The 115343-nt window shown below is 72.6% G+C and carries 92 protein-coding genes, 1 pseudogene and 1 riboswitch (1 of these 94 running past the window's edge); of the genes and pseudogenes, 29 read left to right on the top strand and 64 right to left on the bottom strand.

Annotation, left to right across the window (positions count from 1 at the left end):
• The first annotated feature begins 114 nt into the window (after positions 1–114).
• Positions 115–783 carry a TrkA family potassium uptake protein gene (locus ACIP98_RS10860; RefSeq protein WP_319659082.1) on the top strand — a complete coding sequence of 223 codons (669 nt, stop codon included), beginning with the start codon at positions 115–117 and terminating at the stop codon, positions 781–783.
• Positions 780–1448: a TrkA family potassium uptake protein gene (locus tag ACIP98_RS10855; RefSeq protein ID WP_319659083.1), complete on the top strand. Its 669-nt coding sequence runs from the start codon at positions 780–782 to the stop codon at positions 1446–1448. Before ACIP98_RS10860 ends, ACIP98_RS10855 begins: the two co-directional genes overlap by 4 nt.
• Positions 1449–1542: 94 nt before the next feature.
• Here ACIP98_RS10855 and ACIP98_RS10850 read toward each other — a convergent pair whose 3' ends face one another.
• The 14 genes from ACIP98_RS10850 to ACIP98_RS10785 all read right to left on the bottom strand — a co-directional run bounded on the left by ACIP98_RS10850 (position 1543) and on the right by ACIP98_RS10785 (position 17383).
• Positions 1543–2304, bottom strand: coding sequence for a DUF3159 domain-containing protein (locus ACIP98_RS10850; protein WP_319659084.1), 762 nt, complete (start codon positions 2302–2304; stop codon positions 1543–1545).
• 3 nt (positions 2305–2307) lie between these two features.
• Entirely contained in the window at positions 2308–2706 is a 399-nt protein-coding gene (locus ACIP98_RS10845) for an OB-fold nucleic acid binding domain-containing protein (RefSeq protein WP_319659085.1), read from the bottom strand.
• Between the two features lie 31 nt (positions 2707–2737).
• Positions 2738–3421: a response regulator gene (locus tag ACIP98_RS10840; RefSeq protein ID WP_319659086.1), complete on the bottom strand. Its 684-nt coding sequence runs from the start codon at positions 3419–3421 to the stop codon at positions 2738–2740.
• 64 nt (positions 3422–3485) lie between these two features.
• Positions 3486–6029, bottom strand: coding sequence for a sensor histidine kinase KdpD (locus ACIP98_RS10835; RefSeq protein ID WP_319659087.1), 2544 nt, complete (start codon positions 6027–6029; stop codon positions 3486–3488).
• A gap of 145 nt (positions 6030–6174) precedes the next feature.
• Entirely contained in the window at positions 6175–8721 is a 2547-nt protein-coding gene (locus tag ACIP98_RS10830; protein ID WP_401975010.1) for an ATP-binding protein, read from the bottom strand.
• Between the two features lie 167 nt (positions 8722–8888).
• Positions 8889–10193, bottom strand: coding sequence for a hypothetical protein (locus ACIP98_RS10825; protein ID WP_401975008.1), 1305 nt, complete (start codon positions 10191–10193; stop codon positions 8889–8891).
• 472 nt (positions 10194–10665) lie between these two features.
• Entirely contained in the window at positions 10666–11295 is a 630-nt protein-coding gene (gene kdpC, locus ACIP98_RS10820) for a potassium-transporting ATPase subunit KdpC (RefSeq protein ID WP_319659090.1), read from the bottom strand.
• Between the two features lie 5 nt (positions 11296–11300).
• Entirely contained in the window at positions 11301–13445 is a 2145-nt protein-coding gene (gene kdpB / locus ACIP98_RS10815; protein ID WP_319659091.1) for a potassium-transporting ATPase subunit KdpB, read from the bottom strand.
• Positions 13442–15103: a potassium-transporting ATPase subunit KdpA gene (kdpA, locus tag ACIP98_RS10810; protein WP_319659092.1), complete on the bottom strand. Its 1662-nt coding sequence runs from the start codon at positions 15101–15103 to the stop codon at positions 13442–13444. Before kdpA ends, kdpB begins: the two co-directional genes overlap by 4 nt.
• Positions 15104–15112: 9 nt before the next feature.
• On the bottom strand, positions 15113–15202 hold the full coding sequence (gene kdpF / locus ACIP98_RS10805) for a K(+)-transporting ATPase subunit F (protein WP_073491767.1): 90 nt from the start codon (positions 15200–15202) through the stop codon (positions 15113–15115).
• Positions 15199–15417, bottom strand: coding sequence for a hypothetical protein (locus ACIP98_RS10800; RefSeq protein ID WP_319659093.1), 219 nt, complete (start codon positions 15415–15417; stop codon positions 15199–15201). Before ACIP98_RS10800 ends, kdpF begins: the two co-directional genes overlap by 4 nt.
• 73 nt (positions 15418–15490) lie before the next feature.
• The gene (locus ACIP98_RS10795) at positions 15491–16258 is read right to left on the bottom strand and encodes a DUF3710 domain-containing protein (RefSeq protein WP_319659094.1); all 768 of its coding nucleotides are present in this window, start codon (positions 16256–16258) and stop codon (positions 15491–15493) included.
• Position 16259: 1 nt separating this feature from the next.
• Entirely contained in the window at positions 16260–16784 is a 525-nt protein-coding gene (gene dut, locus ACIP98_RS10790) for a dUTP diphosphatase (protein WP_319659095.1), read from the bottom strand.
• A complete protein-coding gene (locus ACIP98_RS10785; protein WP_319659096.1) occupies positions 16781–17383 on the bottom strand; it encodes a PaaI family thioesterase in 603 nt (200 codons plus the stop codon). The genes dut and ACIP98_RS10785 overlap by 4 nt, the downstream gene beginning before the upstream one ends.
• 96 nt (positions 17384–17479) lie before the next feature.
• On the opposite strand from ACIP98_RS10785, the gene ACIP98_RS10780 reads away from it, so the two are divergent.
• Both ACIP98_RS10780 and ACIP98_RS10775 read left to right on the top strand, forming a co-directional pair.
• Positions 17480–18364, top strand: a complete 885-nt coding sequence (locus tag ACIP98_RS10780) for an SDR family oxidoreductase (protein ID WP_401975002.1) — start codon at positions 17480–17482, stop codon at positions 18362–18364.
• Positions 18365–18390: 26 nt separating this feature from the next.
• Positions 18391–18843, top strand: coding sequence for a DUF3093 domain-containing protein (locus ACIP98_RS10775; protein WP_319659098.1), 453 nt, complete (start codon positions 18391–18393; stop codon positions 18841–18843).
• 19 nt (positions 18844–18862) lie between these two features.
• Here the strand turns inward: ACIP98_RS10775 and ACIP98_RS10770 are convergent, their stop codons facing one another.
• The 3 genes from ACIP98_RS10770 to ACIP98_RS10760 all read right to left on the bottom strand — a co-directional run bounded on the left by ACIP98_RS10770 (position 18863) and on the right by ACIP98_RS10760 (position 21481).
• Complete coding sequence (locus ACIP98_RS10770) at positions 18863–19645, bottom strand: hypothetical protein (RefSeq protein WP_319659099.1); 783 nt, start codon at positions 19643–19645, stop codon at positions 18863–18865.
• 15 nt (positions 19646–19660) lie between these two features.
• The gene (locus ACIP98_RS10765; protein ID WP_319659100.1) at positions 19661–19960 is read right to left on the bottom strand and encodes a DUF4193 domain-containing protein; all 300 of its coding nucleotides are present in this window, start codon (positions 19958–19960) and stop codon (positions 19661–19663) included.
• Between the two features lie 408 nt (positions 19961–20368).
• Complete coding sequence (locus tag ACIP98_RS10760; protein ID WP_319659101.1) at positions 20369–21481, bottom strand: HAMP domain-containing sensor histidine kinase; 1113 nt, start codon at positions 21479–21481, stop codon at positions 20369–20371.
• A gap of 34 nt (positions 21482–21515) precedes the next feature.
• Between ACIP98_RS10760 and ACIP98_RS10755 the strand changes: the two genes are divergently transcribed.
• Positions 21516–21689, top strand: coding sequence for a hypothetical protein (locus ACIP98_RS10755; RefSeq protein ID WP_319659102.1), 174 nt, complete (start codon positions 21516–21518; stop codon positions 21687–21689).
• On the opposite strand, the gene ACIP98_RS10750 is transcribed toward ACIP98_RS10755, so the two are convergent.
• Entirely contained in the window at positions 21677–22330 is a 654-nt protein-coding gene (locus ACIP98_RS10750) for a response regulator transcription factor (protein WP_319659103.1), read from the bottom strand. The two genes, ACIP98_RS10755 and ACIP98_RS10750, sit on opposite strands and share 13 nt — an antisense overlap.
• Positions 22331–22811: 481 nt before the next feature.
• Between ACIP98_RS10750 and ACIP98_RS10745 the strand changes: the two genes are divergently transcribed.
• The gene (locus tag ACIP98_RS10745) at positions 22812–22985 is read left to right on the top strand and encodes a hypothetical protein (protein ID WP_319659104.1); all 174 of its coding nucleotides are present in this window, start codon (positions 22812–22814) and stop codon (positions 22983–22985) included.
• 79 nt (positions 22986–23064) lie between these two features.
• Here ACIP98_RS10745 and ACIP98_RS10740 read toward each other — a convergent pair whose 3' ends face one another.
• Complete coding sequence (locus ACIP98_RS10740) at positions 23065–23892, bottom strand: inositol monophosphatase family protein (RefSeq protein ID WP_319659105.1); 828 nt, start codon at positions 23890–23892, stop codon at positions 23065–23067.
• 7 nt (positions 23893–23899) lie between these two features.
• Positions 23900–25033: a ferrochelatase gene (locus tag ACIP98_RS10735; protein ID WP_401974996.1), complete on the bottom strand. Its 1134-nt coding sequence runs from the start codon at positions 25031–25033 to the stop codon at positions 23900–23902.
• A gap of 201 nt (positions 25034–25234) precedes the next feature.
• On the opposite strand from ACIP98_RS10735, the gene ACIP98_RS10730 reads away from it, so the two are divergent.
• From ACIP98_RS10730 to sepH, 3 genes are all read left to right on the top strand, one after another.
• Positions 25235–26482, top strand: coding sequence for an MFS transporter (locus ACIP98_RS10730; protein ID WP_319659107.1), 1248 nt, complete (start codon positions 25235–25237; stop codon positions 26480–26482).
• Positions 26439–27761, top strand: a complete 1323-nt coding sequence (locus tag ACIP98_RS10725) for a D-arabinono-1,4-lactone oxidase (protein ID WP_319659108.1) — start codon at positions 26439–26441, stop codon at positions 27759–27761. Before ACIP98_RS10730 ends, ACIP98_RS10725 begins: the two co-directional genes overlap by 44 nt.
• A gap of 341 nt (positions 27762–28102) precedes the next feature.
• Complete coding sequence (gene sepH / locus ACIP98_RS10720; protein WP_319659109.1) at positions 28103–29179, top strand: septation protein SepH; 1077 nt, start codon at positions 28103–28105, stop codon at positions 29177–29179.
• Positions 29180–29334: 155 nt separating this feature from the next.
• Here sepH and ACIP98_RS10715 read toward each other — a convergent pair whose 3' ends face one another.
• The gene (locus ACIP98_RS10715; RefSeq protein WP_319659110.1) at positions 29335–30177 is read right to left on the bottom strand and encodes a sulfurtransferase; all 843 of its coding nucleotides are present in this window, start codon (positions 30175–30177) and stop codon (positions 29335–29337) included.
• A gap of 128 nt (positions 30178–30305) precedes the next feature.
• On the opposite strand from ACIP98_RS10715, the gene ACIP98_RS10710 reads away from it, so the two are divergent.
• Positions 30306–31088 carry a VOC family protein gene (locus ACIP98_RS10710; protein ID WP_319659111.1) on the top strand — a complete coding sequence of 261 codons (783 nt, stop codon included), beginning with the start codon at positions 30306–30308 and terminating at the stop codon, positions 31086–31088.
• A gap of 163 nt (positions 31089–31251) precedes the next feature.
• Here the strand turns inward: ACIP98_RS10710 and ACIP98_RS10705 are convergent, their stop codons facing one another.
• Entirely contained in the window at positions 31252–32775 is a 1524-nt protein-coding gene (locus ACIP98_RS10705) for a hypothetical protein (protein ID WP_401974991.1), read from the bottom strand.
• 178 nt (positions 32776–32953) lie between these two features.
• Between ACIP98_RS10705 and ACIP98_RS10700 the strand changes: the two genes are divergently transcribed.
• From ACIP98_RS10700 to ACIP98_RS10690, 3 genes are all read left to right on the top strand, one after another.
• Entirely contained in the window at positions 32954–38116 is a 5163-nt protein-coding gene (locus ACIP98_RS10700) for a hypothetical protein (protein WP_401974989.1), read from the top strand.
• Positions 38117–38182: 66 nt separating this feature from the next.
• On the top strand, positions 38183–38479 hold the full coding sequence (locus ACIP98_RS10695) for a WXG100 family type VII secretion target (protein ID WP_319659114.1): 297 nt from the start codon (positions 38183–38185) through the stop codon (positions 38477–38479).
• A gap of 97 nt (positions 38480–38576) precedes the next feature.
• Complete coding sequence (locus ACIP98_RS10690; protein ID WP_401974987.1) at positions 38577–43046, top strand: FtsK/SpoIIIE domain-containing protein; 4470 nt, start codon at positions 38577–38579, stop codon at positions 43044–43046.
• A 63-nt stretch (positions 43047–43109) separates the two neighbouring features.
• Here the strand turns inward: ACIP98_RS10690 and ACIP98_RS10685 are convergent, their stop codons facing one another.
• The 6 genes from ACIP98_RS10685 to ACIP98_RS10660 all read right to left on the bottom strand — a co-directional run bounded on the left by ACIP98_RS10685 (position 43110) and on the right by ACIP98_RS10660 (position 49483).
• A complete protein-coding gene (locus ACIP98_RS10685; RefSeq protein WP_319659116.1) occupies positions 43110–43721 on the bottom strand; it encodes a hypothetical protein in 612 nt (203 codons plus the stop codon).
• 49 nt (positions 43722–43770) lie between these two features.
• Positions 43771–44046, bottom strand: a complete 276-nt coding sequence (locus ACIP98_RS10680) for a hypothetical protein (protein WP_319659117.1) — start codon at positions 44044–44046, stop codon at positions 43771–43773.
• A 182-nt stretch (positions 44047–44228) separates the two neighbouring features.
• Positions 44229–44879, bottom strand: a complete 651-nt coding sequence (locus ACIP98_RS10675) for a thymidine kinase (protein WP_319659118.1) — start codon at positions 44877–44879, stop codon at positions 44229–44231.
• A 68-nt stretch (positions 44880–44947) separates the two neighbouring features.
• Positions 44948–46138, bottom strand: a complete 1191-nt coding sequence (locus tag ACIP98_RS10670; protein WP_401974984.1) for an alkaline phosphatase family protein — start codon at positions 46136–46138, stop codon at positions 44948–44950.
• Positions 46138–46725 carry a DUF5998 family protein gene (locus ACIP98_RS10665; RefSeq protein ID WP_319659120.1) on the bottom strand — a complete coding sequence of 196 codons (588 nt, stop codon included), beginning with the start codon at positions 46723–46725 and terminating at the stop codon, positions 46138–46140. Before ACIP98_RS10665 ends, ACIP98_RS10670 begins: the two co-directional genes overlap by 1 nt.
• A 28-nt stretch (positions 46726–46753) precedes the next feature.
• Positions 46754–49483 (bottom strand): GNAT family N-acetyltransferase, encoded by a 2730-nt coding sequence (locus ACIP98_RS10660; protein ID WP_401974981.1) that lies wholly within the window; start codon positions 49481–49483, stop codon positions 46754–46756.
• Positions 49484–49612: 129 nt separating this feature from the next.
• On the opposite strand from ACIP98_RS10660, the gene ACIP98_RS10655 reads away from it, so the two are divergent.
• On the top strand, positions 49613–49894 hold the full coding sequence (locus ACIP98_RS10655; protein WP_319659122.1) for an HPr family phosphocarrier protein: 282 nt from the start codon (positions 49613–49615) through the stop codon (positions 49892–49894).
• A gap of 200 nt (positions 49895–50094) precedes the next feature.
• Here the strand turns inward: ACIP98_RS10655 and ACIP98_RS10650 are convergent, their stop codons facing one another.
• Together ACIP98_RS10650 and ACIP98_RS10645 are read right to left on the bottom strand one after the other, a co-directional pair.
• Positions 50095–50787, bottom strand: a complete 693-nt coding sequence (locus ACIP98_RS10650; protein ID WP_401974979.1) for a GntR family transcriptional regulator — start codon at positions 50785–50787, stop codon at positions 50095–50097.
• A gap of 254 nt (positions 50788–51041) precedes the next feature.
• Positions 51042–51821 carry a M23 family metallopeptidase gene (locus ACIP98_RS10645; RefSeq protein ID WP_401974976.1) on the bottom strand — a complete coding sequence of 260 codons (780 nt, stop codon included), beginning with the start codon at positions 51819–51821 and terminating at the stop codon, positions 51042–51044.
• Between the two features lie 14 nt (positions 51822–51835).
• Positions 51836–52000, bottom strand: a riboswitch (cyclic di-AMP (ydaO/yuaA leader).
• A gap of 299 nt (positions 52001–52299) precedes the next feature.
• Between ACIP98_RS10645 and ACIP98_RS10640 the strand changes: the two genes are divergently transcribed.
• A complete protein-coding gene (locus tag ACIP98_RS10640) occupies positions 52300–53151 on the top strand; it encodes a class I SAM-dependent methyltransferase (RefSeq protein ID WP_319659125.1) in 852 nt (283 codons plus the stop codon).
• Between the two features lie 77 nt (positions 53152–53228).
• On the opposite strand, the gene ACIP98_RS10635 is transcribed toward ACIP98_RS10640, so the two are convergent.
• Both ACIP98_RS10635 and ACIP98_RS10630 read right to left on the bottom strand, forming a co-directional pair.
• Positions 53229–54599: a M16 family metallopeptidase gene (locus ACIP98_RS10635; RefSeq protein ID WP_401975234.1), complete on the bottom strand. Its 1371-nt coding sequence runs from the start codon at positions 54597–54599 to the stop codon at positions 53229–53231.
• Between the two features lie 17 nt (positions 54600–54616).
• Complete coding sequence (locus tag ACIP98_RS10630) at positions 54617–55969, bottom strand: pitrilysin family protein (protein WP_319659127.1); 1353 nt, start codon at positions 55967–55969, stop codon at positions 54617–54619.
• Positions 55970–56174: 205 nt separating this feature from the next.
• On the opposite strand from ACIP98_RS10630, the gene ACIP98_RS10625 reads away from it, so the two are divergent.
• On the top strand, positions 56175–58628 hold the full coding sequence (locus tag ACIP98_RS10625) for a DNA topoisomerase (ATP-hydrolyzing) subunit A (protein WP_401974972.1): 2454 nt from the start codon (positions 56175–56177) through the stop codon (positions 58626–58628).
• Positions 58629–59000: 372 nt separating this feature from the next.
• Here ACIP98_RS10625 and ACIP98_RS10620 read toward each other — a convergent pair whose 3' ends face one another.
• The 5 genes from ACIP98_RS10620 to ACIP98_RS10600 all read right to left on the bottom strand — a co-directional run bounded on the left by ACIP98_RS10620 (position 59001) and on the right by ACIP98_RS10600 (position 65372).
• Complete coding sequence (locus ACIP98_RS10620; RefSeq protein WP_401974970.1) at positions 59001–60614, bottom strand: glycoside hydrolase family 13 protein; 1614 nt, start codon at positions 60612–60614, stop codon at positions 59001–59003.
• Between the two features lie 100 nt (positions 60615–60714).
• Positions 60715–61593 (bottom strand): carbohydrate ABC transporter permease, encoded by an 879-nt coding sequence (locus ACIP98_RS10615; RefSeq protein ID WP_319659132.1) that lies wholly within the window; start codon positions 61591–61593, stop codon positions 60715–60717.
• A 15-nt stretch (positions 61594–61608) separates the two neighbouring features.
• Positions 61609–62583, bottom strand: a complete 975-nt coding sequence (locus tag ACIP98_RS10610) for a sugar ABC transporter permease (RefSeq protein WP_319659133.1) — start codon at positions 62581–62583, stop codon at positions 61609–61611.
• Between the two features lie 39 nt (positions 62584–62622).
• Positions 62623–64038 carry an extracellular solute-binding protein gene (locus tag ACIP98_RS10605; RefSeq protein WP_319659135.1) on the bottom strand — a complete coding sequence of 472 codons (1416 nt, stop codon included), beginning with the start codon at positions 64036–64038 and terminating at the stop codon, positions 62623–62625.
• Positions 64039–64364: 326 nt separating this feature from the next.
• Positions 64365–65372 carry a LacI family DNA-binding transcriptional regulator gene (locus ACIP98_RS10600; protein WP_319659136.1) on the bottom strand — a complete coding sequence of 336 codons (1008 nt, stop codon included), beginning with the start codon at positions 65370–65372 and terminating at the stop codon, positions 64365–64367.
• Between the two features lie 220 nt (positions 65373–65592).
• Between ACIP98_RS10600 and ACIP98_RS10595 the strand changes: the two genes are divergently transcribed.
• Positions 65593–66492 carry a sucrase ferredoxin gene (locus ACIP98_RS10595; RefSeq protein ID WP_401974967.1) on the top strand — a complete coding sequence of 300 codons (900 nt, stop codon included), beginning with the start codon at positions 65593–65595 and terminating at the stop codon, positions 66490–66492.
• On the opposite strand, the gene ACIP98_RS10590 is transcribed toward ACIP98_RS10595, so the two are convergent.
• Genes ACIP98_RS10590 through ACIP98_RS10580 form a run of 3 tightly spaced genes read right to left on the bottom strand, consistent with a single transcriptional unit; the run spans position 66459 to position 69219 of the window.
• Positions 66459–67499, bottom strand: coding sequence for an ABC transporter substrate-binding protein (locus ACIP98_RS10590; protein ID WP_319659138.1), 1041 nt, complete (start codon positions 67497–67499; stop codon positions 66459–66461). The two genes, ACIP98_RS10595 and ACIP98_RS10590, sit on opposite strands and share 34 nt — an antisense overlap.
• A gap of 33 nt (positions 67500–67532) precedes the next feature.
• Complete coding sequence (locus ACIP98_RS10585) at positions 67533–68414, bottom strand: ABC transporter permease (RefSeq protein ID WP_319659139.1); 882 nt, start codon at positions 68412–68414, stop codon at positions 67533–67535.
• Positions 68404–69219, bottom strand: coding sequence for an ABC transporter ATP-binding protein (locus ACIP98_RS10580; protein WP_389246054.1), 816 nt, complete (start codon positions 69217–69219; stop codon positions 68404–68406). Before ACIP98_RS10580 ends, ACIP98_RS10585 begins: the two co-directional genes overlap by 11 nt.
• Positions 69220–69448: 229 nt before the next feature.
• Between ACIP98_RS10580 and ACIP98_RS10575 the strand changes: the two genes are divergently transcribed.
• Together ACIP98_RS10575 and ACIP98_RS10570 are read left to right on the top strand one after the other, a co-directional pair.
• Positions 69449–71065, top strand: a complete 1617-nt coding sequence (locus ACIP98_RS10575) for an ATP-binding protein (protein WP_401974962.1) — start codon at positions 69449–69451, stop codon at positions 71063–71065.
• Positions 71062–71778, top strand: a complete 717-nt coding sequence (locus ACIP98_RS10570; protein WP_401974960.1) for a response regulator — start codon at positions 71062–71064, stop codon at positions 71776–71778. The genes ACIP98_RS10575 and ACIP98_RS10570 overlap by 4 nt, the downstream gene beginning before the upstream one ends.
• A 98-nt stretch (positions 71779–71876) precedes the next feature.
• On the opposite strand, the gene ACIP98_RS10565 is transcribed toward ACIP98_RS10570, so the two are convergent.
• The 3 genes from ACIP98_RS10565 to ACIP98_RS10555 all read right to left on the bottom strand — a co-directional run bounded on the left by ACIP98_RS10565 (position 71877) and on the right by ACIP98_RS10555 (position 76302).
• Entirely contained in the window at positions 71877–73478 is a 1602-nt protein-coding gene (locus ACIP98_RS10565) for a cation acetate symporter (protein ID WP_319659143.1), read from the bottom strand.
• Positions 73475–73921, bottom strand: a complete 447-nt coding sequence (locus ACIP98_RS10560; protein ID WP_401974957.1) for a DUF485 domain-containing protein — start codon at positions 73919–73921, stop codon at positions 73475–73477. Before ACIP98_RS10560 ends, ACIP98_RS10565 begins: the two co-directional genes overlap by 4 nt.
• A 251-nt stretch (positions 73922–74172) precedes the next feature.
• Complete coding sequence (locus tag ACIP98_RS10555; RefSeq protein ID WP_401974955.1) at positions 74173–76302, bottom strand: type IIA DNA topoisomerase subunit B; 2130 nt, start codon at positions 76300–76302, stop codon at positions 74173–74175.
• A 426-nt stretch (positions 76303–76728) separates the two neighbouring features.
• Here ACIP98_RS10555 and ACIP98_RS10550 point away from each other — a divergent pair, with 426 nt between their 5' ends.
• Positions 76729–76959 (top strand): hypothetical protein, encoded by a 231-nt coding sequence (locus ACIP98_RS10550; RefSeq protein WP_319659145.1) that lies wholly within the window; start codon positions 76729–76731, stop codon positions 76957–76959.
• Positions 76960–77139: 180 nt separating this feature from the next.
• Here ACIP98_RS10550 and ACIP98_RS10545 read toward each other — a convergent pair whose 3' ends face one another.
• From ACIP98_RS10545 to ACIP98_RS10520, 6 genes are all read right to left on the bottom strand, one after another.
• Positions 77140–77910 (bottom strand): serine protease, encoded by a 771-nt coding sequence (locus ACIP98_RS10545; protein WP_401975231.1) that lies wholly within the window; start codon positions 77908–77910, stop codon positions 77140–77142.
• A 464-nt stretch (positions 77911–78374) separates the two neighbouring features.
• Positions 78375–79943 (bottom strand): RNA polymerase sigma factor, encoded by a 1569-nt coding sequence (locus ACIP98_RS10540; RefSeq protein WP_319659146.1) that lies wholly within the window; start codon positions 79941–79943, stop codon positions 78375–78377.
• Positions 79944–80259: 316 nt separating this feature from the next.
• Complete coding sequence (locus ACIP98_RS10535; RefSeq protein WP_401974951.1) at positions 80260–81177, bottom strand: FadR/GntR family transcriptional regulator; 918 nt, start codon at positions 81175–81177, stop codon at positions 80260–80262.
• 92 nt (positions 81178–81269) lie between these two features.
• Positions 81270–82898: an ATP-binding cassette domain-containing protein gene (locus ACIP98_RS10530; RefSeq protein WP_401974950.1), complete on the bottom strand. Its 1629-nt coding sequence runs from the start codon at positions 82896–82898 to the stop codon at positions 81270–81272.
• Positions 82899–82930: 32 nt separating this feature from the next.
• Entirely contained in the window at positions 82931–83647 is a 717-nt protein-coding gene (locus ACIP98_RS10525; RefSeq protein ID WP_401974947.1) for an NUDIX hydrolase, read from the bottom strand.
• Positions 83648–83789: 142 nt separating this feature from the next.
• Positions 83790–85772: a glycogen debranching N-terminal domain-containing protein gene (locus ACIP98_RS10520; RefSeq protein WP_401974945.1), complete on the bottom strand. Its 1983-nt coding sequence runs from the start codon at positions 85770–85772 to the stop codon at positions 83790–83792.
• Positions 85773–85900: 128 nt separating this feature from the next.
• On the opposite strand from ACIP98_RS10520, the gene ACIP98_RS10515 reads away from it, so the two are divergent.
• Positions 85901–87211, top strand: a complete 1311-nt coding sequence (locus ACIP98_RS10515) for an alpha/beta fold hydrolase (RefSeq protein WP_319659151.1) — start codon at positions 85901–85903, stop codon at positions 87209–87211.
• Here the strand turns inward: ACIP98_RS10515 and ACIP98_RS10510 are convergent.
• Entirely contained in the window at positions 87123–88364 is a 1242-nt protein-coding gene (locus tag ACIP98_RS10510; protein WP_319659152.1) for a DUF4192 domain-containing protein, read from the bottom strand. The genes ACIP98_RS10515 and ACIP98_RS10510 overlap by 89 nt on opposite strands.
• A gap of 154 nt (positions 88365–88518) precedes the next feature.
• Here ACIP98_RS10510 and ACIP98_RS10505 point away from each other — a divergent pair, with 154 nt between their 5' ends.
• Together ACIP98_RS10505 and ACIP98_RS10500 are read left to right on the top strand one after the other, a co-directional pair.
• Entirely contained in the window at positions 88519–90678 is a 2160-nt protein-coding gene (locus ACIP98_RS10505) for a RecQ family ATP-dependent DNA helicase (RefSeq protein WP_401974940.1), read from the top strand.
• Between the two features lie 202 nt (positions 90679–90880).
• Positions 90881–91474: a hypothetical protein gene (locus ACIP98_RS10500; RefSeq protein WP_319659154.1), complete on the top strand. Its 594-nt coding sequence runs from the start codon at positions 90881–90883 to the stop codon at positions 91472–91474.
• On the opposite strand, the gene ACIP98_RS10495 is transcribed toward ACIP98_RS10500, so the two are convergent.
• The 3 genes from ACIP98_RS10495 to ACIP98_RS10485 form a co-directional block, all read right to left on the bottom strand.
• Positions 91475–92131 carry a hypothetical protein gene (locus ACIP98_RS10495; RefSeq protein WP_319659155.1) on the bottom strand — a complete coding sequence of 219 codons (657 nt, stop codon included), beginning with the start codon at positions 92129–92131 and terminating at the stop codon, positions 91475–91477.
• Positions 92132–92190: 59 nt separating this feature from the next.
• Positions 92191–92886, bottom strand: coding sequence for a ribonuclease HII (locus tag ACIP98_RS10490; protein ID WP_401974938.1), 696 nt, complete (start codon positions 92884–92886; stop codon positions 92191–92193).
• Between the two features lie 94 nt (positions 92887–92980).
• Positions 92981–93598: a TetR/AcrR family transcriptional regulator gene (locus ACIP98_RS10485; RefSeq protein WP_401974936.1), complete on the bottom strand. Its 618-nt coding sequence runs from the start codon at positions 93596–93598 to the stop codon at positions 92981–92983.
• 112 nt (positions 93599–93710) lie between these two features.
• Here ACIP98_RS10485 and ACIP98_RS10480 point away from each other — a divergent pair, with 112 nt between their 5' ends.
• Positions 93711–95258: an MFS transporter gene (locus ACIP98_RS10480; RefSeq protein ID WP_401974934.1), complete on the top strand. Its 1548-nt coding sequence runs from the start codon at positions 93711–93713 to the stop codon at positions 95256–95258.
• A gap of 56 nt (positions 95259–95314) precedes the next feature.
• Here ACIP98_RS10480 and ACIP98_RS10475 read toward each other — a convergent pair whose 3' ends face one another.
• From ACIP98_RS10475 to ACIP98_RS10465, 3 genes are all read right to left on the bottom strand, one after another.
• The gene (locus ACIP98_RS10475) at positions 95315–96964 is read right to left on the bottom strand and encodes a DUF4173 domain-containing protein (RefSeq protein WP_401974932.1); all 1650 of its coding nucleotides are present in this window, start codon (positions 96962–96964) and stop codon (positions 95315–95317) included.
• A gap of 191 nt (positions 96965–97155) precedes the next feature.
• The gene (locus ACIP98_RS10470) at positions 97156–98058 is read right to left on the bottom strand and encodes an ADP-ribosylglycohydrolase family protein (protein WP_319659160.1); all 903 of its coding nucleotides are present in this window, start codon (positions 98056–98058) and stop codon (positions 97156–97158) included.
• A 56-nt stretch (positions 98059–98114) separates the two neighbouring features.
• A complete protein-coding gene (locus ACIP98_RS10465) occupies positions 98115–98783 on the bottom strand; it encodes a histidine phosphatase family protein (RefSeq protein ID WP_401974929.1) in 669 nt (222 codons plus the stop codon).
• Positions 98784–99015: 232 nt separating this feature from the next.
• Here ACIP98_RS10465 and ACIP98_RS10460 point away from each other — a divergent pair, with 232 nt between their 5' ends.
• A complete protein-coding gene (locus ACIP98_RS10460) occupies positions 99016–99801 on the top strand; it encodes a VOC family protein (RefSeq protein ID WP_319659163.1) in 786 nt (261 codons plus the stop codon).
• A 61-nt stretch (positions 99802–99862) separates the two neighbouring features.
• Here the strand turns inward: ACIP98_RS10460 and ACIP98_RS10455 are convergent, their stop codons facing one another.
• Positions 99863–100471, bottom strand: coding sequence for a YdbC family protein (locus ACIP98_RS10455; RefSeq protein WP_319659164.1), 609 nt, complete (start codon positions 100469–100471; stop codon positions 99863–99865).
• A gap of 84 nt (positions 100472–100555) precedes the next feature.
• On the opposite strand from ACIP98_RS10455, the gene ACIP98_RS10450 reads away from it, so the two are divergent.
• Positions 100556–100960, top strand: coding sequence for a VOC family protein (locus ACIP98_RS10450; RefSeq protein WP_319659165.1), 405 nt, complete (start codon positions 100556–100558; stop codon positions 100958–100960).
• Between the two features lie 135 nt (positions 100961–101095).
• A complete protein-coding gene (locus ACIP98_RS10445) occupies positions 101096–102565 on the top strand; it encodes an MFS transporter (RefSeq protein WP_401974925.1) in 1470 nt (489 codons plus the stop codon).
• A gap of 115 nt (positions 102566–102680) precedes the next feature.
• Here the strand turns inward: ACIP98_RS10445 and ACIP98_RS10440 are convergent, their stop codons facing one another.
• Complete coding sequence (locus tag ACIP98_RS10440; protein ID WP_401974923.1) at positions 102681–105608, bottom strand: vitamin B12-dependent ribonucleotide reductase; 2928 nt, start codon at positions 105606–105608, stop codon at positions 102681–102683.
• Positions 105609–105735: 127 nt separating this feature from the next.
• Positions 105736–106248, bottom strand: a complete 513-nt coding sequence (gene nrdR / locus ACIP98_RS10435) for a transcriptional regulator NrdR (protein ID WP_401974920.1) — start codon at positions 106246–106248, stop codon at positions 105736–105738.
• 603 nt (positions 106249–106851) lie between these two features.
• Between nrdR and lexA the strand changes: the two genes are divergently transcribed.
• Positions 106852–107622 (top strand): transcriptional repressor LexA, encoded by a 771-nt coding sequence (gene lexA, locus ACIP98_RS10430; protein ID WP_319659169.1) that lies wholly within the window; start codon positions 106852–106854, stop codon positions 107620–107622.
• A gap of 75 nt (positions 107623–107697) precedes the next feature.
• Here the strand turns inward: lexA and ACIP98_RS10425 are convergent, their stop codons facing one another.
• From ACIP98_RS10425 to ACIP98_RS10410, 4 genes and pseudogenes are all read right to left on the bottom strand, one after another.
• Positions 107698–109698, bottom strand: coding sequence for an ATP-dependent DNA helicase (locus tag ACIP98_RS10425; RefSeq protein WP_319659170.1), 2001 nt, complete (start codon positions 109696–109698; stop codon positions 107698–107700).
• Between the two features lie 82 nt (positions 109699–109780).
• The gene (locus tag ACIP98_RS10420; RefSeq protein ID WP_401974918.1) at positions 109781–110557 is read right to left on the bottom strand and encodes a GNAT family N-acetyltransferase; all 777 of its coding nucleotides are present in this window, start codon (positions 110555–110557) and stop codon (positions 109781–109783) included.
• 37 nt (positions 110558–110594) lie between these two features.
• A complete protein-coding gene (locus tag ACIP98_RS10415; RefSeq protein WP_401974916.1) occupies positions 110595–112376 on the bottom strand; it encodes an IucA/IucC family protein in 1782 nt (593 codons plus the stop codon).
• Positions 112377–112443: 67 nt separating this feature from the next.
• A pseudogene (locus ACIP98_RS10410) lies at positions 112444–113828 on the bottom strand (diaminobutyrate--2-oxoglutarate transaminase family protein).
• Between the two features lie 233 nt (positions 113829–114061).
• On the opposite strand from ACIP98_RS10410, the gene ACIP98_RS10405 reads away from it, so the two are divergent.
• A complete protein-coding gene (locus tag ACIP98_RS10405; protein WP_401974914.1) occupies positions 114062–115249 on the top strand; it encodes a trypsin-like serine peptidase in 1188 nt (395 codons plus the stop codon).
• Positions 115250–115320: 71 nt separating this feature from the next.
• On the opposite strand, the gene hflX is transcribed toward ACIP98_RS10405, so the two are convergent.
• On the bottom strand, positions 115321–115343 hold the final stretch of the coding sequence (gene hflX / locus ACIP98_RS10400; RefSeq protein WP_319659174.1) for a GTPase HflX. 1480 nt of this gene lie beyond the right edge of the window; only the last 23 of its 1503 coding nucleotides appear in the window; the start codon falls outside the window, past its right edge — the gene reads right to left on this strand; its stop codon occupies positions 115321–115323.

The raw sequence follows: 115343 nt of genomic DNA, 5'->3' as shown, positions 1-115343 counted from the left end.
AGGTTTTCGATCCACCGCCCACCTATCGAGCGGTTACGTGCGTGTGTAGCTTTGGCCGCGGTCTGAGACCCTGAGAGGGAATCGGCCACATTGTTGACAGCCGGAAGGACGGTCGTGCACGTCGTGATTATGGGTTGCGGGCGAGTGGGTTCCACTCTCGCGCACTCCCTTGAGCAGCAAGGTCATACAGTGGCCGTGGTGGACCAGGATCCGACGGCGTTCCGCCGCCTGGGCTCGGGTTTCAGCGGACGCCGCGTGACCGGGGTCGGATTCGACCAGGACACGCTGCGCGAGGCGGGCATCGAGGAAGCCGGCGCGTTCGCCGCCGTCAGCAGCGGGGACAACTCCAACATCATCGCGGCCCGGGTGGCCCGTGAGATGTTCGGCATCGAGAACGTGGCCGCCCGTATCTACGACCCCCGCCGTGCCGAGGTGTACCAGCGCCTGGGCATCCCGACCGTGGCCACGGTGCGCTGGACGGCCGACCAGATGCTGCGCCGCCTGCTGCCGTCGGGGGCCGAGCCGTTGTGGCGCGATCCGAGCGGTGGGGTGCAGCTCGCCGAGGTGCACACCGACACCGCGTGGGTGGGCCACAAGGTCAGCCGGCTGCAGGAGGAGACCGGAGTGCGCGTGGCGTTCCTCACCCGGCTCGGCGAGGCGATGCTGCCCACGTCCGAGACGGTTCTGCAGGAGGGCGACCTCGTGCACGTGATGATGCGCACGAACGAGGTCGAGCAGGTCGAGGCCGCGTTCGCCAAGGGTCCCGAGGAGACGAACCGATGAGGGTCGCCATCGCCGGGGCGGGCGCCGTGGGCCGCTCGATCGCGGGTGAGCTGCTGGAGAACGGCCACGAGGTCCTTCTGATCGACAAGAACCCCACCTCGATCTCGGTCGAGCGGGTGCCGCAGGCGGAGTGGTTGCTGGCCGACGCCTGCGAGATCACCTCGCTGGACGAGGCAGCGCTGCAGCGCTGCAATGTGGTGATCGCCGCCACGGGTGACGACAAGGTCAACCTCGTGGTCTCGCTGCTCGCCAAGACGGAGTACGGCGTGCCGCGCGTGGTCGCCCGGGTGAACAACCCGAAGAACGAGTGGCTGTTCAACGAGGCCTGGGGCGTGGACGTGGCGGTCTCCACACCGCGTCTGATGTCGGCCCTGGTCGAGGAGGCGGTGAGCGTCGGCGACCTGGTCCGGCTGCTGCGCTTCAGCCAGGGTGACGCCAACCTCGTCGAGTTGACGCTGCCCGAGGAGGCCGCGCTGGTCGGCACCCGCGTCGGCGACGTGAACTGGCCCGAGGACACCGCGCTGGTGACCATCATCCGCGGTCACCGGGTGCTCACCCCGTCCAAGGACGACGCGCTGGAGGCGGGCGACGAGCTGCTGTTCGTCGCGGCCCCGCACCGCGAGGAGCAACTGGAGGACCTGCTCTCGGTCCGCAGCGGCGCGTAGCAAGACCAGCACCGCGCAGACGAAGGGGCGCCCGGAACCGTGCGGTTCCGGGCGCCCCTTCGTTCGTTGCGGAGCAAGCCGCCGGCGGGCGGTGTCAGCGCTCCGCGGCCTCCTTGGCGGCCCGTTCCTCGGCCTCCTTGGCCTCCTCCGCCTCCATCTCGGCGATCACGTCGATCGGCGGCGGGGCCTTGGCGAGGAAGATCCACGTCAGGTAGACGGCGAGCAGGAACGGCGGGATGCCGAGTGCGACCTTGACCCAGCCGAGCTGGGTGGCGTTGCCCCAGAAGTACAGGGGGAAGAGGATCGCCGACTTGGCCAGCAGGATGACGCCCCAGGCCCAGGTGGACTTGGTGTACGCAACCAGCCGCCCGGGGTTCCTGGTCTTCCAGGACAGGTTCTCCTTCAGGATCGGGCCGAGCAGCAGCCCGATCAGGGGGTACCCCACCAGCGCCGAGACCACGTAGGCGACCGCGAGCCCGAGGGTGTACAGCATGCCCGGCAGGTAGAAGTTCTTCGCGTCCCCGGAGAGCATCGCGAAGACCGCGCCGAAGGCGACGCCGAAGACACCGCTGAAGGCGTGCTTGAGGGTCTGCTTGCGCACCACCCGGGCGAGGGCCAGCACCAGCGAGAGGCCGAGCGCGGCCGCGGCCGCGGTCTTGATGTCGCGGTTGATCGTGTAGATCAACACGAAGACCAGGCCGGGCACCGTGGTGTCCACCATGCCCCAGACGCCGCCGAAGGCCTCCAGGAGCGCGTGGTCGGCGGCCGCCCTGGAAGCGGCCGCGTCGTGCTCCGGGCCCTGAGGCCCGGCATCGGTGCCGGGCTCTGTCCCGGTCCGCTTGTCGATCGACGCCACCGGCTACTCCTGTCCGACCGGACGCAACTCGTACTTGGGGTTGAACAGCACCGGACGGCCTCGGTTCATGGAGATCCGGCCCGACGCGATGATCCTGCGGCCCGGCTCGATGCCGACGATGCTCCGCCGGCCGAGCCACACCACGTCCAGCGGTGCCGAGCCGTCGAACAGCTCCGCCTCCAGCGCGGGAACGCCCGCACGGGGACGCAGCGTGACTGCGCGCAGTGTACCCGTCACCGTGACGATGTCACGGTCGTGGCAGTCGCAGATCCGCGTGCACCCGACGTCCGCTGTGTCCTTGCGCAGTTCGTCGGAGTGCAGCTCCTCCTGGGAGGTGGACAGGCGGTCGAGCATCCGGCGAAAACGGCCGCCAGGTCGGTCCGAACGGGTGGTACCACTCATACTCCGAAGGGTACCGGGCCGCGGGGCAGGATCACTTCTCGAAGCGGTAGCCCATCCCCGGCTCGGTGATGAAGTGCCGGGGATGCGCGGGATCCGCCTCCAGCTTGCGCCGCAGCTGCGCCATGTAGACCCGGAGGTAGTTGCTCTCCGTGCCGTACGAGGGCCCCCAGACCTCCTGGAGCAGCTGCTTCTGGCTGACCAGGCGGCCGGTGTTGCGGACCAGGACCTCCAGCAGGTGCCACTCGGTCGGGGTCAGGCGCACGTCGGCGCCGTCGCGGTTGACCTTCTTGGCGGCCAGGTCGACGGTGAAGGACTCGGTCTCCACCGTGGCGGCGCCGTCCTCGGGACCGCCGGGCGTGGCCCGCCGGACGGCCGCGCGCAGCCGGGCCAGCAGTTCGTCCATGCCGAAGGGCTTGGTGACGTAGTCGTCCGCGCCCGCGTCCAGCGCCTCGACCTTCTCGTCCGACGCCTGGCGGGCGGAGAGCACGATGATCGGCACCCGGGTCCAGCCGCGCAGGCCCCGGATCACCTCGACGCCGTCCATGTCGGGCAGACCGAGGTCGAGCACGATGACGTCGGGGTGGCGGGCGGCCGCGAGCGCGAGCGCGGTCGCACCGTCATGGGCGGCGTCGACCTCGTATTTGCGGGCACGCAGGTTGATCACGAGAGCCCGCACGATCTGCGGCTCGTCGTCGACCACGAGCACCCGGTTCATGGGGCCTGCCTTTCGTTCACTGCGACATTCGTGGGGGCGGCGGTCGTGGGACCGGGCGACGCGCTCATGTCGTCGCCTCGGCGGGGAGGTCCGGCGTCGCGGGAGGACTGCCGGGCGCGGCCTTCAGGGTGAGCACCATGGTCAGCCCGCCGCCGGGGGTGTCCTCCGGGTGCAGCGTCGCGCCCATGGCGTCGGCGAAGCCGCGGGCGACCGCCAGGCCGAGGCCGACACCGTTGCCGCGAGGGGCGTCGCCGTAGCGCTGGAAGGGCTCGAAGATGCGGTCCTTGGCACTGTCGGGGACGCCCGGTCCGCGGTCGACCACGCGCAGGTCGACGCGGTCGCCGAGGGCGCTGGCGGCGACCAGGACCCTGGTGCCCTCGGGGCTGTACTTCACGGCGTTCTCGACGATGTTGGCGACGCTGCGCTCCAGCAGTCCCGGGTCCACGGAGACCATGGGCAGGGTCTCGGGGACGTCCAGGCTGACGCTGCCGTCGGGAACGCCGCGCAGGGCCTTGGGCACGACCTCGTCCAGGTCGATCTCGCGGATCAGCGGATTGACGGTGCCGGTCTGCAGCCGGGACATGTCGAGCAGGTTGCCCACCAGGTTGTCCAGCCGGTCGGCGCCGTCCTCGATGCCCTCCAGCAGCTCGGCCTCGTCCTCCTCGGACCAGGCGACGTCGTCCGAGCGCAGGGAGCTGACCGCCGCCTTGATGCCCGCGAGGGGGGTGCGCAGGTCGTGGGAGACGGCGGCGAGCAGGGCGGTGCGGATGCGGTTGCCCTCGGCGAGCCCGCGGGCCAGAGCGGCCTCGTCCTCCAGCCGCTGCCAGTCCAGAACCCCGGCCGCCTGGGCCGCGAAGGCGGACAGCACACGGCGGTCCGAGGCCGGCAGCACGCGGCCGGTGAGGGCGAGCGAGAGGTTGTCGCTGACCGGCACCTCCACGTCGGCGTCCTCGGGGCGCAGGCACGGGCTGCCGCCGACACCGGCGGCGCAGGTCCACGCCTCGTGCTCGCCGGCCCGCTCCAGCAGGACCACGGAGTCCATGCCGAAGGTCTCCCGCACCCGCTCCAGCAGCGCGTCCAGCGAGTGCTCGCCACGCAGCACGCTGCCCGCCAGATAGGACAGGATCTCCGCCTCGGACTGGAGTCTGGCCGCCTGGTGCGTGCGGCGGGCCGCCAGGTCCACGACCGAGGCGACGGCGAGGGCGACCACCACGAAGATGACGATGGCGATCAGGTTCTCGGGCTTGGAGATCGTGAAGGTGTGCAGGGGCGGCGCGAAGAACCAGTTCAGCAGCAGGGAGCCGCCGACGGCGGAGACCAGTGCCGGGTAGAGGCCGCCGGTGAGCGCCGCCGCCACCGTCAGGGCCATGAAGAGCAGCATGTCGGTGGCCAGACCGAGGCCGCTGTGCAGATTGGTCAGCACGACGCAGAGCAGGACCGGGCCGAGCACACCGGTCAGCCAGCCGGCGATCACCCGGGAACGGCCGAGCCTGGCGCCGCGCGCGATGGGCAGCCCGCGCCCCTTGGCGGCCCGCTCGTGGGTGACGATGTGCACGTCGAGGTCGGGGCCGGACTCCCGGGCCACGGTCGCGCCGACGCCGGGGCCGAGTACGTACTGCCAGGCAGGGCGGCGGCTGGTGCCCAGCACGATCTGGGTGGCGTTCACGCCGCGCGCGAAGTCCAGCAGCGCGGTGGGCACGTCGTCGCCGACGACGTGGTGGAAGGAGCCGCCGAGGTCCTCCACCAGGGTGCGCTGGACCGCGATCTCCTTGGGCGAGCCGGCGGCCAGGCCGTCGCTGCGGGCGATGTGCACGGCGAGGATCTCGCCGCCCGCGCCCTTGGCGGCCATCCGGGCCGCGCGCCGGATCAGGGTGCGTCCCTCGGGGCCGCCGGTGAGGCCGACCACGATGCGCTCGCGGGCCTGCCACGTGGACGAGATGTGGTGGTCGGCGCGGTACTGCCGCAGGTACTCGTCGACCCGGTCGGCGACCCACAGCAGCGCGAGTTCGCGCAGCGCGGTCAGGTTGCCCGGCCGGAAGTAGTTGGACAGGGCCGCGTCGACCTTGTCGGAGGCGTAGATGTTGCCGTGCGCCATGCGGCGGCGCAGGGCCTGCGGCGACATGTCCACCAGCTCGATCTGGTCGGCCCTGCGGACCACCTCGTCGGGGACGGTCTCGCGCTGGCGCACCCCGGTGATCGACTCGACGGCGTCGCCGAGCGACTCCAGGTGCTGGATGTTCACCGTCGATATGACGTTGATCCCGGCCTGCAGCAGTTCCTCGACGTCCTGCCAGCGCTTCTCGTTGCGGCTGCCGGGGACGTTGGTGTGGGCGAGCTCGTCGACCAGGGCCACCTCGGGGCGGCGGGCGAGCACCGCGTCGACGTCCATCTCGGTGAACGTGGTGTCGCGGTACTCGATCTCCTTGCGCCGTACGACCTCCAGGCCGTGCAGCATGACCTCGGTACGGGGGCGCCTGTGGTGCTCGACGAAGGCCACGGCGAGGTCGGTGCCGCGCTCCAGCCGCCGGTGGGCCTCGGAGAGCATGGCGTAGGTCTTGCCCACTCCAGGGGCGGCCCCCAGGTAAATCCGCAAAATGCCGCGTGCCATGACTCCACGTTCCGCTTCGTTGCGCCGACCGTCCGACGCGCCGACGTTGCAAATCCTATGGTCCCAGCAAAGGACAAACAGGACATGGTGCTCGGCACCTGGTCATGTTGACGTGGCCTTGACGCCCCGTGGCGGCCACTGGTCCTCAGGCGGCCGCCTGCCGCGGCGTCCGGGCGGCGGGCAGGGACAGCACCATGGTGAGCCCGCCGCCCGGTGTGTCCTCGGGGACGAGGGTGCCGCCCATGGCCTCGGCGAGGCCGCGGGACAGGGCGAGCCCCAGGCCCAGGCCGGTGCTGTTGTCAGTGTCGCCCAGGCGCTGGAACGCCCCGAAGACCCGCTCGCGCGCGTCCGGCGGCAGCCCCGGTCCCCGGTCGGCGACGCGCAGCTCCACCCGGTCGGCCAGCGAGCCGGCGGTGACCAGCACGGGCTTCCCGGCGGGCGCGTACCGGACCGCGTTCGCGACCAGATTGGCCAGCACCCGCTCCAGCAGCGGCGCGTCCGCGAGGACGTCGGGGGCCCGCTCCAGCTCCGGCGCGAGCACCGCCGCCCGGTCCTCCGGAAGGCTGTCCAGGGCGAGCGGCAGCACCTCGCGCAGCGCCGTGGGCACCGGCCGCGGCGTGAGGGCGCCGGCCTGCAGGCGGCTCATGTCGAGCAGGTTGTCCACCAGGCGGCCGAGCCGGGCCATGGACTCGTCGGCCGTGGCGAGCAGTTCCTCGCGGTCCTCGGCGGAGAATTCGACGTCGCTGCTGCGCAGCGAGCTCACCGCCGCCCAGCCGCTGGCCAGGGGGGTGCGCAGGTCGTGGCTGACGGCGGCGAGCAGCGCGGTGCGCATGCGGTCGGCCGCCTTGACCGGCTCGATCTCGGCCGCGGCCTCGGCCAGCCGGGCGTGCTCGACCGCGGCGGTCAGGTGGGCGGCGAACGCGGTGAGCACCCGGCGTTCCGAGGCGGCGAGACCCCGGCCGCGCAGCACCAGGCGGGCGTCGGCGCCGATCGGCACGATGACCGGCGGCGGCCCCTCACCGCCGGCCGGCTCGCCGGCTCCGGTCATCAGCTCGGCGCTGTCCATTCCGAAGACCTCACGGGTGCGCTCCAGCAGCAGGGGCACGGCCTGGTCGCCGCGCAGGACGTCGCCCGCCAGCGAGGACAGCGTCTCCGCCTCGGCCGTCGCGCGGGCGGCCCGGCGGGACAACCGCAGCGAGCGGTCGACCATGGCCGCGACGGTCACCGCGACCGCGGCGAACACGAGGGTGGCCACGGCGTTGTTGGTGTCGTTGATCGTGAAGCGGCCGACGGGCGGGATGAACCAGTAGTTGAGCAGCAGCGAGGCCGCGACCGACGCCAGCAGCGCGGAGACCACCCCGCCGATGCAGGCGACGCCGACCACCGTGAGCAGGAAGAGCAGTGCCTGGCTGGTGAGGTTGAGGTGCCCGCGGGTGTTCGCGAGCACGACGGTCAGCAGTGCGGGCAGCACGAGGCCGGCCACCGGCCCGGCGAGCCTGCGCGCCGGCGGCACTCCGCCGCCGGGCGCGGAGGGCAGGCGCCCCAGGCCGGCCCGCTCGTGGGTGACCATGTGGACGTCGATGTCCCCGGAGTGCTCGACGGTGGTCTCGCCGACGCCCGGCCCGGTCACCATCCGGGCCAGCCGGCCGCGCCGGCTCACCCCGACCACCAGCTGGGTGGCGTTCTCGGCGCGGGCGAAGTCCAGCAGCGCTGTAGGCACGTGGTCGCCCACGACGGTGTGGTGGCTGCCGCCCAGGCCCTCCACGAGCTGCCACTGCTCGGCGAGGCTGCCGGGCGGGACGTCCGTGAGGCCGTCGCTGCGGACGACGTGCACCGCCAGGACGTCCCGAGCCCGGCCCGCCCCGAGGGTGCGCCCGCCCGCCGCGCGGTCGGCGATCCGTACCGCCCGGCGGATCAGCGTCTCGCCCTCCGGGCCGCCGCTCAGCGCCACCACGACGCGCTCGCGGGTCTCCCAGACCCGGCCTATACCGTGTTCCGTGCGATACCTCTGCAGGGCCTCGTCGACCCGTCCGGCCAGCCACAGCAGGGCCAGTTCGCGCAGAGCGGTGAGATCGCCGATCCGGAAGCGGTGGGCCGGCGCGGCGTCGATACGGCCGGGTTCGCAGACGTTTCCGTGCGCCAGGCGACGGCGCAGCCCCTCGGGCGGGATGTCCACGAGCTCGATCTGGTCGGCCCGGCGGACGATCGCGTCGGGCACGGTCTCCGGCTCCGGGACACCGGTGATCTCCCGCACCACGTCGTTCAGGGACTCCAGGTGCCGGATGTCGACCGCGGTGACCACGTCGATCCCGGCGGCCAGCAGCTCGGCGACGTCCTGCCACCGCTTGGCGTTCCGGCCGCCGGGCGCATTGGTGCGGGCGAGTTCGTCGACCAGCGCCACCGCGGGACGGCGGGCGAGCACGGCGGCGACGTCGGGTTCGGCGCGCTCCACACCCTGGTGCGTACTCCGCCTCGTGGGCACGGCCTCCAGGCCGTGCAGCATCTCCAGCGTGCGCGGGCGGCCGTGGCACTCCGCGAGGGCCACGACCACGTCCGTGCCGCGCGCGGCCCGCCGTCGGCCCTCGTCGAGCATCCGGTACGTCTTGCCGACCCCCGGAGCCGCGCCGAGGTACACCTTGAGCCGACCGGGCACCCGGCCCGGCGGATGGCCCGCGACGACGCTGTGCGCCACCTGATGCGCCTCCTTGCGCGGAGTGTGCGGTTCGGAGCACCGCCTCACTGGCAGCGAAGCGCTTCGCCGTCTTCGCCGCCCAGGCCGTTGGCGAAGCCATGACGCCGCGCGGAGCGCCCTTGACATCCCCTTGACGTGGGCTGACCGGCCGCCCCCGCCGGCACCGGTCAGCGGAACTCGGCGAGGCGGGGGCGCAGGCCCAGCAGGACCAGGGCCGCCGCCGCGGCCACACCGCCCGCGAGCCCGAGCGGCTGAGGGAGCGCGCCGCGGGCGCCGTCGGCGGAGGCGCGTTCGTAGGCGGACATGTTGATGGCGATGACGTCGCGCAGCGCCGCGTCGAGGGCGGCGAAGTCGTGGTTGGACTCACCGGGGCCGTAGCCGGTGCAGTAGGCGACGGCCTCGGTGTGCCGGCCGGCCCGGGCGAGGGTGCGGACGGTGCGGTCGTCGCGCTGGTAGGCCCGGTAGCGGGCGAGCACCCGGCCGGCGGCGGCGCGTTCGCCGGGGAAGGTGATGTTCCGGAACTCGTCGCCGAAATAGCCCGTCGCGCCGTCGGCGACGCGGACGTCGTCGAGCCCCGTGGCGTAGGTGTCGATCGTGGCGCCCGGCACCCGCAGCAGCCGCTGGCTCTTGCCGAGGAAGGCGGCCTCCTGCGCGCCGGAGTGGGCCCGGTCCAGCAGGTAGCGGGACTCGTCGGCGTTGGCGTCGTACGCGACGGCACGGGCGCGGGTGAGGGCCAGAACGGAGTCGAACGCGTCCCGCCGGGCGACCTCCAGGTCGTGCCGCTGGGTGCCGATCCCGGCCGCGCCCACGACGGTCACCGCGAGCACGAGGAGAGTGGCCGCGACGGCACCGGGGTTGACCACGCGGCGGAAACGTCCCGCGAGGTGGATCTGCAGCGCGACGAGGACGGCCAGCAGCGCCAGGCCCGTGCCGATCAGCGCGGCGCGCGCCCACGCGGCCCGTCCGAGGGCGTCCCGGTAGGTGTGTTCGAAGGCGCGGTCGTTCGCGGTCACCAGGGCGTCGGCCTCGGGCAGCAGGCGCGTCCGCATCAGGTGCGAGGCGTTGCGGTACTCCGCGGTGCGGCCGAGGGCGAGGGCGCGGGCGGCCAGTTCCTCGTACGCCCCGAAGTCCGCGATGGCGCCGGCGACCTCGCGCTCGCCCGCCGGATCACCGGCGGCCGCCGCGGCCAGGTCGCGGAGGTAGCCGGCGGCCTCGACGCGGCGCCGCTCGTACACGCGGGCCGCGTCGGCGCGGGTCCGGGCGAGGGACGCGGTGTCGCCGGCCAGCAACTGGTTGGCGATCTGGGCGTCCATGTCGTTGAGGGCGAAGTACAGCCCGGTCGCGCTGGTCACACGGGGTGCTGAGTGGTCCCGGACCGCGTCCCAGGAGGCGTCGGCGGCCACGCCGCCGGTCACCAGGACGGCCGCGAGCGCGGCGCACGCGGTCAGCACGACCGCGCGGAAGCCGCGCAACCGTGCCGGTTCGGTGACCGGGCGACGGCCGCGCGGCCTCCGTGGCCGGCGCGCGGGGGCCTCCGGCGGGACGCGGTGGCGTCCTTCCGGGTCCGGTTCCGGCGCCCCCGCAGGCGCCTCCCGGCCTTCCGCAGCAATGACGGCGACCGCCATCGGGCTGCGCCCCCCTCCGCACACCGCGGAGCGGCCTCCGCAGGCCCCCCTCGCGAGCACCACTCTTCCCGCGATCGCGGCCCCGTCCCCCCGCCTTGGCGGGTTCCGTACGCCGCCCCCGACGCCCTTGACGCGTCCCTGACGCGCGGCCCGCGTTCTCCCACGCCGGCGGCCCCCCTGCCGACCGGGCACGGGCGCGATCCCTTCGAGGCTCACGGCCTGGACCTGCGGCCGGTGCACGGCGGACCGGGGCCGCCCCCTTCGGAGCGCGACGGCGGGACGGCGTACGCACGCACCCGTCGCGGACGGGAGGGGATGGTCAGCGGGCCAGCTGCCGGAGGGCGATGTTGAGCTCCAGGACGTTGACGGTCGGCTCGCCGAGGAAGCCCCACTCACGGCCGTGCGTGTGCTCCTCGACGAGCCTGGCGACCTCGGCGGTGGGCAGGCCGTTGGCCTTGGCGACCCGCGCCGTCTGGACGGCCGCGTAGGCCGGGGAGATGTCCGGGTCGAGGCCGGAGCCGGAGGCCTGGACCGCGTCGGCGGGGACCTCGGACCGCGGCACGTGGTTGAGAGCGGCGACCTCCTGCCCCCGCTCCTTCACCAGGTCGGTCAGCGTCTTGCCGGTGACCGCCAGGTTGGAGGCACTGGTGTGGGTCGGGTCGTAGGGGCCCGCACCGGCGCCCGCGTCGGCGGCCGAGGGGCGCGGCTGGAACCACCGGGGGTCGGGCGCGAAGTCCTTGCCGGTCGTGAAGTTCTGGCCGATGAGCCTCGACCCGACGACCCTGCCGTCGGCCCTCACCTCCGAGCCGCCCGCCTGCCGGCGGAAGGCCGCCTGGCCCACGCCCCACACCGCGACGGGGTAGGCCACGCCGAGCACCACGGTCAGGACCAGCAGAGCGCGCAGCGCGCTCCACAGCAGCCGGGCGGAATGGCGTACGGAAGCGTTCATGGCCGTCAGCCGATCCCGGGGATCAGGGAGATGAGCAGGTCGATGATCTTGATGCCGATGAACGGGGCGACCAGGCCGCCGAGGCCGTAGATCCCGATGTTGCGGCGGAGCATCCGGTCGGCGCTGCTCGGCCGGTACCGCACACCGCGCAGGGCGAGGGGCACCAGCGCGATGATGATCAGCGCGTTGAAGACGACCGCGGACAGGATCGCGGACTCCGGCGAGGACAGCCGCATGATGTTGAGCTTGTCCAGGCCCGGGTGGACGACCGCGAACATCGCGGGGATGATCGCGAAGTACTTCGCCACGTCGTTGGCGATGGAGAAGGTCGTCAGCGCGCCACGGGTGATCAGCAACTGCTTGCCGATCTCCACGATCTCGATCAGCTTGGTCGGGTTGGAGTCCAGGTCCACCATGTTCCCGGCCTCCTTGGCGGCCGAAGTACCGGTGTTCATCGCCACGCCGACATCGGCCTGCGCCAGCGCCGGGGCGTCGTTGGTGCCGTCACCGGTCATCGCGACGAGTTTGCCGCCCGCCTGCTCCCGCTTGATCAGCGCCATCTTGTCCTCGGGCGTCGCCTCCGCGAGGAAGTCGTCCACACCCGCCTCCTGCGCGATCGCCCGCGCGGTCAGCGGGTTGTCACCCGTGATCATCACCGTGCGGATACCCATCCGCCGCAGCTCGTCGAACCGCTCCCGCATGCCCTCCTTGACGACGTCCTTCAGATGGATGACACCCAGGACCCGGGCCCGGTCACGGTCCTTCACCGCGACCAGCAGCGGGGTGCCGCCGGCGGCGGAGATGGAGTCCACGACCCGCTGGGCGTCGGCCGCGACGTCGCCGCCGTTCTGCGCGACCCACGCGGTCACCGCGGACGCGGCGCCCTTGCGGACCTTCCGGTCCTCCAGGTCGACGCCGGACATGCGGGTCTGGGCGGTGAAGGCCACGAACTCGGCGCGACCGAGCTCGCCCTCGCTCCGGGCCCGCAGGCCGTACCTCTCCTTCGCCAGGACGACCACGGAGCGGCCCTCGGGCGTCTCGTCGGCCAGCGACGACAGCTGCGCCGCGTCCGCCAGTTCGGCCTCGCCCCCGCCCGGCACGGGGACGAGCTCCGAGGCCTGGCGGTTGCCGAGGGTGATGGTGCCGGTCTTGTCCAGCAGCAGGGTGGAGACGTCACCGGCGGCCTCGACGGCACGGCCGGACATGGCCAGCACATTGCGCTGCACCAGCCGGTCCATGCCCGCGATGCCGATCGCCGACAGCAGGGCGCCGATGGTCGTCGGGATGAGACAGACCAGCAGCGCGACCAGGACGATCATCGACTGCTCGGCGCCCGCGTAGATCGCGAACGGCTGCAGGGTCACGACCGCCAGCAGGAAGACGATGGTCAGCGAGGCCAGCAGGATGTTGAGCGCGATCTCGTTGGGCGTCTTCTGCCGTGAGGCGCCCTCGACCAGCGCGATCATCCGGTCGATGAAGGTCTCGCCCGGCTTGGTGGTGATCCGGACCTCGATGCGGTCCGAGAGCACCTTGGTGCCGCCCGTGACGGCCGAGCGGTCGCCGCCGGACTCCCGGATGACCGGGGCCGACTCACCGGTGATCGCCGACTCGTCCACCGACGCAACGCCCTCGACGACGTCACCGTCACCCGGGATGACGTCACCGGCCTCGCACACCACCAGGTCGCCGACGCGCAATTCGGCGCCCGGGACGTGCTCCTCCTTGCCGTCGACCAGACGGCGGGCGACGGTGTCGGTCTTGGCCTTGCGCAGGGTGTCGGCCTGGGCCTTGCCGCGGCCCTCGGCGACCGCCTCCGCCAGGTTGGCGAAGGTCACGGTCAGCCACAGCCAGACGGTGATCGCCCAGCCGAACCAGGCGGCGGGGGACAGCGCCGCCAGCACGGTGGTGAGCACCGAGCCGACCAGGACGACGAACATGACGGGGGACTTGACCATCACCCGGGGATCGAGCTTGCGCAGCGCGTCCGGCAGGGACTTCAGCAGCTGCGCCGGGTCGAACAGACCGCCCGAGACGCGCCCGCCCTGACCCGTGTCGGGGGCGTGCGGCGCCGTCCCTCCCTTGGACGCGCGCGCGGACGATTCCGTGGACTTGGATTCCCCCGCGGGGTCGGTACGGTCCGGGCGGCTCATGACAGCCCCTCCGCCAGCGGGCCGAGGGCCAGCGCCGGGAAGTAGGTCAGACCCGTCACGATCAGGATCGCGCCGACGAGCAGGCCCGCGAAGAGCGGCTTCTCGGTGCGCAGGGTGCCGACGGTGGCCGGGACCGGCTTCTGCTGGGCGAGCGAACCCGCCAGGGCCAGGACGAAGATCATCGGCACGAACCGGCCGAGGACCATCGCGAGGCCGAGCGTGGTGTTGTACCACTGCGTGTCGGCGCTCAGCCCCGCGAAGGCGGAGCCGTTGTTGTTGCCGGCCGAGGTGTAGGCGTACAGCACCTCCGAGAAACCGTGCGGGCCGCTGTTCAGCATGGAGTGCGGCGGGGTCGGCAGCGCCATGGCCAGGGCCGTGAAGCAGAGCACGATCGCCGGGGTGACCAGGATGTAGAGCGCGGCGAGCTTGATCTGGCGCGTGCCGACCTTCTTGCCCAGGAACTCCGGGGTGCGGCCGACCATCAGACCCGCGAGGAACACCGCGATGATCGCCATGATCAGGATGCCGTACAGGCCGGAACCGGTGCCGCCGGGAGCGATCTCGCCGAGCATCATCGACAGCAGGGCGATGCCGCCGCCGAGCCCGGTGAAGGAGGAGAGGGCGGAGTCCACCGCGCCGGTCGAGGTCAGTGTCGTGCTGACCGCGAAGAGCGACGAGGCCCCGACGCCGAAACGCTGTTCCTTGCCCTCCAGCGCGGCGCCCGCGATCTGGTTCGCCGATCCGGGGTGGGCGAACTCCACCCAGCTCATCAGGGCGACGAAGCCCACCCAGATGACCCCCATGGCGGCGAGGATCGCGTAGCCCTGCTTCACACTGCCGACCATCGTGCCGAAGGTCCTGGTGAGGGAGAACGGGATCACCAGGATCAGGAAGATCTCGAAGAGGTTGGTGAACGCGTCGGGGTTCTCGAAGGGGTGGGCCGAGTTGACGTTGTAGAAGCCGCCGCCGTTCGTGCCCAGCTCCTTGATGGCCTCCTGGGACGCCACCGGTCCGCCGGTCAGGGTCTGCCGGCCACCCGCGAGCGTGGTGACGTCGTGCCAGCCGGCGAAGTTCTGCACCGCGCCGAAGGCCATCAGGACGATCGCGGCGACGAAGGCGATCGGCAGCAGGACGCGGATGGTTCCGCGGACCATGTCGGCCCAGAAGTTGCCGAGATCTCCGGTGCGGGACCGGGCGAAACCGCGGACCAGCGCCACGGCCACCGCCATGCCGACCGCCGCCGAGACGAAGTTCTGCACCGCCAGGCCGCCGGCCTGGGCGGCGTGCCCCATGGTGTTCTCGCCCATGTACGACTGCCAGTTCGTGTTGGTCACGAACGAGGTCGCGGTGTTGAACGCCTGGTCGGGGGTGATCGCGGCGAACCCCAGGGAGAGCGGCAGGTGGTTCTGGACCCGCAGGAACAGGTAGAGGAACAGCACGCCCACGAAGGAGAAGGCCAGGACCGCTCGCAGATAGGACGGCCAGCGCATCTCGGCGTCGGGGTCGGCCCCGAAGCAGCGGTACAGGACGCGCTCGACCCGCAAGTGCCTGCGGGAGCTGTAGACGGCGGCCATGTAGTCGCCGAAGGGCCGGTACACCAGGGCCAGCGCCGCCACGAGGGCGGCGACCTGGAGCACCTGCGCGAGGACGGGGCTCATGTCCGCGCCTCAGAACCTCTCGGGGAAGACGAGGGCGAGGACGAGATAGCCCAGCAGAGCGACGGCCACGACGAGGCCGACGATGTTCTCGGCACTCACAGCTTCGTCACCGCCTTGGCGATGAAGGCCACCAGCGCGAAGACCGCGACCGTGGTGGCCACGAAGACCAGATCGGCCATCGTGCGCTCCCGGATCAGGAAAGAACGGACAATGACCAGGACAGCAAACATCCCGTCAACAGGCCGCCCGAGCGCGTCCGCGTCGTACTGACGGGCGCCCGGGCCCGCCGTGGTGATCTCTTGGGAGGAACCCATTCGACCTGCGAAAACGCCGATGGGCCGACCCCGCGGAAGCGGGTCGGCCCATCGGACGGGCGGTACGGCGGCGCTAGTGCACCTCGGTGATCTCCGGTCCGCGGCGCATCGGGTCGATGCCGTCGGAGAAGCGCCCGCCGTCCTGGTCCTGGGCGATGCCCTCGGGGACCATCTGGGCGTCGTTCGGCAGCTTCAGCACGATCGGGTCGCGCGGCGCCATCGGGGTCTCGCCGCGCAGGACCACGGTGTCGCGGAAGATCTGCTCCAGCAGGCCCGCGGTCTCCGGCTGCACGGCACCCTGGCCGGAGATGACGCCGCGCAGGAACCAGCGCGGTCCGTCGCAGCCGACGAAGCGCACCACCTGCACGCCGTTGTTCCCGTTGGGCAACTGGACCGGCACCTGGGCGCGCAGCTCCCAGCCGAGCGGACCCTCGACCTCGTCGACGATGCCGCCCTGCTTGGTGATCCCTGACGCGATCTCGTCACGGACCTCGCCCCAGATGCCCTCGGACTTCGGCGCCGCGAAGCCCTGCAGCTGGATGGCGCTGTCCCGCAGCACCACGGTGGCGGCGACGATGGACTCGCCGGCCACCTCGACCCGCAGCTCCATGCCCTGGACGCCGGGCACGAACAGACCACCGAGGTCCACCCGGCCCTCGCCGGGCGTGCCGACCTCGCTCACGTCCCACGGACCGTCCGGCCTCGGGGCGGGCGGAAGGTTGTACCGACGGGACTCCATGGAGTCGTCCGACTCCTCGGCGTCTTCGGCCAGCTCGTCAGGGCTCTCGGCCTCGAGCTCGTCGAGGGCGTCTTCGCGCTCCTTGCGACGACGACGGAACACGTCACTGTCCTTCCCGGTCAGCGATGACCGATGCGTATCCATGGCCGGACGGACCGACCGGAGGGCCGTCCACCGCGGCATGACCCCCCGTGGAGCCGAAGCCCCCCGTCGCCCGCGCCGAATCGGGCAGTTCCGCCACCTCGTGGAAGCGGACCCGCTCGACCTGCTGGACGACCAATTGCGCGATCCGGTCCCCCGGGGCGAACCGCACACTCTCGCGCGGGTCCAGGTTGACCACGATCACCTTGATCTCCCCACGGTACCCGGCATCAACCGTTCCTGGGGCATTCACGAGCGCCACTCCGCACCTCGCGGCGAGCCCGGAGCGCGGATGCACGAAGGCCGCGTACCCCTCCGGCAGGGCGATGGAGACGCCTGTCGGCAGCACCGCCCGCTCACCGGGGGCCAGCTCCGCCGCCCGGGTGGTGACCAGGTCCGCTCCGGCGTCGCCAGGGTGCCCGTACGAGGGAATCGGGACGTCCGCGTCGAGCCGGCGGATCAGCACGTCCACCGGCGGGCGGGTCACGGGTTCACCTCGAAGGCGCGGGCGGCCTTGACCTGGTCGGGGTCCTCGATGACGGCCTGGATCTCCTGCGCGCGGCCGTGGTCGGTGAAGTGCTCCAGTTTGACCTCGATGAAGAGCGCGTCCGCGCGGACCGCGACCGGGCCGTCGGGGCCGCCGATCCGGCCGGTGGCGGTGCAGTAGATCTTGCGCCCGGCGACCGCCGTGCAGCGCGCGTCCAGGTGGAGGGTGGAGCCGACGGGGACCGGCCGGACGTACTCGGTCTCCAGGCGCCCGGTGACCGCGATAGTGCGCAGCAGCCAGTTGAGGGAGCCGAGCGTCTCGTCCAGCGCGGTCGCCAGCACACCGCCGTGCGCGAGGCCGGGAGCGCCCTGGTGGGCCGGTTGTACGGTGAACTCGGCGGTGACGCCGACGCCCTCTGCGGCCCGTGCCTCCAGGTGCAGGCCGTGGGGCTGTGCCCCGCCGCAGCCGAAGCAGTGCTCGTAGTGCGCGCCGAGTGGTTCGCCGGGCGCGGGCGCGCCGGGGTGCCGCACCGGCGGCGAGGCGTCCTTCGGCGGTGTCAGGCCCGGGCGGGCCGGGACGTCGGGTGTGGCTCCGTTCACGCGGGAGACCCTACCCTCCTGCGGGATCCTTTCCCGCCGCCCGCCCGTTCTCCTTCCGGCCACGCGGCACGTGTCCCCCATCCCTTGGAGCACCCCATGACCCCCAGGTCCGTCGTCGTCACCGGAGCCGGATGCGGGATCGGGCTGGCGATCACCCTCGAACTGGCCCACGCCGGCTACGACGTCATCGGCACGGTGCGCACCGAGGAGAAGGCCGAGGCCCTGCGCGCGGCGGCGGCCAGGACCGGCGCCTCGGTGCGCACCGTACTGCTCGACGTCGCGGACGCCACGTCGTCCGTACGGGCGTTCACGGAGATCGCCACGATGACCGACGGGGGTCCCTGGGCGGTGGTCAACAACGCGGGCATCGCGCAGCCCGGTGCGATCGAGGACGTCGACGACGAACAGGTGCGCCAGCAGCTGGAGATCAATCTGGTGGCACCGGCGCGCATCGCCCGGCTCGTGCTGCCGACCATGCGCGCCCGGCGCGCGGGGCGCATCGTCAACATCTCCTCGATCTCCGGCCGGGTCTCGATGCCGCTGCTCGGCTGGTACTGCGCGAGCAAGCAGGGCCTGGAGGCGATCACGGACGCGCTGCGCATGGAGGCGGCGCCGTTCGGGGTGAAGGTGGTGCTGGTCGAGCCCGGGGCCTTCGGCACCGACATCTGGGAGCGCGGAGCCACCCGGCTGCCCCAGGGCACGGCCTCGCCGTACCGCGACCGGTACGAGGCCGCGGACGACCTGCTCAAGCGCGAGCTGCCGGGACCGCGCCCGGTGGCCCGTGCGGTCCTCAGGGCGCTGTCGGCGCCCCGGCCGCTCCCCCGGTACCTGGTGGGCAACGACGCCCGCTCCTCGGCCGTCCTGGACGCCGCGCTGCCCACCGCGGCCACCGACTGGGCCAAGCAGGTCGCCATCGGCCTGCGCACCGCGCCGCGCGCCGCGCAGGCCCTGTCGCGTCTGCGGTCCCGTGGCGGGCGCTGACAGGGCGGCATGACAAGCTGGGTCCCATGACCGGCATGACCTATGAGGAGCGGCTGACCGCGCCGCGTTCCTGGTGGCTGCTCGCCTTCGGCGCGGGTGTGTCACTGGCGCTGATCCTGCTGCCCTTCGGGGCGCTGCCGCTGCTGGGCGGCCTCGTCGGGGGCACGGCCGCCGGAGCGGTCGCGGTGAGCTCGTACGGCTCGGCGCGGCTGCGGGTGGTGGCCGGGTCGCTGGTCGCCGGCGACGCACGGATCCCGGTGGGGGCGCTCGGCGAGGCGACCGTGCTGGACCACCAGGAGGCGCTGGCCTGGCGCTCGTACAAGGCCGATCCGCGCGCGTTCATGCTGCTGCGGTCGTACGTGCCGACCGCGCTGAAGGTCGAGGTCACCGACCCCGCGGATCCGACCCCCTACCTGTACCTCTCCACGCGGGCCCCCGAGCGGCTGGCCGCCGCGCTGCGGGACGTGCGGACCGCCTGAGGCGCCCGCACCGGCGGCCTCAGTCGTCCGTCTCCGCGGACTTCGCCGGCAGTTCCCCGGGCCCGCCGGGTCCCAGGGCGGGCGGCGGCTCCTCGACGGAGAGCAGCCCCCAGGGCACCTGCCGCTCGCGCAGGTCCTTGCGGATCTGTTCCGCGAGCTTCCTGGTGTCGCGCCGGTTCATCACGGCGCCGACGGCCGCGCCGACCATGAACGGGGTCAGCGTCGGCAGATTGCGCATGGTGCGCTTCATGAGCTGCTGGCGCAGCTCGCGCTTCATCCGGCCGCCGAGCGCCACGTTCAGCGTGGACGGCTTGGAGAAGTCGATGCCGCGTCGCTCGGTCCACTCGGCGATGTACATCACCGCGCGCTGCCGCAGCGTGCCCGGGGCGCGCAGCCCGTAGACCTCGTGCAGCTCGGCGATGAGCTTGTACTCGATCAGGGCGACGCCGATCGTCTCGCTCGCCAGCTCGGCGGGCATGGCGGGCGGGGTGGGCAGCATCGCGGCGGCGCCGATGCCGGCGCCGACCGTCGCGGTGCCCAGGGTGGCGGCGCTCACGAGCTTGTCCGCCAGCTCCTCGGGCCCCAGCCCGGGGAACTGCCGGCGGAGCGCCTCCAGGTCCCGTACGGGTATCCGCGGGGCCGTCTCGAGAAAACCCTCGGCGAGGGTCGACAGTGCCGCCCTGGCGCGGGCACGCCCGCGGGCGGCACGGCTCGGAGGTCCGGGAAGGCCGTCGTCGACCGCCGGTTCCTCCGATGCGCCCGCGAGCGAGGCCGCGCGGCCTCGCTCGTCGTCGCTGTCCACGATCCCGGTGTCCCGTCAGGCCGCGCAGTCGCGGCAGATCGGGTTGCCGTTCTTCTCCGAGGCCAGCTGGCTGCGGTGGTGCACCAGGAAGCAGCTCATGCAGGTGAACTCGTCGGCCTGCCGGGGCAGGACCCGGACCGAGAGCTCCTCGTTGGAAAGGTCGGCGCCGGGCAGTTCGAGGGACTCGGCCTGGTCGAACTCGTCGACGTCCACCGTGGACGTGGACTTGTCGTTCCGGCGAGCCTTCAGTTCCTCGATGCTGTCCTCGTTGACATCGTCGTCGGTCTTGCGTGGTGTGTCGTAATCAGTAGCCATGTATCGCTCTCCCCCTCTGGGTGTCTGCGGTGTCTCCAGCGCACGTAACGCATGGGAGGCCGGTCTTGTGCCCGGCCCGAAGCGGAGATTTTGCCTTACATCAAGTGCCGTTACTCAATCGACACCCAACCGCACCCCCGAAGAGGTGATCGGATCCACTGCCGGTCATGACCGGAAAGGGCCGGGTTGTCGCACCTTGCTCACGCCTCCACGTGTACTTCCCGTGATCATGACCTGCGGAAACATGGATTTTTCCGCTCTTTTCCCGGACCGGCGAACACGGAGCGTACCCGCGGCCGGAATCGTATGTGTAATCGCTCACAGCATGCCGCCGCGGGGATCAGACCGCAAAATTCAGCGCAAAGCGAACACGGTCCCGGGGGTGTCGCGGAACGGCTCCCGGGTGCCTCAGACGGGGATCGCAACCCGCATGACCAGGCCACCTCCCTCGCGGGGCACCGCGGAGATGGTGCCGCCGTGGGCCCGCGCCACCGATCGCGCGATCGACAGCCCGAGTCCCACGCCCTTGTCGCTCCCGGTCCGCTCGGTGCGCAGCCGCCGGAACGGCTCGAAGAGGTTGTCGATCTCGTAGGCGGGAACCACCGGGCCGGTGTTGGTGACCGTCAGGACCGCGAGACCCGGTTCCAGACCCGTGGTGGCCTCGACCCAGCCGTTCTCGGGGACGTTGTAGCGGACGGCGTTCTGGACGAGGTTGAGCGCGATCCGCTCCAGCAGCACGCCGTTGCCCTGGACCACCGCCTCGTGCAGTTCGCTGCGGAGCGCCACACCCTTGGCGTCGGCCTCGCTGCGGGTCTGCTCCAGGGCTTGGGAGGCCGCCTCGGCCACGTCCACGGGCTTGCGGTCCACGATCTCGTTGTCGCTGCGGGCGAGCAGCAGCAGGCCCTCCACGAGCTGCTCGCTGCGGGTGTTGGTGGCCAGCAGGGTCTTCCCCAGCTGCTGGACCTCCGGGCCGGCCGCGGTGTCGGACAGCTGGACCTCCAGCAGGGTCCGGTTGATCGCCAGCGGGGTCCGCAGCTCATGGGAGGCGTTGGAGACGAAACGGCGCTGCGCGTCGAAGGACCGCTCCAGCCGCTCCAGCATCTCGTCGAAGGTGTCCGCGAGCTCCTTGAGCTCGTCGTCCGGCCCGTCCAGGTGGATACGGCGCTTGAGGTCGGAGGAGACCACGGCCTGCGCGGTGCGGGTGATCCTGCCCAGCGGGTACAGCACACGGCCCGCCAGCAGGTAGCCGAAGGCGAAGGCCAGCACGGCGAGACCCACCAGCGCGAACAGCGACCGCCGCAGCAGGCTGTCGAGCGCGACCTCGCGCCGGTCCTGCATACAGGCGTTGATGGCGTCGGTGAACTCGTCGGTCGTCCCCGAGCTCGGCAGCTGGCAGCTGGGCGTCGTGGTGGCCACGTGGCCGCTCAGCAGCCGGAAGGGCAGCTCGTTGCCGTCGTGCAGTGCCTGTGCGGCCAGCAGGTAGATGATCCACAGCAGGACGACGCCGGCGATCAGGAACATGCCGCCGTAGAGCAGGGTGAGCCGTATCCGGATCGTGGGACGGAACAGCGGACCGCGGCCGGCCGGCGACGCCGGCTCCCAGGTGGGCTTCGGCGGGATGCGCGGCGGGGTCGTCGGCGAGGACGACGACGAAGAGGAGGACGAGGACGACGAGGAGGACGCCGGCGAGGAGGAAGAGGAAGTGGCCACGGCGCATCAGATCCGGTAGCCGGAGCCGGGCACCGTGACGATCACGGCGGGCTCGCCGAGCTTGCGGCGCAACGTCATGACCGTGACCCGCACCACATTGGTGAAGGGGTCGGTGTTCTCGTCCCAGGCCTTCTCCAGCAGCTGCTCCGCGGACACCACGGACCCCTCGCTGCGCAGCAGTACCTCCAGCACCGCGAACTCCTTGGGCGCCAGATGCACCTGCCGGCCCTCGCGGACGACCTCGCGGCGGTTGGGGTCGAGGCGGATGCCCGCGCGTTCCAGCACCGGCGGCAGGGGGGCGGTCGTCCGCCGGCCGAGCGCCCGCACGCGGGCGATCAGCTCGGTGAAGGCGAAGGGCTTGGGCAGGTAGTCGTCGGCGCCGAGCTCCAGGCCCTCGACGCGGTCGCTCACGTCGCCGGCGGCGGTGAGCATCAGGACCCGGGTGGGCAGGCCGAGCTCGACGACCTTGCGGCAGACGTCGTCACCGTGGACCACGGGCAGGTCCCGGTCGAGGACGACGACGTCGTAGTCGTTCACCCCGATCCGCTCCAGAGCGGCCCCGCCGTCATAGACGACGTCCACGGCCATGGCCTCGCGGCGCAGTCCCGTGGCCACCGCATCGGCGAGCAGCTGTTCGTCCTCGACGACCAGTACGCGCAAGGCGCCCTTCCTTCCGTGAACACTTCTCAACGGCCTGTGCGCAGGCCGAATGCGTCTCCATCCTGCACCTGAAGGCCGTAAACCGGCGGTAAGAGCGCGTTCCCGGGCCGCGCGCGACGGCCCCCGCGGCCGTGCCCCGGCCGCCCTCCGGCCGCCCTCCGACCCCGAGCCGCCCGGCACCGCACGTGACACGGGCCACACCGTGCGTGGCGGGGAGCGGCGTCCGTACCGGTCGTGGGCCGCGCGTGGCGCGGACGGGAACTCGGCGCGGAATTCTTCGGGTTGCGGAGGTTTCCGCTCCGGCGGGCCTGGGGAGGACGACTGCACACCCCCGATCGCGCCCCTTGGGCGTTCGCAGTGGACTTGTGGCGGCAGCCGTCGCGCGATCCGCGGGGACCTCGGAACAACCTGCCCGCAGCCGCATCGACCCGTACCCACCCACACCCTGTGTCACCTATCGACGACGAGGGGGCGCCACCTGATGGACGCATTCACCACTGGCATCCTGCAGCGCATACACAGCACTGAGTCGGACCTGCTCGCCGCCCGGGAGGCGGGGGACGAGTTCCTGGCCGAGGTCGAGGAGGCCGAACTGGCCGATCTGCGCCGCCTCGCCGCCGACCACGGCGTACAGGTGCTGCCCAAGATCGCCTGAGGGCAACCGGAACCGGCGCCGCGCCCCGGCCACCGCACAGGTGCCGGGGCGTTCGCGTGCCCGGGTCCGGGGCCGCCGGTCAGTCGTGCCAGGCGCCCAGTTCCTCCAGGAGTGCCTGCAACGGCTCGAAGACCCCCGTCGGCGCCGCCACCGTCAGCTGCGGTGACGGCGGCTCCCCGGGGCGGCCGCCGGTGAGCGCGCCCGCCTCGCGGGCGAAGAGGTCGCCCGCGGCGTAGTCCCAGATGTTGAGCCCGCGCTCGTAGTAGGCGTCGAGCCGGCCGCAGCCCACGTCGCACAGGTCGATCGCGGCCGAACCGGCCCGGCGGATGTCCCGCACCTTCGGGATCAGCCGGCGGGCCACCTCGGCCTGTCCGGTGCGCACCTCGGTGGAGTACCCGAAGCCCGTGCCGACCAGCGCCTGCTCGAACGGCGGCGCGGGGCGCGGCCGGGCCCGGACGTCGCCCACCCAAGCGCCGCGGCCGAGGACGGCGCGGTAGCTCTCACGCCTCATGGGCGCCTCGACGACGCCGACGACGGTCTCGCCCTCGACCTGGGCGGCGATGCTCACCGCCCAGCCGGGCAGGCCGTAGAGGTAGTTAACCGTGCCGTCGAGCGGGTCGATCACCCAGCGGACACCGGTGGTGCCCGGCGCGCTGGCGCCCTCCTCGCCGAGCAGCCCGTCGTCCGGCCGGCGCTCGCCGATGAAGGAGGCGATGAGCTTCTCCGCGGCGAGGTCCATCTCGGTGACGACGTCGATCGGACTGCTCTTGGTCGCGGCCACCCCGAGGTCGGCCGGGCGGCCGTCGCGCAGCAGTTCCCCGGCCCTGCGGGCGGCCTCCAGGGCCACCGCCAGGAGTTCGTCCTTCAGCTGGTCGGTCACGGCGCTCCTTGTGCTGTGCGTCGGCATGTGTCGGTCACTCGGCGCCCGCCGCGGCGGGGCGCGGGCTGCGGGCCGGGCAGCAGCCGACCGGGCAGACGTCGTGGCTCGCGCCGAGCCGGCCCAGCGCGCAGCGTTCGGGCGTGAGGCCGCGCTCGGCCGCGGCCCGCTCCCGGACCAGCTCGCGGACGGCGGCGGCGAACCTCGGGTCGGCGCCGACCGTGGCCGAGCGGGCCACGGGCAGCCCGAGCTCGGCGGCCTTGGCGGTGGCCTCGGTGTCGAGGTCGTAGCGGACCTCCATGTGGTCCGAGACGAAGCCGATCGGCACCATGACCGCGGCCGGCGCCCCGGAGGCGTGCAGCTCCTCCAGGTGGTCGCAGATGTCGGGCTCCAGCCACGGGATGTGGGGGGCGCCGCTGCGGGACTGGTAGACGAGCTTCCAGGGACGGTCGGTGCCGGTGGCCTCCCGGACGGCGTCGGCGATCACCTGGGCGACGTCCAGGTGCTGGGCGACGTAGGCGCCGCCGGCCCCGTCCTTGGTGTGCACGTCGGCCGGGCCGGAGGTGTCGGCGGCGGCGAGGGGGATGGAGTGCGTGGTGAAGGCCAGGTGCGCACCGGCGCGCGCCTCTTCGGGCAGCTCGGCGAGCGCGGTCAGGACACCGTCGACCATGGGCTGCACGAAGCCGGGGTGGTTGAAGTAGTGGCGCAGCTTGTCCACCCGCGGCACCGGGCGGCCCTCGGCCTCCAGCGCGGCAAGGGAGTCGGCCAGGTTCTCGCGGTACTGGCGGCACCCGGAGTAGGAGGCGTACGCGCTGGTGGCCAGCACCAGGATGCGGCGGCGGCCGTCGTCGGCCATCTCGCGCAGGGTGTCGGTGAGGTAGGGCGCCCAGTTGCGGTTGCCCCAGTACACGGGAAGGTCGAGGCCGTGCTCTGCGAAGTCCTTGCGCAGCGCCTGCAGCAGTTCGCGGTTCTGCGCGTTGATGGGACTGACCCCGCCGAACAGGAAGTAGTGCTGCCCCACTTCCTTCAGGCGTTCGCGCGGGATGCCGCGCCCCCACGTGACGTTCTCCAGGAAGGGGACGACGTCGTCCGTCCCCTCGGGCCCTCCGAAGGACAGCAGGAGCAGTGCGTCGTAGGGAGCGGCAGTGGCGGCCTCGGTGTGATCGGACATGTCTCCGATCCTCCCACCGCCCGGTGACGGCCGTGGAACGGCGCGGGCCTCGGGGCGGGAGCGGTCGCAGGAGGCCGGCGGGCGGCGGGGCCGGAGGGCGGCGGGAAAAATCGCTTGCGCTCCATTTGTAAGCTGTGATGAGCAGCCACATTCCTTACCCGCACCCCCTCGTGGATCGGCGACGAAGCCGAGGAGCGCCCCTTGCCCAGTCCCTATCGCGCGATCTTCTCCACCCCCGGGACCAGGGGCTTCGCCGCTGCCGGCCTCATCGGCCGGATGCCGCTGTCCATGCTGGGCATCGGGATCGTGACGATGATGTCCCAGGTCACCGGCCGCTATCGGATCGCGGGCGCGCTCGCGGCCGTACTGGCGCTGTCGGGGGCGGCGCTCGGGCCGCAGGTCTCCCGGCTGGTGGACCGGTACGGCCAGCGCCGGGTGCTGCGCCCGGCGGCCGGAACCACGGTGCTCGCCGTCGCCGCGCTGCTGGTGTGCGTACGGACCGGGGCGCCGGACTGGACGCTGTTCGCCTGCGTCGCGGCCGCCGGGCTGACGCCGAGCCTGGGCGCCATGGTGCGGGCGCGGTGGGCGGCCATCCACCGGGGCTCGCCGACCCTGCTGCACACCGCGTACTCCTTCGAGTCCGTGGTCGACGAGATCTGCTTCATCGTGGGCCCGATCCTGTCCATCGGGCTGTGCACCGTGTGGTTCCCCGAGGCCGGTCCCCTGCTGGCGGCGGTCTTCCTCGCCGCCGGCACCTTCCTGCTCACCGCGCAGCGCTCCACCGAACCGCCGCCGCACCCGCGCGAGCAGCACACGCGGGGTTCGGCGCTCGCTTCGCCCGGGCTGCGGGTCCTGGTGCTCACCTTCGTGGCGACCGGGGCGATCTTCGGCGCGGTGGACGTCACCACCGTGGCGTTCGCCCAGGAACAGGGCCACAAGGCCGCCGCCAGCCTCGTCCTCGCCGTGTACGCGTCAGGATCCTGCCTCGCGGGAGTCCTTTTCGGCCTGATGAGACCGCGTGGCACGGCCTCCCGTCGCTTTTTGCTGGGCGTGGGGGCCATGGGCGTGAGTATGATCCCGCCACTACTGGTCGGGAACTTGCCGTTCCTGGCCGTGGCGCTGTTCGTCGCGGGCCTGTCCATCGCGCCGACGATGGTCACGACCATGGCGCTCGTCGAGCAGTTGGTACCGCGCGCGAAGCTGACCGAGGGTATGACGTGGACGAGCACGGGGCTCGCGGTCGGTGTGGCGCTCGGGGCCTCGCTCGCCGGGTGGGTGATCGACGCGGCGGGGGCCCGGGCGGCGTTCGCGGTGCCCGCCTCCGCCGCGGCACTCGCCGTGGTGGCGGCCTTCCTGGGGTACCGCCGGCTGGAGCCGGCGCCGGAGCTGGAGGGATCGCGTACGCATGGCTACGACGAACAGAACCGCCGGGAAGGCCACATGGCATAACTGGGCGGGCAACGTGCGGGCCGTCCCGGCACGGGAGGTGTCACCCGCCTCGCTGGAGGAGCTGGTCGCCGCCGTGCGGAAGGCGGCCGCGGACGGCCTGCCGGCCAAGGCCGTGGGCACCGGGCACTCCTTCACCTCCGCCGCGGCCACCGCCGGCGTCCTGATCCGCCCGGAGCGCATGAGTTCCATACGCTCCCTGGACCGCGCGGCCGGGACCGTGACCGTCGAGGCCGGCGTCCAGCTGAAGCACCTGAACGCGTTCCTCGCCGCCGAGGGTCTGTCGCTCACCAATATGGGCGACATCATGGAGCAGACCGCGGCCGGGGCGACCAGCACCGGCACCCACGGCACCGGCCGCGACTCGGCCTCCATCGCCGCCCAGATCACCGCGCTGGAACTGGTGACGGCCGACGGCTCGGTGCTCACGTGCTCCGCCGAGGAGAACGCCGACGTCTTCGCCGCCGCCCGGATCGGGCTCGGCGCCCTGGGCGTGGTCAGCTCCCTCACCTTCGCGGTGGAGCCGGTCTTCCTGCTCACCGCCCGCGAGGAACCGATGCGCTTCGACCGGGTGCTCGGGGAGTTCGACCAACTCGTCGAGGAGAACGAGCACTTCGAGTTCTACTGGTTCCCGCACACCGACGGCTGCAACACCAAGCGCAACAACCGCAGCCAGGGCCCCGCGGCGCCGGTGCCCCCGGTGCGCGGCTGGCTCGACGACGAGTTCCTTTCCAACGGCGTCTTCCGGGCCGCCTGCGCGCTCGGGCAGGCCGCGCCGTCGCTGATCCCCGGGATCGCGCAGGTCTCCAGCCGGGCCCTGTCCGCGCGCACCTACACCGACATCCCGTACAAGGTCTTCACCCACCCGCGCCGGGTGCGCTTCGTGGAGATGGAGTACGCCGTTCCACGGGCCGCGGCGGTGGAGGTCCTGCGGGAGCTGAAGTCGATGGTCGACTCCTCGGCCCTGCGGATCAGCTTCCCGGTGGAGGTGCGGGTCGCCCCGGCGGACGACATCGCGCTGTCGACGGCCTCGGGGCGCGACAGCGCCTACGTGGCGGTCCACATGTACCGGGGCAGCCGGTACCAGGAGTACTTCACGGCCGTCGAGGAAATAATGACGGCGCATCAGGGCCGGCCGCACTGGGGCAAGGTCCACACCCGGGACGCGGACTGGTTCGCCAAGGCGTATCCGCGTTTCGGCGAGTTCACCGCGCTGCGGGACCGGCTCGACCCGGACCGGCTGTTCCGCAACGACTACCTGCGGCGGGTGCTGGGCGAGTAGATCCCAAGCCTCCATTTGTGGAGATTGCGTAACGGTCCCCGGCCAACTCCCTTGACCCGCACAAAGTTCGACGGCGCGGCGCCCCACCGGCGTGGCCCAAATGGAGTACTGTGACAAATCCTGGCTCCGGGGGGAGACGGCGCACTTCATCCCGGGGTGCTGTCGAGCGACCCGGAGACACGTGGCGCCGAGTGACGCGTTTGGTCACTCAGCGTTGCAAATAGGTAACCGTGCCATAACGGCGCGTCACGGCACATGCCCGACACGCCGGGAAACTCAGCAAGGTTGTGGCAGGCTGCACCCGGGCAGGTCACACTCGTCCATCGGGAGCAGCGACGCACGTGACGTCGGCAGGCACCACCCGGGAGGTAACCGTGCCCGAATTGCGTGTCGTGGCCGTCAGCAACGACGGCACACGACTGGTGCTCAAGGCTGCCGACAGCACGGAGTACACACTCCCGATCGACGAACGCCTGCGTGCCGCCATTCGCAACGACCGGGCGCGGCTGGGCCAGATCGAGATCGAGGTCGAGAGCCATCTGCGCCCCCGCGACATCCAGGCGCGGATAAGAGCGGGCGCCACCGCCGAGGAGGTCGCGCAGCTCGCCGGCATCCCCGTCGAGCGGGTGCGGCGCTTCGAGGGCCCCGTGCTCGCGGAGCGCGCCTTCATGGCGGAGCGGGCGCGCAAGACCCCGGTACGGCGTCAGGGCGAGAGCACCGGACCGCAGCTCGGCGAGGCCGTCGCCGAACGGCTGCTGCTGCGGGGCGCCGAGAAGGACTCCGTCGTCTGGGACTCCTGGCGGCGCGACGACGGCACCTGGGAGGTGCTGCTCGTCTACCGCGTCGCCGGTGAGCCGCATTCGGCGAGCTGGACCTACGACCCGCCGCGGCGGCTGGTCCAGGCCGTCGACGACGAGGCGCGCGCGTTGATCGGCGAGGCCACCCAGGAGCCCGCGGAACCGAGCTACCCCTTCGTGCCGAGGATCGCGCGGCTGCCGCGCGACCGGGTCATGGAGCGGCCGGAACGCGCGAGCGGCGCGGAGGAGCGGGCCGAGGAGGAACGCGACTCCCTGACCAGCCTCCTGGAGGCCGTGCCGAGCTTCCGCGGCGACATGGTCGTCCCCTCGCAGCCCGCATCGCCCGCGGCACCGGAGGTTCCCGCGGCCGCGGCGGCGGGCACCGACGGTGCGGTCGACGACCCCGAGGCCGAGGAGTCCGTGCCGCCGGCGCCCGCCGCGAGCGCGGGATCCGCGTACGCGGACGTCCTCATGCCGCGGTCCGTTGGCGCCCACCGGGACCGGCTGGTCGGCTCCACCGACCGGCAGGCCGAGGCGGACGGGGTCCGGCCGGGACGGCGGGCGACGGTGCCGAGCTGGGACGAGATCGTCTTCGGCAGCCGCCGCAAGAAGCAGGACTGACACGGCGGCACCACCGTCGGGCGACGGGTCAGGGCACACCGCAGGGCGCGGCCCGTCGAAAGCCGCCCGGTTCTCCCGCCCGTCCGCCGGCCGGCACCGTCGCGGGGCCACGCGAGGGTGACGCGCCGTGGACGGACGGGTGGGAGTGCCGGGCCTCAGCCCGGCTGGGGGCCCGTCGCCACGGGGCGGCCGGAGTGCGACCACTCGCTCCAGGAGCCGACGTAGAGGGCGGCGGGAACGCCGGCCGCCGCGAGGGCGAGCACCTCGTGGGCACCCGAGACACCCGAGCCGCAGTAGACACCGACCGCGGTGCCGGCGGTGGCACCGACGCCGGCGAAGCGGGCCGTCAGGTCGCCGGGCGCAAGGAAGAGCCCGGTGGCGGGGTCCACGTTCTCCGTCGTGGGGGCGCTGACCGCACCGGGGATGTGCCCGGCGACGGGATCGATGGGTTCGACCTCGCCGCGGTAGCGCTCCGACGCCCGGGCGTCGAGGAGCACGCCCTCGCGCGCCAGTGCCGCCGCGCCGTCGGCGTCGAGCAGGGGCAACCCGCCCGGGACCGCCGTGAAGTCCCCGTCCCCGTCGGCCGGTGCGCCCGTCTCCAGCGGGAGGCCGGCCGCCGTCCAGGCCGCGAGGCCGCCGTCCAGCACCCTCACCCGCTCGTGTCCGGCCCAGCGCAGCAGCCACCAGGCACGGGCGGCGCCCCAGCCCAGCCAGTTGTCGTAGACGACGACGTCCCGGTCCGGGCCGACGCCCGCGCGCCGCATGGCGGCGGTGAACACCGCCACGTCCGGCAGGGGATGGCGGCCGGCGTCGCCGGGCGGCCCGGCGAGTTCCGTCTCCAGGTCGACGTAGTGGGCGCCGGGGAGGTGGCCGGCCTCGTACTCGGGGCGTCCGGGCGGCCCGCCCATCCGGTAGCGGACGTCGAGCAGGACGGGCCCGCCGTCTGACGCGCCCTTCGGCCGCGCGGCCAATTCGGTTACGGTAATGACAGGATGCATGAGCCCATTGTGGTCACCCGGCACGGGGACCCTGCGGCGCGGCCCCCGGACGCGGCAGGCCCTGTGGTGCGAGCATTGCTGTGGTACCTCCTCCACGACCCCGAGCGCCGCTCCCCAGGAGAGAATTGATGACCGAGGTAGGGAACCGCCACCCGCACGGGACTCCGTGCTGGGTCAGCCTGCTGGCACGCGGCGTCGAGGCCACGCAGGAGTTCTACGGCCACCTGTTCGGCTGGGAGTTCCACCCGGGTCCGTCCTCGCTGGACACCTCTGTGCGCGCCACGCTGAACGGGAAGAGCGTGGCCGGTATCGGCGAACTGCCCCGGGGCCGGCAGCTGCCGATCGCGTGGACCACGTACTTCGCCGCCGACGACGCGGACAAGACCGCCGAACTGGTCCGCGGTTGCGGCGGCACGGTCGGCGTGGGCCCGCTGGACGCGGACGACGCGGGGCGGCTGGCGATCGCCCTGGACCCGCTGGGGGCGGTGTTCGGGATCTGGCAGGCCGTGCGCCACCGGGGCATCGAGACCTCCGGCGAACCGGGCTCGCCCGTGTGGAACGAACTGGTCACCCGCGAGACGTCGATGGTCGCCGCGTTCTACTCGCTGGTCTTCGGCTTCGAGACCCAGCACGTCGTCTCGACCGACTTCGACTACCTCACCCTGCAGCTCGACGGCCACCCGGTGGGCGGCATCCACGGCGTCGGCCGGGGTCTGCCGCGCGATCGCGGCGCGCACTGGATGGCGTACTTCGAGGTGACCGACACCGACGCGGCCGCGCGCCAGGTCGTCGAGCTCGGCGGCAACGTCCTGCGCGCCCCGCGCGACTCCGCGTACGGGCGGGTGGCCACCGTCACCGACCCCGAGGGCGCGGTGTTCACCGTGATCCGCACCGAGCCGCTGCCGGCCTGAGCCGGTCCACCGCCCGGCCGCCCGCGTGCAGGCGGGCGTTCGTCACCGGCTCGGAGACGACCGCCGGCACGTCCTCGGCAGGTCGGCTCCGCGACCGGCGGCCGGCCCCCGGTCGTGCGGGGCCCACCGGCTGACGTCACGGGCCAGGGGCACGAGCCCGGCCTCAGACGGTGCCCGCGTGCTCCGGTGCGGTCTGGACCGGGACGAAGACCTTGTGGCCGAGGATCCCGGTGTCGACGGTGCCGTCCTCCTCGGCGTACCAGCGCCAGTGGGCGCCCGGGACGTCCCCGGCGGCGAGCACGATCCAGCCGCCGTCCCGGGAGGAGAGCCGGGCGAGCGCGGGGAGATCGTTCCCGGTGGGCGGCTGCGCCAGCACGAGGACGCCGGTGACGGGGCCGGTGCGGGTGGCGCTTCGGATGAGGCCGGCACCGACTTCCGGCGCGGGGACGGCCAGCGGGGACCGGGATCCACCGCTGACGTCCTGGAGTCCGGGGACCCTGAGCAGTCCGTGCTGGGCGTGCAGGTCGGGCAGAACGGTGCGGGCCGGGTCGACGGCCACCACGGTGACCGCGGCGCTGTCCTGGCGCGCGGTGTCCAGCAGGCTGCGCACCAGCGCCGCCAGGGTGTCGCGGGCGACGCGGAGGTCACCGAGGATGCTGAGGGTCCCGTTGAGCTGGCCGAGGTCGACCAGGAACTGGGCGTGGCCGCGTCCGGTCACACCCGCTCGGGCCAGCAGCGGCAGGGGCAGGCCGCCGGACTGGGCGTCGTTTTCCACGGACGTGGGGACCCCCGTGCGCTCCCAGCGGGTGGCGTCGAGGGCGGTCCACCGCGCCGGGGCGGGCGCGCCGCCGGCGGAGACGGCGGCGAGCATCTTGGTGGGGAGCGCGAGCACGCTGTAGACCCGGGTGGACGCGCCGGCCGGCCCGGTGACCGGACCGGGTGCGGCCAGCAGCTCGCGCAGGGTGTGCCGTACGACCGGCAGCGTGCGGGTGTCGGCTACCAGGGAGCGGCCCAGGGCGGCCCGGCGCCGGCGGCGCAGCGCGCGCTGGGCGGCCCGCGGCAGGCGCGGCCGCAGGAGACGGGCGGCGGCGCGCAGGGCGGTGCCGGTGCGGCGGGCGATCCGGCCCAGGGTGCGGCGGGCGATGACAAGGACGGTCAGCAGGGCCAGGCCGATGCCGCCGACGACGAGGGGGCCGATCGGAACCCGCCGGCCGGACGCGGCCGTTCCGGTGGCGGCGGGGTCCGGGGACGCCGCCGCGATCGGGACCGCCGCCGTGGCCTCGGGCAGCGGCCCCACCCGCACGCCCTCACCGTTCGCGTCGTCGGGCAGGCGCAGCGCGAAGCCGGGGACCAGTTGCTCGGGCCTGGTGAACGTGGAACCGCCCGGAAGCACGCGGCCGGTGTTGAGGGCGAGGATCTCGGAGAACCGGTCGCCGTCGCCGAGGGTGCGCTCCGCGATGGCGAGGAGGGTCTCCTGCTGTCCGCCGTTCTGCTCGGGGGACGTGACGACGTAGTACCTGACGTCGTCCGCGGCGTCCGCGGTGACCGCTGCGACAGCGATCGCGGTGGCTGCGCGGGCCGGAACCGCCGACGCCGTACGGGCCGGCGTCAGGGCCGTCGCGGCGACAGCGATCCCGAGGGCCAGTACGAGCGCGGCCGGGCGCCTGACCAGGACCGCGACGCACATGGCCGAAACGTTTGCGGAGCGCAATCTCCATCCTCCTGAGCAGTACCCGCCCGAAACGCTGCTGTCATGAACAGTTCACCCGGGCGCGAGAAAGTCATGTTGTGAACTGAGCCTAGCCATACCGGAGTTACTACTGGCACGGCCGAGCGGTGAACGATCGGGGAAGGGCGACAGCGCTATGGCGAGACGGCACACCAGCGGATGGGAAGCGCTCGGCTTCGACAGCGACCCCACCCCGGGCGACCCGGAGGCCATCCGCACCCTCGCCCGGACGTACCGGGACCTGGGCGACCAGGCGGACCAGGCCTACCGGTTGCTCGGCACCGACGCCGCGATCCGGCACGGCAAGGGCCAGGCGATGGCCGCCCTGCAGGACAAGATCAGGGACATGCCGCGCTTCCTGGACCAGACGCGGACGTCCTTCCACTCGGCGGCCGACGCGTACTCCGTCTACGCGGGCGTGCTCACCGAGGCGCAGAGCCTGCTGGACCGGGCGATCGACCAGGGCGGGCCCGTCGCGGCGGCCGCCTCGGTGGTGGTCCCCGACCTGCCCCAGAACGCCACGCCGGAGCAGACGTCGAGCCATGACGCGCAGGTGACGGAGGTCGGCAACGCCAAGTCGCAGCTGTCGGCGGCGGCGGTGCTGGCCCAGCAGGCCCAGCAGATGCGCGAAGACGGGTCCGCCACCGCCTCCCGGGCCCTGGACGCGGCGGCGGACCAGGCCATTCCGGCGCGCAACATCTTCCAGAAGATCGGCGACTGGCTCGCGGACCACCCGATCTTCGAGATCATCATCGGCATCTTCGCCGGTCTCGTCGCGATCTTCTTCCCGGTGGTCGGCATCCTCATCGGGGCACTCGCCTTCGGCTTGTCGGTGATCCGGATGGTCTCCCAGGGGCATCTGGAGATAGGCGAGTTGATCGTCGGTCTGCTCACCATCGTGCCGGGCGGGGTGCTGCTGGGCCAACTGGGCAGACTCGGCAACGTCCTCTCGAAGTTCGCGCCGCTGGGCAAGGCGCTGGCGACCGCGGGCCGTGGCGCGGGCACCATGTCGAACGCGGTCAAGGGCTGGGCGAAGACCTCCACCTTCACCCGCAAGGTCCTCACCCCGCTGGGCCGGGGCGTCAACTACGACGGGCTGAAGGTGAGGCCGGCCTTCGTGGTGACCCAGAAGGCGGTCGCCGAGGGGAGCACCGAGTTCGCGCTCGGCGCGACCGCGACCGTCATCTCGGACGTCGCCGCGGGCAGACAACTGGACGCGGGGAGGATCCTCGCCGGGGCCGCGGTGGGTGCGGCCGTCGGCGGCGGCTTCGCCGTGCTCGGAGGCACGAAGTTCGCCAACAACCTCAAGGACGCCTTCACCACGCAGGGCAGGTTCAAGAGCAACGTCGGCAAGGCGTTCTCGGCGTCGAGCTTCACCCCGGGCAGCCTGCTGCACGTCAACGGCCGCGAGATGCCGCAGAAGACCGGCTTCCACGGGATCACGAGCAAGACCGAGGGCGACCAGACCACCGGCGCGCTGAAGACCAAGGTCACCACGCCGGACGGTACGACCACCGAGACCAAGACCGAGCCGCCGACGCCCAAGCCCGCCTCGACGGCGGACGGGGGTCCGCAGCCGGAGCCGAAGACCACGACGAAGACGACCACCCCGGACGGCTTCACCTCCAAGACCTCGGGCGGCACGAACACGATCGAGAGCCCGCAGGGCGACAAGGTCACGTACGACGGCACCCGGACCGGTGTGGACACCCCGGCCGGCAACGGCTCCCACCTCACCACCACGCTGTCCGACCACGGGTTCACGACGGCGAACGGCCCGTTCGGCGGGGGCGTCACCCAGGGCGCCGACGGCACGGTCGCCTTCAACGGCACCGGGGAGGCGGGGGTCCACGGCCCGAACCCGCCCGCCTTCACGGTCGCGGCCGGCGGTGACATCCACACCGGGGGGCTCACGGTCCACGACGCGGGCGGCACCACCACGGTGTCCGGGGACGGGGTCTCCGTCCAGCACCAGGGCACCGTCACCTCGGTGTTCCACGGTGCTCCGGGCAACCCGCCGGTGGTCACACACGACACCGGGGCCGGTGCGGGCGGGAGCGTCGACGTCAATCTCGCGGGGCACCACGTCACGGCGCCCGCCGACGGCATCGGCCGCGGTGTGTCGCTGCCCGGCCACCAGCACGTCGCCCCGCCCCATGCGGGCGGTGTCCCGGTCCAGGACAATGGAGTGACCGGCACACTGCATCCGGACGGCACCGCGACGGTGAGCTCGATCGGCGGCCCGACCACGCACCTGGCCGGCGACGGGTTCACGGTCGTCCCCGACCCTCACCACCCCGGCACCACGGTGCGGTTCGAGAGCAACGCCGGGCACTACGGACTGGATTCCGCGGTCAACGTGACGACGCAGGGCGGCCCGTCCGTCAGCGCCGACAGCGACGGCATCGTGACCGTGCAGGCCGGCCCGGGCGCCCACGGGGGCACGGCGTTCTTCACTCCGGACGGCGTCACGCTGACCGGCGACAACGGCGCCCCGTTCACCGTCGGCCAGAACGGCTCCTTCACCGTCGGCGGCATCAGCCACAGCGGGAACGGCGACCTCACGGCCGGCGGCACCACCGTCCACGCCGACGGCACCGCCGACTTCACGCAGGGCGGGTTCCGGTACCACGTCGGCGCGGCCGGCGTCATCGCCCCCGCACCCGGCCAGCACGGCCCTCCGGGACCCGACGGTGTCCCGACCCAGCCTCCACCGCTGGCGCAGGCGGCCCCCGGCCACCCGGTGTCCCACGGCAACCTCACGGTCTCCGTGGACGGCCATGGAACACCGACGGTCGGCGTGCAGGGGACGAGCACGGTGGACGCCGGTGGTCACGTCGTGACCACGACGGCTTCGGTGTCGGGCGGCGCCACGACCCTGGACTCCGGCGGATACCAGGTGACCACCGGCCCGAACGGCACGACGGCGACCGGGCCGGGGTTCACCGCCCACCGTGGCCCCGGCGGCATCACGGCGGGCGTGCCGGGCGGCCCGCCCGCCGTGTCGGTCACGCTCGGCCAGAACGGCGGGGCCACGGTCGCCGTCGGCGGCAGCACGACGACGCTCGGCCCGGGCGGCGCCACGACGCACGTGGCCGGTGGCGTGGTGGCCACCGGCAACGGAACGGTCTCCAGCGCACCGGTCGGGCAGGGCACCACCGTGGACACCGGCGCGGGCGGCGCCAGCGCCACCGTGAACGACGGTCAGGGCGGCGCGTTCACCGTCCGCCCCGGTACCGACGGCGCCCACCGCCCGACCGCCGACATCACCCACCCGGACGCCCAGGGCAATCCGGTCCGGGCCCAGGTCGGCGCGAACGGGATCAGCTCGCAGGGCGTCACTGTCCAGAGCGCCCCGGGCCACGACGGCGTCAGCTTCAGCCAGCAGGGCACCACCGCGACGACGACCACGACCTCCGGCGCCGACGGCACCGTGAACGTCACCGGCCCCGACGGCAGCGTCCAGGTCGGCGGCCCGTCGGTCACCGTCTCCAACACCGCGGGGCAAGGCGTCACCACCACGCACGGCACGATCACGGCGGCGGGCAACGGCTACACCACCACGCTCACCCCGGACGGCCACGGCGGCTTCAGCACCCGGACGGTCGACGACACGTCCGGCGTCGGCCACACCGTCGACCCCAACGGGCGTCTGAGCGTGGAGAATTCGCCCAGCGGAGCGACGATCACGGCGACGCGTGACGGGGCGACCGTCCTGACCCCGCCCGGCAAGGGCCCCGCCTACGTCGGCAGCCCCCCGCTCGTCGGCGGCGACAACACCCTGACCAACGGGACGGGCGGCACGACGGTCTCCACCCGGGGCGCCCATCCCTTCGCCGCGCCCGGCACCACCGTCAGCCACAACGGCGACGGACACGTGACCGTCGAGCACGGCGCGGGGACCGGGAGCTTCGGCCCCGGCGGCGTCACGCACCTGGGCCCCAACCCGAACGGCCCGGTCGATGCCCAGGGCAGGCCCGTCGACACGGGCGGCAACCCGGTCGGCAACGGGCCGGGCGAGACACCCGTGTCCACCGTGACCGGCGACGGCCAGGGCGGCATCACCGTGCGGACCCCGGGGAACGGCCCCACGATCCACCACACCGGCGGCTTCGGCGGCCGGTCCACGGTGGACACCGGCAACGTCACGGTCACCAAGTCCGACAGCGGCTACGCCAACGCGACCACACCGGCGGAGAAGTCCGGGGTCCTGCCCGGCAAGGACAGCCCCTTCGCCCCGCAGGGCCCGCCCGCCACCTTCACCGTCGGCGCGAACCACCCGGGCGGGCCCAGCGTCCGGGTGCCGATCTGGGGCGGCGGCTCCGGCGTCACCAGCGGCGGCCTGCACGTCGACCACACCGGCAACGGGACCTTCCAGGTCGGCGGCCCGGGCGGCCCGGGCGACTCCGTCACCGTACGGCCGGACAACAGCCTCACCGGGGGCCCCGGTGTCCACGTCACCGACCACCCCGCCGTCACCCCGCCGCAGGGCGGGCAGGGGCCCTCGATCCCGGCCCACCAGACGGCCACGCTCAGCGACGGCACCACGGTCACCAACCTGGGCGGCCCCGCCACCTTCACCCCGCCCGGCGGCGCCCCGGGCACCACGGTCGACCACGGCACCGCCACCACCACCGACCCCGGCAACGGCGTCACCATCACGCAGAACCCGCACGGCTCGGCCGACTTCGAGTACACGGGCAACGGCGAGAACACCACGCTGCACGTCGGTCACAGCGGAGTCACCGGGTCGGTGGACAGCAACGGCACCACCCACACCTTCACCGCGGGCGACAGCAGCGCCGTCACGGTCCGGGACGCGGGCGGCACCAAGGTCGCCGGCATCGACGGCGCGGGCGGCTTCACCGAACAGCACTCGCCGGTGGACGACTACGCGTTCAACGGGGGCAGCACCCTCAAGCCGGACGACTACCGGGAGTTCGCCTGGGAGGCCGCCCGAGGCGCGCTCAAGGGCGTCATCCAGAACTTCGCGGTCGCCGGTGTCCAGATCGGCCTGGGCGCCGACCCCACGACCGCCCTGGAGAACGCCGCCCTCGGGGTGGGCACCTCGGTCGCCAACAGCGTCACCAACAAGCAGTTGGAGAACAGCCACATCTTCCAGACCAAGGGCCCCGAGGTCCTCTACACCGACATCCCGGTGAAGTTCATCAACACGGCCAACGACAACCAGAACCGGGAACTGCTCAACCCTCCGCAGCCGGAGGGCCCGGTGTCGCTCACCCCGGAGGAGCTGGCCTGGATCCAGGCCGAGCAGAGCGAACAGAGCCCGGGCCAGTAACCCCGCTCCGGCCCGCGACAGCCCGCCCGACCGTCCAGCCCGCTCCACAGGAGAGGAACCGCCCCCATGCCGCAGTTCGACGTCAAGACCGAGATCACCGACTCCACGTCGGCGACCGTGACCAACGAGTACGACCAGGCCATCGCCCAGCTCCGCAAGATCAAGACCGATATCGACAACCTGCTCGCGGACGGCTACCGCACCCCGGCGGCGGAGACGAAGTTCCGGCCGTTCTTCGAGTCCTTCCACAAGGGCTACAACGACGTCATCGAGGGCCTGCCGGGCATCTCCCAGTACGTCAAGAGCGTCGGCGAGGGCTTCACCGAGACCGACACCCAGCTCGGCAACAGCCTCCCCCACTGATCCCTGTCGCCCAGCCCCACGGCGGACGGGCCGGACCGCAGACCTGTCCGGCCCGTACCGCCTCCGTTCGCTTCGGAAGGAACCGAGGAGCAGCCCCATGCGCCTGACCGTCACCGTCGTCGACCCCGATCCCCGGACGGGCCGGGCGGCCGACATCGTGATCGACACCGACCCCGGTGTCCCGGTCGGCGAACTGGCCGGAGAGCTCGGTCAGGCCCTGCTCGGCACCGCGCCCGCCGGCGAGCCGCCCGTGCTGTACGCGGGCGCCGACCGGCTCCCCGCGGAGCAATCCGTGGCCGCCGCCGGACTGCGCTCGGGCGGCCTGCTCGCCCTCGGGACACCGCTCGACGTGCCGCGGGCCGGCCAGGAGCCCGAGGGCGTGGTGGAGTTGCGCGCCATCGGCGGCACCGGCGCCGGATCGGTGTTCCGGCTGCCGCCGGGCAACTTCGACATCGGTTCCGACGCGACGGCCCGCGTCCGGCTGCCCGCCGATGACCTCCCGGGGATCGCCGCCCACCTCGTCGTCGCCGTGAACGGCAGCGTCCTGGTGCGCGCCGCACACGGCGAGACCCTGCGTCTGGACGACAGCGAGCTGACCGGCACCGGGCAGTGGCGGGACTGGCCCGTCGCCGGTGTGCTGACCTGCGGGCCCGTCCTGCTGGAACGGACCGAGGCCACCGCCCCCGACGCCGCCGTGGTCCCCTCGGCCGACGGGACCGGTCTCGACTACAACCGCCCGCCCCGGCTGCTCCCGCCGACCCCGAAGAATCGTTTCCGGCTGCCGCGACCGCCCAGCAAGCAGGCCCGCAACAGACTCCAGCTGCCGATGATCTTCGCACCGCTCGTGATGTCCGGCGCCATGACGGCCCTCACCGGCAACTCCCGCATGCTCCTGTTCGGCCTGCTCTCCCCGGTCATGGCCCTGGTCAACCAGCTGACCGCCAAGCGGCGCGGCAAGGAGACGTACGCGGAGCAGCTCGCCGTCTACAAGGAGACCAAGGCCGAGCTCGACCAGGAGGTCGAGGAAGCGGTCCTCGCCGAGCAGGCCGCCCGCCGGGCCGCCTGCCCCGACCCGGCCACCGCCCTGCTCATCGCCGCCGGTCCGCGCCGCCGCCTGTGGGAACGCCGCTGGCGGGACGACGACTTCCTGCTCCTGCGGCTCGGGGTGGCCGACCGGCCCGCCTGGGTCGAGCTGGAGGACCCGGCCGAGGCCGAGCACCGCCGCCGGGTCACCCGCACCACGCACGCCGTGCCCGTGGCGGTCTCGCTCCGCGACGCGGGCGTCGTGGGCCTGGCCGCCGACGTACGCGCCTCCGACGCGGCGCTCCGGGTCGGGGGCGCGCCTGCCGAGGGCAGTGGCGCCGACGTCATGGCGTCCCTGGCGCGCTGGCTCGTGGCCCAGGCCGCCGTCCTGCACAGCCCGTCCGACCTGCGCATCTACGTCCTGTCCGGCTCGTCCGGCGCGGACCGCTGGTCCTGGGTCCACTGGCTGCCGCACTGCGCCCCGCAGGGCGAGGACACCGTGAGCCTCGTCGGGTCCGGCGCCGAGTCACTGGGCCGCCGCGTCGCCGAGCTGAGCGCCCTGATCGCCGCCCGGAGGGCCGCGGGCCGCAACGCTCCGCGCGGCGGCGCCGCCGGTGAGCCCGACATCCTCGTGGTCCTGGACGGCGCCCGCCGGCTGCGCGCGCTGCCCGGCGTCATCCAGATCCTCCGCGACGGCCCCGAGGTCGGGGTGTACGCGCTCTGCCTGGACGACGAGGAGCGGCTGCTGCCCGAGGAGTGCCAGGCCGTCGCCGTCGCCGGGGTAGGCGGTCTGTGGATCCGCCAGGCCGGAGTGGAACCGGTGACCGGCGTCCTCATGGACGCCCCCGAGCCGGCCTGGTTCACCGGGGTGGCCCGCGCGCTCGCCCCCGTACGGGACGTCGGCGACGACGCCGAGGAGGGCCTGCTGCCCACGTCGGCGCGGCTGCTGGACGTGCTCGGTCTGGAACCGCCCACCGCCGAGGCCGTCGCCGCCGCGTGGGCGGTGTCCCCGCGCAGCACCAGGGCCGTGCTCGGGGAGGGCGTCGACGGCCCGTTCGCCGTCGACCTCAGGGCCGACGGGCCGCACGGCCTGATCGCCGGCACCACCGGCTCCGGCAAGTCCGAACTGCTGCAGACGCTCGTGGCCTCGCTGGCCGTCGCCAACCGGCCCGACGAGCTGAACTTCGTCCTCGTCGACTACAAGGGCGGCAGCGCCTTCGCCGAGTGCGAGGACCTCCCGCACACCGTCGGCATGGTCACCGACCTCGACACCCACCTCGTCGAACGCGCCCTGACCTCGCTCGGCGCGGAACTGCGCCGCCGCGAGCACATCCTCGCCGACGCCGGCGCCAAGGACATCGACGACTACACGGACAAGCGCGCCCGCCGCCGCCAACTCGGCCCGATGCCACGGCTCGTCCTGGTCATCGACGAGTTCGCCTCCATGGTCCGCGAACTGCCCGACTTCGTCTCCGGACTGGTCAACATCGCCCAGCGCGGCCGGTCGCTCGGCATCCACCTGATCCTCGCCACCCAGCGCCCCTCCGGCGCGGTCACCGCCGACATCCGCGCCAACACCAACCTGCGGATCGCCCTGCGCACCACCGACCCGGCCGAGAGCCGGGACATCATCGACGCCCCCGACGCCGGCCAGCTCTCCCCCCGCACCCCCGGCCGCGCCTACGCCCGCCTCGGCCACGCCGTCCTGCTGCCCTTCCAGACCGGCCGGATCGGCGGGCGCCGCCCCGACCTCACCACCACCTCCGAGGGCGACCACCCGGCCCCCCTCCTCACCGAACTGCACTGGGAGGAACTCGGCGACCCGCCGCCCGCCCGCCGGGGGGACGGCGAGCAGCGCGCCGTCCAGACGGTCACCGACCTGGCCGTCCTGGTGCAGGGCATCGGCGCCGCCGCCGAACTGCTCGGCATCCCCGAGCCCCGCCGCCCCTGGCTGCCGCCGCTGCCGGACTCCTACGCGCTCCCCGAGGGCAGCGGCCCGTCCTACGACGCCGAGGGCCGCCTCACCCCGGTCACGTTCGGGCAGGTCGACGTGCCCGCGGAACAGGCCCGCACCGACCTCGTCCTCGACTTCGACGCGATGGGCCACCTCCACCTCATCGGGGCGCCGCGCAGCGGCCGTTCCCAGGCGCTGCGCACCCTGGCCGCCGCCGTCGCCCGCGACCACAGCACCGCCGACGTCCACATCTACGGGCTGGACTGCGGCAACGGCGCCCTGCAGGCGCTGGCCGAACTGCCGCACTGCGGCGCCGTCGTGGACCGCGGCCAGGTCGAACGCGTGGTCCGGCTGCTCAACCGGCTGGTCGCCGAACTCAACAGCCGCCGCGCCCAGCTCGGCCGCGGCGGGCTCGCCGACCTCACCGAGCTGCGCCGCCGCCGCAGCCCCCTCAGGCGCCCACCGCACCTGCTGCTCCTGGTCGACCGCTTCGAGGCGTTCGAGCGCGACTTCGGCACCTACGACCAGGGCAGCGTCATGGAGAAGATGCTCCTGCTGCTCCGCGAGGGCGCCGCCGTCGGCATCCACCTCGTCCTCACCGGCGACCGGATCCTGACCTCGTCCCGGTTCGTCTCCACCACCGAGGACAAGCTCGTACTGCGGCTCAACGACCGCAACGACTACTCCGCCGTCGGCGTGCCCTACCGGGAGATACCCGCCGAACTGCCCGCCGGCCGTGCCATCCGGCTCAAGGACACCTGCAGCGTCCAGATCGCGCTCATCGACCCCGACCCCAGTGGCGCCGCGCAGGCGGCCGCCCTGGACCGGATCGCCAAGCTGACCGCCGAACGCGACCGCGCGGTACCGGCCCAGCTCCGTCCCTTCCGGGTGGACGTGCTCCCGGACCGGTTCTCCTTCGAGGACGCCCTGACCCGCATCCCCGAGGGCGCCTCCCCGCTGTGGGCGATGGTCGGTGTCGGCGGCGACGAACTCTCCGCCGTGGGAACGGACCTGGCCGCCGTCCCCACCTTCGTCATCGCCGGGCCGCCCCGCTCCGGGCGCAGCACGGTCCTGCTCACCATGGCCCGGTCCCTGCTCGCCCGCGGCAACAAACTGGTCGTCGTCGCCCCCCGGCCGTCCCCGCTGCGCTCCCTGGCCGGCCGGCCGGGTGTCGTGGACGTCCTCACCGATCCCGACGTGGCGCTCGCCGACTTCCGCAAGGCCCTGCACGGCGTCGACAGCCCGACCGGCGCCATCCTGCTGGACGACGCCGACATGCTGGCCCACTCCGAGATCGACTCCGACCTCACCACCTTCGCCCGCGGGGCCGCCGGGGACGGCTGGGGCCTGATCGCGGCCGGCAACAACGAGGCGTTCCTCAGCAGCATGAGCGGCTGGCAGGTCGCGCTCCGCCGCAACCGCTGCGGTGCGATCCTCGCCCCGCGCAACCTCAGCGACGGTGAACCCGTCGGCGCCCGTCTCCCGCACGGCCTGCTGGGGGCCGACCCCGAACCCGGCAGGGCGTACCTGCACCTCGGGGACGGCAGGTACGTGACCGTCCGCGTCCCCGAGCCGGGCGGCGGGCGCTGAACACCGCGCCGCGACGGGCCCGGTCCTCCCGCGGGAGGACCGGGCCCGTCGTGCCGCTCGCGGTCAGGACGGGGTGATCACACCGAAACTGAACGTCGAGGTGATCGCGTCGAACACGTCGTACAGCGGTTCCGCCAGCGGGAGGTTCGGGCTGGAGCAGGTGATCACCAGCACCTGGCCGCTCTCGTCCGGGAACGGCACCACCGTGTGCATGATCAGCAGCTTGGTCCTGATCCCGTGCGAGACCTCGGCCTCCTCGACGCCCTTCACCCGTCCCACCGGGCCGATCCCCGGCAGTTCCACGGTGCTGAACGTCCGGGCCGTGCCCTCGCCCTGACGGCCGCCCGCCGCCGAGAACTCCTTGCTCAGATCGTGCAGCGAGAAGCTCCGCCCCGGCGGTGGCGTGACCTTGAAGATCATCACGTTCGCCATCAGCAGGCCGTCCTCGTACATCGTGAACGTGCCCGCCGCGTACACCGCGCCGCGCCGCTGCGCGCCCTGCGCGATCCGCCGCACATTGCGGAACGTCTCGTTGATCCGGTCCCGCTCCGCCTTGTCCGGCGTCTGCTTCATCAGCGCGGCCCGGATGCCGGCCAGCGCCTCGCCGGACAGGTCGTACTCCACCCAGCCGTCCGGTATCCGAAGGCCGAACGCCAGTGTTCCGTCAAGGGCCATCGCCGCGCGCTCCTCAGTCAGTGCCGTGTGGACCGGTCGGGTGGGTCGGCTACTTCGCGGTCAGGGACTCCGCGCTCTGGTTGTCGTAGTCGGTGAACGCCTTGACGATCTGGTCGCAGGCGTCCTTCAGCTGGTTCCCCTGGCGCTTGAGCTGCGTACGGCCGTCGCTCCACGCGCTCTCGAAGTGGCCGCCGGAGGACGCCAGCGGTGCGCCCACGGCCGTCTCGTCGAAGCCCGTGGGCTTGGTGTCGATGAGGTCCATCACCCGGCCCAGCAGCCCGCTCAGATCCTCCAACTCGTCACCCGGAATCTGAATCTCTGCCATGAGGGCTCCTCTCCCGACCGGCGGTGATGAACTGCGTCGCGGTCAAGAACCTAGCGCGCACCGGTGAGTTCGCGTCCTGGCGTCATTGAACCCCGCCTGAATCGTTGTCAACCTCTGTGCGCACGGCGGGCGTTCCGTTCGGGCCCGCCGCGCGGGCGGAGAGCCGATCCGGCCGGCGACCCTCAGTCGGAGGCCACCGGCAGGACGTCCGGCGAGAGGGCGGAGGCACCGGCCGTGGCGGCCGTCACCCGGCGGCGGTGGTGCCTGCGGCACAGGACCTCGTAGCCGACCTCGTCGCCCGGACCGTTCACATCGCCGACCACGACCTGGGCACCCGCGACGACCATCTCACCACCCACCGTACGGGCGTTGTGCGTGGCCCGCGCCCCGCACCAGCACAGCGCCTCCACCTGCAACTGCTCCAGGCGGTCCGCCAGCTCGACCAGGCGCTGCGAGCCCGGGAACAGCCTCGTGCGGAAGTCGGTGGTGATGCCGAACGCGAAGACGTCCTTGTCCAGGTCGTCCACCACCCGGGCCAGCTGGTCGATCTGCTCCGGCGCGAGGAACTGCGCCTCGTCCACGATCACGTAGTCCACCCTGCCGCCCCTGGACAGCAGGTCCACGACGTACCCGTACAGGTCCATCCCCTCGGCGGCCTCCACCGCCTCCGTGACCAGGCCAAGCCGCGACGACAGCTTTCCCTCCCCCGCCCGGTCGTCCCGCGTGAAGATCACGCCCTGGAGCCCGCGGGCAGACCGGTTGTGCCCGATCTGCAGCGCCAGTGTGCTCTTTCCGCAGTCCATCGTTCCGGAGAAGAACACGAGCTCAGGCATGAGGGGGCGACGGCCTTTCGGGGCGGCGGACGGTGGTGGGCGGTGGGTGTGCGGGCGGGTTGCGGGATTCAGGAGCGTACTTCGAGCAGGGGCACCAACTGCTCGACGGGGGTCATCGAACCGTGCAGACCCACCATCGAGGACTCCCCCGGTTCGGTTCGGGTGGCGACGACGGCGACGTCGTCCCGGGCGACGGCCACGACGTCGCCGATGCGCCCGCGCACCCTGTCCTCCACGTGCGGGCCGAACCAGCCCATCCCGATGGCCTCGTCACGGGTGGCGACCCACATCTGCTCGCCGAGGACCTCGCTCCACACGGCGTGGACGTCGGCGGCCGCGCCGGGGACGGCGTAGACGTGCCGGGCCCGGGCCTCGCCGCCGAGGACGGCGACGCCCGCACCCAGTTCCCAGTCCTCGTCGAAGTCGATCCGCGACTCAGGGTCGAAGGGGATGTCGATCATGCCGTGGTCCGCGGTCACGTAGAGCGCGCTGCGCGGCGGCAACTGCTCCGCGAGCCGCTGGACCAGGCGGTCGGCCGTCATGAGCTGGCCGCGCCAGGCGTCGGAGTCGACGCCGTGCCGGTGGCCCATGGAGTCCAGCTCGCTGTAGTACGTGTAGACCAGCGCCCGGTCGGACGCGGCGAGCCGTTCGGCGGTGAGGTCCATGCGCTCGTCGCCGGTGAGCCGCCCGTGGAACGTGCCGCCGCTCAGGGCGATCTTCGTCAGCGGGGTGTGCTGGAAGGTGGGCGAGGTGACCTGGCAGGTCTCGACCCCGGCGTCCTGGACGAGCTGGAAGGCGGTGGGGTGCGGCTGCCAGTCCTGCGGGGACGTCCACGGCTGCCAGCGCAGCTGGTTCATCAGCCCGCCCGTGTCCGGGTTGAGGACGGTGTAGCCGGCCAGCCCGTGGGCGCCGGGCGGCAGGCCCGTGCCGACCGAGGCGAGCGAGGTGGCGGTGGTCGAGGGGAAGCCCGCGGTGAGCGGCTGCCCGGTACCGCCGGTCGAGGTGCCCAGCAACGAGGTGAGGAAGGGCGCCTCGTCCGGGTGCCGCAGGATCAGTTCCCAGCCCATGCCGTCCACCAGGAAGACGCAGACCCGGTCGGCCGGCGCCAGGCGCAGCGCGGTCGGCGGGAGGCCGGTCACACCGAGGCCGGCGGCCACCGCGGGCAGCAGGTCGCTGAGCGCGGCCGTGCCGTAGCGCGGGGCGGGGGCGCTCGCGGGGTCCAGCGGTGCGGACTCGTACGGGGGGACGGGATGGGCCATCAGGCGGCCGTGCTCGCGGTCGCCTCGGAGAGGGCCTGCGCGAAGGCCAGGGTCTGGCGCACGGTCTCGGGGCCGTCGCCCGCCTCGCTGACCCGCAGGCTCAGGTCGTCGGCCGTGGAGGAGCCGGTGTAGCCGTGGTCGGCCTCGCAGTTGGGGTCGCCGCAGGCGGCGGGCTCCAGGTCGATGCGGCTGACCGCGCCCCAGCCGATGGTGAGCACGACCTCGCGGGGCAGGGTGCCCACGGTGTAGGACTCGGGGTTGGCGACCACCCGGCTGAGCACGACCGAGGAGATCCGCTCCAGCTTCACCGATTCGGTGGAGGTGGTGGCGTACGGCGTCGGGGACGTGTCGTCGGCACCCTGCTCGTCGGTGTGGCTGACGATGAAGCGCGTGCTGGTCAGCACGAGCACGGTGACGTGCCGGCGGACCTCGTTGGCGTCGAAGGTGGTCTCCTGGTGGACCAGGTACGAGTGGACCGGCTCCCCGCCGACGGAGGCCTCCACGGCCTCGGCCACGAGGGTCGGGTAGTAGCCGCTGCGCTCGATCGCCGCGCGCAGCCCCTGGGTGGTCGTACCGGTCTTCGCCATGCGCACCATCCTAGTGCGGCGCATGTGTTCAGAAGGACGACAGTGCGCGTGGTCCGAGGTCCGTTCGAGCGGGGGGGCGCGCGAGCCGCACGGACGCGCCGAGCACCGTCAGTCCCTCGGCGGCGACGACGACCGGTTCGAGGTCGACGGAGACGACCTCGGGCAGGTCGTCGACCAGCAGCGAGACCCGCAGCAGCAGCTCCTCCAGGGCGGCGGTGTCGACCGGCTCGGCGCCGTGCCAGCCGAAGAGCAGCGGGGCGGCCCTGATGGAACGCACCAGCTGGGCGGCGTCCCGGTCGGTCGCGGGGACGAGGCGGTGCGCGGTGTCGCCGAGCAGTTCCGAGGCCGCGCCGGCGAGGCCGAAGGACAGCACGGCGCCGGCGCCCGGGTCGACGGTGGCGCGGACGACGGTGTCCACCCCGCGCGGCGCCATGGCCTGCACCACAAGGTGCAGCTCCTCGGGCTTGCCGAGGCGTGCGGTCAGCTCCTCGTGCGCCCGGCGCAGGTCGTCGGGGTCGGCGAGGTCGAGACGGACGGCGCCGAGGTCGGCGCGGTGGCGCAGGTGCGGGGCGGTGGTCTTCAGCGCCACGGGGTAGCCGAGGCGGCGGGCGGCGTCCAGGGCGGTGGCGACATCCGGCGCGGGCAGCGCGGAGCGCACGGCGATGCCGTAGCGGGCCAGCAGCGCGGCGGCGGAGGCCTCGTCCAGGGTGACGCCGGGGGCGCCGTCCGCGGCCCGTTCCCCGGTGTCCTTCAGCAGCCGCGCCACGTCCAGGCGGGCCGCGGCCCCGTCCACGTCGTCGAACTCGGGCACCTTGCCGGGGGTCGCGGCGTCCCGGCGCCACTGGGCGTAGGCGGCCGCCTGGGCGAGGGCCTTCACGGCGCGCTCGGCCGCGGCGTAGGCCGGGATGCCGGCCGCGGCGAGGCGGGTGCCCATGGCCTCGAGCGCGGTGTGGACGATCGCCACGGGTTTGCCGCCGCCGGCCTCGGCGACGGCGCGCTCCAGGGCGGCGGCGAGGTCGGGGTCGTCGCCGGTCTCGGGGTGCCCCTGCAGTTCGTCGCCGACGCGCGGGATGGCCGTGACGACGACGGCGTCGTGGGCGGGATCGCGCAGCGCGGCGCCGAGCGCGGCGTGGAAGTCCTCCGGCGCCGCGGAGGTCGTGAGGTCCGCGGGGCGGGCCGGCTCCAGTCCGGCGGTGAGGCACGCGTCGTAGGTGAGCAGGCCGAGCGACTCGGAGTTGCCGAGGACGGCGACGCGGGATCCCGACGGCAGCGGCTGGCAGGACAGCAGCAGCCCGGTGTCCAGGAGCTCGGTGACGGTGTCGGTGCGGATGACGCCCGCCTGCCGCAGCAGCGCGGAGACGGTGCTGTCGGGGATGCGGGTGACCGGCACGGTGTGGCCGGGCGGGGTCGCCGCGAAGTGGCGTGCGCCCTTGACCACCACGACCGGTTTGACGGCGGCGGTGCGGCGGGCGAGCCGGTAGAACTTCCGCGGGTTGCCGAGGGTTTCGAGGTAGAGCAGCGCGACGTCGGTGGCCGGGTCGTCGTGCCAGTACTGGAGGATGTCGTTGCCGGAGACGTCCGCGCGGTTGCCCGCGGAGACGAAGGACGACAGCCCGGCGCCGCGCCGGTGCAGCCCGGACAGCATGGCGATGCCGATGGCCCCGGACTGGGTGAACAGCCCGAGCCGCCCGGCTTGCGACATCTCGGGGGCCAATGAGGCGTTGAGCCGGACGTCGGCGGCGGAGTTGAGGACGCCGAAGGCGTTGGGCCCGATGACGCGCATGCCGTACGAGCGGGCCTGGCGGACCAGGGCGCGCTGCCTGCGGTTGCCCTCCGGGCCGGACTCGGCGTAGCCGGAGGACAGGACGAGCAGGCCGAGGACGCCGTGCGAGCCGCACTCGTCGACCACCTCGGCGACGTTCTCCGCGGGGACCGCGATCACGGCGAGGTCGACCTGTCCGGGGATCTCCGCGACGGAGCGGTGGGCCGGGACGCCCTCGGGCTCCAGGACCGGCAGGCCGGCGTCGAAGGAACGGTTCACCGCGTGCACCCGGCCGGTGAAGCCGCCCTCGGTGATGTGCCGCAGCACGCTGCGGCCGACGCCTCCGGGCCGCCGTCCGGTGCCGATCACGGCGATCGAGGACGGGCTGAGCAGCCGCCGTACGGACCGCGCCTCGGCGCGCTGCTCGCGGGCGCGCATGACGGCGACGGACTGCTCGGTGGGTTCGAGGTCGAACTCGAGCCGGACCACGCCGTCGGTGAAACTGCGCTGCTGGGTGTAGCCGGCGTCCGTGAAGACCTTGATCATCTTGCGGTTGGCGGGCAGCACCTCGGCGATGAAGCGCCGGATGTCGCGCTCACGCGCCACGGCGGCGACATGCTCCAGCAGCGCGGAGGCGACGCCGCGGCCCTGGTGGGCGTCCTGGACGAGGAAGGCGACCTCGGCCTCGTCGGTCTCCGTGCGGTCGTAGCGGACGGTCGCGATGAACTCGCCGCCGACGAGGGCCGCCAGCCCCACCCGGTCGCGGTAGTCGTGGTGGGTGAAGCGGTGCACGTCCCGGTCGGACAGGCGCGGGTAGGGCGCGAAGAAGCGGTAGTACTTCGACTCGTCCGAGACCTGCTCGTAGAAGCTGACCAGCCGGCCCGCGTCGTCGGGCCTGATGGGCCGGACGTGGGCGATCCCGCCGTCGCGCAGGACGATGTCCGCCTCCCAGTGGACCGGGTACTCACGCTCTTCCGTGGGCGGCGGGCTCGTCATGGGGCCAGCGTACGGCCATCGGGGGACGCGGGATCGGTGCGACCATGTCAGGGACGGAAGGGACCGACCGGTGCGCCCGGCGTGGCAGACTGGTCTAGACCACCCTGGAACGACCCGAAGGACAACACCATGGCTGAGCGCCGCGTCACCGTCGGCTGGGCCGAGGGCCTCCACGCACGCCCCGCAGCGATCTTCGTCCGCGCCGCGACCGCCGTCGGCGTCCCCGTGACCATCGCCAAGGCCGACGGTGCCCCCGTCAACGCCGCCTCGATGCTCGCCGTGCTGAGCCTGGGCGCCGCGGGCGGCGAGGAGGTCGTCCTGGCCTCCGACGCCGAGGGCGCCGACGCCGCGCTCGACAGCCTGGCCAAGCTCGTGTCCGAGGGTCTGGAAGAGCTTCCCGAGACCGTCTGACCCGGTCGCCGGACCTGCGGGCCGGGGCCGCGAAATCCGACCGGATTTCGCGGCCCCGGCTATTTCGGCACTCGCCGAATTCTCCAGGCTCACGACGGAATCATGGGCGCGAAATACAGCGCACCCCTATTGTCTCAGTTGTATACGGCACTTCTGTTAAACGCGATCGCTCGTTTTGTGTACGGCATGTTTCCGATTCCTCACCCGGGGGGCGCGCCGCGGCCCGTGCGCTCCGGGCGGCGCAGCCGGTGCACCGAAGTGGCGCGCTCCACGTGGTCGGCCATCGCCGTGCGGGCGCGCTCGGCGTCCCCGCGGGCGACGGCGTCCACGACCGTTCCGTGCTCCTCCCAGGACTCCGCCGCGCGGCCCGGCGAGTCCACCGCGTACACCCAGGCGATCTTGTGCCGCAGCTGCGTCAGCAGCGCGACCAGCGTGGGACTCCCGGAAGCCTGCGCCAGCGTCTCGTGGAACCAGCCGTCCAGCGCCGGCAGATCGGACAACTGCCCCTGCGCGGAACGCTCCTGCCCGAGCCGCACCAACCCGCGCAGCACCTTGACGTGCGCCTCGGTGCGCCGCTGGGCGGCGCGCGCGGCACCCAGCGGCTCCAGCAGGCCGCGGATCTCCAGCAGGTCCGCGGCCTCCTGGTCGGTGGGCTCGGCCACGGACGCGCCGGCGTGCCTGCGGGTGCGGACGAAGCCCTCGGACTCCAGGGTCCGCAGCGCCTCGCGGACCGGGACCCGCGACACCCCGTAGCGCTTGGCGAGCTGCTCCTCGGTCAGCCGGGTGCCCGGCGCGAAGTGCCCGCTGATGATGTCGTCACGGATCGCCGTGCACACCGCCTGGGCCGAAATCCGGCGCTCCGCGCCGCCCGTCCCGTTCACGTCCGGTCCCACATCGCCGGTTTCCTCTCCTTGCCTGCCGACGGCTGCCGCTTAATTACCGCGTAACGCAGATGCCGGCGTTTCTGTGGCGACTCTATTCCAGCACGCCGTCGATTCCGGCGGCGGTCCTGAATTCATGGAGCGTTTTTGGACACAGCTCCGGGCATGCCGAAGGCCCCGGCGGGGGGAGCCGGGGCCTTCGGGTGGGGGGAGGGAGGTGGACCGGGCGGCCGCGAAGGCCGGGAAGACCGGGAAGACCAGGAAGGTCAGAAGAGGACGCCGTGGGAGCGCAGATACGCCACCGGGTCCACGTCGGAGCCGTACGCAGGGGTGGTCCGGGCCTCGAAGTGCAGGTGCGGGCCGGTCACATTGCCCGTGGCGCCCGACAGGCCGATCCGCGTGCCGGCGGAGACCGTCTGGCCGACCGAGACGCCGATCGAGGACAGGTGGCCGTACTGGGTGTACATGCCGTCCGCGTGCCGGATCACGACGTTGTTGCCGTAACTGCCGCCCCATCCGGCCTCGACGACCGTGCCGGCGCCGGCGGCGTGCACCGGGGTGCCGACGGCCGCCTGGAAGTCCACGCCCGTGTGGTAGCCGGACGACCACAGGCTGCTGGTCGCGTGGTACGGGGTGCCGATGGCGCCGTGCACCGGCAGCATCCAGGAGGTCAGGGACGTGCGGGCGCGGGAGCGCGAGGCGTGCGCGGCGCCGTCGCGGGCCGCGGCCCCGGCCCGGACACGGGCCCTGGCGGCGGCCGCGGCCTCCTTCGCGGCCCTGGCGGCCGCGGCCTTCTTGGCGGCCCGCACCTTCGCCACGTGCGCGACGTGTGCCGCGTGCCGCTTCTTCGCCGCCGAGACCGCCGCCCTGTGCTGGGCTTCCGCCTGCTCGGCGAGGCGGGCCGCCATGTCGCCGCTGACGGCGGCGCACTTGGCGAACGCGGACCGCTCGGCCTCCGCGGCCTGCGCGGAGGCGGTGAGCGTGCCGGCGGTGACGGCGGTGAGCGCGGCGGCGCAGGCGACGGTGGTACGTATGGTGAACGCCATGGGCAGGCGGAGATCCTTTCCTTCCTTCTCGCCTACCGGGTTAGCTGACGGGTTCGGAGCAGGAAGGTCTCCTACGGGCGCCCCGGTCAGGGACGGGCCCGATTCACCCCAGGGGACGACTCACATGGGTCCCCGGCTCCCCAGGCTCACGCCCGACGGGGACTCGGCGATCGTTGCTCCGGTGCCGCGGGAGGCGGCTGATTCCGCCGGACAACCCGAGGACGCTAACCGCGCCCCCGCGGCCGTTCCAAAAAAATCCGGCCTTTTGTGCGGGATGCCACACCGGCCCCCAACCGGTCCCAACCGCCCCCTGGATGACAAAACCGCAGTTCCCCGCACGTCCCGAGCCCCCCACTGCCGCTCCCGTCCACCCGCCCGGCCGACGGCCGGCCACCGCCCCCGGACACGTGACCGGAGTCACCCTCCGGGTCCGCCGGAGGGACGCCGGGGCGCGCGTCCCCCTGCGTAGGGTCCCCGCGTGACCACGACATCAGGGGCGACGACGCCCGCCACCCGCACCGCCGAGGATTTCCTGCGCGCCTTCCACGACCGGAACCCCGGCCTCCAGTCGGCCGGGGTCGAGGGGGCCCTCACCCGGGACGGGCGCACGACCCACCAGGTGCTGGCCGAGCACATCCGCGGTGCCCGCCGCGTCCTGGACCTGGGCTGCGCGGACGGCGCGCTGCTGGAGTTGCTCGCCGGGCACGGGGCCGGGGTCCTGGCCGGCATCGACCTGTCGGAGGGCGAACTGGCCCTCGCCCGTCGGCGGCCCGGGCTGGCGGGCGCCGATCTGCGGCAGGGGCGCGCCCAGGAGCTGCCCTTCGCCGACGGCTCCTTCGACGCCGTGGTGTCGCACATGGCGCTCATGCTCATGTCGGACCCCGACCAGGTGTGCGCCGAGGCGGCGAGGGTGCTCGCCCCGGGCGGCGCACTGGCCGTCGCCGTCGGCGGCGGCCCCGTCCCCGGCGAGGGAGTGGACCTCTTCCTGACGCTGGCCGTGCCGCACTTCAAGGCGGCTGCGCCCGAGCGTCGCCTGCCGCGGCTCGGCGACCGCAGGACGCGCGGGCGGGAGGGGCTGGACGCGCTCCTGGGACCGCTCGGGTTCGCGCCGGTGTCGTGGCGGACCGTGGTCATCGGCATGGACGGCACGCCCTTGGAGGTCTGGTCCGCACTGACCTCGACGTACTACGACATGGAGGTCCTCGGCGAGGAGCCGACAGCCGACCTGCGCGCCGAGTTCCTCGGCCGCGCGGCCGCCCTGGCCGGCCCCGACGGGCGGCTCCCGTGCGGCATGAGGATCAACATGGCCGCCACACGGCTCGCACCCTGAGTCCGCGCCCGCGGGTGACAGCACGCGGCCCCGGCCGCCGCAGGGGCGTCTGGGGCCGCGGTGCGAGCGGGCGGTCGTCAGGCGCCCGTGATGACCGTCACGGGGCCGATGCCGAGGTCGCGGACCGGGTCGCCGATCGCGGTGGCGTCACCGACCAGCACGACCACGAGCCGGTCCAGCGGGAACGCGGCCACGGCCGCGGCCGTGGCCTCGACGGTGCCGGTGGCCGCCAGGCGCTCGTACAGCCGCGCCTGGAAGTCGTCGGGCAGGAACTGCTCGACCTGGTCGGCGAAGGTGCCGGCGACGGCCGAGGCCGTCTCGTAGCGCAGCGGCGCGACGCCCACGAGGTTCTGGACGGCGACGTCCCGCTCCTCGTCGGTGAGGCCCTCCGCCGCCAGGGTGCGCAGCACCTGCCAGGTGTCGGCCAGCGCGGGCGCGGTGACGTCGGTCGCCACCGAGCCGCTGATGCCGAGCAGCGAGACACCGGTTCCCTCCGGCGTGGAGAGCAGGACCTGCCCGAAGGCGCGGACGCCGTAGGTGTAGCCCTTCTCCTCCCGCAGCACGCGGTCCAGGCGCGAGGTCAGCGTGCCGCCGAGGCAGTACGTGCCGAGCACCTGGGCCGCCCAGACCGGGTCGTGCCGGTCCGAGCCGGTACGACCGATGAGCACCTGGGTCTGCACCGAGCCGGGCCGGTCGACGATGATCACGCGGGCGGTGTCGTCCGCGGTGATCGCGGGCAGCGGGCGGCGCTCGGCGGGCTTGCCGCTCCACTCCCCCAGGGTGCTGCCGAGCAGCGCGTCGAGGTCGATCCCGGTGAGGTCGCCGACCACGACCGCGGTCGCGGTGGACGGCCGTACGTGCGCGTCGTAGAAGGCGCGGACGGACGCCGCGTCGATCCGGGCGACGGTCTCCTCCGAGCCCTGGCGGGGCCGGGAGCAGCGCATTTCGGCGGGGAAGAGCTCCTTGGACAGCGCCATGGCGGCCCGCCGCGCCGGGTTGGCGAGCTCGTGGGGGATCTCGTCGAGGCGGTTGCCGACCAGGCGCTCGATCTCGCTCTCCGGGAACGCCGGGGCGCGCAGCGCGTCGGCAATCAGGCCGAGGGCCTTGTCGAGGCGCGAGGCGGGGACCTCCAGCGAGACCCGGACGCCGGGGTGGTCGGCGTGCGCGTCGAGGGTGGCGCCGCAGCGCTCCATCTCGGCGGCGAACTCCTCCGCGGTGAGCTTGTCGGTGCCCTCCGACAGGGCGCGGGCCATGATCGTGGCGACGCCGTCCAGGCCCTCGGGCTCGGCGTCGAGCGGCGCCGCGAGCAGCACCTCGACGGCGACGACCTTCTGGCCGGGGCGATGGCTGCGCAGCACGGTCAGCCCGTTGGGCAGCTGGGACCGCTCGGGGGCCGGGAAGTCCCAGGGCTTGGGCTCCCCCGGCCGGGGCTGCGGGTGGAACGTCATGGTGCTGTGGACGTCGGTCACTGGTCCGCGCCCTCCTCGTCCTCGTCGAAGTCCTCGCCGGAGGCCGCCGCGGAGCCCGTGGGCTCGTAGACGAGCACGGCCCGGTTGTCCGGCCGCAGCGTGGCCGCGGCGACGTCACGCACCTCGTCGGCGGTGACCTCCAGGACCCGCTTGACCGCGGTCAGCGCCAGCTGCGGGCTGCCGAACAGCACGCTGTAGCGGCACAGTTCGTCGGCCCGGCCGCCGACCGTGGCCAGCCGGTCCAGCCATTCGCGCTCCAGCTGGGCCTGGGCCCGCTCCATCTCCTCCGGTGTCGGGCCCTCTTCGGCGAAGCGGGCCAGCTCCTCGTCGACGGCGGCCTCGATGTCGGGCACCTCGACCCCGCTGGAGGTCTTCACGTCCAGCCAGCCGAGCGAGGGTGCCCCGGCCAGCCGCAGCAGGCCGAAGCCGGCCGCGACCGCGCTGCGGTCCCGGCGGACCAGCCGGTTGTGGAGCCGGGAGGACTCCCCGCCGCCGAGGATCGTGAGTGCCAGGTCGGCGGCGTCGGCCTCGCGGGTGCCGTCCTTCGGCAGCCGGTAGGCGGCCATGAGGGCACGGGAGGGTACGTCCTCCTCGACGACCTCGCGGAGTTGCCCGCCGATCACTCCAGGGAGTGAACCGTCGCGCGGCGCCGGCTTGCCGTCGTGGGACGCGATGGTGCCGAAGTACTTCTCGATCCAGGCGAGCGTCTGCTCCGGGTCGATGTCGCCGACCACCGCGAGGACGGCGTTGTTCGGGGCGTAGTACGTCCGGAAGAAGGCGCGCGCGTCCTCCAGGGAGGCGGCGTCCAGGTCGGCCATCGAGCCGATGGGCGTGTGGTGGTACGGGTGCCCGTCGGGGTACGCCATGGCGGTCAGCCGCTCGAACGCCGTGCCGTAGGGCACATTGTCGTACCGCTGACGGCGCTCGTTCTTCACCACGTCGCGCTGGTTGTCCAGGCTCTCCTGGTCCAGCGCGGACAGCAGGCTGCCCATGCGGTCGGCCTCGAGCCACAGGGCCAGCTCCAACTGGTGGGCCGGCATGGTCTCGAAGTAGTTGGTCCGCTCGAAGCTCGTGGTGCCGTTGAGCGAGCCGCCTGCGGCCTGGACCAGTTCGAAGTGGCCGTTGCCCTTGACGTTCGCCGATCCCTGGAACATCAAGTGCTCGAAGAGGTGGGCGAGTCCGGTACGGCCCTTCACCTCGTGACGGGAACCGACGTCGTACCAGAGGCAGACCGCGGCGACCGGGGTGAGGTGGTCCTCGGAGAGCACCACACGCAGGCCGTTGGCCAGGCGGTGCTCGGTCGCGGTGAGGCCGCCGGATTCTGCCTCCGGCGTGGCCGTGTGACCCATGGGCAAGCTGTCCTTCCCGTCGCGTACTCGTTGTTTCGTGCCTAGACCTGCCACTCTAGGCAGCGGACAAACAGCCTGCGAAGTTCCCGTCACCGGCGCGCAGGAGCCGGGGGGTGGTCCGGGCTGTCGGCGGGGCGGTCCACAATGGTCCGCGTCAGTCACGTGTCCACACCCGATGAGGTCCAGCCGAAGGAGCAGCGCCCTGATGGCCCGCCGCACCACGAAGACCCCGCCGCCGGACGATTTCGAGGAGCGGATCCTCGACATCGACGTCGTCGACGAGATGCAGGGGTCCTTCCTCGAGTACGCCTACTCGGTCATCTACTCGCGTGCGCTTCCCGACGCCCGCGACGGGCTCAAGCCGGTGCACCGCCGCATCGTGTACCAGATGAACGAGATGGGGCTGCGTCCCGAACGCGGCTTCGTGAAGTGCGCCCGCGTCGTCGGCGAGGTGATGGGCAAGCTCCATCCGCACGGCGACGCCTCGATCTACGACGCCCTGGTGCGCATGGCGCAGCCGTTCTCGATGCGGGTGCCGCTGGTCGACGGCCACGGCAACTTCGGCTCGCTCGGCAACGACGACCCACCGGCCGCCATGCGGTACACCGAGTGCCGCACGGCCCCGGCCGCGATGCTGATGGTCGAGTCGATCGACGAGGACACCGTCGACTTCGCGCCGAACTACGACGGCCAGGAGCAGGAGCCGGTCGCCCTGCCCGCCGCGTACCCGAACCTGCTGGTCAACGGCGCCTCGGGGATCGCGGTCGGCATGGCGACCAACATGCCTCCGCACAATCTCGGCGAGGTCATCTCGGCCGCCCGCCACCTGATCCGGTACCCGAACGCGGACCTCGAGACGCTGATGCGCCACGTGCCGGGCCCCGACCTGCCGACCGGCGGCCGCATCGTCGGCATGGACGGCATCCGGGACGCGTACGAGAGCGGGCGCGGCACCTTCAAGATCCGCGCGACGGTCTCGGTGGAGGACGTCACGGCCCGCCGCAAGGGCCTGGTCGTGACCGAGCTGCCGTTCACGGTCGGCCCGGAGAAGGTCATCGCCAAGATCAAGGACCTGGTCGGCGCCAAGCGGCTGCAGGGCGTCGCCGACGTCAAGGACCTCACGGACCGCGAGCACGGGCTGCGGCTGGTGATCGAGGTCAAGAACGGCTTCCACCCGGAGGCCGTCCTGGAGCAGCTCTACAAGCTGACGCCGATGGAGGAGTCCTTCGGCATCAACAACGTGGCCCTGGTCGACGGCCAGCCGCTCACGCTGGGCCTGAAGGAACTGCTGGAGGTCTACCTCGACCACCGCTTCGAGGTGGTCCGCAGGCGCAGCGAGTTCCGCCGCGGCAAGCGCCGCGACCGCCTCCACCTGGTCGAGGGCCTGCTGGTCGCGCTCGTCGACATCGACGAGGTCATCTCGATCATCCGCTCCAGCGACAACGCCGCCCAGGCCAAGGAGCGGCTCATCGAGCACTTCTCGCTGTCGGAGATCCAGACCCAGTACATCCTCGACACCCCGCTGCGCCGGCTGACCCGTTTCGACCGCATGGAACTGGAGTCCGAGCGGGACCGGCTCACCGCGGAGATCGAGGAGCTGACCCGGATCCTGGAGTCCGACACCGAACTGCGCAAGCTGGTCAGCACCGAGCTGGCGGCGGTGGCCAAGAAGTACGGCACCGAGCGCCGCACGGTCCTGCTGGACGCGACGGCGGCGGCGCCGATCGCCGCCGTGCCGCTGGAGGTCGCCGACGACCCCTGCCGCGTGCTGCTGTCCTCCACCGGGCTGCTGGCGCGCACGGCGAACGGCGAGGCCCTGGCGCCGGGCGACGGCAAGCGGGTCAAGCACGACGTCATCGTCTCCGCGGTGCCGACGACCGCGCGGGCGGACATCGGGGCGGTCACCTCGACCGGGCGGCTGCTGCGGCTGGCGGTGATCGACCTGCCGATCCTCCCGGAGATGTCGGGGCCGCCGAACCTGTCGGGCGGCGCGCCGCTCGCGGAGTTCCTGTCGCTGGAGCCGGACGAGCGGGTGGTCTGCCTGACCACGCTCGACGAGTCCTCGCCGGGGCTGGCGCTCGGCACGGAGCAGGGCGTCGTCAAGCGCGTCGTGCCGGACTACCCGGCGAACAAGGACGACTTGGAGGTCATCACCCTCAAGGAGGGCGACCGGATCGTCGGCGCGGTCGAGCTGCGCACCGGCGAGGAGGACCTGGTCTTCATCACCGACGACGCCCAGCTGCTGCGCTACCCGGCGGGCCAGGTGCGTCCGCAGGGCCGCCCGGCGGGCGGCATGGCCGGCATCAAGCTCACCGAGGGCGCCAAGGTGATCTCCTTCACAGTGGTGGACCCGTCGGCCGACGCCGTCGTCTTCACCCTGGCCGGCGCCCGCGAGGTGCTGGACGGGGCGGAGGAGAGCACGGCCAAGCTGACTCCGTTCGACCAGTACCCGCGCAAGGGCCGGGCGACCGGCGGTGTGCGCTGCCAGCGCTTCCTCAAGGGCGAGGACGTGCTGCTGCTGGCCTGGGCCGGCGTCGCCCCCGCCCGCGCCGCCACGTCCACCGGCGCCCCCGCCGACCTTCCGCCGAAGGACCCGCGCCGGGACGGCTCGGGTGTGGCGCTGACCAAGCGGGTCGCGGTGGTCGCCGGCCCGGTGTGACGGGCCGCACGACAGCAGCGAGGGGCGCGGCACCGGTGTGGTGCCGCGCCCCTCGGCGTACGCGGTCAGGACGCGTACGCCGTCAGCCCGCCGTGTCGGGCGGCGGGCCGGCCGGTGTGGCCCGGGGGGACCGGGCGCGGGTCGCGGGGTGGCCGTGCCCGGAGCGTCGGCGGCCGGGCGCGGCTCGGCGAACGGGGCGCCGGTGACGCACGGGTGCCGGGCGCGATGGGCGGCGCAGGCCGCGGGGGCGGTCTCCGCGGAGCCGTCGGTGCTGCCGTGGACAACGCTGTCCGGCGGCAGCACTCCCGCGTGGGGGACGGGCGCAGAAGGGCGGGGGGACGGGGGCGGGGGGACGCGGTGCGGCGCCTGCGGCTACTCGTCCAGGCGCAGCCAGACCGCCGTGTCCTGGGGCAGCCGGCCGTCCTCGCCGAGCGGCCCGCTGGCGAGCAGGAGCTGCCGGTGGCGGGGAAGGTCCACCGGGGTCCCGGACAGGTTGACCACGCAGGCGAAACCGCCCTCGCGGCGGAAGGCGAGCACCTCGGCGTCGCTGTCGAGCCAGCTCATCGGCCCTTCACCGAGGCCGGGTTCGGCACGCCGGATGTCCAGCGCCGTGCGGTACAGGGTGAGCACGGAACCGGCGTCGGCCTCCTCGGCCTCCGCCGTGTACGGCGCCCAGCCGGCCGGCTGGGGCAGCCAGAGCCGCTCGCCGCCGAAGCCGTACGGCGGCGCGTCCCCGGACCAGGGCAACGGCACCCGGCAGCCGTCACGGCCCGGGTCGGTGCCCCCGGAGCGGAAGTACATCGGGTCCTGCAGCCGGTCGGCCGGGATGTCCTCGACCTCGGGCAGGCCCAGTTCCTCGCCCTGGTACAGGTAGACCGAACCGGGGAGGGAGAGCGTCAGCAGGGCGGCGGCGCGGGCGCGGCGGGTGCCGAGCGCCAGGTCGGTGGGGATGCCGTGGGCCTTGGTCTTGAAGTCGAAAGCGGTGTCGGCGCGGCCGTAGCGGGTGGCCGTGCGGGTCACGTCGTGGTTGGCCAGCACCCAGGTCGCCGGAGCGCCGACGGGCGCGTGCACGGCCAGCGTCAGGTCGATCGAGGCGCGCAGCCGCTCCGCGTCCCAGGGGCAGGACAGGAAGTCGAAGTTGAAGGCGGTGTGCAGCTCGTCGGGCCGCAGGTAGCGCGCGAAGCGCTCGGCGTCCGGCAGCCACACCTCGCCGATCAGGACCCCGCCGTAGGAGTCCGCGAGGGTGCGCCAGGAACGGTAGATCTCGTGCAGTTCGTCGCGGTCGATGTAGGGGTGCGGGTCGCGCCCCTCCTCGAAGTCGGGCAGCTCCGGGTCCTTGGCCACCATGGCCGCCGAGTCGATGCGCACCCCGGCCACGCCGCGGTCGAACCAGAAGCGCAGGACGTCCTCGTGCTCCTGACGGACCGCGGGGTGCTCCCAGTTGAGGTCGGGCTGCTCGGGCGCGAACAGGTGCAGGTACCAGTCGCCGTCGGGCAGCCGGGTCCAGGCGGGGCCGCCGAACTGGGACCGCCAGCCGTTCGGCGGCAGTTCGCCGTTCTCACCGCGGCCGGGGCGGAAGTGGAACAGCTCGCGCTCCACGCTGCCCGGCCCGGCGGCGAGCGCGGCCTGGAACCAGACGTGCCGGTCCGATATGTGGTTGGGGACGATGTCGATGATGGTGCGGATGCCGACGCCGCGGGCCTCCGCGATGAGCTTCTCCGCCTCGGCAAGGCTCCCGAAGGCCGGGTCGATGGCCCGGTAGTCGGCGACGTCGTAGCCGCCGTCGGCCAGCGGCGAGGGGTACCAGGGGCTGAACCAGATGGCGTCGATGCCCAGCGCCGCCAGGTACGGCAGTCTGGACCGCACCCCCGCGAGGTCGCCGGTGCCGTCCGCGTCGCCGTCGGCGAAGCTCCGTACGTACACCTGGTAGATGGCGGCGCCGCGCCACCACTCGTCGGTGGCCTCGGTCGGCTGGGTGTCTGCCACGTGACTGGTCCTTTCGGGCAGCTGGGACCACGCCGCCGGCCCTTGCGGCGGGCGGCGTGGTGCTGGTGGGGAGCGGCGTGGCGGTGGACGGGTGCGGGCCTCAGCCCTTCAGACCGCCGGCGGTCAGGCCGCTCATGATGTTGCGCTGGAAGACGAGGAAGATCAGCAGGGTGGGGACGGAGGCCATGGCGATGGCCGCCAGCAGCCAGTTCTCCGGCACCCCGCTGGCGAGCGAGTAGATGCCGACGTTGAGCGTCTGCTTCGTCGGGTCCGGCAGCGTGAGCATCGGCCAGAGGAAGTCCTTCCAGACCCCGACGATCGCGAAGATGGAGACCACTCCGAGGATCGGGCGGGAGATCGGCAGGACCACCGACCACAAGGTGCGCACCTGGGAGGCCCCGTCGATCGCGGAGGCGTCCAGCAGTTCCTGCGGCACCGAGTCGAAGAAGCGCTTCAGCAGGAAGATGTTGAAGGCGTTGGTGACCGAGGGCAGCCAGATCACCCAGGGCGAGTTGAGCAGGTTGCGCTGGAAGATCGGCACGTCCAGCACCGTCAGGTACTGCGGCACGACCAGTACGGTCGCCGGGATCATCAGCGTCGCCAGCATCATGCCGAGGATGACGTTGCCGAGCACCGGACGGAGTTTGGACAGCGAGTAGGCCGCCGCCACGTCGAGCACCAGCTGGAAGGCGAGCGCCCCGAAGGCGTACCAGAGGGTGTTGAGCAGCAGATGGGACAGGTCCATCACGGACCAGGCGCTCTTGTAGTTCTCGGGGTGGAGGGCGTTCGGGAGGACGGTCGGCGGGATCTGCGCGAACTCCTCGGTGGACTTCAGGCCGTTGGCGGCCATCCAGTACAGCGGGCCGAGGAAGACCAGCGTGAAGGCGGCGACCACCAGGAACAGGACCGTCCGGTAGATGATCTTGCCGCGCCGGGTCGCCATCTGCGTCGGCGATATCAGCGATCTCGTGCTGCTCATCGGTGGGTCCCCGCCCTACTCGTCCGCGGCGCGGCTGAGCCGCACGTAGCCGGCGGAGAAGACCGCCAGCAGTACGAGCAGGACCAGGCCGAGCGCCGCGGCGCCGCCGTAGTTGTTGAAGCTGAACGCGTACTGGTAGATCAGGTAGACGACGGTGGTCGTCGAGCCCTCCGGGCCGGAGCCTCCGGTCAGCAGGAAGGGCTCGGTGAAGACCTGCATCGTCGCGATGATCTGCATCAGCAGCATCAGCGAGAGGATGAGCCGGGTCTGCGGGATCGTCACGTGCCAGATCTTGCGCAGCAGTCCGGCCCCGTCGAGCTCGGCGGCCTCGTACAGCTCGCCGGGGATGCCCTGCAGGGCGGCCAGGTAGATGAGAGTGGCGCCGCCCATGTTCATCCAGGTGGAGGCGATGACCACCGACAGCATCGCGGTGTCCGTGGACTGCAGCCATTGCTGGGCCGGCAGGTGCAGTGTCTCCAGGATGCGGTTGAACAGGCCGTACTCGGGGTTGTAGAAGTTCTTGAAGAGCAGCACGGAGGCGACCGGCGGCAGCATCACCGGCAGGTACACCAGCAGCCGGAGGTAACCCTGTGCGTGCCGCAGCTCGTTCAGCAGCAGCGCGACGAAGAACGGCACCGCGAAGCCGAGCAGCAGCGCCAGGCCGGTGAAGAGCAGGGTGTTGCGCCAGGCCTGCCAGAACGCGGGATCGTGGAAGACGTAGTTCAGGTTGGACCAGCCGGCCCAGGTGGTGTGCCCGTCCTTGGTCTTCTGGAAGGCCAGTACGAACTCCCGGACCATCGGGTACCAGGAGAAGAACGCGAAGCACAGCACGGCGCCGATGAGGAAGCCGTACGCGGTGAGGTTGCGGCGCAGGGAGCGGCCGGCCCGCCCCGGACGGTGGGGATCCGGGGCAGGGCGGCGTGCCGAGCGGCGCGACCGGCTCTTCACGGGAGTGCTGGCGGGCAGGGTGGGGGCGCTGGGGGCCGACATCGTTACTCCTGAGTGCCGGGGGGCCGGGGGCCGGAGCTGCTACTGGTTGGCGAGGACCTGGTTGACCTGGGTCTCCGCGGTGGACAGCAGCTTGGCGGCGTCCGCGTTCTTGTTGGTCAGGACGCCGGACATCACGTTGTCCAGGACCTTGTAGATCTCCTGGGCCTTCGCGGGCTCGGCCTTGCCGGGGATCGGGTTGTCCATGAAGGCGCGGAAGTTCTCCACCGGCATGGTGGCGCTGGCCGCCTTCAGCTGGTCGTCCTTGGTCTTGCTGGCGCCGGTGAAGAAGGCCGGCTGGGGCAGACCGACGGGCAGGCCGTCCGCCTTGCTGCGGGAGTACTCGAACTGGCCCTTGCCCGGGGTGAGGGTCTTGAAGTTGAGCCAGGCGATGGCGGCCTTGATCTTGTCGGGCGAGCTGCCCTTCTTGATCATGTAGTCGTTGCCGCCGAAGAGGGTGGCCTTGCCGCCGGGGATCGGGCCCATGCCGAAGTTGGCGTAGTCGGCGCCGAGCTGCTGGACCATGTACGTGATGTCGTCGGGTGCGGCCAGGAACATGCCGAGCTTGTCCGCCGCCATCTGCTTCTGCAGGTCGCCCCACTTGAGCAGCTGGGTCTGGCCCATGCTGTTGTCGGTCCAGCGCATGTCGTGCAGGTTCTGCACGATCTGCTTGCCGAGGTCGGAGTTGAACGCCGCCTTGCTGCCGTCCTCGGAGACGACGTCGCCGCCCAGGCCGTACATCGCGGCGGTGAAGTGCCAGCCGCCGGTGTTCTGCGCGCTGTAGTCGCCGTACCCTGCGATGCCCTTGCCCAGGCCCGCGATGGCCTTGGCCGCGGTGCGGACCTCCTCCCACGTGGTCGGCGGCTTGTTGGGGTCGAGGCCGGCCTGCGTGAAGAGCTTGCGGTTGATGAGCAGGCCCATGGTGTAGTTGCTGGTGGGCACGCCGTAGAGCTTGCCGTCCTTCTTCAGGACGCCCAGCACGTTCGGGTCGATGTCCTGGAGGGCGGGGACGGTCTTGTCCGTGACGTACGCGGAGATGTCCGCGGCCCCGTCGTTGTCCAGCACCTGCTGCAGGTCGGTGAAGTACGTGTAGAACACGTCCGGCTGGGACTTCGCCTTCAGTGCCGCGGTGAAGCGGGCCGGCTCCTCGCACTGACCGGGCGTCGACTTACCGTCGATGGTCACGTTCGGGTACTGCTTGTTGAAAGTGGCGACGTCCTCCTTCCACTCCTTGAGCTCCGCCTTCTTGGCGGCCGGCGGCATGCAGTCGATGGTGAGCGTGACCTTGGCCTTCGGGTCCAGCGGGGCGGTCGGGTCGGACGACGATCCGCCGCCGGCGTTGTCGTCGTTGCCCGCGCTGCTGCTGGTGCCGCAGGCGGAGAGGGCGACCAGGGCCAGCGCGGAGACGAGCGTGGCCGCGGAGGCACGGCGGGCGGGGCGGAACCAGGAGCTTCTCATCGGGTCCCCTTCGGGCATGAGCGTGGAAGCCCCCGGCTACGCACAGCGGGGGCGCCGCACACTCAAGCACTCCCCGCAGATGTCCGCAAGATGTCGCGCAGTTTTCGCAAAAGACTGACGAGCTTGCGCAGGTGGGCTGCGAAGCGTTTCAACGGCCATCGACCGGGCTGACCGGCGGGGCCGGCCGCGCCGGGACCGGGCCGGGTCGGGTCGTCGGTCCGGCGGGCGGGCGGACGGACGGACAGGCAGGACGCGCAGGAGCCCGCGGTGCCGGGCACCGCGGGCTCTGAGGGGTACGCCGTCGCGCGGCGCGGGGAGGGCGAGGCTCAGCCGCGCACCGGCCCCGTCGTGCCACGGACGACCAACTCGGGCTCGTACAGCAGCTCGTCGGAGGCGACCTGCTTGCCCGCGATCTTCAGCGCGAGCAGTTCGACCGCGGTGCGCCCCATCGCCTCGATCGGCTGGCGCACGGTGGTCAGCGGCGGGTCCGTGCAGGTCATGAAGGCCGAATCGTCGTACCCGATCACCGAGACGTCCCCCGGCACCGACAGCCCCATCCGGCGCGCCGCGCGCACCGCGCCCAGTGCCATCGGGTCGTTGGCGCAGATGATCCCGGTGACGCCGCGCTCCCACAGCTTCGCGGCCGCCGCCTGGCCGCCCTCCAGAGTGAACATCGCCCGCCCCACGTGCTCGTCGGGCAGCGAGGTGCCGGTCGCCGCGGCCACGCCGCGGGCCGCCACCAGCTTGCGCCGCGACGGCACGTGGTCGGAGGGCCCCAGCAACAGGCCGATCCGCTCGTGGCCGAGCGAGGACAGATGCCGCCACGCCTGCTCGACCGCCACCGAGTCGTCGCACGAGACCCGCGGGAAACCCAGGTGCTCTATGGCCGCGTTGATCAGCACAACCGGCAGATTGCGTTCCGCGAGCAACCGGTAGTGGTCGTGCGGAGCGTCCGCCTGGGCGTACAGACCACCGGCGAACACCACGCCCGAGACGTGCTGTTGCAGCAGCAGCGACACGTAGTCCGCCTCCGACACCCCGCCCGCGGTCTGCGTGCACAGCACGGGCGTGAGCCCCTGCTGCGCCAGCGCCGCCCCGACGATGTCGGCGAACGCCGGGAAGATCGGGTTCTGCAGCTCGGGCAGCACCAGCCCCACCAGCCGCGCCCGGTTCCCCCGCAACTGCGTGGGCCGCTCGTACCCCAGCACGTCCAGAGCCGTCAGCACCGCCTGCCGGGTTCCCTCCGACACCCCCGGCTTCCCGTTCAGCACCCGGCTGACGGTGGCCTCGCTGACCCCGACCTTCTTCGCTACTTCGGCAAGCCGTCGCGTCATGTGTGCAAGCATACGACACGCCATGCAAGTGGTTTGCGCTCTTGCGCAAGACCGCTGGGGCCGACGGTACGGGGGCATGCCACCGGGGTTTCCGGGGCGGCCGTTCCGGCCCGCCCTCGACCTGCCCCGACGGGGATTTTCGGGGCGCCCTGGGGGACACCCGCACGGTACGGGAGGGGCCGGCGCGCTGCGGTGGATTCAGAAGGTTAGGCTTACCTTCATGAGCACCTGCACGACCGCGTCCAGCTCGTTGGCGGAGCCCGTCGCCGCGACCGCGGCCACCGCGCGCACATGGCTGCTGCTGGAGCAACCGGGGCCGTGGGGGCCGAAGGCGCTGACCGGCAGCCATCTGGATCCGCGGGTGGGACGGGCGCTGGAACGGGCCGCCGCGGGGACCGGCGTGCGTGTGGGGCTGATCCGGCGGCCCGGGCCGCACGCGGACCGGCGGCGCGACGTCCCCCGGCGCACGGCGTACGTGGCGCACACGGTGCCGGGGCGCTCGTGGGTGCGCGAGGCCGTGCTGGAGGACCCGGAAGCCCTGCTGGGACTGGACTTCGCAGCACTGGGGCGAGGCGACCACCGCGGCTTCGGGATGCCGTACGAGGGCGACCCGCTGGCCCTGGTGTGCACCAATGGCAGGCGCGACCGCTGCTGCGCGCTCAACGGCCGCCCGCTGGCGGCCGAACTGGCCGCCTCCCGGCTCGGTCAGGTGTGGGAGGTGACCCACCTGGGCGGCCACCGCTTCTCGCCGACGATGCTCGTGCTGCCGTACGGCTACGCCTACGGCCGCGTGGACCTCCCGCTGGCCCGGCGGGTGCTGGAGGCCGCCCGTGAGGGCCGCGTCGTGCTGGAGGGCTGCCGAGGGCGCTCCGCGTGGGAGCGCCCGGGCCAGGCGGCCGAGCTCGCCGTGCGCCGGCTGACGGGTGAGGACGGGGCGGGGGCGCTGAGCGTGGACGGCACGCGCGTGCGGCACGTGGACGGCCGGGTCTGGGACGTCGGGGTGACCGCGGTCGCGGCCGAGCCGCCCCGGCCCGAGAGCTGCGGGGCGGCCCTGGGGGCACCACTGCGCATGGAGATCAGCGGCATTCAGCCGGCGCTCTTGACGAACTCCGTGGTGTAGGTCCTGCTCAGGTCCACCTTCGCGTTCTGCAGGTTGGGGTTGAAGGCCTTGAGGACCCGTTCCACGGTCTCGGGGCCGCCCTCGGGCATCACACCGTCCTTGGTGAACATCGGCAGCGTGCTCTCGATGGACTGCGTGTAGAGCTCCTGGCCGCCGCCCTGCGCGTAGTCGGCCGGCATCTTGGCCGCGATCTCGGCGGCGCTGTGCGTGGACATCCATGCGAGCGTCTTCACGAAGGCGTTGGCGAGCTTCTGGACGGTCTCCTTGTGGCCGTTCACCCACTCCGTCTGCATGTACAGGCTGGAGGAGGGGTAGAGCCCGCCGAGCGCCTGGCGGGAGCCCTCGGGGGTGCGCATGTCGATCAGCACCTTGCCGAGCTTCTTGTCCAGGACCGTGGCCACGGTCGGGTCGGTGGTCATGCCGCCCTGGATCGAGCCCTGTTCCAGCGCGGAGACGAAGGTCTGGCCGGCGCCGACCGCGACCGGGGTGAACTCGCTGGTCTTCACGCCGTTGCTGACGGCGAGGTACTTCGTCAGGAAGTCCGTGGACGAGCCGATGCCGGTCACACCCAGCTGCTTGCCCTTGAAGTCCGCGGGGCCGGTGATGTCGGCGGCGGCCTTCTCGGAGACGATCTCCACCTCGCCGGGGGCCTGGGAGAACTGGACCACCGACTCCACCTCCTTGCCCTTGACCTGCAGGTCGAGCGTGTGGTCGTAGAAACCCACCGTGCCCTGGACGTCGCCGGACACCAGCGCGGTCTCGGCCTGCACGCCCGCCGGTTCGGTGAGCAGTTCGACGTCCACGCCCTCGGCCTTGAAGTAGCCGAGCCGCTCGGTGAGCATCGCGGGGAGGTAGATGACCTTGTCCAGGCCGCCGACCATGATCTTGACCTTGTCGCCCCTGCCGCCTGATCCGGCGGCCGAGGAGTCGCCGCCGCAGGCGGTGAGCAGGGTCAGGGCGACGGCCGAGGCGGCGACGGCGGCGGGGACTCTGAGGGGTGCGCGCATCTGGTTCACGTCCTTGCGAAGAGGGTGGGAAGGTCAGCGGTCGGAGCCGGCCTCGGCCGGCTTCCAGCGGAAGAGCCGCTTCTCCAGGAAGGTCAGCAGGCCCTCGGCGAGCAGCGCGACGACCGCGAGGATCGCCATGGCGGCGTACACACCGGCGGAGTTGAAGGTGCCCTGCGAGGCGGCGACCAGCAGGCCCAGGCCCTTGGTGGCGCCGATGTACTCGCCGACGATGGCGCCGATGAGGGCGAAGCCGAAGCTCACGTGGAGGCTCGTGAAGATCCAGGAGGTCGCGGAGGGGATGACGACCTGCAAGGTGACCTGGCGGTTGCCGGCGCCCAGGATGCGGGAGTTGGCGACCAGGTTGCGGTCCACCTCGCGGGCGCCCTGGAAGGCGTTGAAGAAGACCGGGAAGAAGACCAGCACCACCGCGGAGGCGATCTTCGAGGCCGGGCCGAGGCCGAACCAGATGAGGAAGATCGGCGCGAGCACGATCCGCGGAAGCGCGTTGAGCACCTTGATGTACGGCCCCAGCACATCGGCCAGGAAGCGGATCCGCCCGAGCACGATCCCGAGCACCACACCGGCGACGACACCGATCATCCAGCCGAGCAGGGCTTCGTAGAGCGTGTACCAGACCTGCTCCCACAACGAGCCCTGCGCGGTGCCGTCCACCGCCCAGGTGCGCATCTGCTCCCAGATCCGCGACGGCATCGAGAAGTGGAACGGGTCGATGACCTCGGCACGGGCCAGCCACTCCCACAGGCCGAGCACGGCGATCAGCAGCAGCACCCGGCTGCCCTGCACGAGGTACAGGCGGTTGCGGGCGGCGCGGGCCCGGGACCGGGCCCGGTCGGATCCGCCGCCGGTGTCCTTGGTGGCGGCGGCCGCCGGGGCCGCCACGGTCTCAGGCGACATGCGCCGCACCCCTCTCGCGGGTGATGCGGACCTCTTCGCCCAGTGAGGCCCAGATCTCCCGGTAGATCTCGATGAACCGCGGCTCCAGCCGCACCGTCTCGACCTTGCGCGGACGCGGCAGGTCGATCTCGAAGACCTCCTTGACCGTGGCCGGCCCGGCGGTCATCACGACCACCTTGTCCGCGAGTGCGATGGACTCCTCCAGGTCGTGGGTGACGAAGACGACCGAGGCGCCCGTGCCGGACCACAGCTCCAGCAGCTCGTCCGACATCAGCGCGCGCGTCTGCACGTCCAGGGCCGAGAACGGCTCGTCCATGAGCAGGATCTCGGGGTCGTTGACGAAGGTGGCCGCCAGCGCGACGCGCTTGCGCTGACCGCCCGACAGCTGGTGCGGGTAGCGGTCCTCGAAGGCGGTGAGGCCGACCCTGGCGAGCCATTCGCGGGCCCGCTCCCTGGCCTCCGCCCGGGGCACGCCCCGGAAACGGGGACCGGCCATCACGTTGGACAGCACAGTGCGCCAGGGGAAGACGGCGTCCTGCTGGAAGACGAAGCCGACCTTGCCGCCGATGCCGCGCACCGGCTCGCCGGCGACCAGCACCTCGCCCTCGGTGGGCTCTTCCAGCCCGCTGACCAGGGTCAGCGTCGTGGACTTGCCGCAGCCGGTCGGTCCGACGACGGCCACGAACTCGCCGCGCCCGACGGTCAGGTCCAGATCGCGCACAGCGGTGTGGAGGGCCCCGGACGGGGTCCGGAACGCTTTGCTCGCACCCCGCAGTTCGATGGCGGGGCTGGTGTGTGTGCTCATGCGCCGGGACGCTAGAGGTGGCCCGGCCCACGGCGGCAGCCTTGCGGTCACAACCGCGCCTTGTGCCCACAACCCCCTGTTCTGCTCGTTCTGCTCGCGCTACAACAACGAAAGGGCCACAGGGGCTGGGCAGCGGGCCCCGGTGCCGTTTACGTTGCGTTCACAGCCAGGCAAACGGACGAGCGAATTCCGCATGGGCGCGGACCGCCGGAGAGGACACGGTGACGTCATGCGCATCCGCTGGCCCCGCCGCGTCTTCGCCCAGGTCCTGCTCGTCCAGCTGGTCCTCACCACCGGTGTGATCACCCTGGCCACCGGCCTGTTCCTCGCCCCGCTGAGCTCGCAGCTCGACCAGCAGGCGATGCGCCAGGCCCTGTCGATCGCCCAGACCACCGCCGCCACCCCCGGCCTCGCCCGCGATCTGCTCCGCACCCGCCCCAGCGTCACCGGCCCGGTGCAGCAGGAGGCCGAGCGCATCCGCCGCGCCACCGGAGCGCTCTACATCGTCGTCATGGACACCCACGGCGTGCGCTGGTCGCACACCGACCTCGCGCAGATCGGGCGGCACGTGTCCACCGACCCCAGCGTGGCGCTCGGCGGCCAGGAGATCATGCAGATCGACCGGGGCACCCTCGGCCGTTCCGCCCGCGCCAAGGTGCCGCTCCGTACCGACCTCGGCCGCATCGTGGGCGCGGTGTCGGTCGGCATCGCGTACGACAGCGTGCGCGAACGGCTCCTGGCGACCGTCCCGGTGCTTCTGCTGTACGCGGGCGCCGCGCTGGGAGTCGGTGTGCTGGCGGCGCTGCTGGTGTCCCGGCGGCTGCAACGGCGCACGCACGGGCTCGCGTTCGCCGACATCTCCGCGCTGCTGGACGAGCGCGAGGCGATGCTGCACGGCATCCGCGAGGGGGTCGTGGCGCTCGACGGCGCGGGCAGGATCCGGCTGCTCAACGACGAGGCGCAGCGGCTGCTCGGACTCGGCCCTGACGCCACCGGCCGCGCCCTGGACGACGTGCTGCCGGTGGGCCGCACGACCGACGTGCTGGCCGGCCGGGTCGCGGGCACCGACTTGCTGACCGTCAGCGGTGCCCGGGTGCTGGTCGCCAACCGGATGCCCACCGGGGACGGTGGCGCCGTCGCCACCCTGCGCGACCGCACCGAACTGGAGCGCCTGGGCCGCGAACTCGACAGCACCCACGGTCTGCTGGACGCGCTGCGCGCGCAGGACCACGAGCACGCCAACCGCCTGCACACCCTGCTGGGCCTGCTCGAACTCGGCCTGTACGACGCGGCGGTGGAGTTCGTCGCCGAAGTGGCCGACGGACGGCGGGCCTCTGCCGAGCAGGTCGCGGAACGCGTCCACGACCCGCTGCTGTCGGCACTGCTGGTCGGCAAGTCCGCGATCGCCGCCGAACGGGGCGTGGCCTTGTCCGTCGCGGCCGCGACACTGCTGCCCGACCGCGTCGTCGACCCGCGAGACCTGGTCACCGTGCTGGGCAACCTCATCGACAACGCCCTGGACGCGGCGGCCTCCATGGTCGAGGTCGAGCTGCGCGCCGAGGGCACGACCGCCGTGCTGCGGGTGTCCGACGACGGGCCGGGCGTGCCGCCCGATGCCCGCGAGCGGATCTTCGCCGAGGGGTGGACGACCAAGGTCTCCCCCGCGCACCGGGGCCGCGGGCTCGGTCTGGCGCTCGTGCGCCGGCTCGCCGGACGGTACGGCGGCACGGCCCGCGTCACCGCCCGCGCGGGGGGCGGCGCGGTCTTCACCGTCGTCCTGCCGGAGGCACTGGCCGCGCCCGAACCCACCGCGACGGCACCCGTATCCGCAGGGGGAGCACGATGATCGACGTCCTGGTCGTGGACGACGACTTCCGCGTCGCCGAGATCAATTCCGCCTATGTCGGCAAGGTCCCCGGCTTCCGGGTCACCGCGCGGGCCCACACCGCCGCGCAGGCGCTGGCCACGCTGGAACGCGCGCACGTCGACCTGGTGCTGCTGGACCACTACCTGCCGGACGAGACCGGCCTCACCCTGGTGCGGCGCATGCGCCAGCTCGGTCACCACGCGGACGTCATCATGGTCACCGCCGCGCGGGACGTGGCGACCGTGCAGGCCGCGATGCGCTTCGGTGCCCTGCAGTACCTGGTCAAGCCGTTCAGCTTCGCCGGACTGCGGGTGAAGCTGGAGGGGTACGCGGCGCTGCGCCGGACCCTCGACGGCTTCGGCGGCGGGGGCGGGGAGGCGGGCCAGGAGCAGGTCGACCGGATCTTCGGCGCGCTGCGCACGGCGGTCGCGGCCCCGGCGGGGCTCCCCAAGGGGCACTCGGCGCCCACCGCCGAACTCGTGCGCAAGGTCCTCACCGAGGCGGCGCAGCCGCTGTCCGCGCACGAGGTCGCGGCCCGTGCGGGGATCAGCCGCTCCACCGCCCAGCGCTACCTGAAATTCCTGGAACGCGAGGGCCGGATCAGCCTCACCCTCAAGTACGGCGACACCGGCCGGCCGGAGCACCGCTACGCCTGGGCGGAGCCCTCCACCGCGCGTAACCGCCCTGTCTGAGGGGGCCGTTGCGGGCCGTTGAGCGCCCGAACGCCTTCCCGGGACCCGGCGGGGCCCGGGAGGGCGGCCACGGGCCCACAGGGCCCGTGCAGGGCCTCCTAGGCCGCTCCGGCGCCCGTGAGGGCCCGGACTTCCACCTCCGCGTACGCGTCGGCGTCGGCCGGCTCACGGGTGAGCAGCGTCCCGGCCCAGCCGGCCAGGAAGCCCAGGGGGATCGACACCAGCCCCGGGTTCTGGAGCGGGAAGTAGGCGAAGTCCAGCCCCGGGAAGAGGGAGTCCGGGCTGCCGGACACCACCGGGGACAGCACCACCAGCGCCATGGCCGGGACCAGGCCGCCGTACACCGACCACACCGCGCCCCGGGTGGTGAACCTGCGCCAGAACAGCGTGAAGAGCAGCACCGGCAGATTCGCCGAGGCCGCGACCGCGAACGCCAGTCCCACCAGGAACGCCACGTTCTGTCCCTGTGCGAACAGGCTCAGCCCGATCGCCACGCCGCCGATCCCGACGGCCGCCAGCCGGGCCACGCGCACTTCCTCGTGCTCGCGGCGCGCGGCGCCGGGGCGCGGGCGGCGCAGCGTCGCGTACAGGTCGTGCGCCACGGAGGCGGAGGACGCCAGCGTGATGCCCGCGACGACGGCGAGGATGGTGGCGAAGGCGATGGCGCCGACGACCGCGAAGAGCACCGTCCCGCCGGTGGAGCCCGCTCCCCCGCCCAGGTCGAGGGCGAGCAGGGGCACCGCGGTGTTCCCGGCCGCGTTGGAGGTCCGCACGGCGTCCGAGCCGACGACGGCGGCCGCGGCGACGCCGAGCACGATGATCATCAGGTAGCAGCTGCCGATGAGACCGATCGCCCAGACCACCGAGCGCCGGGCCGAACGGGCGGTCGGCACGGTGTAGAAGCGGGACAGGATGTGCGGCAGCCCGGCCGTGCCGAGCACCAGAGCGAGGCCGAGGCTCATGAAGTCCAGCCGCGACGTCCAGTTCTCGCCGTACTTCAAGCCCGGGGCGAGATAGGCGCGACCGTGGCCGCTGCCGTCGGCCGCCGCGCGCAGCAGCCCGCCCAGGTCGCCGTGGAAGCGGATCAGGACCAGCACCGTGAGGGCGAGCGTGCCGCCCATCAGCAGCACCGCCTTGACGATCTGGATCCATGTGGTGGCCCGCATGCCGCCGAAGGTGACGTAGAAGACCATGAGCGCGCCCACGCCGACCACGGTCCAGGTACGGGCGGCCGAACCCTGGCCGCCGAGCAGCAGGGCGACCAGGCTCCCGGCGCCGACCATCTGCGCGACCAGGTAGAGCACGGAGACGACCACCGAGGCGGTCCCCGCGGCGATCCGCACCGGCCGTTGCCGCATCCGGGCGCTGAGCACGTCGGCGAGGGTGTACCGGCCGCAGTTGCGGACGAGTTCGGCGACGAGGAAGAGGACGACCAGCCAGGCGACCAGGAAGCCCACCGAGTAGAGCATGCCGTCGTACCCGAAGAGCGCGATGAGGCCCGAGATACCGAGGAAGGTCGCGGCGGACAGGTAGTCGCCCGCGATGGCGAATCCGTTCTCCAGGGGTGAGAAGAGCCGGCCGCCCGCGAAGAACTCGACCGAGGAACTGCGCCGGCGCCCGGCCCAGGCGGTGATGGCGAGGGTGACGGAGACGAAGACGGTGAAGAGGACCAGTGCGAGTCCCTGGTGGTTGCCGGTCACCGCATCCGCTCCTGGGTGTCCCAGCGCAGTTCCAGGGCGGCCCGGTCCCGGCGCAGCCGGGCGTGCCGGGCATAGGCCCAGGTCAGCAGGAAGGTCGAGGCGAACTGGGCGAGACCCAGGGCCATGGCGACATTGAGCTCGCCGGCGACCGGCTGGGCCATCAGGCGGGGGGCCGTGGTCGCGAGCACGACGTAGAGCAGGTACCAGGCGAGGAAGGCCATCGTCGCCGGGAAGACGAACCGCCGGTAGCGGCCGCGGACTTCCTGGAACGGGCCGCTGCGCTGCACCTCCCGGTACACGGCGGCGCGACCGGACGGCGCGGCCTGTGGGGTTGCGGGCGCCGGCGGCGGTTCCGGTCCCTCCCAGTCCCCGGCGGCCAGGGCGTCGTACCAGGGGTCGTCCACCCGCAGCCCGCTGGGCTCCGCCCCGTCGTGCTCTTTCACGGACTCTCCTCGCTTCACGGACCGTTCGGCCGTGCGCCCAAGCATGGACATTGCGGGAAGATCCGGGAGGCCCCAAGCAGAAACCTTCACCCCATCAGGTGACGATCCTCCGCCCCGGGGGGTGGGCGGCGGCCCTTTCGCCTAAAGGACCTGGCGGGGCGGTCCGGGCCGGAGTCGCGCGGCGGGGCGGTACCGCCGGCGCCCGGCGTCCGGATCGGACCGCCGAAGCGGCCCGATCCGTTCGCCGCGGGTCAGACGTCGATCTTGGATCGGTCCAAGGTCGACGCCGAATTGGTGATGAACTCGCGGCGCGGTGCCACGTCGTTGCCCATCAGCAGGTCGAACGCCAGCTCGGCGCCGTCCAGGTCGCTGATGTTGATCCGGCGCAGCGTCCGGTGCCGCGGGTCCATCGTCGTCTCCGCCAGCTGGTCGGCGTCCATCTCGCCCAGACCCTTGTACCGCTGGATGCTGTCCTTGAAGCGGATGCCCTTGCGCTCGAACTCCAGCAGCGTCTCGCGCAGTTCGCGGTCGGAGTACGTGTACACGTACTTCTCCTGGCCCTTGCGGGGGTTGGTGAGCTCCACGCGGTGCAGCGGCGGGACCGCGGCGAAGACCCGGCCCGCCTCGACCATGGGCCGCATGTAGCGCTGGAAGAGCGTGAGCAGCAGGCACCGGATGTGGCTGCCGTCCACATCGGCGTCGGTCATCATGATGATCTTGCCGTAGCGCGCCTGGTCGATGTCGAAGGTGCGGCCGGAGCCAGCTCCTATGACCTGGATGATCGCGCCGCACTCGGTGTTCTTGAGCATGTCCGAGACCGAGGACTTCTGGACGTTGAGGATCTTGCCGCGGATCGGCAGCAGCGCCTGGAACTCGGAGTTGCGCGCGAGCTTCGCGGTGCCGAGCGCCGAGTCTCCCTCGACGATGAACAGTTCGCTGCGGTCCACGTCGTCACTGCGGCAGTCGGCGAGCTTCGCCGGCAGCGACGAGGACTCCAGCGCGGTCTTGCGGCGCTGCGCCTCCTTGTGCTGCCGGGCGGCGATCCGGGTGCGGGCCGCGGCGACGGCCTTCTCCAGCACGGCGCGGGCCTGCTGCTTGTCGTCCCGCTTGGTGGAGGTCAGGAAGGCCTTCAGCTCACGGGAGACGACATTGGCGACGATGCGGTTGGCCGCCGAGGTGCCGAGCACCTCCTTGGTCTGGCCCTCGAACTGCGGCTCGGCGAGCCGGACCGTCACGACCGCGGTCATGCCCTCCAGGGCGTCGTCCTTGACGATGTCGTCCTCGGCGACGCGCAGCAGCTTGTTGGCGCGCAGCACCTCGTTGACCGTCCGGGTGATGGCCCCCTCGAAACCGCGGACGTGCGTGCCGCCCTTGGGCGTCGCGATGATGTTCACGAAGGAGCGCAGCGTGGTGTCGTACCCGGTGCCCCAGCGCAGCGCCACGTCGACGCCGAGCTCGCGGGTGACCTCGGTGGGGCTCATGTGGCCGCGGTCGTCCAGGACCGGGACGGTCTCCTTGAAGGTGCCGCTGCCGGACAGCCGCAGCACGTCGCAGATCGGCTTGTCCGGGGTGAGGTACTCGGCGAACTCGCTGATGCCGCCGTCGAAGTGGAAGGTGTCCTCGACCGGCTTGCCGTCCTCGTTGCCGTTGTCCGTGCGCTCGTCGCGGACGACGATCGTCAGGCCGGGCACCAGGAACGCGGTCTGGCGGGCGCGCTGGTGGAGCGTGTCCAGGGAGAGCTTGGCGTCCTTCAGGAAGATCTGGCGGTCCGCCCAGTAGCGCACGCGGGTGCCCGTCCGGGTCCGCGGCACCTTCTTGGACTTGTCGAGCCCGCTCTCCGGCTCGAAGTTCGCCTCCGGGCCGGGCTTGGCGAACCGGCCGGGCACCCCGCGCCGGAAGCTGATGGCGTGGGTGTGGCCGCCGCGGTCGACCTCGACGTCGAGCCGGGCGGACAGGGCGTTGACGACCGAGGCGCCCACGCCGTGCAGACCGCCGGAGGCCGCGTACGACCCGCCACCGAACTTGCCGCCCGCGTGCAGCTTGGTCATGACGACCTCGACGCCGGACAGGCCGGTCTTGGGCTCGATGTCGACGGGGATGCCGCGGCCGTTGTCGCGCACCTCCACCGAGTTGTCCTCGTGGAGGATGACGTCGATGTGGTCGCAGTGGCCGCCCAGGGCCTCGTCGACGGAGTTGTCGATGATCTCCCAGAGACAGTGCATCAGGCCGCGGCTGTCGGTGGAACCGATGTACATGCCCGGGCGTTTGCGCACCGCCTCCAGGCCCTCGAGTACCAACAGATGCCGCGCGGTGTAGTTGGAGCCGTCACGATCTGCACCGGTCAGCAACGCGGTGGACGGCACGGATGTTTCGGCGGTCACGCGGGACGTCTCCTCGATGAAGTTCTACAGCCGTATCGGTCAGAGGGTACCGAGGCCACGCGCGGCCGTTTCGCCGCGACCCGGTATGCGGTCCATGCTAGCCCGCTATCGAAGACATGTTCGATCCCTCGTTTGAGTGATACACATGTCACGTTCCCCTGGAGGCATGAACCATTTAGGCTGCGGGCACGTCCTCATCAACAACCGGCAAGCCAGCCGGCGGGACATAACTGAAGAATCTGACCAGTTCCGCCTGATTGCCCCGAATACGACAAATAACCACACCAGAGGATCATTCGCCGCCAATCGGTAGCATCCAGCCGCTACAACAACGGTTTCCAGGAAAAAGGCACGAGCGGGAACAGTTTCGGCCTGGTTGGATGTTGACCCTGGTACGACAGCTCGTCGAGCTAGAGAAGAGGCGACGTGACTACAGTTCTGACCCCCGCGAGCCCGCTGACGGCGGCGGATCGCTGCGACCGTTGCGGCGCCCAGGCCTACCTGCGCGTCGTTCTGATCAGCGGCGGTGAGCTGCTCTTCTGCGCGCACCATGGGCGTAAGTTCGAGCCCGAACTGAAGAAGATCGCTGTGGAAATACAGGACGAGACCGGCCGCCTCACGGCCACGCCGACCGTCGCGGTCGATGACGAACGCTGACGCGTAGCACTGCGACGAGCTTTCAGCGACGGGCGGCCCCCCGCGTGGAGGGCCGCCCGTCGGCTTGTCCGCTTGCTCGTCCTCTCGTTCCTCCTCGCGGCACGGCGCCCCTGGCGCCGTCCGCACCGCGCATCCCGTGACGCCTGGACGCGCCACGGCACGCGACGATCCATCATCCGGTCACGAGTGCTGCCCGACCAGCCCGGAGACCGACGAGACCCTGGTGTAGACCCCCGGGCGGCCCGCCTCGGCGCAGCCGGAGCCCCATGACACCAGGCCGATCAGCCGCTGCCCCGCCACGAGCGGGCCGCCGCTGTCCCCCTGGCAGGAGTCCCGCCCGCCGGTGAGTTCACCCGCGCACACCATGGAACCGGACAGGTACTTGCCGTCGATGCTCCCCGGATAGGCCTTCTGGCACACCGAGTCGGGGAGCACCTCCACCGGGGCCGCCCGCAGGGTGTTCGAGTAGGTGCCGAGCCCCGTCGTGTCACCCCACCCCAAGACCTTCGCCGGGGTGCCGGAGCGGTAGACGGCACTGTCGCCGGGCTTCGCCATCGGAATCGCGGCCGACGCCGGAAGCCGCTGGGCGAGGGTGACGACGGCCACGTCCCCGTTGTTGGTCGCCGGATCGTAGGCCGGGTTCACCCAGACCTTGCGGACCGGCACCTCCCGGCCCCCCGCGCCGCTCAGGTCCGTGCGCCCGCCGATGACCCGCAGGTCGGGCACCTGCCTCCAGTCCCCGCCGAGTGCGGCGGGGGTGAAGCAGTGTGCCGCGCTCACCACGGTGGCCGGACCCACGAGGGCGCCGGCGCAGAACTGCCCGGAACGCGTCGTCCCGTACCGGGAGCGACTGGAGATGGCCACGGCCCAGGGGTACTGCTGGGTCGACACGGGCGCACCGCCTATGACAGCGCCGGTGGCCCCCTGCGCCGGCGACTTCGGGCTCGCCACCTCGCGGGACCCTTCCGGTGCCGCGGGCGCCGCCGCCCGGCCGAGCTCTGCGGAGGACTCCGCGCCCCGGGCTATGGACTCCCGTCCCGGCTCGGCGGCCGAGGCCCCCTGCGTCTGCGCCGCGTACGAGGCCCCCTCCCCGTCCCGCGACGCGGCCTCGGGCACGGCGGCGCCCCCCGCATCCTGGGCCACGGGTTCCACACCCGGCGAGGCGGGCTCAAAAGTGGCGGCGTACGCGGTGTACGCGGGGGCCACCAGCGGCATCGCGAGCGCTGATACCAGCGTCAGTCCGCCGATCATCGAGCGGATCGAGGAACGCATGCACTCTCCTCACCCTCCGGAACAACAAGTGCACTCAGCGTTACCTGAGTGATCCACCCCCGCATCCGGAGGGGGCTCCGGAAAACGTCGACGGGCCCGCGGCCGCAAGAAGCGGTCGCGGGCCCGTCAGGGAGCCGGTCCGATCAGTCCAGGTAGTCGCGGAGCACCTGGGAACGGGACGGGTGGCGCAGCTTGGACATCGTCTTCGACTCGATCTGGCGGATGCGCTCACGGGTGACCCCGTACACCTTGCCGATCTCGTCGAGCGTCTTCGGCTGGCCGTCGGTCAGGCCGAAGCGCATCGAGACCACGCCGGCCTCGCGCTCACTGAGCGTGTCGAGGACGGAGTGCAGCTGCTCCTGGAGAAGCGTGAAGCTGACCGCGTCGGCCGGGACGACAGCCTCGGAGTCCTCGATGAGGTCACCGAACTCGCTGTCGCCGTCCTCGCCCAGCGGGGTGTGCAGGGAGATCGGCTCGCGGCCGTACTTCTGGACCTCGATGACCTTCTCCGGGGTCATGTCGAGTTCCTTGGCCAGCTCCTCCGGGGTGGGCTCGCGGCCCAGGTCCTGGAGCATCTGGCGCTGGACGCGGGCCAGCTTGTTGATGACCTCGACCATGTGCACCGGAATACGGATGGTGCGGGCCTGGTCGGCCATCGCGCGGGTGATCGCCTGGCGGATCCACCACGTCGCGTACGTGGAGAACTTGAAGCCCTTGGTGTAGTCGAACTTCTCGACCGCACGGATCAGGCCCAGGTTGCCCTCCTGGATCAGGTCCAGGAAGAGCATGCCGCGACCGGTGTAGCGCTTGGCCAGCGAGACCACCAGACGGAGGTTGGCCTCCAGCAGGTGGTTCTTGGCCCAGCGGCCGTCCTCGGCGATGATCTCGAGCTCGCGCTTGAGCTTGGGGGCGAGCTTGTCCGCCTGGGCCAGCTTGTCCTCGGCGAACAGACCGGCCTCGATGCGCTTGGCGAGCTCCACCTCCTGCTCGGCATTGAGGAGGGGGACCTTGCCGATCTGCTTCAGGTAGTCCTTGACCGGGTCGGCGGTGGCGCCGGCCGCGGCGACCTGCTGCGCGGGCGCGTCGTCCTCGTCGTCGTCGGAGAGCACAAAGCTCTCCGCCTCGGTCTCGGCGGCCGGCACGTCCTCGTCCTTGCCGGGCGTGACCTCCTCGAGGAGCTCCTCGCCCTCGACGAGCTCGTCGTCCTTCTTGGCCTTGGGATCGGCGGCGGTCTTCTTGGCCGTCGTCTTCTTGGCGGCGGTGGTCTTCTTGGCCGCGGTCTTCTTCGCCGCGGCCTTCTTGGCGGGCGCCACGCCCTCGTCGGCCGCGTCCGCCATCGCTTCCGCCTCGACGGCGGACGCGGGTGCCGCGGCGGCCTTGGCCGCCACGGTCTTCTTCACCGGCGCGGCCTTGGTCTCGACGGTCTTGGTGGCAGTACGCTTCGCCGGGCTCTTGGCTGCGACGCTCTTACGGGTGCGCTTGGGCGCCTCAGCGGCACTCACCATCAGCGTCACACCCTCCTCGTCGAGGACCTGGTTGAGGCTGCGCAGAACGTTCTTCCACTGGGTTGCCGGGATCTGGTCCGCTTCGAAGGCTCGGCGCACGTCGTCGCCGGCGATCTGACCCTGAGCCTTACCCCGCTCGATGAGCGCCATCAGAGACTCGGACTCGGCGATCTCCGGCGGGAGCGTACGGGATGTGCTGGCCGACACGAACAACCTCTCGGAACGATGGAAAACGACTAGGGTGGAACCGCTCAGCAACTCAGCGTCATGTTCGTCGCGGATATTCCTCGCGCGGCCGCCACCTCTTACCTCATCGCGCTGCTCGCCAGAGCGTTACGCCCGGCCCCACGTGGTCCGAGTCACACCCCGAAACGACACCAATCCGTCGATAGCCGGACACTCGCCGTGAACCGGCCGCCGCATTCCGTCCGCCCGTCCGGTGCGGCGGACGGCTCCGCCGCCGGGCCCGGAGGGTGTGGGCCGGCGGCGGAAGTCGGTGCCGTCTCCGGCTCGCTCCGGGCGATCAGTGCTCGCGCGGTGCGGGGACGACATGGTCGGGGGTCGCGACGGCGGGACCCGGCTCGGTGTGCACGGCCAGCAGCTGGCGCATGACGGCCTCCGCCTCGGCACCGTCGGAAGCGGCCAGCGCCTCGACCACCCGCGCGTGGAGGGCGACGGAGTGATCGCCGGGGCGCTCGCAGCCGGTGACGGGGCCGCCGGAGACCTGGAGAGCGGCGGAGACGATGCCGGACAGGTGCTCCAGCATGCGGTTGCCCGCGACCTGCAGGAGCAGGGCGTGGAACTCGGCGTCGGCGCGGGAGAAGGTCAGCCCGTCGCCCTGACCGACGGCGTGGGCCATGATCTCGGTCATGTCCACCAGCCGCTGCTGGATGTCCTCCCGGCCGTGACCGGCGGCCAGGCGGGCCGCCAGCGGTTCGATCGTCCAGCGCAGCTCGAACAGCTCACGGCGCTGGTCGTCCCGCTGGGGACCGAAGGCCCGCCACTCGATGATGTCGGGGTCGAGCAGGTTCCAGTCGCTGACGGGGCGGACCCGGGTGCCGACGTTGGGCCGGGCGCTGACCAGACCCTTGGCCTCCAGCACACGCAGCGATTCACGGACGACGGTGCGGGAGACCTCGAAACGCTGGCCGATCTCCTCGGGGACGAGCGGACGGTCGGCGCCCAGATCGCCGGAGACGATCATCTGGCCGAGTTGCTGGACGAGTTGGCCGTGGAGCCCGCGGCCACGGCTGCCGCCCGCCCGGCGGCCCACCCGGCCCATGTCGGTGTCGCCCTCCCAGGAGGGCGCACCGCCCGGCCGGTCCAGCGAGGAACCGGCGGAGACGTCGGCGTACGGATAGCGGTCGAGCTCGCCACCGCCGACGAGGCTGGGGTCGACGGAGCGGGCGGCGGTCATCATGGTGTGCGCAAGGGTACTCACGCATCATTTGTCGGCGATGACGCCCGGCGCCTTGAGGGCTTTGCTGAAAAGCACACGAAAGGGTGAGCACTCATCACCTGATAATTGACGCTTTATCGGAAGGAAATGGGGTTTCTCCGGCGCAAGACCGTTGCCACATAGGCACACAACAGAGCGAAGAGCGACAAGACGAAGGAATACCGGACGGGTTGGGTCGCCAGCCGTACCGCGTCGATCGCCGGCGCGGTCGCCGCCCGGCGCACCACCGGTGCCACCAGCAGGGGCACCGCCAACACCCCGGCCAGACCCAGCGCGGTGGTCCGGAACACCCCGGCCGCCAGCACACCGGCCCAGCAGCACACGAGCGCCAGCACCCCCCACGTCACCGCGATACGGGCCAGGGCCAGGAGCCGCGGCAGTCCGTGACCACCGAGGAAGTGCGCCTCCAGCACTCCCGCCGCAGCCGCGCAGCCGGCGATCACCAGCGCCGCGCCGCCGTTCACGACGAGCTTGGCCAGCAGCAGGCGCAGTTGGCGCGGCACCGGCGCGTTGGCGGGCGCCAGCGCCGGGTACCGGAACTCCTGGCCGTAGGAGAGGGCTCCGAGGAGCCCGCCCCCGAGGGCGGCCGGGGGAAGCGGCAGGGAGTGCGCCCAGCCGGTCAGCAGGCGCAGGGAGACGGCATGGTGCCCGGTGCGCAGCAGCACGAGGGTGGAGAGGGCCGAGGCGAGAACGCCGGCGAGGGCGATCAGCCACGGGCCGCGGATGCCCGCGAGGCGGCGCAGTTCGTAGCGGACCGGACGGGCCGGCCCGGCAGGCGGACGGGCCTCGCGCACCGGCGCCAGGGAGACGGCGCCGGGGGCGCGGTCGCCGTGCGGCGACTCCGGGACTCCGGTGTCGCCCACCTCGTCCGCGAGGCGGTGCAGCAGGATGCCGTGCCGGAAGGCGGTCTCGCCGATCCGGGCGGTGGTCGTGCCGTAGACGCAGATACGGCTGCCGCTCTCGTGGGTGATCTCGGTCTCGTCGTCGGCGAGCAGCAGCGCCAGGCGTTCGGCCTGCGGCGACTGCACGGCGACATAGGGGCGCAGCCGTCCGCGGCCGAACTCCTGGGCGGACTGGTCGGCGACGAGCCGTCCCGCGTCGAGCGTGACGATGCGGTCCGCGAGGCGTCCGGCCGTGCGAGGATCGCTCACGGTCACGACGACCGTGCCGCCGCGCGCCGCATAGGTCTTGAGCAGTCCGTACAGCCAGGCGGTGTCGCGGGGCGACAGGTCCTGCGCGGGGTCGTCGAGCAGGAGGGCGGGAGGGTCGCCGAGCAGGGCGGCCGCGACACCGAGGCGCCGGTCCATGCCGAGCGAGAACTCGCCGAGACGGCGGTCGGCCGCGTCGCGCAGGCCCACGATCTCCAGGACCTGATCGGCGCGTTCGGCCGGTGCGCCGGCAGCGGCGGCCAGCATCCGCAGGTGGCCGCGGGCGGTGCGGGAGGGGTGTCCGGGGACGTCGCCGAGGAGCACCCCGACGATGTTCGCCGGGTGGGCGTGACGGTGCAGGGGCCGGCCGCCGAAGAGGGTGATGCCGCGGCCGGGTTCGAGTTCGAGCATCAGCCGCAGGGCGGTCGACTTGCCCGCACCGCTGTCGCCGAGCAGGGTGGTGATCTCCCCGGGGCGGGCGTCAAAGGTGAGGTCGTCCACGGCGGGTGCTTCGTCGCCGCGGGACGCGCTGGTCAGTCCGATGGCCTGGATCACCCTTGCACGATAACGTGCGAAAGGTCCGAAATTTACACCTCTGGCCGCAACATGGGCGGATTGAGGATGGTTGCGCCACCCGCGCGGAACAACTGTGCGGGACGACCGCCCTGACGGGTCGTCGTACCGCCGGTGGGGACGAGGAATCCCACCGTGCCCGTCACCTTGCGGTGGAAGTTGCGTGGATCGAGCGCGACGCCCCACACGACCTCGTAGACCCGGCGCAGTTCGCCGACGGTGAACTCCGGCGGGCAGAAGGCGGTGGCCAGGGCGGAGTACTCGAGCTTGGACCGCGCGCGTTCGACGCCGTCGCCGAGGATCCGCGCGTGGTCGAACGCGAGGGCGCCGTCCTCGCCGTTGCGCAGCAACTCCCCGACCGGGGCCCAGCGGGCACTGCGCGCGTCGCCTCCGGCGCGGGGGGCGGGAAGGTCGGGGGCGAGCACCAGGTGGGCGACGCTCACCACGCGCATGCGCGGGTCGCGCTGGGGATCGCCGTACGTGGCCAGCTGTTCCAGATGCACCCCCTTGCCGGCCCGGAGCCCGGTCTCCTCCTCCAGTTCACGGGCGGCGGCCTCGGCCAGGTCCTCGTCGCCGCGTACAAAACCGCCGGGCAGCGCCCATCGGCCCTGGTACGGGGGCTCGCCACGACGGACCGCGAGGGCGCTCAGGGCATTGCTGCGCACCGTGAGCACGACGAGGTCGACGGTGACGGCGAACGGCGGGAAAGCTGACGGGTCGTAGGGCGACATGTCCGCGATCATAGTCGTCTGCCTGACGATAAGCAGCAGGTTGGAGGGATGACGGGGCCCGCTCTCGGCCCGTTGTTCGACGTGCTGGTGAGGCGGGGCCGCGGGGGCGGGGCGCCTTCGTGAAGCAGGGGTGCCCTCCGGCTCAGGAACCGAGCTGCAGTCCCGCCGCGGCCTCCTCGACGACAGCCGTTCCGAGCCGGCCCACGCGCACCGCGAACGGCTCGCCCGCGACCGCCAGCCCCGTCAGCCGCAGCTCGCCGAGGGGCGCACAGCCCAGGGGGCGGACGACCACGATGCGCTCGGGGACGTCCGGGCGGATACCGGCGAGAGTGATCAGGAGCTGTACCGCTCCGGCGGCCGCCACCGCGGCGGGGCGGGACGCGGTCGGGTGCGGGGCGGGTACGCGATCGGGGGCTCGCTGCTCGCCCGCGTACATCTCGGGGAGCCGGTGGCCGAAGACGGCGGCCGCGTCGAGCACGCCGCGCAGCAGTGCGGCGGCCTCCCTCTCGTAGCCGTGGGCGGCGAGCCCGGCGACCGCGACGGCGGTGTCGTGGACGCGCACGGCCCCTCCCCGGTGCCCGAAGGGGTTGTGGCCGGGCGCCGCGGCCGAGAGCGTGCGCAGCCCCCACCCCGAGTCGAGCTCAGGCGCCGCCAGCAGGCGGGCGAGCTGCTCGGTCTGCACCTTGTCCAGGAGTCCGGGGGCGACCCCGCCGCCGGCGGCCAGCCCGGTGTCCAGCAGGTGCGCCGCCGCCGATCCGAGGTGCGGCACCGGTCTTCCGTCCGGGGTCAGCGCGGCGGCCGGGCGGCCGCCCGCACGGTCGTCCAGCCAGAAGTCGTCACGGAAGCGGCGGCGCAGCGCCTCCGCCCGCTCGCGCCACTCCTCGGCCCCGGGACGTCCGTACGCGTCCAGCAGATCCGCGCCGTGCAGCATGGCGCGGTGGGCGTGCGCCTGCACGTCGCAGCGCACGGGCCCGCCGGGCACGGGGTCGGGCATGTACCCGGCGGGGGTCAGGGACGACCTCAGCCACCGCAGGGAGCGCTCCGCCGCGGGCAGGAGCTGCTCGGCGTCCCGGTCGTAGATCCCCCAGCGGCGTGCCTCGGCGAGCACGGTGACGAAAAGCAGCCCGGCCTCCACGCCCGAGCACGTGGGCGGCAGGTGCGGGCCGGCGTGCCGCAGCGGTCCGGGCACCCGGCCGGTCTCCGGATCCTGCCGGCGGGCCAGGGTGCGCAGGGTCCCGGCCGCCAGCCGTGTGCCGAGCGGCAGCAGCATGCGCGCCGCCCAGGCCGCGTCGGCCGGGGCCAGACCGAGCCGCCAGGGAGCCCCCGCCGCCACGTGGGCGTCCAGCGGATGCCCTGGTTCCCGCAGCAACAGCCCGCGCAGGTCGTCGAGGGCGGTGCGGAGCAGCGACGCCGCCCCGCCGTCCTCGCAGTCGATCCGCGCCGCGGACCACGGCGCCGTGGTCGGTCCGGACGCCGGGCCGGCCGGCTGCGCCCCGGCAGGCTCCAGGACCACCCGCAGCTCGATCGTGCGGGACGCCCCCGGCGGCAGCACGAGGTCCCAGCTCAGCAAGCCGGCCGAGGCCATCGCGCTGTCGGGCCCCGGCACGGCGACGACCCGGACCCGTCCGCCCTCGCCCGCCCACAGCAGTCCCCCGTCGCTGACGCTGGCGGGCAGTTCCGGGCCGGACGTCCCCGCGGCGATCGCCGGTAGCTCGGCGAGATCGCAGGCCAGGGACACCTCGCACGGGATGCGCACCTCGCGCGGCCCGGTGTTGTGCACGGTGATGCGCTCGGTGCCGCCCGCGGAGCGCAGCCGCTCCACGGTCAGGCCCGGATCCGGGGCCGTGTCACCGGGCACCCGCGCCACCGCCGTGAACCGTGCCTCCCCGGCCGACACCGGCAGGCCCTGCACCGGCACCGGGGCCGCCCCCGCCAGCCGGAGTTCGCAGCGGGCGAGCACGCGCCGCCCGGCCTGGTAGAAGCCGTCCAGGCCGTCACCGCGCAGCTGCCCGTCCCGCCCCGAGACCGCGAGCGACGGGGCCGCGACGCAGATCACCGCGTCGTGCACCGCCTGCGGCCCCCGGTCGGCGCGGGAGGACGACCGATTGGCCTGATGCGGGCCCATGCCATCTCCTCGTCGGCTCGGGCGGGCGGTGCCGCCACTACCCCGGTGAACGCCCGTGTGGGCACTCGGGTCACGCGCCGTCTACCGTTCCTGATCGGGAAACCGTTCGTATCAGCGGAAAGAGAGCCATGGCCGTCTACCGCCAGCCAGGGACCGTCATCACCGACCGCACCTTCCAGGTACCGCTCGACCACGCGGATCCACGTGGTGAGCAGATCGAGGTGTACGCCCGCGAGGTCGTGGCGGTCGGCAAGGAACGGGAGCCATTGCCCTGGTTGTTGTTCCTGCAGGGCGGGCCGGGAGGCAGGTCACCGCGACCGCTGGGCCGCGACGGCTGGCTCACCCGGGCGCTGGACGACTACCGGGTGCTGCTCCTCGACCAGCGCGGCACCGGCCGTTCCACCCCCGCGAACCGGCAGACCCTGCCGTTGCGCGGCGATGCCGCCGCCCAGGCCCGGTATCTGGAGCACTTCCGGGCCGACTCGATCGTCCGCGACTGCGAGTTGATCCGCCGCGAACTGCTCGGCCAGAGCGTCCGGTGGAGCCTGCTGGGGCAGAGCTTCGGCGGATTCTGCACGCTGACGTATCTCTCCCTCGCCCCCGAGGGGATTCGCGAGGCGTTCGTGACGGGCGGTCTCGCGGGTCTGCGCAGCAGCGCGGAGGACGTCTACCGGGCCGCCTATCCGCGGGTGGAGCGCAAGGTCGAGGCCCACTACGCGCGCTATCCGGAGGACGTCGAGACGGTCCGCGCCGTGGCGCGGCACCTTCGGGAGCACGAGGTGACGCTGCCGAACGGCGGGCTGCTGACCGCCGAGGCGCTCCAGACCCTCGGCCTGATGCTGGGCACGGGCACCGGCTCGCACACGCTGCACTACCTGCTGGAGGACGCATTCCTGCCGGGGGCCGCGGGTCCGCAGCTGTCCGACTCCTTCCTGGCCGAGGTGCAGGGTCACCTGTCCTTCGCGGGCAATCCGCTCTACGCGGTGCTGCACGAGTCGATCTACGGCCAGCGGTCCGTGTCGCCGCGGGGCACCGGCTGGGCGGCCGAGTCGGTGCGCGGCGAGTTCCCGCAGTTCGACGTGGACAAGCCGCTGGCGGACGACGCGCCGGTGCTGCTGACCGGGGAGATGATCTACCCATGGATGTTCTCCACCGACCCGGCGCTCGCCCCGCTCCGCGAGACGGCGGAACTGCTGGCCCGCCGCGAGGACTGGCCCGACCTGTACGACCCGCGCCAACTGGCGGCGAACGAGGTGCCGGTGGCCGCGGCGGTGTACCACGACGACATGTACGTCGACGCGGCCGACTCCCTGGCCACCGCCCGGTCGGTGCGCGGCCTGCGGACGTGGGTCACCGACGAGTACGAGCACGACGGGCTCCGGGTGAGCGGCGGCCGGGTCCTCGACCGGCTGATCCGGCTGGCCCGCGGCGAGCTGTGAGGATGGCGGCGCGGCGGGCCTGCCCGCCGCGCCGCCGGCGCAGGTAGCGGCGCAGCGGCTCGGGGGAGATCCCGTTGTTGACCGCGGCGTACAGCAGCCGGGCGAAGGTGTAGTCGGGGGCGAGGTGCAGCGCGCGACCGAAGGCCACGCGCGCGGTGGCCTCGTCCCCCGCCGACCAGGCGACCCAGCCGGCCAGTGTCAGAGGTGCCGCGGCGTGCTCGTGGTAGGGCTCGACGCAGCGGCGGGCGAGCGCCCGCCACAGGCGCAGGGCTGCGTCGGTGTGCGGCGGGTCCATCCATTCCGCGGCCCGGTCACGGGTGTCACGGTCCTGCAGCCCGAGGATCATCGCGGCGGCCTCGTCGTCAGCGAGCAGGGCGTCGTCATGACGGTCGCCGATCGGGCCGTCGTCCTCGGGGGAGGCCGCCTTGAACCGGTCCAGGGCCTGCTCGATCAGTCGCAGCGTGGTCCGCCGCACCTCGTCGGAGTCGTCGCGTTCGAGCATGCGCGGCACGAGTCCGGCGGCCGCCGTGTCCAGTGCCTCCTCCCGCGCGATGCCCGCCGTCGACCCCGCCGGGGGCGGGGCGAGGCGGTCCTCCAGCGCCTTGCGGGAGCCGCGTACCCGGATACCCGCGTAGGCGGCCGCGGCCGCCATCACCGAGTCACCGGTGGGTGGGACCGGCACGCCCTCGGGAGGCCCGCACTCGGTGTCCGGGCAGGAGTAGGACCACCAGCGGCCGGCGGAGACGCACAGCGCCTCCACCACGGGCACGTCGAGGCTGCCGCAGGCCACCCGCAGGCCCTGTGCCAGCGGCCGGAGGCGCTCCATGACCTGCCCGGGGGTCTCCCCGGGGGCGGGGTCCTGGACGAGGAAGAGCACGATGGCGTCCGGGCGGCCGCCGCGCTGTGTACTGCCGGTGATGAGGCAGTCGGCCAACTGCGCCGCCGCGTCCGGCCATTCACCGGGGTTGCGAGGGATGCCCAGCCGGGCGCGGCCGCCGAAGCGGCCGCGTTCGCCGTGCAGGGCCATCATCAGAATGCTGTCGTCCGGGTGGAAGCCGCACAGGTAGGGGAGCGCGGCGGCGAGCTCGGCCGGGCTGCGCAGGGTGACCTTCGGGTCGTCCGAGGGACGCGGAGATGCGGTGTGCTGAGTCATGATCCGAAGGTGGCGCACAGCATGGATCTCCGCCAGACCCCTCCAAAACCTGTGGATAAACCGTCCATATCATCACAAGAATGCCGGACGAGTTATCCACAGGTGCGGCGGGGGCGGTTGGCACAGTGTCGGTGTCATCGGGTTGCATGGGGGCATGACCACCGCACTGCGCACCACCGCCGACACGATCCTCAGCCGGCTCGTCGGGGACCCGACGGGCACCGCCCGCCTGCGCGAGGACCAGTGGCGCGCGGTCGAGGCGCTGGTGGCCCAGGGCCGCCGGGCCCTGGTCGTCCAGCGCACGGGCTGGGGCAAGTCCGCCGTCTACTTCGTGGCCACGGCGCTGCTCCGGGAACGCGGCAGCGGTCCGACCGTGATCGTCTCCCCGCTGCTCGCCCTCATGCGCAACCAGATCGACGCCGCCGACCGCGCCGGCATCAGGGCCCGGACGATCAACTCGGCCAACCCCGAGGAGTGGGACACCGTCCAGGCAGAAGTCGCCGCCGGGGAGGTCGACGTCCTGCTGGTCAGCCCGGAACGGCTCAACAACCCCGACTTCCGCGATCAGGTACTGCCCAAACTCGCCGCCACCACCGGCCTGCTCGTGGTCGACGAGGCGCACTGCATCTCCGACTGGGGCCACGACTTCCGGCCCGACTACCGCCGGTTGCGCACCATGCTCGCCGACCTGCCGCCGGGCGTCCCCGTCCTCGCCACCACGGCCACGGCCAACGCCCGCGTGACGGCGGATGTCGCGGAACAACTGGGCACCGGCGACCACGAGGGCGCGCTGATCCTGCGCGGGCCGCTGGACCGCGAGAGCCTCTCGCTCGGCGTCCTGCCGCTGCCGGACGCCGCACACCGGCTCGCCTGGCTCGCCGACCACCTCGGCGAGCTGCCGGGCTCCGGCATCATCTACACGCTCACCGTGGCGGCCGCCGAGGAGGTCGCGGCCTTCCTGCGGCAGCGGGGACACGAAGTGGCCGCGTACACCGGCCGCACGGAGGACGCCGACCGGCGGGTCGCCGAGGCCGCGCTGCTGCGCAACGAGGTCAAGGCCCTGGTCGCGACCTCCGCCCTCGGCATGGGATTCGACAAGCCCGACCTGGGCTTCGTGCTCCACCTGGGCTCGCCCTCCTCCCCCATCGCCTACTACCAGCAGGTCGGCCGCGCCGGCCGAGGAGTCGATCACGCTGAGGTCCTGCTGCTCCCCGGTCCGGAGGACGAGGCGATCTGGCGCTACTTCGCCTCGCTCGCCTTCCCGCGCGAGGAGCAGGTCCGCCAGACCCTCGCGCTGCTGGCGGAGGCGGGAGCGCCGATGTCCGTGCCGGCCCTGGAGGCCAGCGTCGACCTGCGCCGCACCCGGCTGGAGACCATGCTCAAGGTCCTCGACGTGGACGGTGCCGTCCGCCGGGTGCGCGGCGGCTGGACGTCCACGGGGCAGCCCTGGGCGTACGACACCGAGCGTTACGCCTGGGTCGACCGGCAGCGCAAGGACGAGCAGCAGGCCATGCGCGAGTACGCCACGACCACCGCCTGCCGCATGGAGTACCTGCGGCGGCAACTCGACGACGAGGACGCCGCCCCCTGCGGCCGCTGCGACAACTGCGCGGCGCCGCGCTACTCCGCCGAGGTGTCCCGGGAGGCACTGGAGTCCGCGCGGGCGGCGCTCGGGCGCCCCGGCGTCGAGGTGGAACCGCGCCGGATGTGGCCCACGGGCCTCCCGGCGGTGGGCATCGACCTCAAGGGCCGGATCCCGGCCGGCGAACAGGCCGGGCCCGGCCGCGCCCTCGGACGGCTTTCCGACATCGGCTGGGGCAACCGGCTGCGGCCGCTGTTCGCCGTGAACGCTCCGGACGCGCCCGTCGCGGACGACGTGGTCAACGCCGTGGTCACGGTGCTGGCGGACTGGGCCCGAGGACCGGGCGGCTGGGCCAGTGGGGCACCCGACGCACCGCACCGCCCGGTCGGTGTGGTGACCGTCGCCTCCCACACCAGGCCGCGGCTGATCGCCTCGCTCGGGCAGCGCATCGCCGACGCCGGGCGCATGCCGCTGCTCGGGGAGCTGGTCCACACAGGTGACGTCGAGCCCTCGCGTGTGCCGCGCAGCAACAGCGCGCAGCGTCTGCGCGCGCTGCACGGGGCCTTCGCCGTTCCGCCCGCTCTCGCCGACGCGATCGCGGCAACGCCCGGACCGGTCCTGCTCGTCGACGATTTCACCGAAACGGGCTGGACCCTGGCCGTCGCCGCACGACTGCTGCGCAGGTCAGGAGTTGCAGCAGTGTTTCCGCTGGTCCTGGCCCTGCAAGGCTGATCCGCGGTCAGATGGTGGACAGCACCCGGGGATCTATGCGGCGGACGATCCGATAACAGACACAACGACTAATTGACCGTTGCCGCTCGCGTGTACGGCAGCGAGAATTGGGAGCGTTCCCCGTTCGGCTCCTCGAGCCCCCCGATCGGCATGCGCCCGCGCACCCGGTCTCGGACGCATACCCGAAGGGAGGATCGCGGCCATGGGCTTCGCTCCGGAAACCTCCTCCGGCACGTCCTCCCGCCCCGCCCGCCGTGCGCGCGCCCTGGAACCGGCGGAGTGGACAGCCTCCGGCTTCCCGCTGCTGATCAGCCCACGCGACGTGGTCAAGGACCTGCACGCGCGGCACCTTCCCGCGCCGGGCACGGCGGTGCTCGCGGTCCTGTCACCCGACGGACGGCTGACGGCCAGCGCCTCGTTCGCACAGCGCGAGGGCGTCGTCGACGGCTGGGAACGGCGCAACGCGATCCTGTCCCACCTGCGCCGGATCACCCCGGACGACCTGCGCCGGCGTACGCCCGTGCGCACCGCCGTCCTCCTGGTGTGCCGCGAGGGCGGCGCGGAGTGGACCGAGGCGGACGGGGCGTGGGCGTGGGGCCTGCGGGACGCGTGCTCGTTGCACGGCCTGCGCCCCGGCTCCTACATCACTTTGACCGAGGACGGCTGGCGCGTGTACGGCGAGGCCCGCGTGGGACGTAACCCCAACGCCTCGTCCTGGTCGCGCGAACAGCACGGCGCAGCGGCCCTGCGCCCCGGAGAGGAGGCACCGGCCCTGCGCCGCGCGGCAGCGCGCTGATCAGGCGTTCGCGCCGAGCAGCCCGTTGATCCGCTGGGGGTCGCCGCACACGATCAGCAGCGCACCGGCCCGTCGCACGGCCGAGGGCAGCAGCGCGGCCACGACCTCGTCCGAGCCACCGTTGACCGCGACGACCACGACCGGACGGCCCTGGGCACGCTCGGCGTCGTGGGCCGCGTAGAAGACGTCGTCGCCGGCGTCGTACTGCGCCCAGTAGGACGCCTCGCCGAAACTCAGCTCGTGGGCGGCCCAGGGGTGCTGCTCACCGGTGGTGAGCACCAGGACCTCGCCGGGCGCCCGACCGCTGTCGAGCAGCAGGTCGACCGCCTCGTCGGCCGCGTCGAGCGCACCCTCCACCGGAGCGGGGATGAGCTGGATCTGCGTCGCCGCCGCACCGGCGGAGCCGGCCTGTGCGACCTCGGCTTCCCGGGGCGGCCGCGGCTGTGACGGAACGGCCGGACCGCGAGCCGGGCCGGGACGGCCGGGCCGGGCGTTGACCGTGGTGCCTCCGCGCGGTGGCGCGGGGCGCGGGGACCCGGGACGGGGGCCGGGGGCCGGTACAGGACGGGGGGTCGACGCGGACCGGCCGGCGGCCGGGGCTACGCGAGAACCCGGGACACTCTCGTGAATCTGAGGCTCCTCGGGGATGAGAGGCATGTGCAGATGTCTATCAAATGCACCGGAACAGCGCAGCGGCGGGTAGGTCACAACTCGGCTCAGAAATCGAAGCCGAGCTGCTCGCCTGTCTCCCCCGCCACCACGGTCTCCCGGACTTTCTTCAGGTGTTGCCAACGCGGCAGCGTATCGAGGTATGCCCAGGACAGCCGGTGGTGGGGGGTGGGCCCCAGTTCCGCCAGCGCAGCCCGGTGCACCGGCGAAGGGTACCCGGCGTTGTCCTCGAAACCGAACGGAGCATAGTCCACGCCCAGTTCGGCCATCATGGCGTCCCGCCGCACCTTGGCGATCACCGAGGCCGCGGAGACGGCGATGCAGGACTGGTCACCCTTGATGACCGTCCGTACCCGCCACGGGCCGCCGAGGTAGTCGTGCTTGCCGTCGAGGATGACCGCGTCGGGCCGTACGGGCAGGGCCTCCAGGGCACGCGTCGCCGCGAGCCGCTGGGCGGCCGTCATCCCGAGGTCGTCGATCTCCTCGGGCGACGCGTGGCCGAGCGCGTAGCAATGGACCCAACCGACCAGCAAGGCGGCGAGTTCGCCCCGGCGCTTGACGGTGAGCAGTTTGGAATCGGTGAGCCCTTCCGGCGCCCGCCGCAGTCCGGTGACGGCCGCGCAGACGGTGACCGGTCCGGCCCAGGCCCCCCGGCCGACCTCGTCGACGCCCGCGACGATCTTGGCGCCGAGTGTCGCGCGCAAGGAGCGCTCGACGCGGTGGGTGGGAGGTTCACGGACCATGGCAACGCCCACCCTACGCTCCCGCGCCGGGCCGCCGGAGGCGGGGTCCCGCAGGACATCGCCTCCTCCGGGCACGTTCCTCGGGGCACGTCCCTCAGGGCCGCAGCAGGGGCAGCATCACCTGGTCGACGACCTCCACCAGGTCGCGTTCGGAGATCTCCCGTCCGCCCATCTTCGACCGGTACATCATCAGGGCGGGCACGACGTCGGCGACGATGTCCCCGGTGGCGTCCGGCCGCACCTCCCCGCGTTCGACCCCGCGCCGTACGACGTCCATGATGCGGTGCTTGGTGGGTTCGACCACCCCCTCGACGACCAGTCGCACGAAGCAGTGCGCCGTCTCGTGGTCGGACTCGTCGATCACCGCGCGCAGGGCCAGTCCGCTCTGCGAGTACATCGCCTCGCGCATCCTCAGCACCAGGAAGAGGAGGTCCTCGCGGAGGCCGCCGAGGTCCGGCACATCGGGGACGGCGGGGAGCGCGGCCTGCAGCGCGTCGGTGGCCAGCGCCTGCTTGGACGGCCAGCGCCGGTAGACGGCCGCCTTGCCGGTCTGGGCGGCGGACGCGACGCCCTCCATGGTCAGTCCCCGCCAGCCGACGGTGCCCAGTTGCTCCAAGGCGGCCTTGAGGATGGCGCGTTCCAGCACCGGCCCGCGGCGACGCGGCGCGACCTGCTTGGACGGCTCCGTTGCCGCCTCGTGCGACATGACCATGGCACCTTCTCGGCTCTTCGCTTCTAGTGAACGCTTGCGTTCACTAACAACACCACTCTAGTGTCGTCCATAGTGAACGCAGCCGTTCACTAGTCACCGTCTGGGGGATCTCGTGACGACTGAGCAACTCACCTCACCACACAAGCCCGGCGCCGCGCGACGCGACGGCAGGCCGGGGATCGCACTCGCCGTGATCGCGGCCTGCCAGCTCATGGTCGTGCTGGACGCCACGATTGTGAACATCGCGCTCCCGCACATCCAGACCGCGCTCTCCTTCTCCACGACCGACCTGTCCTGGGTGCTCAACGCCTACACCCTCACCTTCGGCGGCCTTCTGCTGCTCGGCGGGCGGGCCGGCGACATCCTCGGCCGCCGCAGGGTCTTCGTCTTCGGCATCCTGCTGTTCTCACTCGCCTCCCTTCTCGGGGGCTTCGCGCAGGAGCCGTGGCAGCTGCTCGCGGCGCGCTCCCTGCAGGGCGTCGGCGGCGCGATCGCCTCGCCGACCTCGCTCGCCCTCATCACCACCAACTTTCCCGAAGGACCCGAACGCAACCGCGCGTTCGGCGTCTTCGCCGCGGTCTCCGCGGGCGGCGGCGCGGTGGGCCTGCTGGCGGGCGGCATGCTCACGGACTGGCTCGACTGGCGCTGGGTGTTCTTCGTCAACGTGCCGATCGGCCTGCTGATCGCCTTCCTGGCGCCGCGCTACATCAGCGAGTCGAAGCGCCATCCCGGCCGCTTCGACATCGCCGGCGCGGTGACGTCGACCGCCGGTATGGCCTCCCTGGTCTACGGCTTCATCCGGGCCGCCGCCCAGGGCTGGCGGGACGGGCTCACGATCGGCGCGTTCTGCGCCGCGGTGGTACTGCTGAGCTCGTTCGTCCTCATCGAGCGTCGCGCGAAGGAACCCATCACTCCCCTGCGGATGTTCGCGGACCGCAACCGCTCCGGCACGTACGTGATGATGCTGAGCCTCGCCGCGGGGATGTTCGGGATGTTCTTCTTCATCGTCATCTTCGTGCAGACCGTGCTCGGCTACAGCGCCATCGCCGCCGGTTTCGCCTTCCTCCCGGTCACCGTGGCGATCGTGACGGGAGCGGGTCTCTCCACCCGCTTCCTGCCGGTGCTCGGGCCGAAGCCCTTCCTTGTCGCGGGCTCGACGCTCGCCGGCACCGGAATGGCCTGGCTGACCTTCATCGACCCCGGCAGCAGTTACGTGGGCGGGGTGCTGGGCCCCATGGTGCTCTTCGGCTTCGGCATGGGCCTCAACTTCGTGACACTGACACTGACCGCCGTCTCCGGGGTCGCGCAGCACGAGGCGGGCGCGGCCTCCGGGCTGCTCAACGCCATGCAGCAGGTGGGCGGTTCGCTGGGCCTGTCGATCCTGGTGACCGTCTTCGGCACCGCGAGCCGCGACAAGGCGGCCGAGATGCTGCCGCGGTTCCTCGCCCAGGCGACCCCGGCGCAGAAGGCGGAGCTGGCACGGACGCACGAGCTGCCGGCGCCCTGGTCGCACGAAGTCCTGGCGCACGGCATCTCCACCGCCCTGTACGCCGCCGTCGCGCTGGTCCTGCTGGCCCTGGCCACCGCGCTGTTCGTCATCCGGGTGCGCAGGAGCGACCTGGAGGCGCTGAGCGGCACGGCGGGCACGCCTGCCGCCTGACGGCACACCGCCGCCCGGCCCGAGGGGAGGCCGGGGCGGCGGAATGCCGCGCGATGTCAGCGCAATTCGATGCGGTACTGCGCGAGTCGTGCCCGCGAACAGGCGTCGTACGCGTCCGCCGGGCGCGCGGCCAGCACGGAACGGGCCCGGCTCTCACCGAGGCTCGTGGCGAACCACGGGTCGCCGCCGCCCCGCAGGTCGTGCGCCATCAGCTCCAGCGCGCACGAGCGCTGCGGCTCCGGCAGCCGGTCCAGCGCCGGGACGGCGTCGGCGGACAGGTCCTGCAGGTAGGCCAGGTCGATCCGGCCGGTGTTCTCGTACCGGGTGACCTGCTGGTCGGCGATCAGGGCGTCCGGGCCCGCGAGGCCGAAGGCCAGGAAGCCGACAGCCGCGCTCGCCACCACCGCTCGCGGCAGCCATCGGGCGCCGAACACCCCGGCCGCCATGATCAGGACGATCAGCAGCCCGAGCCACAGCTCGATGCCGGCCACCGAGATCCGCATCCGCGTCAGTCCGTAGGCGCCCACGTACAGCTCCATGCGGCGCAGTGCGGACGCGACCACGACCAGCGTCAGCACGCAGATGGCGCCGAGGACCGAGCGCACGAGCAGCCGGTCGCGGTCCGTGCCCCGCGGCGCCCACCGCAGGGCGAGACCGATCACCCCGATGGTCAGGAGGGTCACGATCAGCAGCTGCCAGAAGCCCTGGCGGGCGTACTGCGCGTACGTCAGGCCGGTCTCGGCGAGCACCTTCTGATAGCCGCCGAAGAGCACGGTGAGCTGCACGGCGTTGAAGACGGCGAACAGCACGGCGAGGACGACCAGCGGCAGCGCCCACTCGGCCCGGCCACGGGCGCGGCCCGGCTTGACCTTGACGCGGTCGAAGCGGCGCGGCGCGGCGGCGGTGTACGCGGCGGCCAGCGCGCCCAGCACACCGAGGGCGAACAGCAGGACGCGCACGGGGAAGTCGCCGAGCGTCATGTCGGGGACGAAGTCGCCCAGCAGGTCGGCGAAGGCGGCGTCCGCCCCGGCGAAGAGCGCACCGAAGACCAGCAGCAGGACGACGGCGACCACGACGGCCTTGGCCATCGGAAGCCAGCGCCGCCGATTGCGCGCGGTGCGCTCGCGCAGGCCGCGCAGCGCCCAGCCCAGGCCGGGCACCACGGACGCCCACACACCGAGGCCCCCCAGCAGCACTCCCGGCCAGCGGCGGCCACCGTGCAGGGCGAGCGAACCCACGACGAAGAAGCCGAGGACCGCGAGAAAGGCGGGCCAGCCGGCGTCGCGCAGCGCGGGGACGAGCAGCAGGCCGAGGGCGGTGGCCGCCCACACCAGCGTCCATGGACGCGGGCGGCGGCCGCGCACGACCGCCGCGACCCCGGCGGCGAGCGCGGCGGGCAGCGCGGTCAGCAGGAGGTTGACGCCGATGCCGTCGCGCAGCAGCACGGCGGCCAGAAGGCCGGTGAGCAGCGCGATCCAGAGCACCGCCGGGTGGACGGCGGACGGCGCCTTGACGCGGCTGTCGATGATCCACTGCGGAGGGGGCGGCGGGGGCGGCGGTGCCCACGGCTGCGGCTGCACCGAGGCGTGGCTCGGACGGGCCGGATGGGCCGGCGGATGGAGCGGTGGCCGGGCGAAGTGCGGCGGGTTGTGCGGTGTGCCGTGCGGCGGCCGCTGCGGCACGGCGCCCTTCGGTACGTCGGACATGAGGACCCCTCCCCACCGGTCGCCTGCCGATGACGCGGCGCGGGACCGGAGCTTGTCAGCGCGCCCCGGGAAGATCGCCGGGGCAGCGTGGCCGACAGGCTATGCGCCGGGGTCCGGGGCGTATACGCGCCGTGGGGCTGGCGGCCCGGTCTGTGACAGGGCCGTGACGAAGGACCGGTTTCCGCCGGGGCTCAGGCGGCGGGCAGCCACTCCGGCAGCGGTTCACAGCGTTCCAGCCACGCCTTCGGCGGCTCGCCGTCCGGCCGGGCGGCGACGATGCCGCCGACGATGGCGCACGTCGTGTCGACGTCACCGCCCGCCCGGGCGGTGGTCCAGAACGCGCGCTCGTAGTCGCCGAGGCCCCGTACCGCGGCCCACAGGGCGAAGGGCACGGTGTCGTGCGCGCTGGTGCGCCGGCCGCAGCCGAGCACGGCCGCGACGGTGGCGACGTCGTCGTAGTCGAGCATGTCCACGGCACGGCGCAGCCCCGCGTGGACGGCGCTGCGCGGCAGGAGCCCGACGACGGACGTGAGCAGCGCCGCCGGATCGGCCGGGGTACCGGGCCCGGCGACCAGGGCGGCGGCGGCCGCCACGGCCATGGCTCCGGCGACCGCCTCGCGGTGCTGGTGGGTGGTGTACGCGGAGAGTTCCGCCTGCTCGGCGGCCTTCTCGGGTTCGCCCGCGAACCACGCGCCGAGCGGTGCGACGCGCATCGCCGCGCCGTTGCCCCAGGAGCCCTGGCCGTTGAACATCTCGGCGGCCAGCGTGCGCCAGTCACCGTTCTCCTGCCGGATCAGCCGCAGCATGCGGTTCACGGCGGGGCCGTAGCCGCGGTCGAAGTCGTGGTGGGCGGCGAAGGACGCGGCCAGCGCGTCCTGGTCCACGAAGCCGTGCGCGCCGAGGACGGCGACGACGGAGCAGGCCATCTCGGTGTCGTCGGTCCACTGCCACACCCCCGCCGGCGGTGTGCCGCTCTTCAGCGCCGGGTAGTGCGCGGGCACGAAGAACTGGGAGCCCAGGGCGTCGCCGAGGGCGAGTCCGCGCAGGCTGGCGAGCGCGCGGGAGCGAGGGAGGTCGGCAGGATCAGCGGTCATGGCGCCCAGAACTCTGACATCCCGTGCCATCGGGGTCAATCGTCCTGTGCGCAATCTCACCCGTGATATCTCGCCAGGTCGGAGTAGGTGGTGGTGCGCCAGCGGGCGAAGGGCCGGTCGAGGCGGTAGCGGCCGTCCCGCTCGGCGATCAGCACCCGGAATTCGCCGTTGTCCGGGTTCGACAGGCACTCGAACTCGTCGACCGTCCAGTGGAACCAGCGCATGCAGAACAGCCGCATGGTCAGCCCGTGCGTCACCAGGAGCACGTTCGGCGGGAACTCCGGCTTGTCGAAGGCCCGGTAGAGCGTCTCCAGGAAGGACCCGACACGGTCGTACACGTCCGCCCCCGACTCGCCCTGGGCGAAGCGGTAGAAGAAGTGGCCGTATGCGTCCCGGGCCTTGCGCTGCCGCTGCACGTCCTCGGCGTCCTGGTAGTTGCCCCAGTCCTGCTCGCGCAGCCGGGGCTCCTCCTTGGCCCGGGTGCGGTGCGGCTCGAGCCCCAGCAGGTGGAAGGTCTGGTGCGTACGGCGGTACGGGGAGACGAACGCCTGGACCCGCTGGTCGCCGAAGAGCTCCCGCAGTTCCGCACCCGCGGCGCGCGCCTGTTCCTCGCCCTTGGTGGTGAGGTTGAGCGCGTGGTCGGGGATCCGCTCGTAGATCGTGTCGTCGGCGTTTCCCTGGGACTCCCCATGACGGATGAGCACAATGCGACGCGGTCGAGCCATGGGCTCACTGTAATTCGTACGTCCCGGCACGGGCGCGGCCGTCCACCCACCGGGCACCCGGCGGGGGCGGCCCCCCATGGCGTGGCACCGGGTCACCGAAGGCATGCGAGACACGACGTCTCGCAGGTGGCGGCCCCGGCCCGGTCGGCGGCCGCCCCCGATTGTCAGTGGTGGGCAGCAGACTGAGCATTGAAGAGGGAGCCCCTTGCGGCACCCCCGGTTGGAGGCCGCAATGAAGACCACCGCGTTCGTTCCGGGCACACCGTGCTGGACCGATCTGAGCAGTCCCGACATCGAGGCCTCACGCGCCTTCTACGGCGGCCTGTTCGGCTGGGAGTCCCAGCCGGGCCCCCCGGAGGCGGGGGGCTACACGTTCTTCACCCTGCGTGACCAGCCCGTGGCCGCCGTCGGCCCGGTGATGGCCGAGGGCGACCGGCCGCGCTGGATCACCTACATGGCCACCGCGGACGCCGAGGACACCGCCAAGGCGGTGCAGGCCGCGGGCGGGGCCGTCTCCGTGCCGCCGATGGCCGTCTTCGACCAGGGCGGCTTCGCGCAGTTCACCGACCCTCACGGTGCGGAGTTCGCGGTCTGGCAGCCGGGGAACTTCAAGGGCGCGGGTCTGTTGAACGAGCCGGGGGCGTTCAGCTGGATCGAGCTCAACACCCGCGATGTGGACGGCGCCCGCGCGTTCTACCGGGACGTCTTCGGATGGACGGGCGAGACGCATCCCTTCGCCGGTGACAGCTCGTACACCGAGCTGGAAGTGGAGGGCGGCGGCGGCCCGTTCGGCGGCATTCTGCTCATGAACGACGCCTGGCCCGCGGAGATACCCCAGCACTGGATGCACTACGTCGCCGTCGCCGACACCGACGCGGCCGCCGCGAGGGCGGCCGAGCTCGGCGGCAGCGTCTCGGTACCGCCCTTCGACCTGCCGCACGTGGGACGTATCGCGGTCCTGGACGATCCGCACGGCGCCTACTTCTCCGTGATCACCCGGCCCGCCAAGGAGGACTGACTCCGGCGCGGCGCACGGCGCGACAGCCGGCCCGCACCGGGGCGCACACGCCGGCCAGGTCTCAGACCGACCAGGACTGCTCCAGGTCGACGACGTCCCCCGCGACCGCCAGCACGTCCGCCTCGAGGTCGGCGCGCTGCGAGAGCCGGGCGACCGAGCCGTCCCGGTACTTGCCGCGCTCGGCGGCCGAGTCCCACATCGACAGCACCAGGAAATCGGACTCGGGGCCCTGCGCGAACACGCCCCGCAGCATGCCCGGCGAGCCGGCCATCGCCGGGTTCCAGACCTTCTGCTGCATGAGGACGAAGTGATCGGCCCGGTCCGGCCGCACCTTGAGGTGGGCCAGCCTGAGCAGGTCGCTGTCCGCGAAGCGGGGGCGGAAGCCGACCTTGACGTCCAGCCGGTGCTCGAAGAGCTTCACCCCGAGGCTCTCGTACGTCTCCGCCTGGGGCGCTGCGAAGCGGTCATGGGGACCGGACATGAAGGCGTCGTAGTACTCGCGGTCCTCCCAGAAGGCGAACAGGTGCGCGACACCCGGCTGGCTGCGGCTCCAGCCCCCGCCCTGCCCCCGGAAACCCGGTTCGCCGGGGAGTCCGTTGGCCCATTTCCGCTGCCCGCGCTCGAATGCCGCCCGATCGAGAACGCCGCAGCGAATCCACTTCACCAGCACCGCGCCATCCTATGGCCCACCAGCGGCCATTCCGCCCCACAGGGGAATCAACTCCCCCACAGGAAAAGCCAATACGATCACGACATGGATGCCCTGTACCCCCGCCTGCTCGTCGAGGACTTCGACGCCGCCGTCCGTTTCTGGACCGCCGCCCTGCGCGACCTGCTCGCGACGGAGCCGGTCAAGGTACTGCCGGAAGCCGGATATGCCAACTGGGACCTCGGCGGACAGGCCGCGCTCACCCTCTTCTCCCGTACCGCGCTCGCCCGGACGATCGGCACCGAGACGCTGCCCGCCCACGCCCCCGCCCAGGACGCGGCGATGCTCGTGCTGCGGGTCGAGGACGTCGATGTCGCCGCCGGCAAGCTCGCTGCCCACGGCGCCGACGTCCTCGCCGAGCCGCAGGACCGGCCCGCCTGGGGACCGAACCTGCGAACCGCCCATCTGCGCACGCCCGACGGCTGCCTGGTGGAGCTCCAGTCGTACTGAGCCCGACGGGCCGTGGCGGGAGGGAGCCGAGAGCCGCCATCAAGAACCGAAAGAGATAGTCCCCAACAAAACCATCTGCTAGCGTCACACCTAGGTCCCGGATCCCCGTGTCCCCGGCTACCAGGAGACGACGCCATGTCCACGCGCACGCAGACCACACCGGAGCCGGCAGGCTTACGTTCCGCCTCCAGCGGCGGCCGCTCCCGCACGCTCGCCCTCGCCGTCCTCTGCGCCGGCATGCTGATGATCATCCTCGACGGCAGCATCGTCACCGTGGCCCTCCCGGCCATCCAGCGCGACCTGCGCTTCTCCCCCGCCGACCTCACCTGGACCGTCAACGCGTACATGATCGCCTTTGGCGGTCTGCTCCTGCTGTGCGGCCGGCTCGGCGACCTGTTCGGCCGCAAGCGGATGTTCGTGGCCGGACTCGCCGTCTTCACCGGCGCCTCGCTGCTGTGCGGCCTGGCCACCAGCCAGGCGGTACTGATCGGCGCCCGCTTCCTCCAGGGCGTCGGCGGCGCCATGACCTCGGCCGTCAGCCTCGGCCTGATCGTGACGCTGTTCCCCGAACCCCGTGAACGCGGCCGGGCCATCGGCGCGTTCAGCTTCGTCGGCGCCGCCGGGGCGTCGATCGGCCAGGTGCTCGGCGGCGTGCTCACCCAGGCCGTCAGCTGGCACTGGATCTTCTTCATCAACCTGCCCATCGGCCTGGCCGCCGGGGTCCTCGCCGTGCGCGTGCTCGCACCCGATCCGCCGCGGCCCGCCGCCCGCAACGCCGACGCCCTCGGCGCACTCCTGGTCACCGCCGGGCTGATGACCGGCGTCCTCACCATCGTCCGGACGGGCCGGCACGGCTGGGGCTCCGGTGCCACCCTCGCCCTCGGCGCCCTGGCCGTCGCGCTCCTCGCCGGCTTCGTGGCGCGTCAGGCGGCGGCGCGCTCACCGCTGCTGCCGCTGCGCATGTTCCGCTCGCGCGACGTCTCGGGGGCCAACGCCGTCCAGGTCCTCATGGTCTCCGCGCTCTTCGGGTTCCAGATCCTGATGGCGCTCTACCTGCAGAACGTGCTGGGCTACGGAGCCGCGGCCACCGGGCTCGCCATGCTGCCCGCGGCCCTGGCCATCGGGACCGTCTCACTCGCCTTCTCCGCCCGCCTCAACGCGCGTTTCGGCGAACGCCGCGTCCTGCTGGCCGGTCTCGCCCTGCTCGTGGCCGCCCTCGCCCTGCTGACCCGGCTGCCGGTGCACGCGGACTACGCCGTGCACCTGCTGCCGACGATGCTGCTCGCGGGCGGCTTCGGACTCGCCGTCTCCGCGCTCACCGTGCTCGGCATGTCCGGCGCGGGAGCGGAGGACGCGGGCGTCGCGTCCGGGCTGTTCAACACCACCCAGCAAGTGGGCGGCGCGCTCGGCGTCGCCGTCCTGTCCACCCTCGCCGGCTCGCGCACGCACACCCTGCTCGCCGACGGCCACGGCACCGCGTCCGCCCTCACCGCCGGCTTCCGCCTCGCCTTCGGTACGGGCGCGGTGCTGCTCGCGGTGGCCTTCGTCCTCGCGGCCACGGTGCTGCGCCGTCCCCGGAAGGGTGCCGCTCCCCCGCCCGCGTGAGAACCACACGAGAAGGGGAGGGGCGCCGGCCTCGGGCCGGCGCCCCTCCCCTCGAAGGTCACGCTTCCGGTTCATCCACGCCGGGCGTCACACCCGGAGTGCCCCACCGCAGTGGTCAGCTGCACCCGCTGGTCGAGCCGCAGCCCTCGCAGAGGTAGCAGCTGCCCGCACGGCGCATCTTCGTGCCGCAGGAGAAGCAGAGCGGGGCGTCGGCGTTGAGGCCGAGCTGGATCTCCAGGAGTTCGGTGGAGTTGTGCGCGGTCTTCGGCGCCGGGGCCGCGGCGGCCTCGGTGACGACTGCCTCGGGGGCCGCGGCCGGCTTGGCCGGCGCCGCCTCCGCCTGGCGCGGGGCGGACTGGGCCAGACCCTCGACGTCGACCTCCTCGGCGGCCGGCTCGTAGGAGCCGGTGTCGAGGTGGCGCTTGCGCTCCCCGGCGGAGTGGATGCCGAGCGCGGAACGCGTCTCGAAGGGCAGGAAGTCCAGCGCCAGGCGGCGGAAGATGTAGTCGACGATCGACTGGGCCATCCGCACGTCCGGGTCGTCGGTCAGACCGGCCGGCTCGAAGCGCATGTTGGTGAACTTCGAGACGTAGGTCTCCAGCGGCACGCCGTACTGCAGGCCGACGGAGACGGCGATGGAGAAGGCGTCCATCATGCCCGCGAGGGTGGAACCCTGCTTGGACATCTTGAGGAAGACCTCGCCGAGACCGTCGTCCGGGTAGGAGTTGGCGGTCATGTAGCCCTCGGCCCCGCCCACCGTGAAGGAGGTGGTGATGCCGGGACGGCCCTTGGGGAGCCGGCGGCGGACCGGGCGGTACTCGACGACCTTCTCAACGGCGGCCGCGGCCGGGGCCTGGGCCTCCTCGGTCTTCTTGTCGTCGTTCTTCTTCTTGGCCGAGAGCGGCTGGCCGACCTTGCAGTTGTCGCGGTAGATCGCGAGCGCCTTGAGGCCGAGCTTCCAGCCCTCGTAGTAGATCTCCTCGATCTCCTCGACGGTCGCCGACTCCGGCATGTTGACCGTCTTGGAGATCGCGCCGGACAGGAACGGCTGGGTCGCGGCCATCATCCGGACGTGGCCCATCGGCGCGATGGAGCGCTCGCCCATGGCGCAGTCGAAGACCTCGTAGTGCTCGGGCTTCAGGCCGGGCGCGTCGATGACGCTGCCGTGCTCGGCGATGTGGGCGACGACCGCCTCGATCTGCTCCTGCTGGTAGCCGAGGCGGTGCAGGGCCTGCGGGACCGTGTTGTTCACGATCTGCATGGAACCGCCGCCGACCAGCTTCTTGAACTTGACCAGCGCGAGGTCCGGCTCGATCCCGGTGGTGTCGCAGTCCATCATCAGGCCGATGGTGCCGGTCGGGGCCAGCAGGGAGGCCTGCGCGTTGCGGAATCCGTTCTTCTCACCGAGGCGCAGGACGTCCTGCCAGGCCTCGGTGGCCGCGGCCCAGACCGGGGTGTCCAGGTCGTCCATCCGCGGGGCGACGGCGTTGGCGTCGGAGTGCTGCTTCATGACGCGGTTGTGGGCGGTGGCGTTGCGGGCGTAGCCCTCGTACGGGCCGACGACCGCGGCCAGCTCGGCGGAGCGCTTGTAGGAGATACCGGTCATCAGCGAGGTGATGGCACCGGCGAGCGCGCGGCCGCCGTCGGAGTCGTAGGCGTGGCCGGTCGCCATCAGCAGGGCGCCGAGGTTGGCGTAGCCGACGCCCAGCTGGCGGAAGGCGCGGGTGGTCTCGCCGATCTTCTGGGTCGGGAAGTCCGCGAAGCAGATCGAGATGTCCATCGCGGTGATGACCAGCTCGACGACCTTGGCGAAGCGCACGGCGTCGAAGCGCTGGGTGCCCTGGCCGTCGTCGTCGAGGAACTTCAGCAGGTTGAGCGAGGCGAGGTTGCAGGACGAGTTGTCCAGGTGCATGTACTCGCTGCAGGGGTTGGAGGCGGTGATGCGGCCGGTCTCCGGCGTGGTGTGCCAGTGGTTGATGACGTCGTCGTACTGGATGCCGGGGTCGGCGCAGGCCCAGGCGGCCTCCGCCAGCTTGCGGAACAGCGCCTTGGCGTCGACCTCCTCGATGACCTCTCCGGTCATCCGGGCGCGCAGGCCGAACTTCTCGCCGTTCTCGTACGCCTTCATGAACTCTTCGTTCACGCGGACGGAGTTGTTGGCATTCTGGTACTGGACGGACGCGATGTCGTCGCCGCCCAGGTCCATGTCGAAGCCCGCGTCGCGCAGGGCGCGGATCTTCTCCTCCTCCTTCACCTTGGTCTCGATGAAGGCCTCGACGTCCGGGTGGTCCACGTCGAGGACGACCATCTTGGCGGCGCGACGGGTGGCACCACCGGACTTGATGGTGCCGGCGGAGGCGTCCGCGCCGCGCATGAAGGAGACCGGGCCGGAGGCGTTGCCGCCGGAGGAGAGCAGCTCCTTGGAGGAGCGGATGCGGGAGAGGTTCAGGCCGGCGCCGGAGCCGCCCTTGAAGATCATCCCCTCTTCCTTGTACCAGTCGAGGATCGACTCCATGGAGTCGTCGACGGAGAGGATGAAGCAGGCGGAGACCTGCTGCGGCTGGGCGGTGCCGACGTTGAACCAGACCGGGGAGTTGAAGCTGAACACCTGGTGGAGCAGTGCCCAGGTCAGCTCGTGGTCGAAGATCTCGGCGTCGGCGGGCGACGCGAAGTAGCCGTGGTCCTCACCGGCCTTGCGGTAGGTCTTCACGACGCGGTCGATGAGCTGCCGCAGGCTGCTCTCGCGCTGCGGCGTGCCAACCGCGCCGCGGAAGTACTTGCTGGTGACGATGTTGACCGCGTTCACCGACCAGGAGTCGGGGAACTCCACGCCGCGCTGCTCGAAGTTGATCGAGCCGTCGCGCCAGTTGGTCATGACGACGTCACGACGCTCCCAGACCACCTCGTCGTAGGGGTGCGTCCCCGGGGTGGTGTGGATGCGCTCGATGCGCAGACCCTTGCCGGGTGCCGCTCCCGCCGCGCCCGCCGTCTTGCCGGACTTGGCGCGGGAACCCCGTGCCGGGCCGCTCGTCGTCTCTGTCATGTGCCGCCTCCCAATACAGGCATTACATCTAAAACGCCTTGAAGCGCCGCGATCTTCCCGCGGCGATGCTGTTCCACGGCCGGAACACCCCTGCGGATGCCCGGCAAATCTGAGGTGTCCGCCGGCCCTAGTCGGCGGCGGCGACGGGCGAGGGGACAGCGCTGTCCCGGTCCCGTTCGCCGGTGTCGGTCGATGACCTCCGGTCGCGCAGCTCGGCGATCGCGGCCTCGAAGTCCTCGAGCGAGTCGAAGGCCTGGTAGACCGAGGCGAAGCGCAGATAGGCGACGAGGTCCAGGTCCTTCAGCGGGCCGAGTATGGCCAGGCCGACGTCGTGGGTCGACAGCTCGGCGCTGCCCGTGGCGCGCACCGCCTCCTCGACGCGCTGCCCGAGCTGGGCGAGTGCGTCCTCGGTGACGGGGCGGCCCTGGCAGGCCTTGCGGACTCCGGCGATGACCTTGTTGCGGCTGAAGGGTTCGGTGACCCCGCTGCGTTTGATGACCATCAGCGAGGCCGTTTCCACTGTGGTGAAGCGGCGGCCGCAGTCGGGACACTGCCGGCGACGGCGGATCGACGTGCCGTCGTCGGTGGTCCGGCTGTCGACGACGCGGCTGTCGGGGTGTCGGCAGAAGGGGCAGTGCATCGATTCCCTCTCCCTCCCTCACCCACGGTGAGCACACGACGATATGACGCGAGGAACCCCGGGGGGCCTCGCGAAGCAGCCACAAGCATAGGCGATCCGGGAGGGTCCGAAGACCCGGGGACCACTACTTGTGGGGCCTGCCCCCCATCCAACCACTAGATCTGGTGGCCTGGGGGTCATGTGCGCCAATCCGGCGGAGCGCGTGTCGCGCCCCGCCGACGGGACGGGAGCCTACGCGACACCACGCCTCACGGGAGCGGCGGGGCGCAGGTGACACACTGGGTGTACGGATCGTCACGGCTCGCGCATCATGGAACCCGGGGCGGCACCGGGCGGGCCGGGGAACCCGAGGAAGCGGCTGGGGAACGGCGGGGAAGCACCGGGGGGCGGGCGTGCGGGCGGCAGGCCACCCGAATGCCGTGCGCGCAACGGGGATTGGGCGGCGGATTCCCGGGAAGAATCGAATTTGTATTCGATCTATATCATCGACTCCTTGATCTTGTCAGTGGAACTGTGGAAATTCACTCGAACGTGTGTTTGGCGCAACCTTTCGAAAGCAACTACCGTTGTCCTACTAGGGAGAACATCTCGAGAGGGGCCGCCGTGACCACCACCGCCGACAGCGCCACACTGACCGCCCATGACCGCCCCCAGGACCGGCTACGCCCGATGGATGCGATGAACGACGAGACCACCAAGCCCGCACGTGCGCTTCCCGGACGACCTCCAGGAATCCGCGCGGACAGTTCCGGACTGACCGACCGGCAGCGCCGGGTCATCGAGGTCATCAGGGACTCGGTGCAGCGCCGTGGGTACCCGCCGTCCATGCGGGAGATCGGCCAGGCCGTGGGTCTGTCGAGCACCTCGTCGGTCGCCCATCAGCTGATGGCCCTGGAACGCAAGGGGTTCCTTCGCCGGGACCCGCACCGGCCCCGCGCCTACGAGGTGCGCGGCTCCGACGCCGCGCAGGCGCAGCCGACCGACACCGCGGGCAAGCCCTCGGCGTCGTACGTACCGCTGGTCGGCCGGATCGCCGCCGGTGGCCCGATCCTCGCCGAGGAGTCGGTCGAGGACGTCTTCCCGCTCCCCCGCCAGCTGGTGGGTGACGGCGAACTGTTCGTGCTCAAGGTCGTCGGCGACTCGATGATCGAGGCCGCCATCTGCGACGGGGACTGGGTGACGGTGCGCCGTCAGCCGGTCGCCGAGAACGGCGACATCGTCGCCGCGATGATCGAGGGCGAGGCCACGGTCAAGCGCTTCAAGCGCGAGGACGGCCATGTGTGGCTGCTCCCTCACAACTCCGCGTACCAGCCCATCCCGGGCGACGAGGCGACCATCCTCGGCAAGGTGGTGGCGGTGCTGCGCCGGGTCTGACCCACGACCCGCCCGTGACCGGGCCCCGGGACCTCTGCGCCGGTTCCGGGGCTCGTCTGTGTGCGGGCGTGCGGGCTAGGAGGCGCCGGCCTTCGCCGCGGCGTCGATGGCGGCGAGCGACCTGCGGACCTGATTGCGGTCCGTGGTCTGCCAGAAGTCCGGCATCGAGGCCTTGATGAAGCCGCCGTAGCGGGCCGTGGCGAGCCGCGGGTCGAGCACGGCGACCACGCCCCGGTCCCCGGCCGCGCGCACCAGGCGGCCGGCCCCCTGGGCCATCAGCAGCGCCGCATGCGTGGCGGCGACCGCCATGAAGCCATTTCCGCCCTTCTCCTCCACCGCCTTCTGACGCGCGCTCATCAGCGGGTCGTCCGGCCGGGGGAAGGGAATCCGGTCCATCACCACCAGTTGGCAGCTGTCCCCCGGCACATCCACGCCCTGCCACAGCGAGAGCGTGCCGAACAGGCAGGTGCCGGGGTCGGCGGAGAAGCGGCGGATCAGCTCGCCCAGCGTCTCCTCGCCCTGGAGCAGGATCGGGTGGTCGATCCGGCCGCGCAGCGCCTCGGCGGCGGCCTGGGCCGCCCGCATCGAGGAGAACAGTCCGAGCGTGCGGCCTCCGGCCGCCTCGATCAGCTCGGTCAGTTCGTCCAGCATGTCCTCGCGGCCGCCGTCCCGGCCGGGCTGCGACAGATGGCGCGCGACGTAGAGAATGCCCTGCTTGGGGTAGTCGAAGGGCGAACCGACGTCGAGGCCCTTCCAGACCGGGAGTTCGTCCTCGCCCTCGGCGGCCACGGTGCCCTCCGGCGGGAGGCCGAGCGAGGCCGCGACGCCGTTGAAGTCGCCACCCAGGCGCAGCGTGGCCGAGGTCAGCACGACGGAGCGCTCGGTGAACAACTTCTCGCGCAGCAGCCCGGACACGCTCAGCGGGGCGACCCGCAGCGAGGCGCCGAAACGGTCGTGGCGCTCGTACCAGACGACGTCCCACTCGGAGCCCTCCACGATGCGCTCGGCGACCTCGTGGACGTTCTCGGCCGAGGCGAGCGCCATCTTGCGGACGGCGTCCTCGTCCTGCACGGAACGGTCGCGGGTCTCACCGAGCGAGGTGATGACCAGCCGGCAGGCGTCGCGCAGCGCCATCAGGGCGTAGCGCAGATCCTCCGGCAGCTCCTCCAGCCGCCCGGGGAGGGCCAGTTCCATCAGCCGCTCGAAGCCCTCGGAGGCACTCATCAGCGCGTCCGCGGCCTTCTCGTTGACCAGCTTGGCGGCCAGCCGGACCGTGCGGTTGACCCGGCCGGGGGCGAGCTCGCCGGTGGCGACCCCGGTGACCCGGGAGACCAGTTCATGGGCCTCGTCGACGATCAGCACCTCGTGGGACGGCAGGACCGGCGCGCCCTCGAGCGCGTCGATCGCCAGCAGCGCGTGGTTGGTGACGACGACGTCGGCCAATTTGGCGCGCTCACGCGCGGCCTCGGCGAAGCACTCCGCGCCGTACGCGCAGCGGGAGGCGCCCAGGCACTCCCGGGACGTGACGGCCACCTGCTGCCAGGCCCGGTCGGAGACGCCGGGGGTGAGGTCGTCACGGTCGCCGGACTCGGTCTCGTCCGCCCAGTCCCGCAGCCGCAGCAGGTCCTGGCCCAGCTTGCTGGTGGGTGCCGCGGCCTCGAACTGGTCGAAGAGGCCGGCCTCGCCCGTGTCCTCCTCCCGCGGCACGCCCTCGTGGAGCCGGTGCAGGCACAGATAGTTCGACCGGCCCTTGAGCATCGCGAACTGCGGCTCCCGCCGCAGCAGCGGATGGAGGGCGGTGACGGTGCGCGGCAGGTCGCGCTCCACCAGCTGGCGCTGCAGCGCGAGGGTCGCGGTGGCGACGACCACGCGCTCCCCGTGCGCGAGGGCGGGCACCAGGTAGCCGAGGGACTTACCGGTGCCGGTGCCGGCCTGGACCAGCAGGTGGGAGCCGTCGTCGACGGCTTCGGCGACGGCTTCGGCCATGGTGACCTGGCCGGGTCGCTCCACGCCGCCGACCGCGGTGACGGCGGCGTGGAGGAGGTCGGTGAGGGCGGGCTTCGCGGGCTGTGTCATAGCAGGACCACCCTACGGGGCAGCACCGACAACGCAGGCGGCCGCGGCATTCCCCGGGGCCCGGCACCCCGCGCCGTCCGCCTCAGAGGACATGCCGCAGGGTGCGCTCGCGGATGAGCAGGGCGGCGCGTTTGCCGGGCATCTGCACCTCCGCCGAGAACCGGAACCCCGCGGCGAGGAAGGCCGACACCGAGGGGGTGTTGCGCAGGTCGGGCTCGGCGACCACCCGGGCGCAGTTCGGCCGGTGCTCCAGGACGTGATCGGCGACGGCGCGCAGCAGGATGCCGCCGAGGCCGCGGGCGCGGTCGGAGACGCGGCCGATGAGCAGGTGGAGCCCGGTGTCGTGGGGGCGGGCCGGGTAGTAGCGGGCAAGGGGGTCCAGGTCGGCCCGGTAGATCTCCCAGTAGCTCATGGGGACGCCGTCGAGTACGCCGATGCACGGCACGCTGCGCCCGTCGCCGTCGAGCTGCGCGCGCAGGTGGCGCTCGGCGACCGAGGGGGCGCCCGCGAGCTGCCAGAACGCGGCGACGGCCGGGTCGTTCATCCAGCGGCTGACCACCGGCAGGTCGCGCTCGGCCCGGACGGGGACGAGGTGGAAGGTGCCGGCCCGGGTGTCCACCGGGCCCCAGTCGGCGACCCCGTCGAGGAGGTCGTCGAGGGCGGCGGGGCGGCCGGCGCGGTCGTCGGCGGTGACGTCCTCCGCGAAGAGGGCGCGGAGCTCGGGGGGCAGTTCCAGGTCCAGGGTGTCGTCCGGGCCGGGGGTCCCCGCGGCACCGGCGTCCCCGGGGGTGCCCGGGTCCCGCGAGGTGGCGGCGCGGCCGGTGCGGCCGGTGTGGGTGTTGGAGTCGGCGGCCGTCATGGCGGCTGCTGCCTCCTCTCTTCGTGGCCTCCCGCGGTCAGCCGCGGAGGGGGTTGGGGACGGTGACGTACACGGACTGGGTGTCGACGGGGCCGACGAGTTCGTCCAGGCCGTGCAGCCGGGTGAGCAGGTTGGCCTTGCACCGCAGCTCCGGTGCCTCCAGCAGGTGTGCCGGCAGCGGGGAGCGGCCGCCGGCCGCGGCCTTGCCGAGGAAGCCGCGGAAGGCGGCCAGCAGCACGCGTTCGTCGGCGAGGCGCTGGGAGCCGAAGGCCCCGATGAGGCCGAGGACGTTGTTGATGCCGAGGTAGTAGGCGAGGCGCTCGTCGGCGACGGTGTCGGGGACGAAGGTGTCGCTCGCGGCGCCGACGCCGGGCAGGCGCGCCTCCAGGGCGGTGCGGGCGCTCTCGCGGAAGTAGTAGCCCTGGTTGTCGCGGTAGCGGCCGCCGGCCGGCCAGCCGTGGGCGTCCAGCACGACGAGGGTGTTCTGCTGGTGCGCCTCCAGGGCGATGCCTCCCTCGCCGTCCAGCCACAGCACCGGGCGCACAACCGCGTCGAGGTAGCGCAGGAACCACTCCGCCGACACCGCCGCGGCGGGCCGTCCGCTGCGCGCCGCCAGAGCCCCGACGAGTTCGGCCAGGCGCGAGGGCATGCCCGGTCCGCCGTCGGGCGCGGGCCGCGGCGCGGTGAGGCCGGCGAGGCAGGCCACGTCGTCGGCGGGCCCGAAGGGGTTGTGCCGTACGACGACGTCGAGGCCCCGGACGGGCGCGCCGCCGTCCGGGGCGTCGACGGCGAGCCAGGCCGGGTCGCGCACGATGTCGAAGCCCGGGTGGGCCAGGTGCCAGCGTTCGGCGAGGCCCGCTCGCAGCAGGCGGTGCACCTCGACGCCCCGGTGGAGTTCCTTGCGGAGGTTCTCGCGACGGGAGTTGGTGATGCGCACGGCGAGGGAGAGCTTGAGCATCGCGGACGCGCCGGGCCGCAGGACCGTCCGCACGGAGGACGTCGGGTACCAGGGATCGCCCGCCGTGCCGAGGTCGTGCAGCAGGCCGGCCTCCAGCAGCGCCCGCACGCCGGGCCGGTGCGCGAGGTCGCGGGCCTGCCAGGGGTGCAGCGGCAGCGGCACGGTGCCGGGCGGGAGCCGCCGGACGACGTCGGGGCCCGCCAGGCCGGCCATCAGCAGGGGGGCGGGCACGGTGCGCCCGCGCTCGGTCCACGCGGAGTCGCAGGCCAGGACCGCGCGGTCCACGGCGGCCCAGTGCAGGGCGAAGCTGCCGCGCTGTTCGGGCGCGTAGGCGGCGGACTCGGCCTCGCCGAGGCCTTCACGGCTCTTCGGCGTGGGGTGCAGGGGGTGGCCGAGGACGAGGGCCTGCTCGGCGTCGAGGAACGGGATGGTGCCGGTCGGTGCGGCCGGGCGTGCCCGGCGCTCGGCGACGATCGCCGCCGTCCGCCGGACGGAGTCCGCGACCCGCGTCACCAGGTCGGCGCCGTCGGGTCCGGGGGCGGTCGCCTCCCGGGCGAGCAGTGCGGCGAGGGTCACGGCGCCGACCGCCTGGCCCGCGGCGGCCAGGCGCGGGGGGCCGAAGAGGTGGTGGCCGGTGGGCGACCAGTGGCGGACCGGCACGCGCAGTTCGGTGCCGGTCGCGGGCAGCGGAACGCACAGGGTGCCGCCCTGCGGGGCGGGCAGGCCGGTCTCCCGTACCCAGCACCGCAGCAGGGCTTCGGTGCCGGCCGCGTCGGCGACGGCGTACGGGTCGCCGGCCTCCTCGTGCCGGACCTGCGGGGGGACCGTGGCCGGGGTCCCGACGGCGAAGCGTGCGGTCATGCGAGGGCTCCTGAGGGATCGGCGTGGCGGCGCGCGCGGCCGGCGGCGTCCGCGGTCACGAAGGGCTTCACGTCCGGCTCGCGGCGGCCGCCGTCAGCGCGTCGGCCAGGCGGTCGAGGACGGCCTCGGCCTGCTCGTCGGTCATGGTGAGCGGGGGCAGCAGACGCACGACGCTCGCGTCGCGCCCGCCGAGTTCGACGATCAGGCCGCGGTCGAGGGCGGCGCTGCGGACGGCGGCGGCCAGCCGGGGTGCGGTCGGCGGGACTCCGTGGACGGTGGCGGTGCCCTCGGGGTCGACGAGTTCGACGCCCAGCATGAGACCGCGCCCGCGGACGTCCCCGACGCAGGGGTGGGCCGCGGCCAGGTCGCGCAGCCGGGCGAGCATCCGCGCCCCCAGGTCGGCGGCGCGGGCCGCGAGGCCCTCGCGGAGCACATGGGTGAGGGTGGCGGTGCCCGCGGCCATGGCAGCTGGTTGCCGCGGAAGGTGCCGGCGTGGGCGCCGGGCCGCCAGACGTCGAGGTCCTCGTGGTAGACGACGACGGCCAGTGGCAGGCTGCCGCCGATGGCCTTGGCCAGCACCATCACGTCCGGCACCACACCGCTGTGCTCGACGGCCCAGAAGGCACCGGTCCTGCCGACGCCGGTCTGCACCTCGTCGGCGATGAGCGGGATGCCGCGGGCCCGGGTGACGGCGCGCATGCGGCGCAGCCAGGTGTCGGGGGCGGGGATGACTCCGCCCTCGCCCTGGACCGGTTCGAGGAGCATCCCGGCGGGTGGCCGGATGCCGCCCTTGGGGTCGTCGAGCAGACTCTCCGTCAGCCGGGCCGACAGTTCGGCGCCGTGGTCGCCGCCGACACCGAACGGGCAGCGGTAGGCGTACGGGTACGGGAGCCGGGTGACACCGGCGTCGGCGGCGCCGCCCGCCGCGGCCCGTACGGCGGTGTCGCCGGTGACGGCCAGGGCGCCGGCCGTCATGCCGTGGTACCCGCCGGAAAAGGCGAGCAGGCCGTCGCGTCCGGTGGCGGTGCGTACGAGCTTGAGTGCGGCCTCGACGGCGTCCGTGCCGGCCGGCCCGCAGAACTGCACCCGCGCGTGCTCGGCGAGTTCGCGGGGCAGCGTCTCGAACAGCGCGGTGGTGAAGGCGTCCTTGACGGGCGTGGCCAGGTCCAGCACGTGCAGCGGGGCCCCGGAGTCCAGGACGGCCCGGATGGCCTCCACGACGACCGGGTGGTTGTGGCCGAGCGCGAGGGTGCCCGCGCCGGAGAGGCAGTCGAGGTAACGGCGGCCGTCGGCGGCCTCGATGGTCATCCCGTGGGCGCGCACGGGCACGACGGGCAGCGAACGGGCGTAGGTACGGGCCGCCGACTCGCGCAGCGACTGCCGTCGCAGGATGTCCTCGGCGTCGCCGAAGTCCTCCTCGTGCACCGCCAGTCGGTCCGGTGCGCTCGGCATGGCGGCCACGTGCTCACTCCTCGGTGTCGGGTGCTGCGTCCCCGCAGCTACCAACGACGGCACACGCGCACGGCAACTGTCTGTGCCGGAGATCTCGCGCCGGAACCGTCCGGGCGGCCCGTGCCGTCCCTTTTCCCGGGGCATACGACGCCCAGGAGAGGGCACAGTGGGCACAGTTGGGCATTGCCCTTCAGCGAGCAACCAACATGTTCACAACAGGGGGATCGCAACCGATGCCATCGATACGCCGGTTGACCGCGGCTGCGACAGCGGCCGCCTTGCTCGCCGTCACGGTGACCGCCTGTGGCGGGTCCGACGACAACGCCGATGCCAAGCCCAGCCCCACGGCGGCCGCGTCGTCCGGCGGCACCGGGCTCCAGCTGCCCTCCGGCCTCCCCACCACCCTGCCCACCAGCCTCGACGACCTGGACAAGTGGGCGGACGCGCTGCAGAACGGCGGCTGGAAGGACTGGGACAAGGACAAGTGGCTGCGTGACGCGGCCGACTTCGTCAACCCCGTCATCAAGGACCTCTGGGACGCCGACCGGCTCCGCAAGGCCGACGAGACCCCGGACGACGAGCAGACGGCCGACGTCCGGCAGGCGGACGACGGCACCACCGACCGCGAGCCCGCCCCGATCAGGGCGCAGCGGCTGGCGACCCCGTTCCACGACGCCTCACCGGCGACCGGCAAGCTGCTCTTCGACATGCCCGACGGCCAGGCGGTCTGCTCGGCGACCGTGGTGAGCGACCCGGCGAACCCCGGCAGGAGCAACCTGGTGTGGACGGCCGGCCACTGCGTGCACGCGGGCGCCGCGGGCGGCTGGTACCGCAACATCGTCTTCGTGCCCTCCTTCAACGACGAGGGCCTGAGCGGCACGGCACTGCAGAACGCCTCCAAGGAGCAGCTCGCACCGTACGGCACCTGGTGGGCGACGAAGGCCGGCACCTCGCAGCAGTGGATCGACGGGGGCGGGGAGTCCTCGGAGACCAGCTCGGCCTACCCGTACGACTTCGCGGTGCTGAAGGTGACCGACCCGAATTCCACGACGTCCCTGGAGGAGACGGTCGGCGCATCCGTGCCGGTCTGGTTCGACGCGCCCACTTCGGCGGGCATCGACTCCCTGGACGTCCGCGGCTACCCCGCGGCGGCGCCCTTCGACGGCTACGGCTACCAGCAGTACCACTGCGCGGGCGACCCGGTCCGGCTGGCGCTGACCAAGGGCGCGCCGACCATGCACTGGCTCGGCTGCACGATGACGGCCGGCGCCTCGGGCGGCGGCTGGTTCGCCAGGCGGCCCGACGGCAGGCAGGCCCTGGTCAGCAACACCTCGATCGGCCCGCAGGACAGCCCCCGGTGGCTGGCCGGACCGCATCTGGGCTCCGAGGCCGAGTCGATCTTCGACGCCGTGCGCGGATAGCGCCCGGCGGGAGACGCCGCAGGGCCCGCCCCCATGGAGGGGCGGGCCCTGCGGCGTTCGCAGCGGGACGCCTAGCGGCGCGCGGCGAGCGCGA

Source organism: Streptomyces sp. NPDC088354, from assembly GCF_044753585.1.
In the GTDB taxonomy this organism is placed as follows: Bacteria; Actinomycetota; Actinomycetes; order Streptomycetales; family Streptomycetaceae; genus Actinacidiphila.
This window is presented reverse-complemented; position numbering and strand designations above follow the sequence as displayed.

Excerpts from the sequence above, each read along its gene's own strand:
- ACIP98_RS10855 (WP_319659083.1), top strand. The coding sequence starts at position 780 with ATGAGGGTCGCCATCGCCGGGGCGGGCGCCGTGGGCCGCTCGATCGCG.
- ACIP98_RS10845 (WP_319659085.1), bottom strand. The coding sequence starts at position 2,706 with ATGAGTGGTACCACCCGTTCGGACCGACCTGGCGGCCGTTTTCGCCGG.
- ACIP98_RS10840 (WP_319659086.1), bottom strand. The coding sequence starts at position 3,421 with ATGAACCGGGTGCTCGTGGTCGACGACGAGCCGCAGATCGTGCGGGCT.
- ACIP98_RS10835 (WP_319659087.1), bottom strand. The coding sequence starts at position 6,029 with ATGGCACGCGGCATTTTGCGGATTTACCTGGGGGCCGCCCCTGGAGTG.
- kdpC (WP_319659090.1), bottom strand. The coding sequence starts at position 11,295 with ATGAACGCTTCCGTACGCCATTCCGCCCGGCTGCTGTGGAGCGCGCTG.
- kdpB (WP_319659091.1), bottom strand. The coding sequence starts at position 13,445 with ATGAGCCGCCCGGACCGTACCGACCCCGCGGGGGAATCCAAGTCCACG.
- kdpA (WP_319659092.1), bottom strand. The coding sequence starts at position 15,103 with ATGAGCCCCGTCCTCGCGCAGGTGCTCCAGGTCGCCGCCCTCGTGGCG.
- ACIP98_RS10800 (WP_319659093.1), bottom strand. The coding sequence starts at position 15,417 with ATGGGTTCCTCCCAAGAGATCACCACGGCGGGCCCGGGCGCCCGTCAG.
- ACIP98_RS10780 (WP_401975002.1), top strand. The coding sequence starts at position 17,480 with ATGACCCCCAGGTCCGTCGTCGTCACCGGAGCCGGATGCGGGATCGGG.
- ACIP98_RS10775 (WP_319659098.1), top strand. The coding sequence starts at position 18,391 with ATGACCGGCATGACCTATGAGGAGCGGCTGACCGCGCCGCGTTCCTGG.
- ACIP98_RS10765 (WP_319659100.1), bottom strand. The coding sequence starts at position 19,960 with ATGGCTACTGATTACGACACACCACGCAAGACCGACGACGATGTCAAC.
- ACIP98_RS10760 (WP_319659101.1), bottom strand. The coding sequence starts at position 21,481 with ATGTTCCTGATCGCCGGCGTCGTCCTGCTGTGGATCATCTACCTGCTG.
- ACIP98_RS10745 (WP_319659104.1), top strand. The coding sequence starts at position 22,812 with ATGGACGCATTCACCACTGGCATCCTGCAGCGCATACACAGCACTGAG.
- ACIP98_RS10740 (WP_319659105.1), bottom strand. The coding sequence starts at position 23,892 with ATGCCGACGCACAGCACAAGGAGCGCCGTGACCGACCAGCTGAAGGAC.
- ACIP98_RS10735 (WP_401974996.1), bottom strand. The coding sequence starts at position 25,033 with ATGTCCGATCACACCGAGGCCGCCACTGCCGCTCCCTACGACGCACTG.
- ACIP98_RS10725 (WP_319659108.1), top strand. The coding sequence starts at position 26,439 with ATGGCTACGACGAACAGAACCGCCGGGAAGGCCACATGGCATAACTGG.
- ACIP98_RS10715 (WP_319659110.1), bottom strand. The coding sequence starts at position 30,177 with ATGCATCCTGTCATTACCGTAACCGAATTGGCCGCGCGGCCGAAGGGC.
- ACIP98_RS10710 (WP_319659111.1), top strand. The coding sequence starts at position 30,306 with ATGACCGAGGTAGGGAACCGCCACCCGCACGGGACTCCGTGCTGGGTC.
- ACIP98_RS10705 (WP_401974991.1), bottom strand. The coding sequence starts at position 32,775 with ATGTGCGTCGCGGTCCTGGTCAGGCGCCCGGCCGCGCTCGTACTGGCC.
- ACIP98_RS10700 (WP_401974989.1), top strand. The coding sequence starts at position 32,954 with ATGGCGAGACGGCACACCAGCGGATGGGAAGCGCTCGGCTTCGACAGC.
- ACIP98_RS10695 (WP_319659114.1), top strand. The coding sequence starts at position 38,183 with ATGCCGCAGTTCGACGTCAAGACCGAGATCACCGACTCCACGTCGGCG.
- ACIP98_RS10690 (WP_401974987.1), top strand. The coding sequence starts at position 38,577 with ATGCGCCTGACCGTCACCGTCGTCGACCCCGATCCCCGGACGGGCCGG.
- ACIP98_RS10685 (WP_319659116.1), bottom strand. The coding sequence starts at position 43,721 with ATGGCCCTTGACGGAACACTGGCGTTCGGCCTTCGGATACCGGACGGC.
- ACIP98_RS10680 (WP_319659117.1), bottom strand. The coding sequence starts at position 44,046 with ATGGCAGAGATTCAGATTCCGGGTGACGAGTTGGAGGATCTGAGCGGG.
- ACIP98_RS10675 (WP_319659118.1), bottom strand. The coding sequence starts at position 44,879 with ATGCCTGAGCTCGTGTTCTTCTCCGGAACGATGGACTGCGGAAAGAGC.
- ACIP98_RS10670 (WP_401974984.1), bottom strand. The coding sequence starts at position 46,138 with ATGGCCCATCCCGTCCCCCCGTACGAGTCCGCACCGCTGGACCCCGCG.
- ACIP98_RS10665 (WP_319659120.1), bottom strand. The coding sequence starts at position 46,725 with ATGGCGAAGACCGGTACGACCACCCAGGGGCTGCGCGCGGCGATCGAG.
- ACIP98_RS10660 (WP_401974981.1), bottom strand. The coding sequence starts at position 49,483 with ATGACGAGCCCGCCGCCCACGGAAGAGCGTGAGTACCCGGTCCACTGG.
- ACIP98_RS10655 (WP_319659122.1), top strand. The coding sequence starts at position 49,613 with ATGGCTGAGCGCCGCGTCACCGTCGGCTGGGCCGAGGGCCTCCACGCA.
- ACIP98_RS10645 (WP_401974976.1), bottom strand. The coding sequence starts at position 51,821 with ATGGCGTTCACCATACGTACCACCGTCGCCTGCGCCGCCGCGCTCACC.
- ACIP98_RS10635 (WP_401975234.1), bottom strand. The coding sequence starts at position 54,599 with ATGACGTTCCACCCGCAGCCCCGGCCGGGGGAGCCCAAGCCCTGGGAC.
- ACIP98_RS10630 (WP_319659127.1), bottom strand. The coding sequence starts at position 55,969 with ATGGGTCACACGGCCACGCCGGAGGCAGAATCCGGCGGCCTCACCGCG.
- ACIP98_RS10625 (WP_401974972.1), top strand. The coding sequence starts at position 56,175 with ATGGCCCGCCGCACCACGAAGACCCCGCCGCCGGACGATTTCGAGGAG.
- ACIP98_RS10615 (WP_319659132.1), bottom strand. The coding sequence starts at position 61,593 with ATGAGCAGCACGAGATCGCTGATATCGCCGACGCAGATGGCGACCCGG.
- ACIP98_RS10610 (WP_319659133.1), bottom strand. The coding sequence starts at position 62,583 with ATGTCGGCCCCCAGCGCCCCCACCCTGCCCGCCAGCACTCCCGTGAAG.
- ACIP98_RS10605 (WP_319659135.1), bottom strand. The coding sequence starts at position 64,038 with ATGAGAAGCTCCTGGTTCCGCCCCGCCCGCCGTGCCTCCGCGGCCACG.
- ACIP98_RS10600 (WP_319659136.1), bottom strand. The coding sequence starts at position 65,372 with ATGACGCGACGGCTTGCCGAAGTAGCGAAGAAGGTCGGGGTCAGCGAG.
- ACIP98_RS10595 (WP_401974967.1), top strand. The coding sequence starts at position 65,593 with ATGAGCACCTGCACGACCGCGTCCAGCTCGTTGGCGGAGCCCGTCGCC.
- ACIP98_RS10590 (WP_319659138.1), bottom strand. The coding sequence starts at position 67,499 with ATGCGCGCACCCCTCAGAGTCCCCGCCGCCGTCGCCGCCTCGGCCGTC.
- ACIP98_RS10585 (WP_319659139.1), bottom strand. The coding sequence starts at position 68,414 with ATGTCGCCTGAGACCGTGGCGGCCCCGGCGGCCGCCGCCACCAAGGAC.
- ACIP98_RS10580 (WP_389246054.1), bottom strand. The coding sequence starts at position 69,219 with ATGAGCACACACACCAGCCCCGCCATCGAACTGCGGGGTGCGAGCAAA.
- ACIP98_RS10575 (WP_401974962.1), top strand. The coding sequence starts at position 69,449 with ATGCGCATCCGCTGGCCCCGCCGCGTCTTCGCCCAGGTCCTGCTCGTC.
- ACIP98_RS10570 (WP_401974960.1), top strand. The coding sequence starts at position 71,062 with ATGATCGACGTCCTGGTCGTGGACGACGACTTCCGCGTCGCCGAGATC.
- ACIP98_RS10525 (WP_401974947.1), bottom strand. The coding sequence starts at position 83,647 with ATGTCGCCCTACGACCCGTCAGCTTTCCCGCCGTTCGCCGTCACCGTC.
- ACIP98_RS10520 (WP_401974945.1), bottom strand. The coding sequence starts at position 85,772 with ATGGGCCCGCATCAGGCCAATCGGTCGTCCTCCCGCGCCGACCGGGGG.
- ACIP98_RS10515 (WP_319659151.1), top strand. The coding sequence starts at position 85,901 with ATGGCCGTCTACCGCCAGCCAGGGACCGTCATCACCGACCGCACCTTC.
- ACIP98_RS10510 (WP_319659152.1), bottom strand. The coding sequence starts at position 88,364 with ATGACTCAGCACACCGCATCTCCGCGTCCCTCGGACGACCCGAAGGTC.
- ACIP98_RS10505 (WP_401974940.1), top strand. The coding sequence starts at position 88,519 with ATGACCACCGCACTGCGCACCACCGCCGACACGATCCTCAGCCGGCTC.
- ACIP98_RS10500 (WP_319659154.1), top strand. The coding sequence starts at position 90,881 with ATGGGCTTCGCTCCGGAAACCTCCTCCGGCACGTCCTCCCGCCCCGCC.
- ACIP98_RS10495 (WP_319659155.1), bottom strand. The coding sequence starts at position 92,131 with ATGCCTCTCATCCCCGAGGAGCCTCAGATTCACGAGAGTGTCCCGGGT.
- ACIP98_RS10490 (WP_401974938.1), bottom strand. The coding sequence starts at position 92,886 with ATGGTCCGTGAACCTCCCACCCACCGCGTCGAGCGCTCCTTGCGCGCG.
- ACIP98_RS10485 (WP_401974936.1), bottom strand. The coding sequence starts at position 93,598 with ATGGTCATGTCGCACGAGGCGGCAACGGAGCCGTCCAAGCAGGTCGCG.
- ACIP98_RS10475 (WP_401974932.1), bottom strand. The coding sequence starts at position 96,964 with ATGTCCGACGTACCGAAGGGCGCCGTGCCGCAGCGGCCGCCGCACGGC.
- ACIP98_RS10470 (WP_319659160.1), bottom strand. The coding sequence starts at position 98,058 with ATGACCGCTGATCCTGCCGACCTCCCTCGCTCCCGCGCGCTCGCCAGC.
- ACIP98_RS10465 (WP_401974929.1), bottom strand. The coding sequence starts at position 98,783 with ATGGCTCGACCGCGTCGCATTGTGCTCATCCGTCATGGGGAGTCCCAG.
- ACIP98_RS10460 (WP_319659163.1), top strand. The coding sequence starts at position 99,016 with ATGAAGACCACCGCGTTCGTTCCGGGCACACCGTGCTGGACCGATCTG.
- ACIP98_RS10450 (WP_319659165.1), top strand. The coding sequence starts at position 100,556 with ATGGATGCCCTGTACCCCCGCCTGCTCGTCGAGGACTTCGACGCCGCC.
- ACIP98_RS10445 (WP_401974925.1), top strand. The coding sequence starts at position 101,096 with ATGTCCACGCGCACGCAGACCACACCGGAGCCGGCAGGCTTACGTTCC.
- ACIP98_RS10440 (WP_401974923.1), bottom strand. The coding sequence starts at position 105,608 with ATGACAGAGACGACGAGCGGCCCGGCACGGGGTTCCCGCGCCAAGTCC.
- nrdR (WP_401974920.1), bottom strand. The coding sequence starts at position 106,248 with ATGCACTGCCCCTTCTGCCGACACCCCGACAGCCGCGTCGTCGACAGC.
- ACIP98_RS10425 (WP_319659170.1), bottom strand. The coding sequence starts at position 109,698 with ATGACACAGCCCGCGAAGCCCGCCCTCACCGACCTCCTCCACGCCGCC.
- ACIP98_RS10420 (WP_401974918.1), bottom strand. The coding sequence starts at position 110,557 with ATGACGGCCGCCGACTCCAACACCCACACCGGCCGCACCGGCCGCGCC.
- ACIP98_RS10415 (WP_401974916.1), bottom strand. The coding sequence starts at position 112,376 with ATGACCGCACGCTTCGCCGTCGGGACCCCGGCCACGGTCCCCCCGCAG.
- ACIP98_RS10405 (WP_401974914.1), top strand. The coding sequence starts at position 114,062 with ATGCCATCGATACGCCGGTTGACCGCGGCTGCGACAGCGGCCGCCTTG.